Genomic DNA, 91,343 nt, shown 5'->3' with positions numbered 1-91,343 from the left:
GGACAAGGACTGGCGCAGGGTGAAAGCTCTGCAACGGTCTTTAAACCACTCGTTTTCCGCCAGGGCTCTGGCGGTAAGACGTGTAACTGAAAACCAAGGCAAGCGAACGGCGGGAGTCGATCGTCAGCTTTGGGATTCTCCTGCCTTGAAACGGGCGGCGATTGGAAGGTTGAAACAGCAGAGGGGATACAGACCCAAGCCATTGCGGCGGGTCTACATCCCCAAAGCCAACGGGAAGGAGCGTCCTCTGGGCATCCCAACCATGTTGGATCGGGCCATGCAGGCGTTACACCTGCTTGGTCTGGAACCCGTGGCAGAAACCACGAGCGATCCGAATAGCTACGGCTTCAGGAGAAATCGTTCGACGGCAGATGCCATGGGCCAGATATTCGTCACCACCTCTCAGCGGTCTGCGGCTGCTTGGGTGTTGGAGGCAGATATTCGAGGCTGTTTCGACCATATCAGCCACGAGTGGCTGGTGCGTCAAGTTCCCATGAACAAGACGATCCTGCGCAAATGGCTGAAAGCCGGGGTAGTCCATAGAGGACACCTATCGCCAACTGAAGAAGGGACGCCGCAAGGCGGCATCATCTCGCCAACCCTGGCGAACATGTGTTTGAACGGGCTGGAAACCGACCTGAAAGCGCACTTGGTTGCGAAATACGGAAAGACGAAAGCCAAAGGACTCAAAGTCCATGTGATCCGGTACGCCGACGATTTTGTGGTGACCGGCATCTCGCTAGAGCTGCTGGAAACAGAAATCAAGCCGTGGATAGAAGCCTTCCTCGCACAACGAGGTCTGCAACTGTCGCCGGAGAAGACCAAGGTCGTTCACATAGACGAGGGTTTCGATTTCCTGGGATGGAACTTCCGCAAATACAAAGGGAAGCTCTTGATCAAACCGAGCAAGAAGAACGCGCAAGCGTTCTATCGCAAAGTCAGTGAAATCGTGAAAACACACCTATCGACGAAGCAGGAGGATCTCATTGCCAAACTGAACCCAATCCTTCGAGGCTGGGCGCGGTACCACCAACCGGTGGTGGCGAAGGAAACCTTCAGTCGGATGGACAGCCTTATCTACTGGCGCTTGGTGCGCTGGACGAGAAGGCGACATCCGAATAAGTCCCACCCCTGGTGCAAAAGCCGTTACTGGCGGCGCATCAAGGACAGGGATGAGTTTGCTGCAACTGTGAAAAAGGCAGATGGCCCACTCATGATCAAACTGTTGAAGCTTGCAGATACAGAGATCGTGAGGCACGAAAAGATCAAGGGGGAATACAACCCCTTTGACCCAGTATGGGAGGTGTACGGAGAGGAGTTGAGAACGAAACGCATGTTGAAAAATATGACGTACCAGTACGAAACTTCGATGCTGTATATCAGCCAAAATGGGCGTTGCGCACTTTGTGCGGAGCCGTTGGAGGATGGTGAACGCTGGCACGACCACCACATTGTTTACAAGGTGATGGGCGGGTCAGACAACCTCTCCAATCGGGTGCTACTGCATCCGGTCTGTCATAGACGACTGCATGCCTTGGGTTTGCAGGTAGCGAAACCGGCCTCATAAAGGCTTCGCGTCCACATAGGGAAAGACCGAGGAATTAGAATCCTCGATTCACAACTACATGGACGGTGTTGTGCTTGAGCCGGATGCGATGAAAGTCGCAAGTCCGGTTCTTAGGGGGGGATGGTTCAGCAATGAACTGTCCCTACCCTCCACCACCAAAAAAAAGACATGACCAAGTTCGTCTTCGTCACCGGCGGTGTGGTGTCTTCCCTAGGTAAGGGAATCGCCTCAGCCTCCCTTGCTGCGATTTTGGAATCGCGCGGTCTCAAAGTCACCCTCATCAAGCTCGATCCCTATATCAACGTGGACCCGGGCACCATGTCGCCCTTCCAGCACGGCGAAGTGTTCGTGACCGATGACGGAGCCGAGACCGATCTGGACCTGGGACACTATGAGCGTTTCATCGAAACGCGCATGCGTCAGAGCAACAACTTCACCACGGGCCGCATCTATCAGTCCGTGCTGGAAAAGGAACGCCGTGGCGACTATCTGGGCAAGACCGTGCAGGTCATCCCCCATGTCACCAACGAGATCCAGGAATACATCAAGCGCGGCGCGGGCCTTGGCACCGACCACGAAGTGGATGTGGCCATCTGCGAAGTCGGCGGCACCGTGGGCGACATCGAGTCCCTGCCCTTCCTGGAAGCTGCGCGTCAGCTGGCGCTCAAGCTCGGCCCCAACAACTCCGCCTTTGTGCACCTGACCTACCTGCCGTTCATCGAGACGGCCGGCGAGCTCAAGACCAAGCCCACCCAGCACACCGTGCAGAAGCTGCGCGAAATCGGCATCCAGCCCGATGCGCTGCTGTGCCGCGCCAAGCACCAGGTGCCCGAAGAGGAAAAGAGCAAGATTTCCCTCTTCACCAATGTGCCCGAGTGGGGTGTGATCTCCATGTGGGACGTGGACACCATCTACAAGGTGCCGCGCATGCTGCACGAGCAGGGTCTGGACGGCCTGATCTGCGACAAGCTGCGCCTGAACACGCCTCCCACCAATCTCAAGCGCTGGGACGATCTGGTCTATGAGACCGAGCATCCCCAGGGCGAAGTCAAGATTGCCATGGTGGGCAAGTACGTGGAGCTGTCCGACGCCTACAAGTCGGTCAACGAAGCGCTCAAGCACGCCGGCATGCGCAACCATGTGCGCGTGAAGATCACCCATGTGGACTCGGAAACCATCCACGACGCGGATGCCACCAAGCTGCTCAAGGATTACGACGGCATTCTGGTGCCCGGCGGCTTCGGCTCGCGCGGTGTGGAAGGCAAGATCTCCACGGCCCGTTTCGCCCGCGAGAACAAGGTGCCCTACCTGGGCATCTGCCTGGGCATGCAGGTCGCCACCATCGAGTACGCCCGTCATGTGGCCGGCCTGGCAGGCGCCAACTCCACCGAGTTCGACCCCGCCACCCCCAACCCCGTGATCGCCCTGATCACCGAGTGGAAGGATGCGGACGGCACGATCAAGACCCGTGACGAGAACTCCGACCTGGGCGGCACCATGCGCCTGGGCGCACAGTCTTCCGACGTGCAAAAGGGCACGCTGGCGCACAGCATCTACGGCGACGTGGTGACCGAGCGTCACCGCCACCGCTATGAAGCCAACACCCAGTATCTGGACCAGCTGCGCGAAGCCGGCCTGGTGATCTCGGCCCTGACCCAGCGCGAACAGCTGACCGAAATCGTCGAGCTGCCCGCCAAGGTTCACCCCTGGTACATCGGTGTGCAATTCCACCCCGAGTTCAAGTCCACCCCCTGGGATGGTCACCCGCTGTTCAACGCCTTCATCAAGGCGGCCATGGACAACAAGGCCCAGCCGGGCAAGAAGGCCTGATTCCCTTCCTTCGGAATCAATCCTCAAATAGGAGCTGCCAGCGCTTGAAATGCAATGACCTCAGCATCAAATGATGTTGAAACCATTCAATGTAGAGCGCTGGCCGCTTCAGTTTTTGAAGCATGCGCGGCGCGCAAAAAGGAACCCACCATGAAACTCTGCGGCTTTGATATTGGTCTGGACAAGCGCTTCTTTCTGATCGCCGGCCCTTGCGTGGTCGAATCCGAACAGCTGCAGATGGACGTGGCCGGGCAACTCAAGGAAATCACTTCCTCGCTGGGCATTCACTTCATCTTCAAGAGCAGCTTCGACAAGGCCAACCGCTCCTCGGGCACCAGCTTTCGCGGCCCCGGCATGGAAAAAGGCCTGGAAATCCTCGCCAAGGTGAAGAAGGAATTGAACGTGCCCATCCTCACCGATGTGCACACCGAGGCCGAAGTGCCTTACGTGGCGTCTGTCGTCGACATGCTGCAGACCCCCGCCTTCCTGTGCCGCCAGACGGACTTCATCCGCGCCGTGGCCCAGTCGGGCAAGCCCGTGAACATCAAGAAGGGCCAGTTCCTGGCCCCGCATGACATGAAGAATGTCATCGACAAGGCCCGTGCTGCGGCGGTGGAAGCGGGCCTGCCCGCAGACAGCTTCACGGCCTGCGAACGCGGCGCCAGCTTTGGCTACAACAATCTGGTCAGCGACATGCGCTCGCTGGCCATCATGCGCGAGACCGGCGCTCCTGTCGTGTTCGACGCCACCCACAGCGTGCAGCTGCCTGGCGGCAACGGCACCTCCAGCGGCGGCATGCGCGAGATGGTGCCCGTGCTCTCGCGTGCGGCCGTGGCCGTGGGCGTGGCAGGCCTGTTCATGGAAACCCATCCCGATCCCTGCAATGCCCTGTCGGACGGCCCCAATGCCGTGCCGCTCAAGCACATGAAGGCCCTGCTCGAAACCCTGGTGGCGCTGGACGATGTGACCAAGCGCAACGGCTTCCTGGAAGACCATTTCCAGGCCTGAGCATGCATACACAGCGCATCAGCAGCGACATGACGGCCTTGCTGCAGGCCTGCATGTCCATACGCCCCGGCCGCCCCAAGGCGGGCACCGGCGTCTGAGCAGATGATGCACCCCGGCATGACCGACACGATGAAGCGTGGCGTCATGCCTTTTTTGTATCCGCTTTTGTGTCCGAATGCTTGCACAGAAACGTCTTGCGCAAGAAATTCGACGGCTGCAACACGTCAAGGCAAAAGCGGCCCACCAAATTTGTGCACAATAGCCGCCTCAGCCTCTTCCATACTCGTCGCGTGCATGGCGCGCGCGCAGCATGTGGAGAAGAGTCGGCTTCACAATTTTGATAGCAGCTTGCGCTTCATGCACAAGCGCTTGGGCGTGATTTCATGAAAGAAGTCAGCCTGCACGTACCGATTTCAGAAACCCAAAGGAAATGCAATGAGTGCCATTGTTGACATCGTAGGCCGCGAAGTGCTGGACAGCCGCGGCAATCCCACCGTTGAGTGCGACGTGCTGCTGGAATCCGGCGTGATGGGCCGTGCCGCCGTGCCCTCGGGCGCATCCACCGGCTCGCGCGAAGCCATTGAACTGCGTGATGGCGACAAGAGCCGTTACCTGGGCAAGGGTGTCCTGAAGGCTGTTGAGCACATCAACACCGAAATCTCCGAAGCCGTGCTGGGCCTGGACGCTTCCGAGCAGGCTTTCCTGGACAAGACCCTGATCGACCTGGACGGCACCGACAACAAGAGCCGCCTGGGCGCCAACGCCATGCTGGCCGTCTCCATGGCCGTGGCCCGCGCAGCAGCCGAAGAAGCCGGCCTGCCCCTGTACCGCTACTTCGGCGGCATGGGCGGCGTGCAGCTGCCTGTCCCCATGATGAACGTGATCAACGGCGGCGCCCACGCGAACAACTCGCTGGACCTGCAAGAGTTCATGATCATCCCCGTGGGTGCCCCAACCTTCCGTGAAGCCGTGCGCTGGGGCGCCGAAGTCTTCCACGCACTGAAGGCCATCATCCACCACAATGGCATGTCCACCGCCGTGGGCGACGAAGGCGGTTTCGCACCTTCCGTGGAAAACCACGAAGCCGCGATCCAGCTGATCATCGAAGCCATCGAAAAGGCCGGCTACAAGCCCGGCGAGCAGATCGCCCTGGGCCTGGACTGCGCAGCTTCCGAGTTCTACAAGGACGGCATGTACGTGCTGGCCGGCGAAGGCAATATGACACTGACTTCGACGCAGTGGACCGACATGCTGGCCGGCTGGTGCGACAAGTACCCCATCATCTCCATCGAAGACGGCATGCACGAAGGCGACTGGGATGGCTGGAAGATCCTGACCGAGCGCCTGGGCGCCAAGGTTCAGCTGGTGGGTGACGACCTGTTCGTGACCACACCAAGATCCTCAAGGAAGGCATCGAAAAGCGCATCGCCAACTCGATCCTGATCAAGATCAACCAGATCGGCACCCTGACCGAGACCTTCGCCGCCATCGAAATGGCCAAGCGCGCCGGCTACACCGCCGTGATCTCGCACCGTTCGGGCGAAACCGAAGACAGCACCATTGCCGACATCGCCGTGGGCCTGAATGCTGGTCAAATCAAGACCGGCTCCATGAGCCGCTCCGACCGTATCGCCAAGTACAACCAGCTGCTGCGCATCGAGGAAGACCTGGGCGATGTGGCCGAGTACCCCGGCCGTGCTGCCTTCTACAACCTGCGCTAAAGTGCGCAGCTGAAGTAAGTGCCCGGCAACCGCTTTGCGGCTGGGGCGCTTACCCTTGATTCCACCAGGTTTTTTTTATGGTCAACCGCGTCGTCTGCGTCACTTTGCTGGTCTTGCTGACCGCCATTCATGCCCAGCTCTGGCTGGGCAATGGCAGCATGGCCTATGTGCACGAGCTGCAGCAGCAAATCAAGGATCAATACGCGGCCAACGCCCTAGAAAAATCGGAAAACGACAGGCTGCAATCCGAGGTCAATGACCTCAAGGACGGCCTGTCCACCGTGGAAGAAAAGGCCCGTTACGAGCTGGGCATGGTCAAACCCAATGAAATCTATATTCAGGTTTCCAAGCGCTGACCCGGCACCCGCTCTGCATCAAAGCCAGCCCTGCGCTGGCTTTGCTGTTCCTGCGCCCACGGTGGTGCTGCTGGGCGCACCGCATGCACTGGCGCGCGGCATGGCGCATGGCTTGCTGCAGGCCCGTCTGGATGCGGGCCATGACACGCCCTGGCAATGCCTGGCCCCCGCGAGCGGCGATGAATGGCCGGCCGATGCCCTGGTCTATGTGCTGGGCCAGGACTGGCGCGATGCCGACCCGGACCCCGCTATCGCGCAGCAGATCGGCCAATGGCGCGCACTACTGGAAGCACGCTCGCAGAGCTATGTGATGCTGTACGGCAGACCGTCTGCCCAATGGCAGCAACTGGCTGCCTCTCTGAAATTCATGGAACCGGGCGCAGACTGGGATTGGATTTCAAGCAAAAACCCATGGAGTTCGAGTCAGAAAATACGCCGCAAAGCCTGCGAGCAATGCGGCGATCCCGAGTGCGAGCTGGCACTGTTCGAGGCCTTGAAAAGCGCCCCCTGAGGCGCCTCGTGCCTTCTCCCCCTGTCTTTTCCGAGCAGGAAGACACCCGCGCTGCCCGGCCTGGGCTCTTGCAGGGTGTCTCCACCGCCATCAGAGCTCCATAGCCGCGAGCAGACTGTTCAGTTACTGCACCGAGCTGGAGCTGGGCGGCTGCTTTTGCACTTCGGTGAACAGACGCGCCGCATCGATGGCGTCGAACTGGTATTGCTGGCCGCAGAAGTCGCAGCCCACCTCGATCTTGCCACGCTCGGCCACGATGGAATCCACCTCTTCCTCGCCCAGCGAGGTCAGCATGGCGGCCACACGGTCACGGCTGCAGGTGCAGGCGAAACGCGGGGCCTGCTCGTCGGCCTGAGGAGCGAAGCGCAGCAGCTTCTCTTCCCAGAACAGGCGCCGCAAAATGGTCTCCACATCCAGCGTCAACAGCTCTTGCTGCGTCAGGCTGGAGGCCAGCGTGGCAATGCGGTTGTACTCCTCGTTCAGGCCCTGGGCGTCATGCTCGGCCTCCCCGCTTTCGGTGGCCGCGGCTAGATTCGCCTCGCCCTTCACAGGCATGCGCTGCAGCATCAGACCGGCAGCGATCTGGTCATTGGCAGCCAGCACCATCACGGTGTCGAGTTGCTCGGACTGCATCATGTAGAACTGCAGCGCATCCGACAGACGCTCGAAGCGACCGCCAGCGCCATCGTTGAGCGGCACCACGCCCTGATAGGGGTTCTGGCCGGGCTGGCGGTCCTTGGGGTCCAGCGTGACGGCGCAGCGGCCCGCGCCATGGGCATTGACCAATTCTGCCAGCGGGGCCAACTGGCCGCGCAGGGGCAGACTGGCCTCTCCCACCAACGATGCCGTGGCACGCAGGCTCAGGTCCGACTGCACTTCGGCCACAGCCAGTTTGACGGGGCCATCGCCCATGACCTGGAATACCAGCGCGCCATTGAACTTGATATTGGACTGCATCAGCACGCCAGCCGCCGTCATCTCGCCGAGCAAGGTGCTGACGGCCTCGGGATAGGCGCCGGTATCCTTGTTGCCGGCACGGCGCTGCAGGATTTCCTGCCAGGAGTCAGTCAGGCGAACAATGGCACCACGCACGGGCAGGCCGTCAAAAATGAATTTATGCAGTTCAGACACGCTAATCGATTCCGGTAAAGAGCTGGGCCCTCAGCCCAGCTTGCGCAAGCCGCGCTTGAAGCGGCGAGCATTTTCAACATAGTTCCTGGCGCTCTGGCGCAGACCTTCGATCTGCTCGGGCGATAGCTCGCGCACGACCTTGGCGGGGCTGCCGAGGATCATGGAGCCGTCGGGAAATTCCTTGCCCTCGGTCACCAGCGAGCCTGCGCCCACAAGGCAGTTCCTGCCTATCCTGGCGCCGTTGAGCACCACTGCACCGATGCCGATGAGCGAGCCATCGCCAATCGTGCAGCCATGCAGCATTACTTGGTGGCCAACCGTCACATTGCAACCCACCGTAAGCGGTTTGCCGAAATCGGCATGCAGCACGCTGGCATCCTGGATGTTGGAGCCCGCACCGATGCTGATGTTTTCGGTATCCCCGCGGATGACCGTTCCAAACCAGACGCTGGCGTCCTTGTCCAGCTTGACGCGGCCCATGACCTCGGCGCTGTCGGCCACCCAGGCGCTTTCGTCGATCTGCGGCGCAACGCCGTCGAGTTCGTAAATTGCCATCTGCTTGTCTCCCTGTGGGTTGCTTCTTTATAGAACCTAGAATTGTAGGGATGGAGTTACGTCATCGCGCGCTAGAGGTCTTGTGTCTTGCAGACCCAGAGAAAAAAGCTGCTGCAGCCATTGATCTGCATGCACAAAAAGCTCTCTATTCGATAGCAGAAACAGCACCGACACTGCGCATCCCCGAATCCGAGCTGCCCGGTCGCCCGGCCCGGCCCGAGCTCAAGCACCACACCGCCATGGCGCGCCGCTCGCCGGCCACCCTCGAAGGCAGGGCCGTGCTCATCCATGCCATTGCACATATAGAGTTCAATGCCATCAACCTCGCACTGGACGCCATCTGGCGCTTTGACGGCATGCCCGGGCAGTACTACCACGATTGGCTTCAGGTGGCTGCAGAGGAAGCCAAGCATTTCCGCCTGCTACGCGATCATCTGCGCCAGCATCATGGTCAGGACTATGGCGACCATCCAGCCCACCAGGGCCTGTGGACCATGTGCGAGAAAACGGCGGGCGACATCGTGGCCCGCATGGCCCTGGTACCCAGAACGCTGGAGGCGCGCGGCCTGGACGCCACGCCGCAGATCCAGAACAAGCTGCGCAACACCCACGCGACCGATGCGCTGGCGGCCTGCGACATTCTGGACATCATCTTGCGCGAGGAAGTGGGCCATGTGGCCATAGGCAACCACTGGTATCGCTGGCTGTGCGAGAAAAACGGCCTGGACCCCGAGTCGTTGTACCTGGAGCTGACACAGCGCCACGAAGCGCCGCGCCTGCGCCCGCCCTTCAATGAGAAGGCACGCCGCGCCGCAGGCTTCACCGCGACCGAGATCGCCTGGCTGCAACAGATTTAGGTATTTTTTCTTGACTCGAATCAAGAACCACCGGCAAGCAAGGCCCGCGAACCGAAGTTGTTGGCACAAACGGCCTGAACGCACGAAGCTGACACTATGATCGGCTCGTTCTTACAATAACCGGTCCAGCCAACCATTTCTCACACAGACGTCATGCAGCAATGAGTGAACAAACCATAGAGGACCAGGCATTCGCCTCGCCGCGCAACCTGTCCAAAGGCATGATTGCACGCCAGCCCATCGTCAACGGGCTGCAGCAAATCATTGGTTACGAGCTGTTCAACCGCTCGCGCTCGCCTTATGGTCATACCATGGCCTCAGACGCGACGCTGATCTTTGCGGCCCTCACGCATGCTGGAGAGGAAGATCTGGTCGGCACCAAGCTCATGTTCGTGAACTGCACTCACGAAGGCCTGACCGGCGAGCACCTGGAGCTGCTGCCGGCCGACAAGGTGGTACTGGAGATCCCTCCTCTGGGCCATGCCGCCGTGCATGAGGTGGCAGCCCGCCTGCCCACCTTGCTGGCACTCAAGGACCAGGGCTTTCATCTGGCCTTCAACCACACGGTACTGGAGTCTGTGTATTCGGCCTGGCTGCCGCTGGCCGACTACATCAAGCTAGACCTCTCCACGCTGGCACCGGACCAGCTTACGGTGCTGGTCAAGTTCGCCAACCGCCACACCCGCGCCGAGTTGATCGCCGAAAAAGTCGAAAGTGCCCACCAGCAAGAGTTGGGCCAGCGCCTGGGCATAGAGCTTTTCCAGGGCTTCTGGTTTGCCCGTCCCACGGTGATGCAGACCCGCCTTCTGACCCCGACGCAGCAAAGCATCATCCAGTTGCTGACGCTGGTACGCGAGCAGGCCAGCACCGATGCGATCGAGGAAGTTCTCAAAAAGGACGCAGCCCTGGCCTTCAACCTGCTGCGCCTCATCAACTCGGCCAGCTTTTGCGCCCATCGCAAGATCACCTCTTTCAAGCAGGCCGTGATGCTGCTCGGCCTGAACAAGCTGTTTCGCTGGGCTGCCATGCTGCTGACGGCTGCCCGCGAAGGCGGCCCCCCACCGGCCGTAGGCCAGACCGCCGTGATTCGCGGCCGTCTGATGGAGCTGCTGGCCAAGCACTCGCTGACGGACACCGACGCAGATCTGGCCTTTATCTGCGGCATGTTCTCCATGCTGGACCGCATGCTGGGCATGCCTTTGCCTGCAGCGCTGGCGCTGATTCCGGTGTCCGAGTCGGTCTCCGCCGCGCTGCTGCATCATGAAGGCATTCTGGGCGAGCTGCTGATGCTCACCAAGGCCTGCGAGAGTCATGACCAGGAACAATTCGACCGCAGTGCCTGCAGCCTGGAGCTGGAGCACGGGGACATCAATCACGCTCACCTGCAGGCTTTGAGATGGACGGAGTGTCTGTCCGACTGACAGCGCTTCTGCCCCACACCCAAGCGATAACCGACATGGATACCTCTGACACCAACTCCTCTTCACCGACCGCCAGCCCCGTTGCAGACAGGGACGAGGCCAATATGGCCAGCATTGCGCGTCAGGCAATCGTCGATGAAAAACGGGATGTGTATGGCTACGAGCTGTTTGACCGCTCGGTTGCACATAACGCACACACAGCGGCATCCGATGCGGCGCTGCTGTTCAATGCACTGTCCTACGCCGGTGCCGAGGCCCTGGTGGGCAAAAAGACGGTTTTCATCAACTGCACCCATGACAGCCTGAGCGGCGGCCACCTGGAGCTGATTCACCCCGACCGTGTGGTACTGGAAGTGCCGGCCCTGCCTGCCGATGCCACGCAGGAAAACATCGAAGCCTGCCTGCCCACATTTGCGGCCCTGCGCCAGCGTGGCTTTCGCCTGGCTTTCGACCAGAACCTGCTGCGCCGCAACTATGCGTCATGGCTGCCCATGGCCTCCTTCGTCAAGCTGGACATGCAGAGCTTCGGAATCGAGCATGCCGAAAAGCTGGTGAAGTTTGCCCAGACCTACACACGCGCCCAGATCGTGGCCGAGAAGGTCGAAACAGCCGAGCAGTTCGAGCATATGCGGAGCCTTGGGGTGAAGCTGTTCCAGGGCTACTGGTTCGCCCAGCCCCAGCTCGTGCAGGCGCGCACCATCCGCCCCACGCAGACCACCATCATCCAGCTCATCAACCTGGTGCGCCAGCAGGCCAGCACGGAGGAGATCGAAGAGCTGCTCAAGAAGGACCCCACGCTGTCCTTCAACCTGTTGCGCTTCATCAACAGCTCGGGCTTCGGCCTGTCCTGCGAGATCACCTCCTTCCGCCATGCGGTGATGATTCTGGGCCTCAAGAAGCTGTTCCGCTGGGCGGCCCTGCTGCTGACCACCTCACGCGCCGGCGGCACACCGCCGGCTGTGGGCCAGACGGCCGTGGTGCGCGGCCGCCTGATGGAGCTGCTGACCGCCGAGCTGCTGCCGCCCGAGGAATGCGACCACGCCTTCGTCGTGGGCGTTTTCTCGCTGCTCGATGTGATGCTGAGCCAGCCCATGGCCAAGGCCCTTGAATCCGTGGCCCTGCCCCAGTCCGTGGTTGACGCACTGGTACACAACCAAGGCGTTTTTGCGCCCTTCCTGGATCTGACGCGCGCCTGCGAGTCGGGCGACGAAGCGGCTTTTGCCCGCGCCGCCAATGCGCTGCAGCTGTCCAACCACCAGGTCAACTGGGCCCATCTGCAGGCGCTGAGCTGGGCCGACAACCTGGCCAGTGAAGTGATCTGAGCCAATCCGCTTCGCGACCAGTCAGTGCGCTTGCTGCGCACAACGAAAAAGGGCTTGCGGCCGATGTGACCGCAAGCCCTTTTTCATTCAAGAAAGTCCCGATCAATTGGTCTGGATACCTGCAGCCTTGATGATCTGGGCGTTGGACCTGGACTCGGCTTCGATCTGCTTGGCAAAGTCCGCTGCCTTGCCTCCGGTAGGAACATTGTCCGTGGCCTCCAGGCGCTGACGGATCTCGGGCAGCGCCAGCGCCTTGTTCACCTCGGCATTCAGGCGAGCCAGCACGGGGGCAGGCACACCGGCGGGAGCGAAGATGCCGAAGACCGATGTGGTGTTGGCGTTCTTGTAACCCAGCTCGGCCAGCGTGGGCACCTGGGGCAGCGAGTCCAGACGCGCCGGAGCACCCACGGCCAGGGCCTTGAACTTGCCGGCCTTGATGTGCTGCATCACTGCCGGACCGGCATTCGTGGACAATACCTCGAACTGTGCACTCAGGCCGTCATTGAGCTGCTGGCCGCCGCCCTTGTAAGGCACATGGGTGATCTGAACCTTGCCCTGATCGGCAATCTGCTCGAGCATGATGTGGCCCAGCGAGGCCAGACCGGCCGTGGCCCAGCGCACATCGCCGGGGTGGGCCTTGGCCTGGGTCATCAGCTCGGGAAAGCTCTTGGCAGTCAAGCGAGTCGTTCCCAGCAGCAGCACGGGCGAGTACATCACGCTGACCACGGGAACAATATCCTTGTGCGGATCGAACAGCGGCTTGCCCAGATGGGGGCTCAGCGTCAGCGGGCTGATGGACGAAAAGCCCAGCGTATAGCCATCGGGGTTGGACTTGGCGACCTGATCCAGGCCAATCGCGCCACCCGCACCGGCCTTGTTGTCGATCACCACCGACTGACCCAGCGACTGCGACAGCTTTTCACCCAGTGCACGGGCCACCACATCGCTGACACCACCGGCAGGGTAGGACACCACCAGACGAATGGGACGGCTGGGCCAGCCAGCCGCGTCGGCTTTGTCGGCCGCCTGGACATTCAGGGACAAGGTGGCAGGCAGCACGGCTGCCAGGGCACAGGTCAGCATGCTGCGACGCAGAAAGTTAGTCATCACTCGAAATCCAAAAATCAAGACCTGCATTTTTGACCAAAGTGAATTCCCCGGTTGATTTGGACGACGATTCGTCAATCCATTGGACAGAAAACATCAAAATAAAACTTCAAACATTCAAATAGACCAACACTCCAACCGGCCAACATCTTCATCGACGTGTCGCAATGACGCCCGCAAGGCTTGCCGCTAGACTGCAGCAATCTCCACAAAGAAAGCGCCCCATGACAGAAAAACAACCTCTATCACGTCGCTCCATCTTGCTGCGAAGCGGTGCTGCGGGCGCTGCACTGGGCGCCATGGCTCTGCCCGCCGCGGCCACACGCAAGGCCTCCCGCACCTGTGTGCTCGATGGCCTGCAACCCGCAGTGCTCACCATCAGCGGCCCCGGTGTGCAGGCCAATCGCGGCAAGCCGCAGGCCGTTGCGGACCGCATGCTGATCATCCATGGCTATCTGTTCGATGCAGCCTGGTCCTGCGGCATGGATGCGCTCAACAGCCTGGAGCAGCAGACGCTCAGGACCACGCTTGAATACGACGAAGCCGAACACAACCTGCAAGGCCCGCTGCTGGAGCAGGTGCTGCAAGCCGCCGGCGTGGATGTAGGCCAGGCCATGGCGCGCGGCCTGCAACTGACTTTGCAGGGCATAGACGGCTATCGCAGCCAGATGCCGCTGGCCCAGGCCGTGCGCTGGCGCATGCTGATCGCCACCCAGCTGGACGGCGTGCCGTTGGCCATGGGCGGCGTGGGCCCGCTCTGGGCCATTTTTGCAGCCCATCAGATTCCGGAGCTCGGCCAGTTGCCAGTCAAGCAGCGCTTTCCTGCTGCCGTCTGGGGGCTGTACCACCTGCAGCTTGGCAGCGCGACAGCCTAGGCAGCGGCTCAGCCGCGCGGGTGATGCTCGGCGTGCAGGGCCTTGAGCCGCTCACGCGCCACATGGGTGTAGATAGTGGTGGTGGAGATATCGGCATGCCCCAGCAGCATCTGCACCACGCGAAGGTCAGCGCCATGGTTGAGCAAATGGGTGGCAAACGCATGGCGCAGCGTATGCGGCGAGAGGGGCGAGTTGATCCCCGCGATCTGCGCGCATTTCTTGACGATGACCCAGAACATCACGCGGCTCATGCCCGCACCGCGCTGGGTCACAAACACCTCCTCGGTCTGCTGCCCTCCCAGAATCGCCGCTCGCGCCTGCTGCAGATAGCGCTCCAGCCAGTGCTGCGCCTCCTGGCCGAACGGCACCAGCCGCTCCTTGCGCCCCTTGCCCGTCACGCGCAGCACGCCCGAGCGCAGGTCCAGTTCATGCATGCGCACGCCCACCAGTTCGCTGACGCGCAGACCGCTGGCATACATCAGCTCCAGCATGGCGCGATCGCGCAAGCCCAGCGGGCTGTCCACATCGGGCGCATCGAGCAGGGCCTCCACCTGCTCCTGGGTCAGGGTCTTGGGCATGCGCGGCGGCTGTTTGGCCGCCAGCATGCGCACCGTGGGGTCGGCAGCGATGCGCTTTTCACGCAGCGCCCAGTGAAAATAGCGACGCAACACCGTCAGCCTACGGTTCGAGGAGGTTGCCTTGGTGCCCTCCACACGGGCCGTGAAATAGCCCTGCAGATCGCCTTCCAGCGCAGCATCCAGCGCCTTGGGCGGCTGCAGCCGCGCCAGCCAGCGCGCAGTCGCCGTCAGGTCACGCCGGTAAGCGGACAAGGTATTGCGCGAAAGCCCGTCCTCCAGCAAGAGGGCATCGATGAACTGATCGAGCGCATGCTGGCTCTGCGGCAAGGGCTGCGGCCAATCATCGGGAATCTGCGGTTTGCGGGCTTTTTTGGGGGCATCGGACATGGGGCTAGCGTACACGCTGGTGAAGGCAGTGCGTGTTTGACGGCGGACCCATGCGATATGGCGCTACTGGTCAGATCGCGGGCCAGAGGCAATCCATGCTCGAAGTTGGCCGTGGAGTAAGCTCAGGGAGGACAAAATCAGACTGAAGACGGATTCGGAGACATGGGACGAGAGTACAAAATCAAATGTGTCGTGCCAGGCAATTACGACCCCACTGCGCTGCTTGGAAGGTTGCCCAACCCGAACAATCCAGAAGTGATGGGCGAGGCTTACAGCTACGCGATAGAGCCGGACGGTTTCTATTTCATCGACCACCTGGCGGATCGCACTGTCGCGGCCTTAGCGTTGCAAAGCCTCCTCGATGAGGCGCTTGGGCTCAACGACACTGTCGAGCTCACCCAGCTTTAGCCCATCCACTTCGCCTGCCGTGGCGCAAACGGCCATGAGCCGCCGCTTGGGCCGACCAGAAACGGGCACTCAATGTTGAAGCCGAGCCACAAGCGACAGCTTGCCGATGTGAGCCGGCTTGAGAGACTGCCTGGATCTCGACCGGCTCTCCAGCTCGCGCCGATATGCACGCAGCATCTGGCGCGGGTAGTGACTGCCGCTGGCGAACAGGCTCTCCTGGTACTTCTGGCGCAGATACCTCATATCGAGATCCGATTTTGTAATCCCGCCTTGGCCCGCTTTGACGCTCGTGACCGCATCTTTGTGCAAGGCACAGAAGCCCCCAGACCATCAGCTGATGCGCCTCGCTCCACGCCTTGGCATGAGCTTGTGCAAACTCCAGCAGCCCGGACAGCTGCGGAAACAGACCGCCACCGCCAGCCACGAGCTTCCCATCTGAAATCGCCATCCGCGATGGCCAGAACCTTAACGCTTCACGCAGCACCCTCTTGAATTTCATGGCTCCGATGGATATGGAAACCTCATGCCATATAGGCGGCAGCGGTACTCAGTCCGCATCAGGCGCTTGCAGTACAGGCTGGCACGAAAACAAACGGTAGACAGGGCTGGAAGCCCGGTTTTTCGGCATATGCACTGCACGGCATACGACATGCAAGTGAAGCGGCATCGGCCTGAATCATCTAACAAGCGCCGGGCTGTTCCCTATGGTATGCAACAAGCGCGTTCGCATGTCCATGACCGATGCCGTGCTCGAGTTTGAGATGTGCGACCTGCTCCATATGTTTTTTATCGCGCAGCTCATCGAGAATCTTGAGCCAGTGCGTGACCGGCTTTCCATAGGTCTTCTCGATGGAAGGAAAGTAGGACGCGGGTCCTTTGATCTTTTGTTCACTTGCCATGCACACCTCCGATGACTGGATAAAGGATCTGACGCAAAGCACCCGACAAATCGAGCTCAACGCCTTGGACAATGAGCACATTGATGCTTCTTTGGCTTATTCACCCTCACCTGGCCTTGTTTTTGTGTATCGATTGGCTGCTCAGGGCCGAAATCAGCCCACCTCATCGCCCTGTCCCGGCCCCGGCATATAAAAACAAAGCCCGAATGGCCTCAAAGGCAATTCGGGCTTGCGGTATCCGCTACTGCATCGGCAGCAGATCAACTGCTTAGTCCAGTGTCAGCTTCTGCTTGGCCACGACCTGCTTGTAGGTTTCGAACTCTTCCTTCAGTTCCTTGGCGAATTCCTGAGGAGAGTTGCCCACCACCAGCGAACCGGTGTCTTCGATGCGCTTCTTGACCGCGGGGTCCTGCAACACCTTCTTCACGGCGGCATTGATCTTGTCGACCATGGCCTTGTCCATGCCCTTGGGGCCCAGAATGCCGTAGGAAGCCATGCGATTGACCTGGGGCAGACCCACTTCCTTGAAGGTGGGCACGTCAGGCAGCACGGCCAGACGCTGGGGAGCTGCCACGGCGATGGCCTTGAGGCGGTTGTCCTTGATGAAGGGCAGCGCCGAAGGCAGGTTGTCCAGAATCATGGGAATCTGGCCGGCAACCGCGTCGTTCAGGGCCGGGCCCGCGCCGCGGTAAGGCACATGGGTCATCTGGATGCCGGTCAGCGACTTGTACAGCTCCATCAGCATGTGCTGGATGCCGCCCGTACCGGACGAGCCATAGGAGTACTTGCCGGGATTGGCCTTGAGCTCGGCCTCGAAAGCCTTGTAGTTAGCCGCACCGGGGAACTTGGGGTTCACGGCGATCACATTGGGCGTGGCCGCAATATTGATGATGGGCGTGAAGTCCGTCAGCGGGTTGTAGGGAGTCTTGGGGTTGATGGCCGGATTGGTGGCCATGGTCGACAGGGTGGAAATACCCAGGTTGTAACCGTCGGGCTTCTGGCGCGCGGTTTCCTGCGCACCGATGACGCCGCCGCCACCGCCCTTGTTGTCCACCACCACGGACTGACCCAGTTCCTTGCTCAGCGGCTCGGCGATCACACGCGCAATGATGTCGGTCGTGCCGCCTGCGGCAAAGGGCACCAGCAGCTTGATGGGCTTGGTGGGGTAGCTGGCCTCAGCCAACACACCAGTCGAGAAACCTACAGTTGCCAGAGCCATTGTCAGGCCCACGCACATACGACGATTCATGAAGGGGTCTCCTTATGAGTTCTGAAATTAACGGCTGATGGTACGTGCCGCAAAAAACCCGACACATTCTTGTTAGCCCTGATTTCTCAGTAATTACCCTAGATTCACACCATTTCCTTGAAGCGCATCAAAGTTCAGCTCGAATGAGCCGAGCGACAACAGTAAGTACTACTACATAGAAACTTGGCGACAGCTTTCTCTCAGCAAACCTATGACCGGCCCTATGCTTACAGGCCGTGAACTATCTAGAACTGCTTTTTCCCGATTTCGCGCTCATCGTGCTGGGCTATGTGCTGTGCCGTTTCACGCCCATCAACCGCAGCGTCTGGCAAGCCGTGGAGCAGCTCGTCTACTACCTGCTGTTTCCGGTGCTGCTGTTTCACTCCATCACGCGCAACCCGATCCAGTGGGGCGACGCCAGCCAATTGCTGGCCGCCGGTGTGCTGGGAGGCCTGCTGGGCATTGCGCTGACCTACAGCCTTCCACACCTGCCTCTTCTTGGCCGGCGCATCGATGCACGCGGCTATGCGGGAGCCGCGCAAGTGGCGTTTCGCTTCAACTCCTTTATCGCGCTGGCACTGGTTTCGCGCTTGGCGGGTCCTGACGGACTGCTCTATGTCTCGGTGCTGATCGGCGTATCCGTGCCGCTGTTCAATGTGGCCGCCGTCTGGCCCATGACGCGTGGCAGCGACCAGCATTTTGTCGGTCATCTGCTGCGCAATCCGCTGATCATCGCCACCGTCAGCGCCCTGCTGTTCAATGCCGCCGGACTGAAAATTCCGGCCTTGCTGGAAGCCCCCGTGGCACGCATCGGTGCGGCCTCGATCGCACTGGGCCTGATGGCCGCCGGCGCCGGCCTCAAGCTCAGTGCACTGGCCAGCAACAAGCTGCTGGCCAGCGAGTTGCTGCTGATACGCCATGCCATACAGCCGCTGATCGCCTTTGCCATGGTTCAGCTGTTCCACCTCAACCAGCCGCAGGCGATTGCGTTGATGGCGTTCTCCAGCCTACCTACTGCCTCGTCCTGCTATGTGCTGGCTGTGCGCATGGGCTATGAAGGCTCGTTTGTGGCCAGTCTGGTGTCGCTGTCCACGATGCTGGGCGTGCTCAGCCTGCCCTTCGGGCTCTGGCTGATCGGTATTTGAATTTGATAGCTTCTTGTGCTTACTGGATAAGTGATAGAGGCCAATTTCACTAAAGGTCAGGCGCGCTGCGCCAGCGCCCAGGCCACATGTTCGACCACCACGGGGTCGGGATGATCGGCCCGGCTCTGCAGCGCGGCCCTGAGTTCGGGCCTGCCGGTTTCGCGCCAGGCATTGCCCAGGGCCACGGCCACATTGCGCAGCCAGCGCACATGCCCGATGCGGCGGATGGGGCTGCCCTCGGTCACGCGCAGGAAAGTGGCTTCATCCCAGGCCAGGAAATGCACCAGCTGCGTGCCGGCCAGTGCGGCGCGGGCGTCGAAGTCAGGCAAGACGCTGGGCTGGGCAAACTTGTTCCAGGGGCAGGCCAGCTGGCAGTCATCGCAGCCATAGATGCGGTTGGCCATCAAGGGCCGCAGTTCCTCGGGAATGCTTCCCGCATGTTCGATGGTCAGATAGGAGATGCAGCGCCGCGCATCGACCTTGTGCGGCGTGATGATGGCACCCGTGGGGCAGGCGTCGATGCAGGACGAGCAGCTGCCGCAGTGCGCCGTGACCGGGGCCGTAGGCTCGAGTGCAAAGTCCACATAGATTTCGCCCAGAAAGAACATCGATCCGGCCTCGCGGCTCAGCACCAGGGTGTGCTTGCCGCGCCAGCCCTGGCCGCTGCGGCTGGCCAGCTCGGCCTCCAGCACCGGTGCGGAGTCGGTAAAGGCACGGTGGCCGAACGGGCCTATTTCCTGTGCGATGCGCTCGGCCAGCTTCTGCAGGCGGTTGCGCAGCACCTTGTGATAGTCACGGCCTCTGGCGTAGATGGAGACAATGCCTTCTTCGGGACGCTTGAGCCGGTCCCATTCCACGGCCTGCCAACCGTCCCCGGTCTCGCGCGGCAGATAATCCATGCGCGCGGTAATCACGCTCACCGTGCCGGGAACTAATTCCGCTGGCCGGGCTCGTTTCAAACCATGGGCCTGCATGTAATGCATCTCGCCATGAAACCCTTGCGCCAACCATTGCAGCAAACCGGGTTCTGCCGAGGACAAATCCACGCCCGCCACGCCGATTTGGGAAAATCCCAGCTCGCGAGCCCAGGCTTGCATCAAAGGAACCAATTGACTGCTGCTCAACATACATCCCGAATTGTAGGAAGCGAGCCCACGCCGGCGCTGGCGCAGCGCCAGATACTCTGGCAAAGCGAACAGGAAACCGAGCGCTTCGCCCGGCAACTGGCCGCCCTGCCTCAGCTGCGCAACGCCTATGTGACCCTGCATGGCGACCTGGGTGCGGGCAAGACCACGCTGGTGCGCCACTGGTTGCGCGCCCTGGGCGTGCAGGGCCGTATCAAGAGCCCGACCTATGCCGTGGTGGAGCCGCATGAGGCCGGCGATCTCTCGATCTGGCACTTTGACTTCTACCGCTTCGACGATCCGCGCGAATGGGAAGATGCAGGTTTTCGTGACATTTTTGCCAGCGCCGGACTCAAGCTGGCAGAATGGCCTGAAAAGGCTGCAGCGGTTACACCTGTTGCGGATATAGCTATCCATATCGAAGCAATTGACGATGTGCAGCGACAGGTGACGCTCAAGGCCGGCACCCCCGCAGGCTGCACCGTGCTTGAAGCATTGACGGCATGAGCAAAACAACTTCCTCCACGGCTTTTCTCGATCAGCCCCGACTGGATCTCTCCCCGCCGGGCCCTTCCCGACCGGGCCTCTCCCGCCGCAATCTGCTGCAGGCAGGCGGCGTGGTTCTGCTGCTGGGTCGCCAGCATATTGCGCAGGGCGCGAGCATCGTGGCCGTGCGCGTCTGGCCCGCACCCGACTACTCGCGCGTCACGCTGGAATCCGATATTCCGCTGACGGCCAAGCCGGTCTTCGTGCCCAGCCCGCCGCGCCTGGCCGTCGATATCGAGGGCCTGGATCTGAACCCGGCGCTCAAGGAACTGGTGGCCAAGGTCCGCTCCGACGACCCCAATATCGCCAGCATCCGCGTCGGCCAGTTTGCACCCGGCGTGGTGCGTCTGGTGATCGACCTCAAGCAGGAAGCCAGGCCCCAGGTCTTCACGCTGGCCCCGATTGCTCCCTACAAGCACCGGCTGGTACTGGACCTCTATCCCGCCAAGGCCGTGGATCCGTTGGAAGCCCTGATCAGCGAGCGCCTGCGCGATGCTGGCAGCACGGCCGCCGCGCCGGCACCGCATAACCCTACCATCACGACACCGCCCCCTGTAGCGATTGCCACAGCACCCCAGGCCGACCCCCTGGGTGACCTCATTGCCCAGCGCAACCAGCGCCCCAGCACTCCAGCACCGGCTCCCGCGGTAATTGCACAGGCTCCGGCACCGGCTCCCGTGCCGCCGCCACCGGCTCCCGCGCCACGCCCGGCACCGGCCCCAAGGCCTGCACCCAATATTGCCACCTCGCAAAGCACGGACCGCATCATCATCGTGGCACTGGACCCCGGCCATGGCGGCGAAGACCCCGGCGCCACCGGTCCCAGCGGCCTGCGTGAAAAAGACGTGGTGCTCAAGGTCGCCCATCTGCTGCGCGAGCGCATCAACAACTCGCGCATCGGCGGCAGCCCCATGCGCGCCTTCATGACGCGCGATGCCGACTTCTTCGTGCCCCTGGCCACACGCGTGGAAAAAGCCCGCCGTGTCCAGGCCGATCTGTTCATCAGCATACATGCCGATGCCTTCACTACCCCGGCAGCGCGCGGTGCCAGCGTGTTTGCGCTCAGCGAACGCGGCGCCTCGAGCACGGCCGCCCGCTGGCTGGCCAACAAGGAAAATCAGGCCGACCTCGTGGGCGGCCTGAACGTCGGCGGACTGCAGGACCAGCATGTGCAGCGCATGCTGCTGGACATGAGCACCACGGCTCAGATCAAGGACAGCCTCAAACTGGGCACTTCGCTGCTGGGCGAGATCGGCAGCATGGCCAAGCTGCACAAGGCCCGCGTGGAGCAGGCCGGCTTTGCCGTGCTGAAGGCCCCCGACATTCCCAGCGTGCTGGTGGAAACGGCCTTCATCAGCAATCCCGAGGAGGAAGCCAAGCTGGCCTCTGCTGCCTACCGCGAGCAACTGGCCGATGCACTGATGACGGGCATACGCAAGTACTTCGCCCACAATCCGCCCCTGGCGCGCAGCCGATCGGTTTAAGTGTGTGCTTACACAAAACCACCGTGCTGACTGTCAGCCGACAAGCCGGCTTGATGACAGTCGCCAAGCCTGAATGACACAGGCTTGGCCCTCTCTCCTACCTGAAAACCAGGGCAAAAGGTTCAAGATCAGGGCATGTTCTTATGAAAGCTGGCCTCTAGGGCTGCTGTACAGGAGAGACCTCATGAAACTGCGAACTCTTGCCATCACCGTGTCTGCAGCCTTCACGCTTGCCATGGCAGGCTGCTCCACCTCGCCCACCAATGCCCAGATCGGCACCGGTGTCGGCGCCGTCGCTGGCGGCGTGGTCGGTGATGCACTGTTTGGTTCCACTTTGGGCACCGTAGGCGGTGCCGCGGCAGGCGCGCTGATCGGCAACGAGGTAGGCAAGCGCAAATAAACGCCTCGATGCGATCTGAATGCCAAAAAAGAAGCCCCGGCATGCCGGGGCTTTTTCATGGGTCAGCGCTTTCCGGTCGGGGCAAAGCGCTGGCAAGAGCGCGGATCAGGCGGTCCTGGCCTTTTCGGCCTTGCCGGCGCGCCAGGCACCGAAGATGGCGATCAGACCCGGCACCAGGATCAGACCCCAGATGATTTTTTCAAGATTGTTCTTCACCCATTCCATATTGCCGAAGAAGTAGCCTGCGGCGCTGATGCCCACCACCCAGAGCACGGCTCCCACGACATTGAACAGGCTGAACTTGGCGCGGCTCATATGAGCCACACCGGCCACGAAAGGTGCAAAGGTGCGGATGAAAGGCATGAAGCGCGCAAGAATGATGGTCACGCCGCCATAGCGCTCATAGAAGTTGTGGGCCTGGTCAAAAGCCTTGCGGTTGAACCAGCGCGAGTCCTCCCACTGAAACACCTTGGGGCCCAGGTAGCGGCCTATCGTGTAATTGCTCTGGTCACCCAGGATGGCTGCTGCCAGCAGCACCACCACCGCCAACGGGTAGCTCATGTAGCCGGCTCCGCACAGCGCGCCGACGATGAACATCAGCGAGTCACCGGGCAGAAAAGGCATGACCACCACACCGGTTTCGACAAACACGATGATGAACAGCAGGGCATACACCCAAGGCCCATAGGCCACGACAAAGGCTTCCAGATGCTTGTCGATATGCAGGATGAAGTCGATCAGAAACTGAATGATTTCCAAAACACGGTCCTCAAAAATGGATTGGCATACCGGCGTATGCCGGCCAGTAATGTACTGCGCCCCCAAAGCCCGCAGACGCTCCACCTTTTGCTGTAGTGCCATGTTTTTGAGAGCAAACTCACAGCTGCTTGCAGACTGCAACAAGGCCGGCCTTTTAATGCTGGTTTGTTACAAGTTTTGATAAAACTAAACGTCAACAATACGTCAGCTTGCCATTTCTGCTGGCACAGTAGAGATGTGTCGCCGCAAGCCGTGCATTGCAAATCACGACATCGGCCCCCTGGCCAACAAAGTCCGGCATCTCCAGCCTCCCGCATGTGCAGGAGTGGGCACAGAGACCAGACCGCTTTCCATAACTAGCACGACGAGAGGAATACGAACATGAAGACATTCACAATGCGCTATGGCAAGGCCCTGACTCTGGCAGCCGCACTGACCGGCGCCCTGGCACTGGGCGGCTGCGCCCATGGCCCCAGCCGTCAGCAAGTCGGTATCGGCGCAGGTGCCGTGGCCGGCGGTGCAGTGGGCAACGTGCTGTTTGGCGGCCCCGTGGGCACCATCGGCGGTGCTGCCGCCGGTGCGCTGATCGGTAACGAACTGACCAAGGGCGGCTACCGCCACCGCCACTAAGCCCTGCGCCCACGGACTGAACAAAGAGCTGCCAGAAATATTCCGGCGGCTCTTTGTGTTTTCGCCCTTCAAAAAACTCACTTCCCGGCCGGTTTGTACAGCCGCCTAGAATGGTTGCCGTGAACGCAACCAGCCCCGAACTCTCCCCCTCCCCTACCGAAACCGCCGACCAGGCTGCCCCCGTGCGCCGGCCGATTCGCGACCTGCCCGACGAGCTGATCAGCCAGATCGCTGCCGGCGAGGTGGTCGAGCGCCCCGCCTCCGTGGTGCGCGAACTGGTGGACAACGCTCTGGACTCGGGCGCAGCCCAGATCACCGTGCGCCTGCTGGCCGGCGGTGTGCGCCTGATCGCGGTGGAAGACGACGGCTGCGGCATCCCGCGCGACGAGCTGCCCGTGGCCCTGCGCCGCCATGCCACCAGCAAGATCAGCGATCTGCACGATCTGGAAACCGTGGCCACCATGGGCTTTCGCGGCGAGGCACTGGCCGCCATTGCCTCGGTATCGGAAACCTCCATCTTCTCGCGCCCCGCAGGTCAGGACTCGGCCTATCTGCTGGATGCACGCAGCGGCGAGCTGCGCCCCGCCGCACGCAACCAGGGCACGACCGTAGAGGTCAAGGAGTTGTTCTTCTCCACGCCCGCGCGTCGCAAATTCCTCAAGACCGATGCCACCGAGCTCGCGCATTGTATAGAGTCCGTGCGTCGCCATGCACTGGCTCGCCCCGATGTGGGCTTTGCCATCTGGCATGAAGGCAAGCTCGTCGAGCAATGGCGCGCTGCCGGCAGCACGCCCGACGAAGCCTTGTCGCGCCGCCTGGCCGATGTGCTGAACGACAAATTTGTCGACAACTCGGTCGCCGTCGATCACTGGGCCGGCCCCGTCCATGTCACGGGCCGCGCCGGCATCCCGGACGCGGCGCGCTCGCGTCCCGACCAGCAGTTCTGCTATGTCAATGGCCGCTTTGTGCGCGACAAGGTATTGACACATGCGGCCCGTGCAGCCTACGAGGACGTGCTGCACGGCAACAAGCAGCCGGTCTACGCGCTCTACATAGAGATCGACCCCGCGCGTGTGGATGTGAACGTGCACCCCACCAAGATCGAGGTACGTTTTCGCGACAGCCGCGAAGTCCACCAGGCGGTGCGCCACGCGATAGAGAACGCGCTGGCCACGCCGCGCGCCGCGGCCGTGGTCGAGGCGGCGGCCCAGGAAGCCGCACGCCAGCCCGGCCTGATCGACGACAGCACTGCCACGCCTGTCGCGGCCAAGGCCGCGACCAAGCCCGCCGCAGCCCCGGCCTGGCCGCAAACCCGCATGAGCTTTGGCGAACCCGCCATCGGCAACCCCGTGCGCGATATGGCCAAGCTCTGGGAGCCCATGCGTGAAGCCACTGCGGAAGCCGCACCCGCGCCCCAGATGGCGACTGCGGCACCAGCCCCAGCGAACGCCACGCCCGCGACGCCTGAATCGGCCACCGGCGCGACCACGATCACCAACACCACGGCCATGCCAAGCCCCGTGCCTCAGCCCGAGGACGAAGGCATCAGGCTGCGCCCTTCGGGCCAGTCCAGCTACTTTCAGCGAAAAGCGCCTGCACCCCAGATGCAGGAAGCACCAGCCGCTACGGAGATCGTTGCCAATGCTGCAGCTGCAGCCCCGGTCGAACCTGCTGCTGCCACGCACACTGCCGAACATGCCGCAGCGCCAGCAGCGCAACCACCCGTAACGGCTGCGGCAGACAACACCCCCGTCTGGCCGCTGGGCCGGGCCGTGGCCCAGCTGCATGGCGTCTATATCCTGGCCGAGAACAGCCAGGGCATGGTCATCGTGGACATGCATGCCGCCCATGAGCGCATCGTCTACGAGCAGCTCAAGAATGCCGTGAATACGGAAAATGGCGACCAGCAGATTCCCAGCCAGCCGCTGCTGATTCCCGCCACCTTTGCCGCCACGCCCGAGGAAGTCGCCACGGCCGAGGCCCATGCAGAGACCTTGCTGACCCTGGGCATGGAAGTCTCGCCCTTCTCGCCCAAGACCCTGGCCGTGCGCGCCGTGCCGGCCACGCTGGCCCAGGGCGATGCCGTGGAGCTGGCGCGCAGCGTGCTGGCCGAACTGGCCCAGCATGACGCAAGCACCGTGGTGCAGCGCGCGCGCAACGAGATTCTGGCCACCATGGCCTGCCACGGCGCGGTGCGCGCCAACCGCAAGCTCACGCTGGACGAGATGAATGCGCTGCTGCGCCAGATGGAGGTGACCGAGCGCTCCGACCAGTGCAACCATGGCCGCCCCACCTGGCGCCAGCTCAGCATGAAGGAGCTGGATGCGCTGTTTCTACGCGGGCGCTGACGGCAGCTCGGCAATGGCCGCCAAATAGCCGCTACATTGCCAATATCGACAAAAAACAGCGGGCCGGCAGATCAGCGGGCCCGCCTGCCATCCGCCGTCATGAACCCCAGCTCCTCCACCCCGGAACCCGCCGAAGCCCACTCCTTCATCGCCCGCGTGCGTGCGGCCCTGCCGCAGCTGCCGCCCTCGGAGCGGCGGCTGGCTGAATTCCTGCTGGATTTTCCCGGCAATCTGTCGAGCTATGCGGCGGCCGAGATGGCCAAGCTCACGGGGGTCTCGAATGCCACGGTCACACGCTTCATACAGCGGCTGGGCTATGAGGGCTACGAGGATGCACGCCGCCATGCCCGCGCCCAGGGCGATAACGGCTCACCACTGTTTCTGGCTGCCGCATCGGCCCAGGGCCGGCCCACGGCAGATGTGATTGCCACCCATCTGCGCCAGGCCTCGGAGAATCTGGCTGTCACCATAGGACAGATCTCGGCACAGCAGCTGGAGGACATCGCCCTGGCCCTGATCGGCGCGCGCCAGCTGTTCTTTGTCGGCTATCGCCAGAACCGCAACTTTGCCGCCTATCTGCGCTGGCAGCTGCTGCAGGCACTGGAGATGCCCAGCCAGGTCATCCCCGGCGCCGGCGAGACCCTGGGCGAATACGCGGCCCAGATCGGCGAAAACGATGTTGTGGTGATCTTTGCCCTGCGCCGCAGCGTGCGCGTGGTCAGCGAGTTCGCGCGCCAGGCCAGGCTGCTGGGTGCCCGCCTGATCTGCATCACCGACCATGCCAGCCCGGCCCCCGAGGCGGACTGGCTGCTGCGCGTGCAGACCTCGGCCCCGGGACCGCTGGACAATCACACGGCGCTTTTCATGCTCTGCCACCTGATTGCCACGGCTACCTTGCAGCAAAGCGGGCAGCCGGGTCGCAGACATATGGCGGCCATCGAGACCAGCCACGATGCGCTGGACGAGATGCTATGAAATCAAAAGCTTGTTGCGCTTGTTATTCATAGACTTCAGATATTTTTCAATCTGAAAAACATGAATGACTGGCGGTATAAGCTCTTGAATCAATAGCAATCAGCTAGCAACGGCGAACGACAGGCCGGCCAGCGCCGCCTGCATCGCGGCCACCACGGGCGACAGCACCGGCACCTCAAAGCGCGGCGCCAGCCACAGCGCGGCTTCGGACAACGGGCCGCCGCCGATCACCACGGCCTGCGCGCCATCGCGCTGCACGCATTGGGCCACGGCATCGCCCAGGCGCTCGCACTGCAAGGCCGGATCTGCAGCCAGCACCAGCGGTTCGCCCTGGGCAATGCGGGTGCCGCAGAACCAGGGCGTCAGGCCCAGCGCCTCGACCGAGGCGGCAATCGAAGCCTCCAGCCCCGGCGTGGTCGTCGCAATGCCAAAGCAGCGCGGGCGGCCCTGCTCATCTCTAGCGGCCTGCAGCATGGCGGCTTCGCCTATGCCGAAGGCGGCAACCCGCTCCGGCAGGGCCGCACGCAGCAGCTCCAGCCCCGGATTGCCGAAGGCGGCCACGATGATGGCCCGGCCAGCCTGGCTGTCATCGCCCTGGGCAAAGCCCAGGCCCAGCCGCAGCACCTCCTGCTCGGCAATCTTCAGTCCCGCCTCGTCGGTAATCATGGCCGCTCCCCGCTCGGCCGTCGCGCCGTGCAGCAGCACGCCGGGCGGCAGACAGGCCCGCGCCTGTCTAAGCATCAGCGCCGTGGTCTGCTGCGAGGTATTGGGGTTGATCATCAGAATATGCATGCCAGCCTTCATGCCGTGCGCTCCTGGCCAGCAGCGACCACGCCTGCAGCGGCAGACTCCTGCTCGGCATGGGATTCGCCGCCCGCGCCTTCCTCGATGGAGCGGCCAAAGGTCTCGGGGGCAAACTGAACGGCAATCGCAAAGATGAAATACATGGCCGCGATCATGCCGAACATTCCGGAGACGCCGTGCAGGTCGAACATCTTGCCCGCCAGCACCTGGGACATGGCGCCGCCAATCGTGCCCAGCGCCAGCAGGAAGGAGGTTCCCAGCGCCCGGATGCGCGTGGGGTAGAGCTCGGGCGCAAAGATCCAGATGGAGGTGTTGAGCGTCAGCACGCAGAACTGGAACAGCGCACCGCAGACCAAGATCATGGCCACGCTATCGGTGAAGTTGCCGAACGCCAGCCCCGCCAGACAGGCAGCAATCGCCCCTACCGTCAGCACCCGCTTGCGCGGAAAGTAATAGCCCATGGTCGATGCCGCGATCGCCCCAAGCAGACTGCCCATCTGCATGACGATGGTGAAGCTGAAGCTCTTGGTGATGGAATAGCCCTGGGCGACCAGAATCGTCGGCATCAGCGTGAGCACCGAGAGCTGCGCGCCAAACGTCATCCAAGAAGCCACGCCCACGGCAATCGTGCGCCGCGCATAGCCGCCCCTGAAGATGTCGGTGAAGGAGCTGCGCTGCACGATCTGAGCGGCAGCCGTCTGCGCCTGGGTGCTGCCTGGGGTGATGAACTCGCGCAGCTCGTACTGCGCATTGGCCAGCTTGCCGGCCGCCAGCATGCTCAGCACCTGATTGGCTTCCTCGACCCGTCCCTTGGAGAGCAGAAAGCGCGGCGTCTCCGGCACGAAGCGGCGGTAGAACACGATGAAGATGGCCGGCATGACCAGGCAACCGAACAGCCAGCGCCAGGAATCATCACCCGGGAACAGCGTGAACACGCCCAGCGCAAATGCCGGCGCCAGCATATTGCCCAGACCGCCGCCGCCCACATTGATGAGACCGACTGCCGTGCCGCGAAAGCGGGCCGAGCAGAACTCCGCCAGCATGGTCACGGCCGTGGTGATTTCTCCACCCAGACCAAATCCCACGATGGCACGCGCCACGGCCAGGAAAGCGTAATCGGGTGCCAGTGCGCAGCCGACGGCCCCCAGCGTGAATAGCGCCAGGTTCACATTGAGCATGAAGCGCCGTCCCATGCGATCGGCCAGGTAGCCCGAAAGCAGGCGCCCCATGGCCGCAGCAAAAAAAAGTGATGGTGTTGAGAAAGGCAATGTCCGTCGCATCCAGCCCCCATTGCTGGCGCAGCAGAGGGCCGACCAGGCCGACCGCGTTCTGTTCGAACACATCGAAGAGCACGCCGCAGACCACCAGAAAGATGATGCTTTTGTGCGAGCGCGTCACGCCGATCTGGTTGAGCGCATTTTCCAGTTGCTGCATCTGCGCCGCACTGGCTTTGCCTGACGCCGAGGGCGTCACGGGGATCTCACCTGCCATATCCACCTCCTGTGTGCTGATGACCGCCCAGGCGCTGGGCCGGTAATCCGAGTTTGAAATTAATTTTTCATATTTAAATTTATGAAAACATTTTTTCAAATCCATGTTTACCCAGCCCCGATGCTTGGTGAAAGAGGCCATCCCCAGGCTCATGTGACTGCCGTGATGAAAAAACAATTTCACAACTGCAGATTCCGTGCCTGAAATCACATGCACCACAGTGGTGCTAACACAGATAAGACAGGGCGAACGCATGAGGCCGGCCGTCACGCAACGAAAACACTTGTGCGACAGGCCGCAAAAATGTTTTTACGACACCGGAATGAAAAATCCTTTACTTCAAATGCACCATCCAAGTGCCTGAAAACTAAGAATAAATACAACAGCAATGTTCCAAATTCGGGCATGAGCGCACCAGAATTGCGCTCTCATGCACCGAATCCATGCATGACGGCATAACTTTTTGGCATAATTTTGGTTTCGCGAGTTTCAGCGCATTCCTCTGTCCCTGTCAGAAAGTTCTCTATGAAGTACGAGTCCGTAGGCCAATTCCTGGAAGAAGTGGCACAACGCAACCCCGGTCAGCCCGAATTCCTGCAAGCCGTCACCGAAGTGATGGAAAGCCTGTGGCCCTTCATCGAGAAGAATCCCAAGTACGCCGAGCACGCCCTGCTGGAGCGCCTGGTCGAGCCCGAGCGTATCATCCAGTTCCGCGTGAGCTGGACTGACGACAAGGGCCAAGTGCAGGTGAACCGCGGCTTCCGCATCCAGCACAGCATGGCCATCGGCCCCTTCAAGGGCGGTCTGCGCTTCCACCCCTCGGTCAACCAGTCCGTGCTGAAGTTCCTGGCTTTCGAGCAGACCTTCAAGAACGCACTGACCACGCTGCCCATGGGCGGCGGCAAGGGCGGCTCCGACTTCGACCCCAAGGGCAAGAGCCCTGCCGAAGTCATGCGCTTCTGCCAGGCCTTCGTGTCCGAGCTGTTCCGTCACGTGGGTCCCGACACCGATGTGCCCGCAGGCGACATCGGCGTGGGCGGCCGTGAAGTGGGCTACATGGCCGGCATGTACAAGAAGCTGTCGAACACTGCGGCTTCCGTGTTCACGGGCAAGGGCCTGTCCTTCGGCGGCTCTCTGATCCGCCCCGAAGCCACCGGCTACGGCACCGTCTACTTCGCCCGTGAAATGCTGGCCACTCGCGGCCAGTCCTTTGAAGGCAAGACCGTGTCCGTGTCCGGTTCGGGCAATGTGGCTCAGTACGCCGTGGAAAAGGCCATGGAACTGGGCGCCAAGGTCGTGACCGTGTCCGACTCCTCGGGCACCGTGTACGACGCTGCAGGTTTCACCACCGAAAAGCTGGCCATCCTGATGGACGTGAAGAACCACAAGTACGGCCGCGTCAGCGACTACGCCAAGCTGGTTTCCGGCGTGGAATTCCTGGCCGGCAAGAGCCCCTGGTCCATCAAGGTGGACGTGGCCCTGCCTTGCGCCACTCAGAATGAACTGAACGAAGCCGATGCCAAGACCCTGATCGCCAACGGCGTGCTGTGCGTGGCTGAAGGCGCCAACATGCCCTCCACCAACGAAGCCGCCCGCGCCTTCGAAGCTGCCGGCGTGCTGTACGCACCCGGCAAGGCATCCAACGCCGGTGGCGTGGCCACTTCGGGTCTGGAAATGTCGCAAAACTCGGCCCGCCTGTCCTGGCCCGCTGAGGAAGTGGACGCCCGCCTGCTGCAAATCATGCAAAGCATCCACGCTGCTTGCGTGAAGCACGGCAAGCGCGAAGACGGCACCATCAGCTACATCGACGGCGCCAACATCGCCGGCTTTGTGAAGGTGGCCGACGCCATGCTGGCACAAGGCGTGATCTGAGCGTCAGGGCTCGTCACTCGCAAGAAAGGCCCTTCGGGGCCTTTTTTCATGCCCTCGGCCAGGCGATGAAACGGCTGCTTGAATGCCTTGCGTGCACAGCGCTCTAGGCCCGCACGCCCAGTCTCATCCAGCGTATCAAGAGCTTCTCGACCTCCAGCAACAGCAGCAGGGCAACACCCAGCCCTATTGCCAGCAGTCCGGCCGCCAGGTCGACAGGACGGCTGTCGAACAGTGCCTGCATGGGCGGGGTGTAGGTGAACAGCAGTTGCACCAGGGTGACGCCGGCCACGCCCAGCAGCACCGCCGGGGTGCCCAGGACGCCGCGCAGGCTCAGCGAGGTTCCCTGCGTGTAGCGCACGCTGAACAGATAAAAGATCTCCATGATCACCAGCGCATTGACCACGATGGTGCGAGCCAGTTCGACCGAGTCACCGCGGCGCAGCGACCACTCGAACATGCCGAAGCAGCCCAGCGCGAACAGCACCGAGACCAGGGCGACGCGCCACAGCAGATAGGGCTGCAGCAGTTGCTCGTCCGGCGAGCGCGGCTTGCGCTGCATCAGCGTGGGCTCGGGCGGCTCGAAGGCCAGCGTCAGACCCAGGGCCACGGCGGTGACCAGATTGACCCAGAGAATCTGCACCGGAGTGACGGGCAGGGACAGGCCCAGCAGAATCGCCGCGACGATGACAATCGCCTGACCGCCGTTGGTCGGCAAGGTCCAGGCAATGACCTTGCGCAGGTTTTCGTAGACGGTGCGCCCTTCCTTGACGGCGGCGACGATGGTGGCGAAGTTGTCGTCGGCCAGCACCATGCCTGCGGCCTCCTTGGCGGCAGCCGTGCCGGTGATGCCCATGGCCACACCGATGTCTGCACGCTTGAGTGCCGGTGCGTCGTTGACGCCGTCACCAGTCATGGCGATGACGCTGCGATCTGCCTGCAGGGCCTGCACCAGGCGCAGCTTGTGTTCCGGACTGGTACGGGCAAATACCGTGGAGGCTCTGGCCACGTCGATCAGCTGGGCATCGTTGAGCCCGTCCAGCTCATGGCCTGAAGTGACTCGGATGATGTCGGCCAGCGCCAGTTCCCTGGCGATGGCGGCAGCGGTGGCCGCATGGTCGCCGGTGATCATCTTCACGGCAATGCCGGCGCTGCGGCATTCGCGCACGGCCTCCTTTGCCGATTCTCGCGGCGGATCTATCATGCCCAGCACGCCAAGCAGGGTCAGATCCTTGACGTCGGCCATGTCCACCCTGTCCTTGGCATCCTCGGGTGCGAAGCTGGCCAGACCCAGCACGCGATAGCCTTTGGCCGCCAGGACATCGACCTGCTCCAGCCAATAGGCTGCATCCAGCGCCTGCACGCCTTCAGCGCCCTGCTGGTCGCGGCACATGGCAAGAACCTGCTCCGGAGCCCCTTTGACGAAAACCACGGCTGGAGCATCAACTGGGCGGTGCAGAGTGGCCATGTAGCGGTGGACGGCATCAAAGGGAACCTCGTCGAGTCGGCGCCAGTCCTGACGCAGGCGCTCCACATCCAGACCGGCGCGTGTGGCCAGGGTCACCAGCGCGCCTTCCATGGGATCGCCTTCGACTGTCCAGGCCGTACCTTCGGCATGTCTTACATGGGCGTCGTTGCAAAGTGCCGCGCCCGTGGCGAAGTGCAGCAGCTGCGGATGCAGCGCAGGCTCGATCTCCTCGCCCGCCAGGGTGAAACGCCCCTGGGGCGCATAGCCCTCGCCTTCTATGTCTAAGCGGGAACCGGGCAGCACCACGGCGCGCACGCTCATTTCGTTGCGTGTCAATGTGCCGGTCTTGTCGGAGCAGATGACCGAGACGGCGCCCAGTGTTTCAACCGCCGGCAGACTGCGCACGATGGCATAGCGTGCGGCCATGCGCTGCACGCCAATGGCCAGCGCTATGGTCATGACCACGGGCAGGCCTTCGGGGATGGCCGATACGGCAATGCCCACCACAGCGATAAAGGCGTCGGCTATGTCGTAGTCGCGCACCCATAGTGCGAAGCAGAACATCAGCGCGGACAGGCTCAGTATGGTGATGGTGAGCTGGCGCGCGAAACGGTCCATCAGCCGCGTCAGCGGGGTGGCCAGTGTCTGCACCGAACCCAGCATGGTGCTGATCAGGCCCAACTCGGTACGCGGGCCCGTGGCCACCACCACGCCCAGGCCTTGCCCCGCGGCAACCAGGGTGCCGGAGTAGGCCATGGAGAAGCGGTCGCCGAGAGCGGCATCGGCGGCCACCGGATCGGCCGACTTGTCGACGGCGACCGATTCCCCGGTCAGCATGGCCTCGTCCAGCTTCAGGCTGCTGGCGCGCAGCAGGCGCAGATCGGCCGGGACGCGATCGCCAGCCTCGAGCAGCACACAGTCGCCGGCAACCAGCTCCTCAGCAGGCACCGCCATGCGCAATCCGTCGCGCAGCACATTGGCGCGGCTGGAAACCATGGCCTTCACGGCGTCCAGCGCCTTCTCGGCACGGCCTTCCTGCACGAATCCGAAGACCGCATTGATCAGCACCACCGCGAGGATCACCCCCGTATCGACCCAATGCTGCAGCAAGGCGGTGACCACGGCCGAGCCCAGCAGCACATAGATCAGCAAATTGTTGAACTGCGACAGAAAGCGCGCCAGCATGCTGCGCGAAGCGGCAGCAGGCAGGGCATTGGGCCCTTGCTGCTGCAAGCGCTCGCGGGCCTCTCCAGAGCTCAGCCCGGCGGCAGTCGATTGCAATTGAGCGAGTACGGTATCGATAGCCAACGCGTGCCAGGCGGCAACGCGGTTCTGTTCCTGCATCTGAGACTCCCTGACGATTCAACTGAAACGCTTGTGAGCCGGATCTGTGCCCGGTTGGCTGGCTGCCGCGGAGAACGCGCCGTTGCATGGTATGCGCTGGGCAGGCCCTGCCACTGACTATAAGCAGGAATGTCGATCATTGATTGACTGCAACGGGCTGATTGCCCCCGCCAGCCAACACTGCAGCGAAATCGGACTTTCAAGCTCGGCAGTGCGCCCTGCAGCTGGTTCAGCCAGCCGTACCGGCGCGAGGCACCGGCTAAAAATCATGAAGCACTGGTTTTCATGGATTCCTATTCACATTGAATCTCATGACAATCAATTAAATTTTGTTGAGCAATTCAACACAAATCACTGAATCAACCTTCACCACAAATAATTGTGGAACTTATGAATCCAGACCGCGCCACTCTTTCCCGCCGACTTTGCATTGCCTGTGCCATGACCAGCCTGTTCGCAGGCGCGGTGCAGGCACAGGATGTCTATCCCAGCAAGCCCATCCGCATCGTGATTGGCTATGCCCCGGGCGGCTCTGTCGACATGGTCGGCCGCGTGGTCGGGGACATACTGGCCAGGCAGTTGAACGCTACCGTCGTGGTGGAGAACGTGCCGGGTGCCGCAGGCGTGGTGGGTGCGCAGCGCGTGGTCTCGGCCAAGCCCGACGGCTACACCTTGCTGGCCGGCTCCAGCAACGAAATGGCGGGCACCAAGTTTGTGAATGCCGCGCAGAAGTACGATCCGGCTGTGGATCTGACCCCGGTGAGCCTGACCGCCCAGGCCCCCAATCTGTGGGTGGCCGGTGCGCATGTTCCTGTCAAAACCGTGGATGACTTCGTCAAACTGGCCAAGGCCAACCCTGGCAAATACAGCTACGGCAGCCCCGGCATTGGCTCGACGCCGCATTTTTCGGGAGAGCTGATCAAGAAGACTGCGGGTGTCTACCTGGTTCACATCCCCTACAAGGGCTCTCCCGCCATGACCAGCGATCTGGGCGGCGGCAACCTAGACTTCGCCATCCTCTCGCCAACCGCTGCCGCCCCGCTGGCGCAGTCCGGAAAGATCCGGATTCTGGGCGCCACCACGGCCACCCGCATCGCCACGCTCAAGGAGGTGCCGGCGCTGGCAGAACACCCCGCGCTCAAGGGCTATGCCCTGAGCGGCTGGTTTGCTTTGGCTGCCCCCAAGGGCCTGCCTCCGGAAGTGCTGGCCAAGCTGCAAAAAGCGATACAGACAGGTCTCGCCGATCCGGCCATCCGCCAGAAGCTGGAAGCAGCGGGAACCCCGCCCGCCAAGGGCAATGAAAGCCTTGCCCAGGTGATGCGCACCGACATGGACAAATACGCCGAGCTGGTGAAGTTCGCGAGGATCACGGGCGACAACTAAGGCAGCGGCCTGCAGCGCCATAGGCTTTTCTGCCCGCAGGGCCTTGCATCACCGCGCCCGGGTTTGTTTTCGGCGCCCCTGCGACTAGGGCTGCCCCCATGGCATGGCCGCACTCCTTCCCGGTAAAAGTGACAGGTTTCACAACTTGTTTCTGTAAAAACCGTGGGGGGTAATTTCATGTCCTTGATTCGCCGCGCCAGCTTTTCGACCCTGCTTTGCAGCAGCGCCTTCATGCTGTTCAGCCAGAATGCCCTGGCCCAGGCTGCTGCGTCCCAGGCGGGTATGCCCCAGCCGGGTGCGGCCCAAACCGGAGGCCTGTCCCGGACCATGGTCGGCAAGGCCGATGTTTCGGTACCAGGCCGCGAAGCCGTGGTGGCCAAGGTGGAGGTCGCCCCAGGCTCGCGCGCGGGCCGCCACACCCACCCTGGCGACGAGATCAGCTATATCAGCGAGGGCGAGGTCGATCTGCTGATCGACGGCCAGCCGCCGCGCACGCTCAAGGCCGGCGAAACCTTTGTCGTTCCCGCAGGTGTGATTCATGATGCACACAATGCCAGCAATGGCACGGTCAAGCTGATTGGCGTGTATGTCGTGGAGAAGGGCAAGCCTCTGGCCACGCCAGCCCCTTGAGCAGCACACGGCTTCGACCGACCAAGCCAAGGCCGCAGTCCATCGCTGCGGCCTTTGTTCCTTGCTCGGCTCTTCTTCTGTAGGATCAACCCACATGAAGCACACCGTTACCGCCTTGCTGCTAGGTGCAGCCTGCAGCTTGAGCCTTGCCGCATCGCCCACGCCGGCAGCGACTCAGGAGATCGAGTATCTGATCGGCCACCTCAAAGCCTCGGGTTGCGAGTTCCAGCGCAATGGCAGCTGGCATGACAGCGCCAAGGCCGCCGAGCATCTGCGCGGCAAATACGACTATCTGCTCAAAAAGGGCTGGGTGGCGACGGCCGAGGACTTCATTGCCCGCGCAGGCACGGAGAGCAGCATCAGCCACAAGCCCTACCAGGTGCGCTGCAGCGGCAAGGAGGCCGAAGCCAGCGCCAGCTGGCTGCAGGCCGAGCTCAAGCGCTACCGCAACCGCCAGTAGCGCTCAGCACCCCGCCTCAGCCTGCGCGCTTGACGGCCGCATCGCACCAGCGCTGCGCCACCTGGGGCGAGGTGCTGCAGACGGCATCGTGCGTGACCGTGGTCACGGCGCGCTCCAACAACTGAATATCGGCTTCGTGCTGGCGTGCCACATGGGGGTCTTCGAAGAAGATGGCGCGGTGGCAGCGCTTTTCCAGAACCAGATCGGCAATCTGCGCATCACCGCCCAGCGGACCACTGTTGTAGCGGTCCACCCAGGGCTTGTCAGCTGGCCAGCCCTTGCTCCAGGCCATTTCGTTGAGTTTCTGACCCGTTGTGCCCGTACCCACGCGGCGGCGGTAGCGGCTGAGCAACTCGAAGTTGTGTGCTGCAAAGTCCAGCATGGTGGGCTTCATGGCATCGTGGGCGATCAGCGCCAGCGTCTGGTTCTCATAGTCGTGAAAGCGGTCGGCATTGCGGTCGCGCGCCAGGCCGGCGTGAATGCGCTCCATCTCGATCCAGTCGCGCGTGGAGGCGACCGTGGAAAGAAAAGGCTTGCCGTGGATCACGCACTGGCGCTTCAAGGCCAGGGCTTCGGGGAAGATGGACGACGGATCCACCGGGTCCATCAGATAGATGGCGCCATCGAGAGTGCGCTCGTCACCCTCCATGCCCACCACCTCGGCCACCAGCCTCATGAGCCCGCCCTCGCGGCCATAGGGATAGCGCACCAGGCCTTTGTAGCCCTGGAGCATGCTGGCCGCCGTGATGGCATCATAGGTGCGGCCCACGGTATGAAAGCCCAGCTTGAGCTCGCGAATTCCGGCCTCGCAGGCGCGCAGCAGGGCAAACAACGCGGCATCCTCGGTTTGGTGGTGGAGTTTGTTGGCGGCAAGGCCCAGGCAGATCGACATAGTGAACTAATCCTTCAAACAGGCTTCAAACGCTCGCAAACTCTGCGTAACCAGCTATGCATTTGCGGCTTGAAACACCCGCAAGAATATCGCCAATTCATGCACTCCAGATGACTGGGGCCAGGTCAGACAGCCATACTTGCACAGCACTTGACAGCCGCCATCTTCCGTCGCTCTTCTTCTCATGCCCAAGACCTCACGCTTCTGGAGCCCCCGCCGCATCGCGGCAGCACTCGGTCTGGCCTTGCTGCTGGTGCTCGCGAGCTGGGGCATGCGCGAGCTCGATGCGAGGCAGCGAGTCTGGATTTTTCAGCCCAGCGACCGCAGCTGGCCCGGAGCCAACACGGCCGGCATGCAGGAGCGATGGATAGACTTTCGCAGCCGCGACGGCAGCGCCGCCAGGCTGCATGCCCTCTGGATGCCATCCAGCGATGCACGCGCTCCCCTGCTGCTGTTTCTGCATGGAGCGCGCTGGAATGTGACGGGCTCCTCGCCACGCATACGGCGCCTGCAGGCCATGGGCTTTTCGGTGCTGGCCGTGGACTACCGCGGCTTTGGCAAGAGCAGCCCGGCCCTGCCCTCGCAGGCCTCGGCCGCCGAGGATGCCCGTGCCGCCTGGGACTGGCTGGGCCGACAGGCCGCAGGCAGGCCGCGCTATATCTTCGGCCACTCGCTGGGCGGCGCCGTTGCTATTGATCTGGCCAGCTCCGTCAAGGATGAAAGCGGGGTGCTGGTCGAGTCCACCTTCACCAGTATTCCCGATGTGTTCGACTCCATGCGCTGGGGCTGGCTGCCCGTGAACTGGTTGATCACGCAGCGTTTCAACTCCGTCGACACCGTGGCGAACATCGGCTCGCCGCTGCTGGTCGTGCACGGCACGGCAGACCCGCTGATTCCGGCCCGGCTGGGTCAGCGGCTGTTCGATGCAGCGCGCGAGCCCAAGCGCCTGATCCTGGTCGAAGGTGCCAGCCACCACAACACCCAGTCCAGGGCCCTGGTGCAATACCGCAAGGCACTGCATGAGCTGTTCGGCCTGAATCCGCGCTGAGCGACATCGCCACATACTGTCTCGTCAGCATACGTACCAATGGACAGGTTCTGATAGTCTGTCCGGCTATGTCTGCGCCGCCTGCCCTGAACTCAAAGCAAAATCCCGCTCAATCCATTGAAGAGCAAGCGAAGAGTGCTCCTGAATCTGCAGTCCTTGTGATTCTCACACTGGGGCTGCTGCTGGGTCTGCAGCCGCTGGCAACCGATCTCTATCTGCCCGCCCTGCCTCAGCTGCAGCAAGGTTTCGGCGCCCATGTCTCGCAGGCCCAGCTGACACTGACCGGCTTTTTGCTGGCCTTTGGCTGCTCGCAGATTTTCTGGGGCCCTCTGTCGGACCGGCTGGGCCGCCGCCCGGTCTTGCTGCTGGGCATCAGCGGCTATGTGATCGCCGCTCTGGGCTGCGCCAGCGCCCAGAGCATGGAGGCCTTGATTGCCTGGCGCAGCCTGCAAGGCGCAGCCCTGGGCGCCGGTGTGATGTGCGCGCGTGCCGTGGTCCGCGATCTCTACGCACCGCATATGGGCGCGCAAGTCATGTCCAAGGCGCTGACAGGCCTGGGCGTGCTGGCTTTTCTGGCCCCCATCAGTGGCAGCTTGCTCGTGGGCTGGCTGGGCTGGCGTTCCACCATGCTGGCCCAGGCCTTCATGGGCTGCCTGGCCTGGCTGCTGGTGGTGCTGCGCTTCAGGGAGTCGATTCCCCAGCGCAACCCGCAGGCGCTGCAAGCGGGCAATCTGCTGCGCACCTGGTCGCGCATTGTGCGCAACCCCATGTTCCAGGCCTACAACCTGCTGACCTGCTTCAGCTATGCAGGCCTGTTCACCAATCTGGCGGCCTCTTCGTTCACCTACATCAACGTGCTGCATATGGAGCGCACGCAATACGGGCTGATGCTGGGCGGCAACGCGCTGTGCTATATCGCCGGCACCTTCGCCTGCCGCCGTCTGCTGCGCAGCATGAGCGTGCAGCGCACCGTGGCCGTGGCGGGGGTGTTGTCGCTGACGGCAGGCTCCCTCATGGGCCTGGCGGCCCTGGCCGATCTGCACAGCATCTGGGCCTATGCCCTGCCCTTCTGTCTCTACCAGATCGCCCACGGCATTCACATGCCCTGCGGACAAAGCAATGCCATCGCACCCTTCCCCCAGGCAGCGGGCACGGCCTCGGCCATCAACGGTCTGGTGATGATGCTGATGGCGTTTGCCATGGGACATTGGCTGGGACTGAATCTGGATGCGGATTCCACCATGCCGCTGGCCTTCGGTATCTGGTTCTGGTCGGCTTGCACGGCGGTCACGGCATGGACGCTGGTACAGCGTTTCGGCATCAGCAAATCATGATTTGAAATAAGATGTATTGGTTATTTAAAAACCAATTTTTATTATTTTTCTTTTTATAGAGATTTTTTGAGAATGCCTGGACTGGCCAACGCGCCGCACTTTTGTGATCTCCAGCCATGCATTCCCGCCGCCTCTTTCTTCAGCAATCGCTGCTCGCCGCCAGCTCCGCCGGCTTCTCCTTGAACTCTCTGGCCAAGGCCACCGAGATCTCCGCCGTTCCTCAATCCAGCCGCATTCTGGTGGGCTTTGGCGCAGGCGGCGGCATCGATCTGCTGGCACGCGTGCTGGCCGAAAACATCGCCGCACAGCTGGGCAGGAGCCACTACGTGGTGGTGGACAACAAGCCCGGCGCCAACGGCCAGATTGCCGCACAGACTCTGCTCAACGCCCCCAGCGACGGCAGCACCTATCTGATCGCACCGCTGATCACCCCGGTGCTCTCGCAGATCGTCTACAAAAAGCCCGGCTACGACCCTGCACGCGACTTCTCTCCGGTGGGTCTGCTCGCGCATTTCCAGTTCGGCCTGGCCGTCCCCGCCAGGCACCCGGCGCGCAATATTCAGGAATATGTGGCCTGGCTCAAGGCCAACCCCGAGAAGGCCAACTTCGGCAGTCCCGCTGTGGGCAGCCTGCCGCATTTCTTCGGCCTGCTGCTGGGCGAAGCTGCCGGCGTCAACATCGTGCATGTGCCCTACAAGGGCGGTCCGGCCATGATGACGGATCTGATCAGCGGCCAGTTGGCCTCCGCCATCCAGACCACCAGCGAGCTTGCTCCGCTGCACAAGGAAGGCAAGGTGCGCATTCTGGGCACTTTCGGCAGCCAGCGCGGTCGCGAGCTGCCCGATGTACCGACCTTTGCCGAAGCCGGCTACCCCAAGGCCACAGGCAGCGGCTGGTACAGCCTGTGGGCACGCAAAGGAACTTCGCCCGAAGCCATTGCCGCCGTCAACCGCGCCGTCAACCACGCGTTGCTGGACCCCAAGCTGCAGCCCAGATGGGCCGAGCTGTCCCTGCAGCCGGACCCGCGCACGCCACAGGCGCTGGAGCAGTTGCGCGTGGCCGAAGTCGCCAAGTGGCGTCCCGTGATCACCAACTCCGGCTTTGCCATCGAATAAGCAAAACGACCTACTCATGACTGCACCGAATATCGTTTTCATCCTGGCCGACGATCTGGGCTGGGCCGACCTGGGCGTCTATGGCGCTACCGATTTCAAGACCTCGCATCTGGACCGCCTCGCCGCCCAGGGCGTGCGCTTCAATCAGGCCTATGCCAACTCGGCCGTCTGCTCGGCCACCCGCATTGCGCTGATCACCGGGCGCTATCAGTACCGGCTGCAGGCCGGGCTTGAAGAGCCGCTGGCACGCCATGGTGCGCAACTCGGCCTGCCTGCCGATCACCCCACGCTGCCATCGCTGCTCAAGCAAGCCGGCTACGACACGGCACTGATAGGCAAATGGCATCTGGGCAAGCCGCCCGCCTACGGCCCGCAGCTCAGCGGCTACGACTACTTCTTCGGCAACCACAGCGGTGCCATCGACTACTTCACGCACAAGCCCGGCGTGGGTGAACAGTTCAGCTCCGACCTCTGGCAAGGCAACGAGCCCGTGGAGCGCACGGGCTACTACACCTACATCCTGGGGGATGAGGCCACGCGCTATGTGCATGAGCGCAAGGGCCAGGACAAGCCTTTTTTCCTGTCGCTGCACTTCACTGCGCCGCACTGGCCCTGGGAAGGGCCCGACGACGAGCATGTCGCGCACAGCATCAAGGATCTGTTCCACTACGACGGCGGCAGTCTCAAGAAATATGGCGAAATCGTCGAGGCCCTGGACAAGGCCGTGGGCCAGGTGCTGCAGGCGCTCGATGACACCGGCCAGGCCGACAACACCATCGTCATCTTCACCAGCGACAACGGCGGCGAACGCTTTTCCAAGACCTGGCCCTTCACGGGCCAGAAGACCGAGCTGCTCGAAGGCGGCATCCGCGTACCCACACTGCTGCGCTGGAGCGCCCGCATCCGGCCCCAGGTCCAGGAGCAGGTCACAGCCAGCTTCGACTGGCTGCCCACGCTGCTGGCCGCCGCAGGTGCCAGACCTCACCCGGACTTCCCCAGCGACGGCCAGAACATCCTGCCCATTCTGGAGGGCCATGCAGCCAATACCGAGCGCAGCCTGTTCTGGCGCTACAAATCACAGACCCAGCGTGCCGTGCGCCAGGGACCCTGGAAATACCTCAAGATCAACGACAACGAGTTTTTGTTCAATGTGGAGGAGGACGCCCGCGAACGCGCCAATCTCAAGGAGCATCAGCCAGCAATCTTTGCCGGGCTGCGCAGGCAGTGGGAGGAATGGAACGAGCAATTGCTGCCCATCACGGCCGAAATCTACAGCCACGGCCTCTCGCCCGACATTCAGGCCGATCGCTATGTGCCGGCACGCCTGAGCCGGGGCTAGGCAGGGCACTAAGCCCCACCGCTGCCGCCAGGCGGCAGGCTGCGTTATCCTTCACAACCAGCAAGAACCAATGACCGGCGGTCATTGGTTCTTGTGCTTTGACCTGTACGGATTTCGCCCATGACTGCTGCCCACACCCTGCCCTGTATCGCCATTGCCGGCCCCACTGCCTCGGGCAAGACTGCGGCAGCGCTGGCACTGGCCGAGCGCCTGGCACAACGCGGGCAGAAGGCCGAGATCATCAGCGTGGATTCGGCCCTGGTCTACAAAGGCATGGACATAGGCACAGCCAAGCCCACAAGGGACGAGCTGTCTGCCGTGCCGCATCACCTCATCGACATCATCGATCCGCTGCAGGCTTATAGCGCGGCCGAGTTCGTGCGCGACACGCAGACCCTGGTTGCCGAAATCCGCGCCCGCCAGGCCATACCTCTGCTGGTGGGCGGCACCATGCTGTACTTCAAGGCGCTGATGGACGGGCTGGACGATATGCCCGCAGCCAACCCCGAAGTGCGCGCCATGCTGGACGCGCAGGCCGCCGAACTGGGCTGGCCCGCCATGCATGCCAGACTGGCCCAGGTGGACCCCGTCACCGCAGCACGCCTGGCCCCCGGCGACAGCCAGCGCATCCAGCGCGCGCTTGAGGTCTGGCAGGTCTCGGGCCAACCGCTTTCGAGCTTTCACACGACTAGGAACAAAACGGGCCCTGCAGAACAGATGGGACTTGCAACGCTTTTCTCGCTGGAGCCTGCAGAGCGAGCCTGGCTGCACCAGCGCATTGCGCTGCGCTTTGATCTGATGCTGGAGCAGGGCTTCCTCGACGAAGTGCGCAGCCTGCGCGCACGCGGCGATCTCCATCTGGACCTGCCCTCGATGCGCTGCGTGGGCTATCGCCAGGCCTGGGAAGTGCTGGACGCGCTGGAGGCCGATCCCGGCAAGCCGCTGGACATGGCAGGCCTGCGCGAGCGCGGCATCGCCGCCACACGCCAGTTGGCCAAGCGCCAGATCACCTGGCTACGCTCCATGCCCCAGCGCCATGCCATTGCCTGCGATGCACCCGGCGCCCAGCAGCAATTGCTGGATGCCGCCATGGCTGCCATTGACGCGGCGCAGCAAGACGCCAGCTAAGCACCACGACCGCAGCCGCCCATCGTTAAGATCGCTGCATGGCTGCCACCGACTCACCCTACGCCCATCCACTGCTGCAGGTCAGCGACCTTGCCAAACGCTATGGCGAGGGCGAGGCCCAGACCACGGTCTTCGCGCGGGTGAGCTGCGAGATCGCCGCCGGCGAGTTTGTCGCCATCGTCGGCAACTCCGGCGTGGGCAAGTCCACCTTTCTCAACTGCCTGGCCGGGCTGGACAGTTGGCAGCAAGGCCGGGTTCTGCACAGCGGCACCGATCTGTCCACGCTCGATGAAGCCCGGCGCGCCATCTGGCGGCGCGCGCATCTGGGCTTTGTGTTCCAGGCCTTTCATGTCCTGCCCCATCTCGATGTGGCGCAGAACATTGCCCTGCCGCTGATGCTGCTGGGCCGCATGGACGGCCAAGGTCAGCAGCGCGTGCAGCAGGTGCTGCAAGCCGTGGGACTCGCTGGTCTGGGTCAGCGCCTGCCCCAGCAGCTCAGCGGCGGCCAGCTGCAGCGCGTGGCCATAGCACGTGCCCTGGTGCATTCACCGCCTCTGCTGCTGGCCGATGAACCCACGGGCAATCTAGACCCCTCTACTGCTCAGCAGATCATGGATTTACTGCTAAAGCAAACCCGCGAAAACGGCACGGCGCTGGTGCTGGTCACCCATTCCTCAGAAGCGGCCAGGCGCGCCGATCGCGTGCTGCGGCTGACGGCAGACGGCATGCAGGCCGAACTCTCGACATCGCAGCAAAGCGCGCTAAGCCTGTGACTTCACGCCCCCCGCTTCTTCTGCTGCTGACCAGCTTTTCCTGGCAGGAGCTGCGCCAGCACCCCTGGCGCACGGCCACGGCGCTGATTGCCATCATGCTGGGCGTGGCGCTGGGCTTTGCCGTCCATGTGATCAACCAGTCCGCACTGGACGAATTCTCCAGGGCGGTGCGCAGCGTCAACGGCCAGCCTGATCTGCAGCTGCACGCCATGCAGGGCGGCCTGCCGCTGGCGCTCTATCCCCAGGTGGCTCAGACCCCAGGCGTCGCCAGCGCCGTGCCCTGGGTCGAAACCACGGTGCTGCTGCCCGGCAGCAGCGCAGACCCGCAGACGCGCAGCACCCAAGGGGCGGCACAAGGCGTGAGCTTGCGCGTGCTCGGCAGCGATGCCCTCAAGCTGGCCCCTGTCGCCCCGGCACTGATGCCGCGTTTGTTTGAGGGCGGCGACCGTCTCGATCTGTTTGCTCCCGACGCCGTGTTTCTCAATGCTGCCGCCTTGCAGGCCCTGCAACTGAGTCCTGAACAGGCCCTCAACGCCCCCATGCAATGGCTGCTCAACGGCCAGGCCCAGCAGTTGCGTATTGCGGGCACGGTCGCCGCCAGCGGCGCACCGGTCGCAGTCATGGACATTGCCGCACTGCAGCAGAAGCTCGGCCTGTTTGACCGCATCGACCGGCTGGACCTGTTGCTGACCGACAGCGCCAGCCGCAGCCAGGTGGGCACCGCCCTGCACGCATTGGCGGCTTGGCAAGACCAGATACTGATCCAGCAGCCCAGCGACGATCAGCAGCGCGTGGGCGAGATGTCGCGCGCCTATCGCGTCAACCTCACGGTGCTGGCGCTGGTGGCCTTGTTCACGGGAGCGTTTCTGGTGTTCTCGGTACTGGCACTCAGCGTGGCTCAGCGCGCGCCGCAGTTTGCGCTGCTGGCCGTGCTCGGAGCCACGCCGCGCCAGCGCATGGCTCTGGTGCTGCTGGAAGCGCTGGCGCTGGGGACTCTGGGCAGCCTGGCCGGTATTGCGCTCGGTACGGCGCTGGCCTGGCTGGCGCTGCAGGTGCTGGGCGGCGATCTGGGCGGCGGCTTCTTTGCCGGCGTGCAACCCGCCCTGCACTGGAGTCCGGCGGCAGCGCTGATCTTCGGTCTGCTGGGCCTTGCCGCCACGCTGGCCGGCGCCTGGTGGCCTGCACGCGCCGCCATGGATCTGCCACCCGCGGCCACGCTCAAGGGGCTGGGCAGCACGCACGAGAGCGCTCCGCGTCTGTGGCCCGCTGTCACACTACTCGCCGCCAGCCTGGTACTGGCCTTCATGCCGCCGGTCGCAGGTGTCCCGCTGGCCGCCTATATGGCCGTGGGCCTGCTGTTGCTGGGCGGCATGTCAGCCCTGCCCTGGCTGCTGGGTGCGGTGCTGGCACTGGTACCCAAGGCCTTTTCGCGCCAGCCGCTGGCCATGCTGGCGCTGGAGCGCGCGCGGCGCATGCGCCACGCCACCACCGTGGCCGTAGGCGGCGTGGTGGCCAGCCTGAGCCTGGCCGTAGCCCTGACGGTGATGGTCACCAGCTTTCGCGGCAGCATGATGGAGTGGCTGGATGCCGTGTTGCCCGCTCCCCTGTATGTACGCGCCGCAGGCGGCTCCAGCCGTGTCGATGCTGCCCTGCTGCCGGCCGATGCGGCGCAACGCCTGGAGCAGCTGCCCGGCATAGCGCGTGCCCAGGCCATGCGCAGCAGCCAGTTGGTACTGAGCCCCGAGCGCCCGGCCATCAGTCTGCTGATTCGCCCGCTACGTGGCGAGCAGGCCATGCAGCTGCCCTGGGTCGAGGGCCCCATCCAGGAAACACGCCCAGGCATAGCCGTGCACATCAGCGAAGCCGTGGCCCAGCTCTATGACCTAAAGCCTGGCGACAGCTGGCCGCTGCTTTCCAAGGCTTTCAGCCTTCAAACCAATGACCGCCAAGCGCCAGCAGCTTCCTTTTACATAGCATCCGTGTGGCGCGACTATGTGCGTCAGTTCGGTGCCGTAGCCCTGGACTGGAAGGACTACCTGACACTGGTGGGTCATGCAGGCAATGCCGCGCAGATCAGCGAGATCGCCGTCTGGCCGGAGTCCCAAAGCCAGCTGTCTGGCACTGATCTGCAAGCGGCGATAGAGCAGGCCCTCGGCACGCCGGGGCAATCGCCCCCTGCGCTGGAGTTTGTCAGCAGCCAGGCTCTGCGCGAGCGCTCCCTGCGCATTTTCGATCGCAGCTTTGCCGTCACCTACTGGCTGCAGGCCGTGGCCATAGGCATAGGCCTGTTCGGCATTGCCGCCAGCTTCAGCGCCCAGGTGCTGGCCAGGCGCAAGGAATTCGGACTGCTGGCCCATCTGGGCCTGACGCGCCGCAATGTGCTGAGCGTGGTCGCCGCCGAGGGTCTGGCCTGGACCATGCTGGGCACCATCGCGGGCACGCTGCTGGGCCTGGGCGTGGCCGTGATCCTCGTGCATGTGGTCAACCCGCAGAGCTTTCACTGGACCATGGAGTTGCGCCTGCCCCTGCTGCGCCTGCTGGCGCTGGGTGCTGCCGTGGTGCTGGCAGGCGTCATCACCGCGTGGCTGGCCGGGCGCCGGGCCGCCAGTGCCGACGCGGTGCTGGCCGTCAAGGAGGACTGGTAGCTATACCTGCACCCCTGTCAGCGTTTTTCACATGATTGCGCCATTGCGCAGCGCACAATGAAATCTTCACCGCTGCGAGGAGTTCGTATGCAAGTCCAGCCCTATCTCTTTTTCGATGGCCGCTGCGAAGAGGCCCTGGATTTCTACCAGGCCGCACTTGGGGCCGAGATCACCATGCTGATGCGCTACAAGGATGCTCCGCCGCAGCCCGAGTCATCGACCCAGCAAGGCTGCGGCCCGGGCCAGATGGATCCCGAAAAAATCATGCACGCCAATGTCCAGATTGGCGAGGCGCAGATCATGGCATCTGACGGCATGAACGGCGGCAAGCCGGATTTCAAAGGCTTTTCTCTGTCCATCACCGCGCCCAGCGAGAATGAGGCCGACCGCATATTTGCTGCCATCGGCCAGGGCGGCAAGGTACAGATGGCGCTGGACACCACGTTTTTTGCGCGCCGTTTTGGCGTGGTGACCGACCGCTTCGGAGTCAGCTGGATGGTGATCGTTCCCCTGATCGATATCGGCTGAGGCAGCTCAAAGCAGCACCTCGAAGCTCATGGCATTGCGCTGATCGGCTGGGCGACAATGGGCCATGCCTTTTCAGCCCACGCCCTCCCAGCCTCAACAACCGGCACTGCTGGCCCTGTCACGCAGGCAGTCCCTGCAGAGGCTGGCTGCTGCCGGTCTGGGCTGGGCGACTCTGGGCCTGCCTCTGCCAGGCATGGCTTTGCCGTCCAGAACCTTGCAGTTTCCGCGCGACTTCGGCAGCCACCCGGATCTGCAGACCGAGTGGTGGTACATCACCGGGCAGTTGCAGGCCGGCGGCAAGCCCTGGGGCTTTCAGCTGACTTTCTTTCGCTCGCGCATCGAAGCCGCGCAAGGCCTGCAATCGGCGCTCGCGGCCAAGCAGTTGATCTTCGCCCATGCGGCCCTGTGCGATGTCGAGGGCCAAAAGCTGCGCCATGACCAGCGCATGGCGCGCGCGGGACTGGGCCTGGCCGGAGCCAGCGAAAACGATACCGATGTGCATATCAACGACTGGTATCTTCAGCGTCGACCCGTACCAGGACGAAACGCCAGTGAAGCCAGTCGCTACAGAGCGCTGCTGAGCAGCCAGGACTTCATACTGGATCTTGAGTTTGACAGCACTCAGCCACTGCTGCTGCAGGGCTTGAATGGTCTTTCACGTAAAGGCCCGCGTGAGGAACAGGCCAGCTACTACTACAGCCAGCCTCAGCTCAAGGTCGGCGGCTCCATCACCGTGGGCGGGCAGCAACTGCCTGTGCAAGCCAGCGCACACAACCGCGCCTGGCTGGACCATGAATGCAGCGCGGCCATCATGGACCCTGAGGCTCAGGGCTGGGACTGGATAGGCATGAATCTCGATGACGGCAGCGCCCTCACGGCCTTTCATCTGCGCCGCCGCAATGGATCGGCGCTCTGGGCCGGTGGTTCATTCCGCGCGCCTAACCAGAGCGCGCACATCTTTGCCGCCGATCAGGTGCGGTTCGAGCCACTGCGCCACTGGAGCAGCCCGCACAGCAAAGCAAGCTACCCTGTGGCCTGGAGCGTGCAGACACCGGCGGGCCGTTTCGAAGTTCAGGCCCTGGTGGACGACCAGGAACTCGACAGTCGCGCCAGCACCGGCGCCATTTACTGGGAGGGTCTGTGCGAGCTGCGCAGCATCGGCGCCGATGGCAAAAGCGTCCGCGTAGGCAGCGGTTACCTGGAAATGACCGGCTATGCGAATGCACTAAGGCTTTAGGGCCTGGGGCTTGCACACCAAAGCGCGGAGCTGATCGAGCAGAAGCTGCAGATGGCGCTCGCGCAAGTTGTCGCCCAAGAGATCGACCTGCAGCAGGCTCTGCCAGGTCGCGGCATGATCCACGCGGAAGCCCGACAGGGCCGAAATCAGATAGTGGACATCGACCGCGCTCAGTTGATCCTTGAACAGGCCCTGCGCCACGCCGCGCTGCAGAATGCGCTCGATCGGCTCCAGCGCCGCCTTGCGCAACAGCTCGGTCTTGGAGATCTGGCCCAGCATCTCGCCGCCCTGGAAATTCTCCTGCAGCACCAGACGCGTGAACTCCTGGTTCTGCTCGTGATACTCGAAGCTCCTTTGCGCCAGCGCATGCAACGCCTGCAAGGGCTCCAGCGCATCGAGATTGAGCTGCTCCTCCGACTCGCGAATATCCGAGTAGCTCTGCTCGATGACCGCGAGGTACACGTCTTTCTTGTTGCCGAAGTAGTAGTAGAGCATGCGCTTGGCGCAGCCCGCCTTGGCGGCAATGCGTTCCAGCCGCGCTCCGTCATAGCCGTAATTGGCAAACTCGGTCTTGCCCGCGTCCAGCAGGGCTCGGCGCATATCGGCCGATGCCTCGTCTGCCGAAGGCTGCTGGCTCAGTGAATTTTCAGGACCTTGCTGCTCGCTCACGACCACATCTCCATTGACTCAAGCGCGCGAGCGTAACACGCAGCTCAGGCATGAAAAAAGGCCCCCACGCTTCCCACTGCGTGTGGTCGCTGCCCCTCCGGGAGGGGCGCTGCCCGGCGATGAAAAAAGCCATGGCTCTGACGAGCCATGGCTTTTCGGTTCAATGCCTGCGTCGCTTATTTACCGCTATCGGGCAATGCGTAGGCAATCACGTAGTCACCGCGGTCGGGCGACTGGCGGGCGCCACCGGCCGAGATCACCACATACTGCTTGCCGGTTCTGGGCGACTTGTAGGTCATGGGGCCGCCCTGGCTGCCAACTGGCAGGCGGCCCTTCCAGATTTCCTTGCCGGTGGCGCTATCCCAGGCGCGCAGATAGTAATCCTGCGTGCCGGCAAAGAACACCAGGCCGCCTTGCGTCGCAAGCGTACCACCCAGCGTGGGCAGGCCCACCGGCATGGGCATGCGCATCTTGATGCCCATGGGGCCTTGATCCTGCACCGTGCCCACAGGCACCTGCCAGACCACTTGCTGGGTCTTCATGTCGATGGCGGTCAGCGTGCCGAACGGAGGCTTCTGGCAAGGAATGCCCAGAGGCGACATGAAGCGGTCCTTGATCACCGCATAGGGAGTGCCTCCCAGCGGCACCTGACCCATGCCGGTGTTGGGCGCCTCGCCGCCGTCGGACAGCTTGTCCTTTTTCTGCTGGGGCATCATCTGCACCCACAGGCCCAGACGCATGTCGTTCACAAAGATCAGATTATTGCCGGGATCCGCAGACAGACCGCCCCAGTTCATGCCGCCCAGCGAACCCGGGAAGCTCAGCGACACATCGGTGCCAGGCGTGGTGAACAGGCCTTCATAGCGCATGGACTTGAACTTGATCCGGCAGATCAGCTGATCCACCGGCGTCGCGCCCCACATATCGGCTTCGGTCAGGGTCTTGGTGCCGATCTGCGGCATGCCCACGGACAGAGGCTGGGTCGGGGCATACTTTTCGCCGGGAATATGGCCGGGCTTGACGGCAATGTCTTCCACCTTGGTCAGCGGCTTGCCGCTGTGGCGGTCCAGCACAAAGATCTGACCGGCCTTGGTACCGACCACCAGCGCTGGCGTCGTCTTGCCGTCCTGCTGAGGGAAATCGATCAGTGTGGGAGCCATGGGAAGGTCGAAGTCCCACAAGTCGTTGTGCACGGTCTGGTACACCCATTTTTCCTTGCCCGTGGCAGCATCCAGCGCGAGGATGGACGCACCGTACTTCAGGTCCGCTGCAGAGCGCGTGACGCCATACAGGTCCACCGAAGCCGATCCCATGGGCAGGTACACGGTATTGGAGCTCGGGTCGTAGGTCGTTCCCGCCCAGACATTGGCCGATGAGCGGGTGTAGGTCTCGCCGGGCTTGAGCACTTCATTGGGCGTGGCCGAGCCGGAGTCGAACGCCCAGCGCTGTGCGCCGGTCATTACATCGAAGCCGCGAATCACGCCACCAGGCATGTCCACCTGTACGTTGTCGGCCACGCGGCCGCCGATCACCACCGTGGTGCCGGCCACCGTGGGCGCCGATGTCAGGGTGTAGAAGGCGGGATTTGAAATAGTGCCAACGCCCTGCTTGAGGTCGACCACGCCGTGATCGCCGAACTCGCCGCACAACTCACCGTTGTCTGCGTTGATGGCAAACAGACGTGCATCGATGGTGTTCATCAGAATGCGGCGCTTGCAGGCGGCGCCAGCAGGCAGGCTCACCGCCTGCACGGGAGTCGATCCCGGCACGCTGGGCTGAGCCAGTGCGGCATCCGCATCGAAGTAGGCCAGTCCGCGGCAGCGCTCCCACACACCGCCCACATGGGAGTTGGTGTCATGACGCCACAGCTGCTTGCCGGTGTCGGCGTCGAGCGCAATCACGTTGTTGCTGGGCGTGCAGACAAACACCTTGTCGCCCACCTGCAGCGGTGTGGTCTGGTCTTCAGCGCCGGCGCCTGTGGACTTGGGTATGTCGCCGGTGCGAAAAGTCCAGGCCACCTGCAACTGGCTCACGTTGTCCACGTTGATCTGATCCAGCGCGGCAAAGCGGTCGTTGTTGCTGCTGTTGCCGTAATGGCTCCAGTCCTTCTGCTCGCCGGCAGCATCCACAGGCTTGCGTGCCACGGTAGACTGGGTCTGCACCTCGGGGTGAATCTGGAACATGGACACAAAGGCCGCCATGCCAGCCACCAGCATGACCGCCGCTGCAGCAAATGGCAGCTTGCTGGACGACGCCTTGCTCGGCTCACCAGCCTTACGCAGCAGGGGCATGCTGGCCAGCACCACCACGGCAGCAAAGGTCAAGGCCAGCAGACGCGAAATCAGGCTCCAGTAATCCAGACCCACTTCGGCCAGCGCCCACAACACGGTCGCGCCGAAAGTGCCCAGGTAGAACCATGCACCGCTCACGCGGCGGCGAACCAATTGCACGCCGGACAGCAGCAGCCCCAGGCCAGCGAGCAAAAAGTACCAACTGCCGCCCAGGCTGATGAGCTTGCCACCGCCTATCAAGAAGAACAGGCCGGCAAGCGCCAGCGCCGCCCCCAGAACCCAGAGCCAGATGCGCGCGGCCAAGGGCTGCGCCTGCTCCCGATGTGTCATATCGAACCTCGAACTGTATGCGCCTGCACGCGCACCGGCATCCGGCTGCACTCAGGCATTTTTGAAATGAGAAAAAAAGTCCATTGTTGTGAGAAATAAAGTCCATCGCTTGCAAACGTGTACCAGCAATTTCAGAAATCTCTGAAAATCACCCTCTCCTGACCTGAGTCATGGCAATAAAAAAAGGCCGCAGATGCGGCCTTGGTAGCGAGAGTGAAGCGCCCTATTTGCGACGTTGCAGCCAGGCGATCAGCTCGCCCATGATGCCCTTGCGGAACAGCAGCACACAGAGCACAAAGATCAGGCCGGTGACGATGGTGACCGACTCGCCCAGCGTGCTGAACCATTCCACGCCGGTTGCATGGGCCAGGAAGCCGCCGAACTCACCAATCTTGTTTTCCAGCGCCACGACGACCGCCGAACCCAGCAGCGGACCCGACAGCGTGCCCAGCCCCCCCCATCAGCGTCATCAGAATCACATGACCGGAGGTGGTCCAGTGCACATCGGACAAGGTGGCAAAGCCCAGCACCAGGGTCTTGAGGGAACCGGCCAGACCCGTCAGGGCCGCAGAGATGACAAAGGCCAGCAGCTTGAAGCGGTTGACGTCATAGCCCAGCGAGATGGCACGCGGCTCGTTCTCCTTGATGGCCTTGAGCACCTGCCCGAACGGCGAGTGGATGGTGCGCACGATGAGTAGAAAAGCCGCTGCCACAATGATCAGCGCCACGTAGTACATGACCATATCGCTGCTCAGATCGATCACGCCGAACAGCTTGCCACGCGGCACGCCCTGCAGGCCGTCTTCGCCGCCTGTGAACTTGGCCTGCAGCGCGACAAAGAACAGCATCTGTGCCAGCGCCAGCGTGATCATGGAGAAATAAATGCCCTGGCGACGGATGGCCAGCCAGCCAAAGATCAGGCCCAGCAGACCGCCGACCGCCGTACCCAGCAACATGCCAACTTCGGGCGTAAAGCCCCAGGCCTTGATGGTGTAGCCCGCCACATAGGCCGCACCGCCCAGAAACGCGGCGTGGCCGAAGGACAGCAGACCCGTATAGCCCAGCAAGAGATTGAAGGCCGAAGCAAACAGTGCAAAGCACATCAGCTTCATGACAAAAACCGGATAGGCACCGAGGAAGGGCGCGACGATCAGGCCCAGCAGCAGCAGGCCGTAGCCCACGGGGGCAATGCGTTGAACAAGCGTCTTGGATTTCATGTCGTGCCCCTCTTATTTTTCTTTACCGAACAAGCCAGCGGGGCGAATCAGCAAAACAATGACCATGATGAAAAACACGACGGTGGACGATGCTTCAGGCCAGAAAACCTTGGTCAGCCCTTCGATGACACCCAGCGCCAGACCGGTGAGGATGGAGCCCATGATGGAGCCCATGCCGCCGATCACCACCACGGCAAACACCACGATGATCAGGTTCTGCCCCATCAGCGGCGTGACCTGGTAGACGGGAGCGGCCAGCACGCCGGCAAAAGCCGCCAGCGCGGCACCGAAGGCATAGGTCAGCGTGATCATCACGGGCACGTTGACGCCGAAAGCCTCGACCAGGCGCGGATTTTCGGTACCGGCACGCAGATAGGCGCCGATGCGCGTCTTCTCGATCACAAACCAGGTGGCTACACACACCACGATGGAAGCCACGACCACCCAGGCACGGTAATTGGGCAGGATCATGAAGCCCAGATTGGTCGCGCCTTCGAGCAGCTCGGGCGTGTCATAGCCCAGGCCCGAGACGCCATAGACGGAGCGGAACACCCCCTCGATCAGCAGCGACAACCCCAGCGTCAGCAGCAGGCCGTAGAGATGATCGAGCTTGTAGATCCAGCGCAGCAAGAAGCGCTCGATCAACACCCCCAGAATCCCCACCAGCACCGGCGACAGGATCAGCATCACCCAGTAGTTGATGCCGAAATAGCTCATGGCCATCCAGGTGCACATGGCCCCCAGCATGAACAGGGCGCCATGCGCAAAGTTGATGACATTGAGCAGGCCGAAGATCACGGCCAGGCCCAGACTCAGAATTGCGTAGAACGAACCGTTGACCAGCCCCAGAAGGAGCTGGCTCATCAGGCCGGGCAATGAAACGCCGAAGATTTCCATGAGAGATACGCTGGTGAGGGTGAGGTCTGCATCAAACCGGTAGTGCCATTACTTCCAGAGCGCGCACTTGGTTTCGGCCTTGGTGGTCCAGACCGTCTCGGCAGGCAACTTGGTCAGCACCTTGAGGTAGTCCCAGGGCTTGGTGGATTCGCTGGGCTTCTTGGCTTCGACCAGATACATATCGTGGGCAAACGTACCGTCGGGACGGATCACGCCCTTGCCGTAGAAGTCGTTGATGGGCGTGCTCTTGAGGTGGGCCATCACCTTGTCGGCATTGGTGGTCTTCACCGCTTCGACGGCCTTCAGATAGTTCATCACGGCCGAGTAGTCGGCGGCCTGCACATCGGTAGGCATGCGCTTGGTCTTGGCAAAGAACTTGTTGGCGAACTTGCGCGATTCGTCGTTCATGTCCCAGTACCAGCTGGTGGTGTGCAGCAGGCCTTCGGTGTTCTTCAGACCCAGGCTGTGGATGTCGGTCAGAAAGACCAGCAGACCGGCGGTCTTCATGGTCTTGTTGATGCCGAACTCCTTGGCGGCCTTGATGGCATTGATGGTGTCGCCGCCCGCATTGGCCAGACCCAGGATATGGGCCTTGGAGCTTTGCGCCTGCAGCAGGAAGGACGAGAAGTCCGAGGCATTGAGCGGGTGCTTGACCGAGCCCAGCACCTTGCCGCCCTTGGCGTTGATGACCTTGGTGGTGTCGGCCTCCAGTGCCTGACCGAAGGCGTAGTCGGCCGTCAGGAAGAACCAGTCCTTGCCGCCACGATCCACCACGGCACCGCCCGTGCCCTTGGCCAGGGCCACGGTGTCGTAGGCGTAGTGCACGGTATAGGGGTTGCACTGCTCGTTGGTCAGCGCGGAAGAGCCCGCGCCGCTGTTGAAGTGAACGCGCTTTTTCTCGTTGGCGATCTGGGAAACCGCCAGAGCCGTGCCGGAGTTGGTGCCGCTGAAGACCATGGAGATACCCTGCGTATCAATCCATTCGCGCACCTTGGAGGCAGCGATGTCGGCCTTGTTCTGATGGTCTGCGCTGACCAGCTCGATGGGCTGGCCCAGGGCCTTGCCACCGAAGTCGTCGATCGCCATCTGCATGGCGACCGCACCGTTCTTGCCCTCCACGTCGGCGTACAGGCTGGACATATCGGTGACGAAACCGATCTTCACCTTTTCCTGGGCCTGGGCCAGGGGGCTGGACAGACCGGCCACGGCCAGCATGCAAGAGAGAACGCTCAGTTTTGCTTTCATCTTTATCTCCACGGGTTGGATCTCTGTTGTGAACGAATGGGAGGTGCTTGCAGGCTCAGACGCCCAGCAGCTCGTTGAGCACGGACATCTTCTCGTCCAGTTCGCTGGCTCCGAAGCGCAGGGCGACATGGCCGTGCTCGACCACATAGAAGCGGTCGGCCAGCGGCGCGGCAAAGCGGAAGTTCTGCTCCACCATCACCACGGTGTAGCCCTTTTCGCGCAGCGTGGTGATCATGCGAGCCAGGGTCTGGACGATGACGGGGGCCAGGCCTTCGGAAATTTCATCAAGCAGCAGCAGGCGCGCACCCGTGCGCAGGATCCGCGCCACGGCCAGCATCTGCTGCTCGCCGCCCGAAAGGCGCGTGCCCTGGCTGTTCCTGCGCTCATAGAGGTTGGGGAACATCTGGTAGATCTCGTCGATGCTCATCCCCGGCTCGCCGGTCTTGAGCGGCGGCGGCAGCATCAGATTCTCTTCACAGGACAGGCTGGAGAAAATGCCGCGCTCCTCGGGGCAGTAGCCCACGCCCAGGTGGGCGATCTTGTGCGTGGGCATGTGAATGGTTTCCACGCCGTTGATCCTGATCGAGCCCTTGCGCGAGCCGGTCAGCCCCATGATGGCGCGCAGCGTGGAAGTGCGCCCTGCGCCATTGCGGCCGAGCAAGGTCACCACCTCGCCGGGATTGACCACCAGATCCATGCCATGCAGCACATGGGATTCGCCATACCAGGCATTGAGTCCCGAAATTTCCAGCGCCGGAGTACTTGTCTTATTCATTCGTCTCACTCAAATCACGCACGAAACCATCAAAGAGGCAGCGAGGAAGGGCCGCCCCGCACCGAGGTTGCCGTCCCCCTCAGGGGGAAGCCGCAAAGCGGCACAGGGGGAACGATCAATGCGCCCCCTGAAGCTGTCCGTCCGTGGTCCCCATATAGGCTTCCATCACCTGCGGATTACGCGAAACCTCTTCGTAGCGCCCTTCGGCCAGAACGGCGCCGCGCTGCAGCACGGTGATGCGATCGGCGATGGTGGCAATCACCTTCATGTTGTGCTCCACCATCAGGATGGTGCGGCCGGCAGAGACCTTCTTGATGAGCTGGGTCACGCGGTCCACGTCCTCATGGCCCATGCCCTGTGTGGGTTCGTCCAGCAGCATCAGCTCGGGCTCCATGGCCAGCGTGGTCGCAATTTCCAGGGCGCGCTTGCGCCCATAGGGCAGGTTCACGGTCACTTCATCGGCCAGGTCCTGCAGCCCGACTTCGGTCAGCAGCTCCATGGCGCGGTCATTGAGCTGATTGAGCGTCTTCTCGCTGGTCCAGAACTGATAGGCCGTGCCCAGCTTGCGCTGCAGGCCGATGCGCACGTTCTCCAGCAAGGTGCAGTGAGGAAACACGGCGGAAATCTGAAACGAGCGAATCACGCCACGTCGCGCAATCTGTGCCGGCGCCTCGCGGGTAATGTCCAGCCCGTTGAACTGGATGCTCCCGGAAGTGGGCTCCAGAAACTTGGTCAGCAGATTGAAGCAAGTAGTCTTGCCCGCTCCATTGGGCCCGATCAGCGCGTGAATGGAGCCACGCTGCACGGCCAGATCCACCTTGCTGACGGCGGTAAAGCCTTTGAACTCTTTGGTGAGTTGCCTAGTTTCGAGAATAAGGTCGCTCATGCGCTGGCCGTCAGTCCTGAATGCTGCAAAACAAAGAGGGGAGCAACTTGATGTACTTCCTCTGCCTGAGCGGCATCTTGGTCTTTCATGCTGCAGTGCCGCAGCGGGAAACTCCTAGGAATGAAGAGCCGTCGGACTTATGCTTTCCCTAACCCTCCATAAAACAAATAGCAACAACAGAAGTAACTGCAAACTTCAAACTCATCGCAACTGCAAGTCACGCCAGAGACAGCGGCATCCCCAGGAATATCAGCATCTACTTCGGAATCTCTAAGAAAGCTTATGCCTTATACATATTGCGCTATCAATATTAATAAGACTGGGCGAAATGTGCCCTCATAGCACAGCACTCCCCAGATTGGCCCTGATGCCGTAAACCCTGAGTCGCTCAATTCCCACTGGAGTAACCAGGTTACTAGCCCAATGCTCGCAAATATGCTTGCCATTTGTCGCCCTCAAAAACCAAGGGCGACAAAGAACAGCCATATCGCTATAAATTTAAAAGCTGCTTCCGATTGCCTCATATGAATTTCATGTTCTTTTATCCATGAAATAAATACTCAATAGGCGATAGCAGCTATCAAATTATTCAGCAATCGATGCCTGAGGCCATGCCTGCAAGACCTGTCGCGCTGCTCTTGAGTTCCTGCGTGAAAACGCATGGAATAAAACCCCTTGCAGAACTGTTTACTGCAGGTCAACCACAAGGAGAGACCTCATGTTTCGCATCGCTTCTCTGACGCTAGCTTCCGCCGCCCTGTTGGCGGCCTGCTCGACCGGCTCGGTCACTTCGGCAAAATCCCCTGCCACCACCCTCAACGGCGTGCTGGTCGGACCAACCCAGATGACGCTCTACGTCTTTGACAAGGATGCCGCAGGCTCCGGCAAAAGCGTCTGCAACGGCGGCTGCGCCACCAACTGGCCGCCTTTGATGGCCCCCGCGAATGCGGCGCCAATCGGCGACTGGAGCGTGGTGATGCGCGACGACGGCAGCAAGCAATGGGCTTACAAGGGCCGCCCCCTCTATCACTGGGTCAAGGATGCCAAGCCCGGCGACATGACGGGTGACGGCTTCCTCAATAATAGCTGGCATGTCGCCAAGCCCTGAGTGAAGGTCGACGCCGCCCTGGTCCATATTCCCCGCCTGCGCCGCTATGCGCGTGCGCTAGCGGGCGATGCCGCGCTGGCAGACGATCTGGTGCAGGACACCCTGGAGCGCGCCTGCCAGAAGTGGGCCTTGTGGCAGCCGCCGGCAGCCGCCTCGGCCGAGCAGGTGCAAAAAGCCTTGCTCAGCTGGCTGCTGACCTTGATGCACAACCTCTATGCCAATCAGTGGCAGCAGTCGTCGCGGCATCGCATGGTGGCGCTTGACGAGGCGCAGGACACGCCTCACGACCCCATGCCCAGACTGACGCTGCAGCTGGATCTGGAGCGGGCCCTGTCCCATCTCACGCCGCAGGCACGCGAGGTGCTGCTGCTGATCGGCATGGAGCAGTTCAGCTATGGCGAAGCCGCGCAGATGCTGGGCGTTCCCGTGGGAACGGTGATGTCGCGCCTCTCGCGCGCCCGCGAGCAGCTCAGGCGCCTCATGGAAGGAGAAAGACCCGCGACGACCGTGTTGAGGGCTGTCAAATGAAGGAAAGTGCAATGACACCCCAGCGCCCCGATGAAACCACGCTGCATGCCTGGGTGGATGGAGAGTTACAACCCGATGCCGCTGCGACCGTGGCGCAATGGCTGGCCGAACACCCCGAAGAAGCAGCGCGCATGGCCGCCATTCAGGCCCAGAACGCGGGCCTTCAGGCTCTGCATGCGCAATTGCTCGAAGAGCCGGTCCCGCCCCGGCTCATACTATCCCTGCAAAAGCCGGCGCTGCAGTGGCGCTGGCAACATGCGCTGGCCGCAGGCATCATGCTCAGCGTGGGCCTGGGACTTGGCTATGGTGCAGGCCAGCAAAAATCCGGCTCACTGCCGGCCGACACGGCCGTGCAGTTGCCAGGCTTTGTCCGCGAGGCGGCTGCGGCCCATGCCGTCTATGTGCCCGAGCAGCGCCACCCCGTCGAGGTCGCGGCACAGCAGCAGGCGCATCTGGTGCAGTGGCTGTCCAAGCGGCTGGGAGTTGCGCTCAAGCCGCCGGTGCTGGAAGCCCAGGGCTTTCATCTCATGGGCGGGCGGCTGCTGCCCGGGGAGACCGGCCAGGCCCGCGCCCAGTTCATGTACGAGGATCAGGCCGGCCAGCGCGTCACCCTGTATGTCTCGGTGCTCAAGCCCGGGACGGCAGCCACCTCCGCCCCTGCGTCCTTTCAATGGAGCAGCGACGGTGCAAGCCATGGCTTTTACTGGATCGATGGCCGGCAAGGCTATGCCTTGAGTGCCTCCCTGCCGCGCGAGCGCCTGCAGACTCTGGCCAACGCGATCTATCAGCAACTGAGCTGAAGCCGCAGGGCGCTGACCGGAAGCGGGGTTGTCTTATTGCAGGCTGCCGCTGCCGCCTTCGCCACTGGCCGACTCGGGCAAGGCCAGGGGCAGAACGCCAATGCCCTCTTCCAGCAGCTCCATGGCCTCCTGGGCGCTGGTCTGGCCGCGAATGGCGCGCTCCTCGGTTTCACCGTAGTGAATGCGGCGCGCCTCTTCGGCGAATTTTTTGCCGACGTCCTCGGTATTTTGCGCAACCTGGCGCGACCACTGCATCCAGGCGGCATGCATGGACTGCAGATGTGCCCGCGCCTCGGCGCTGATCTCGGGTACGGCGACGGAAAGCTCCGGCGCTGCGGCAGGAGCCGGTTTTGCAGTCGGGGCAGTTTTTGGCGGCTGTGCGCCCAGATTGAGACGGGGAGCACTCAAGCGCTTGGTCACATCACTGTCGCCGCAAACAGGACATTCCACCAGCTTGCGCTGCAGCTGATTCTGAAAATCATCTTCCGAAGCAAACCAGCCTTCAAAGACATGGCCTGCAGGGCAGTGAAGATCAAGCACTTTCATGGCGCCACTCAACCCTTGCGGTGAACCAGATAGCGATAAACGAAGCCGGGAAATGCCAGCGTCAAAAACAGCGTAGCAGTAATGGCATAGAACTCCCAGCCTTGGGGAGATATCTGGCCGGCGCGGCGCTCCAGCAGCAAGCCCAGGCCGCCCACCAGCAGATACAGGGCAATCATTTCCAGCAGGCGCACCCACAGCGGCTTGCGACCGGCCATGACGGGGCCGACAATGCCCAGACGCTGGTTGATAAAAGGCAAATTGGCTGCCACAAGGGCAGCCAAGATGATGAGCCAGATAGAGGCGGTTATAGACACAAAGCCATTCCTAGAAAAAGCGATGAGGGCATCAAGCCCTCATCACGTTCGTCTTATCAGGAAGCCAGGGCACGCACAACGGCGTCAGCGCACAAGGCCATCAGACCGCCAGGCAGTATGCCCAGCAGCAGAACCAGCGCACCGTTGATCGTCAGCACAACGCGCACATCCAGAGGAGCAGACACGCTGGTAGCAGTGATTGGAGCATCAAAGTACATGACCTTGACCACGCGCAGGTAATAGAAGGCACCGATCAGCGACATGATCACGGCAAACACGGCCAGACCGATGTACAGGCTGCTGCCCGAAGCGACCAGGGCCTGCAGCACGGACAGCTTGGCGTAGAAGCCGACCAGCGGAGGAATACCGGCCATGGAGAACAGGCAGATGGCCATCACACCGGCGTACAGCGGGCTGCGCTGGTTCAGACCGGCCAGATCGGCGATCTCTTCGCTTTCAAAGCCTTCGCGGGCCAGCAGCAGGATCACGCCGAAGGAAGCCAGAGCGGTCAGCACATAGGTCACGATGTAGAACATCGCCGAGCTGTAGGCGTTTTCGACGGTGGCAGGATCGACCTTGCCGTCCACCACACCCGACATCAGACCCAGCAGCACAAAGCCCATCTGGGAAATCGTCGAGTAAGCCAGCATGCGCTTGAGGCTGGTCTGCTGCAGACCGGCCAGGTTGCCGATGAGCAGCGAGCAGACGGCCAGCACCATCAGCATCTGCTGCCAATCGATGGCCAGCGGCAGCAGGCCGTCCACCAGCAGGCGGATGGTCATGGCAAAGGCAGCCAGCTTGGGCGCGCCGCCGATCAGGGCGGTGATGGCGGTAGGTGCACCCTGGTAGACGTCGGGCACCCACATGTGGAAGGGAACCACACCCAGCTTGAAGGCCAGACCGGCGACCACGAAGACCAGACCGAAGACCAGCACCTGGTGCTTGATTTCACCGGAATTGATGGCCTTGAAGACCTGTCCGATATCCAGCGAACCGGTGGCACCGTAGAGCATGGACATGCCGTACAGCAGGAAGCCGGAAGCCATGGCACCCAGGACGAAGTACTTCATGGCGGCTTCGACGGACACGGTGTGGTCACGGCGCAGAGCCACCAGCGCATAGCTGGACAGTGTCAGCAGCTCCAGGCCCAGATACAGGACCAGGAAGTTGTTGCCGCTGATCATGATGAACATGCCCAGCAGGGCCAGCATGGACAGTGTGAAGAACTCACCGCCGCGCAGCATGTCGCGCTCGGCCGCATAAGGGCGGCCGTAGACCATGGTGATCATCACGGCGATAGTGGCAAAGCACTTGAGCCAGTTGCCCATGGCGTCCGAGACAACCATGTTGCCCCAGCCGTAGAAGGTATTGCCGCTCGCGGCGTACATGCCTTGCATCACCGCCACGACAAGCAGGGTGAGCATGGTCAGAACATAGGTGCCGGTGCGACGGGCGCTCTTGACGCCCAGGTCCACCAAGGCAATGACGCAGGCCATGACCAGGAGAGTGATCTCCGGGTAGATCGCCAGCCAGCTGATGTTGTCAATCATCTCGTGTCTCTCGTTTCAGTCTGGTCAGTTGAGCTTGCTCACAGCCACATGCTTGATGAGCTCTGCCACAGACACATCCATCACATCGGTGAAGGGCTTGGGATACAGACCCATGACCAGCACGGCCGCGGCCAGCAGGCCCAGCACCAGGAATTCGCGGCAGTTGATGTCCTTGAGTTCAGCCACATGGTCGTTGGCCACGGCACCCAGGTACACGCGCTTGTACATCCACAGGGTGTAGGCAGCGCCGAAGATCAGAGCGGTTGCAGCGCCCAGACCAATCCAGAAGTTGTATTGCACGGCACCCAGGATCACCATCCACTCGCCGACAAAACCGGCGGTTGCAGGCAGACCACAGTTGGCCATGGCAAACAGCAGGGCAAAGGCAGCGAACTTGGGCATGGTGTTGACCACACCGCCGTAAGCGGCGATTTCACGCGAGTGAACGCGGTCGTACAGCACGCCGATGCACAGGAACATGGCGCCGGACACGAAACCGTGGGCAATCATCTGCACCAGGCCACCGGAGATGCCCAGGTTGTTGAACATGAAGAAGCCCAGGGTCACAAAGCCCATGTGAGCCACGGACGAATAAGCCACCAGCTTCTTCATGTCCTTCTGCACCAGAGCCACCACCCCCACATAGATCACGGCAATCAGCGACAGCGTGATCATCAGGCCCGACCACTCATGCGCCGCATCGGGAGCAATGGGCAGAGAGAAGCGCAGGAAACCATAGGCACCCAGCTTCAGCATGATGGCGGCCAGCACGGCGGAGCCGCCGGTAGGGGCTTCAACGTGAACGTCGGGCAGCCAGGTGTGGACCGGGAACATGGGCACCTTCACCGCAAAAGCGGCGAAGAAGGCGAAGAAGATCAGCGTCTGTGCGGTACCGGACAGGGGCAGCTTGTGCCAGTCCAGGATCTCGAAGCTGCCGCCCGACTGGGTGTACAGATAGATCAGAGCGACCAGCGTGAGCAGCGAGCCCATCAAGGTGTACAGGAAGAACTTGAAGGCTGCGTAGATCTTGTTAGGACCACCCCAGATACCGATGATCAGATACATCGGGATCAGAGTCGCTTCGAAGAACACATAGAACAGCATGCCATCCAGAGACGCGAACACACCGATCATCAGACCCGACAGGATCAGGAAAGCGGCCATGTACTGGTTGACGCGCTCGGTGATATTGGTCCAGGAGGCGATCACCACGATGACGGTGATGAAGGCCGTCAGCGGCACAAACCACATGGAGATGCCGTCCACGCCCAGGTGGTAGTGGATGTTGAAGCGCTCAATCCAGAGCGCGTTCTCCACAAACTGCATATTGGCAGTCGTGGTGTCGAAGCCGGTGACCAGAGGAATGGTCACCGCAAAACCGATCAGCGCACCGATCAGTGCCAGCCAGCGCACCGCGTTGGCCTGCCCTTCTTTGCTGAAGGCCAGCAGGAGGGCGCCAAAAGCAATCGGCACCCAGATAGAAAGACTCAACAAACCCATTTTTGTTCTTCCCCTACTACTTGTTGAGCCACACGAAGTACGTCATGAGGGCAACGATACCCAGCAGCATGACCAACGCGTAGTGATAGAGATAGCCTGTTTGCAGGCCGCGCACCCACTGACCGAACTTGGCCATGAGCTTCCAGGAGCCGTTCACGATGGCGCCATCGATGATGGCCTGATCGCCGGCCTTCCAGAAGAAGGTACCGAAGGCACGGGAGCCGCGGGCGAAGATGTTCTCGTACACCCAGTCCACGCCGTACTTGCCTTCCAGAACCTGGTAGAGACCAATCTTCTTGGAGAAAGCCATGATGGCGGCAGGAATCTCGGGCTTGACCATGTAGAACACATAGGACACCACCACACCGGCCAGAGCCAGCCAGAACGGTGCAGCCGTGAAGCCGTGCAGAGCCATGGGCACCCAGCCGTGGATCTGCTCGGCCAGTTCGGCCATGGCGCCATGCTTGGAGCCATCGACGTGGATCACGCCCTTGAAGAAGTCGCCAAACAGCATGGGCATCAATGCAATCGCACCAATTACCACCGAAGGAATGGCCAGCAGCACCAGAGGACCGGTCACCACCAGAGGCGACTCGTGGGGCTTGGCATCATGGCCATGGCCGTGGTCGTCATGACCGTGGTGGTCATCATGGTGGGCATCGGGGTTCTGGTCGTAGCGCTCCTTGCCGTGGAAGACGATGAAGTACAGACGGAAGGAGTAGAAAGCCGTGATGAACACACCGGCCAGCACTGCAAAATTGGCAAAGCCGGCAGCAGGCAGGTTGGAAGCGTGAACCGCCTCGATGATGGCATCCTTGGAGTAGAAGCCCGAGAAGAACGGCGTGCCGATCAGCGCGAGGTTACCCAGCAGGAAGGTGATCCAGGTGATGGGCATGTACTTGCGCACGCCGCCCATCCAGCGGATGTCCTGATTGTGGTGCATGCCCATGATGACGGAGCCGGCACCGAGGAACAGCAGCGCCTTGAAGAAGGCGTGGGTCATCAGGTGGAACACGGACACCGAGTAGGCCGACACACCCAGAGCGATGGTCATATAGCCCAGCTGGGACAGCGTGGAGTACGCAATCACGCGCTTGATGTCGTTCTGGATGATGCCCAGAATACCCATGAACAGCGCTGTGATGGAGCCGATCACCAGGATGAAGTTCAGCGCAACATCCGACAGCTCATACAGAGGAGACATGCGCGACACCATGAAGATGCCGGCCGTCACCATGGTCGCCGCGTGAATCAGCGCGGAGATAGGCGTGGGACCTTCCATGGAGTCCGGCAGCCAGGCGTGCAGCGGGAACTGGGCCGACTTGCCCATCGCGCCGATGAACAGGCAGATGGCAGTCACGGTCACCAGCAACCAGCCCGTACCGGGCAGCTGGGTGTTCTGGATCTCTGGCAGCTTGGCAAAGATTTCAGAGTAGTTCAGCGTGCCGGTATAGGCAGCAATCAGGCCGATACCCAGAATGAAGCCGAAGTCACCCACGCGGTTGACCAGGAAGGCCTTCAGGTTCGCGAAGATGGCCGTAGGCTTCTTGTAGTAGAAGCCGATCAGCAGATAGGACACCAGGCCCACGGCTTCCCAGCCGAAGAACAGCTGCAGCAGGTTGTTGCTCATCACGAGCATCAACATGGAGAAGGTGAACAACGAGATATAGGAGAAGAAACGGTTGTAGCCGTCATCCTCTTCCATGTAGCCCATGGTGTAGATGTGAACCATCAGCGACACAAAGGTCACCACGCACATCATCATGGCCGTGATGGAGTCGATCAGGAAACCGACTTCCATCTTCAGGCCACCGACAACCATCCAGGTGTAGATGGTTTCGTTGAACTTTGCGCCGTCGAACACGACAGCCTTGAACGTGAGGGCCGACAGAACGAAGGCCAGGAGCACGCTCAGAATCGTCAGGGAACTGCTGCCGGTGCGACCAATCTTGTTGCCGCCAAAGGCCGTGCCCCAGATACCCGCGAGTGCGGAGCCGACCAGCGGTGCCAACGGTACCGCAAGCAGCATGGATGCAGAAAGGGTTTGACTCATTTCTTGAGAACCTTGCAAGTTACGGCGGACTCAACCCTTGAGGGCGTTGAGATCTTCCGCATCGATGCTTGTCTTGTTACGGAACAGCAGCACCAAGATCGCCAGACCGATGGCCGATTCAGCAGCAGCCACTGTCAGGATGAAAAACACGAACACCTGGCCGTGCATGTCGCCCAGATAGCTGGAAAACGCGACAAAGTTCATGTTCACGGCCAGCAGCATCAGCTCGATGGCCATGAGCAAGACGATCAGGTTCTTGCGGTTCAGAAAGATGCCAACCACGGAGAGTGCAAACAGCATGGCACCCAGCGTCAGGAAGTGGCCCAAAGTCAGCGTCATGCTTTTGTCTCCACAGCAGGCGCTGCAGCCGCGGCTTCAGCGTCAGGTTTTTGTGCAGGCTTGGTGCTGTCGACCTTGACCAGCTTGATGCGGTCAGAGGCTCGTACACGAATTTGATCTGCAGGGTTCATGGCCTTGCTGTCCTTGCGCTTGCGCAGCGTCAGGGCAATTGCTGCAATCATGGCCACCAGCAGGATCACGGCCGCAATTTCCACGGGATACAGGTATTCCGTGTATAGCAGCTTGCCCAGAGCCTGTGTGTTCGAGTAAGGAACGGTCTGGCCGGCTGCATTGACCATGGTCGTACCAACAGCCTTGGCGTCTTCGACGTCGCCGAAACCGCCCATCAGCACCATGCCCATTTCAAAGGCGATCAGCACACCGATCAGGGCGGCGAACGGGAAATGCTTCCAGAAGCCGCGGCGCATGGAGTCGATACGGATATCGAGCATCATCACCACGAACAGGAACAGCACCATCACAGCGCCCAGATAGACCAGCACCAGAGCGATGCCGAGGAATTCAGCCTTGAGCAGCAGCCAGATGGCGGCAGCTTGCGAGAAGGCCAGAATCAGATTGAGCACGGCGTGCACAGGGTTGCGAGCCGTGACAACCCGGAAGGCTGCAAACAGCAGCACGACCGAGAACAGATAGAAAAAACCAGTTTTGGCGTCCATGGATCGAATCTTTTCAAGTGATCAAGGAGCCGCTTCAGCGGTACTTGGCATCTGCCGCCTTGTTGGCAGCGATCTCGGCTTCATAACGGTCACCCACTGCCAGGAGCATGTCCTTGGTGAAGTAGAGATCACCGCGCTTTTCGCCGTGGTATTCGAAGATGTGCGTCTCCACGATGGAGTCCACCGGGCAGCTTTCTTCGCAGAAGCCACAGAAGATGCACTTGGTCAGATCGATGTCGTAGCGCGTGGTACGGCGCGAGCCGTCGTCACGCACATCGGACTCGATGGTGATGGCCATGGCAGGGCACACGGCTTCGCAAAGCTTGCAGGCAATGCAGCGCTCTTCGCCGTTTTCGTAACGGCGCAGGGCGTGCAGACCACGGAAGCGTGGCGACTGAGGTGTTTTTTCCTCAGGGAACTGCACCGTGATCTTGCGACGGAAGGTGTAGCGGCCAGTCAGGGCCATGCCCTTGGCCAGTTCCCAGAGCATGAAGCTCTTGAGGAAATCCTTGAAGGAGAAAGGTGTTGCAGCTACTGCAGACATACGTACTCCGCTTATTTCCAGATGTTCCAGGGCGAGTACAGCCAAGCACCCACAACCACCAGCCACACCAGGGTGACGGGAATGAAGATCTTCCAACCCAGACGCATGATCTGGTCATAACGGAAGCGCGGGAAGGTAGCGCGAATCCAGATGAAGCACGACACCACCAGGAAGGTCTTGATCGCCAGCCAGATCCAACCGGGGATGAAACCCAGGAAGTCGAACGGAGGCAGCCAGCCGCCCAGGAACATGATCACGGCCAGGATGGAGACCAGCCACATGCTCGCGTATTCGGCCAGGAAGAAGACCGCAAAGCCCATGCCCGAGTACTCGACCATGTGACCAGCCACGATTTCGGCTTCGCCTTCGACCACGTCAAACGGGTGACGGTTGGTTTCGGCAACGACCGAGATCAGGTAGACGATGAAGATGGGCAGCAGGGGCAGCCAGTTCCAGGACAGGATGCTCATGCCCATGGATGCGAACTGACCTTGACCCTGGCTCATCACGATGGCCGAGAGGTTCATGCTGCCCGTGACCATGATGACCACCAGGAAACAGAAGCCCAGCGCGATTTCGTAGCTCACCATCTGGGCCGAGGCACGCAGCGCGCCCAGGAAGGCGTACTTGGAGTTGGAAGCCCAGCCCGCAATGATCACGCCATAGACTTCGATGGAAGTGATGGCCATCAGCAGCAGCAGACCTGCGTTCACGTTGGCCAGGGCCACATCGGGGGCAAAGGGAATCACCACCCAGGCCGCCAGGGCCGGCATGATGGCCATGACGGGGCCCACATAGAACAGGCCCTTGGCAGCTGCCGTGGGCTGAATCAGTTCCTTGGTCAGCAGCTTCAGGCCGTCAGCCAGAGGCTGCAGCAGACCCGAAGGACCCACGCGGTTGGGGCCCAGACGGATTTGCATGAAACCCAGCAGCTTGCGTTCCCACAGCGTGAGGTAGGCCACGGCACCCATCAGGGGAGCCACGATGGCCACGATGCCGAGCAGAATCCAGATGACGGGCCAGGCCACATCGGTCCAGAAAGGAGCGGCGGACAGGCCCGCGCCCCAGGCTTTCAATGCGTCGATCATGCGGCGCCTCCCTCACGAACCTGACGAGCGTCAGCCGTCAATTGCAGCGACGTAGCGCGGCGCACGATGCTGTCGAGCTGGTAAATGCTGGCGACTGCAGGCGCAGTCACATTGCCGGCGGGCACTGCGCTCACGGCCTGGGCCGCGTTGCTCAGCACATTGGCTGGCACTTGGGCAGCGCCGCCGGTAGCCTCAGCCAGCACGTCCTGCGATGTCTCATAGTCAACGCCCGGCACACCCATCAGGTTGGCCAGCACGCGCAGCACCTTCCATGCGGGACGCGTGTCGGCCAGAGGCTTGACCACGGCGTGGAAGCTCTGCAGACGGCCTTCGGCGTTGACAAAGCTGCCCGAGGTTTCCGTGAACGGAGCAATGGGCAGCAGCACATCGCTGAATTCCAGATTGGCCTTGAAGGGGCTCAGAGTCACCACCATCTCGGCCTTGTTCAGACCGGCGATGGCGGCCTTGCCGGCAGCGCTGTCGAACTCGGGTTCGTTGTTCAGCAAGATGGCAGCCTTCAGGCCACCGCCAATCATCTGAGCCGCATTCAGACCGTTGCCAGCAGGCATGGCCTTGACCCATTGCGCGCCCACGGTGTTGGCGGCTTCGGTCAGATAGCCTACGGCAGCGCCGGTCTGTTCGGCAACCCAGCTGGCCAGAGCCAGCAGTGCAGAAGCCTGAGCATGGTGCGCTGCGGCATTGCCCAGCAGCACGGCCTTTTGCTCGCCAGCCAGCAATGCAGCGGCAATCGCCTTGGCTTCGTCATGGGCCTGACCGGCCACGGGTGCCGAGACACCCTTGGCTTCGGCCACGGCAGCAGCCACATCGGCCAGAGCCTGAGCCCAGTCGCCGGCAGCGACCACCGATGCGTTGACGGGCAAGGCCCAGTCATGGATGCGATCGTTGATGGCGAAGACCTTGCAGCCCTTCTTGGCAGCCTGGCGAATGCGCTGTGCGAACAGCGGATGGTCCTTGCGCAGGTTGGAGCCCACGATCAGAGCCGACTGCAGATTGCTCAATGCAGCGATGGGCAGACCCAGCCACTGCACGCCTTGCGTGGCAGCGAACTCGGCATTGCGCAGACGGTAGTCGATGTTCTCGCTACCGATGCCGCGCACCAGCTTGCCGGCCAGGAACAGCTCTTCCACTGTGCTGTGAGGGCTGACCAGAGCGCCGATGGCGCTGGCGCCATGGTTGCTCTTGATCTGCTGCAGGCCGTTGGCCACATATTCGAGGGCGGTCTGCCAGTCGACTTCCTTCCACTCGCCGCCCTGCTTGAGCATGGGCTTGGTGAGGCGTTCGTCGCTGTTCAGCGCCTCATAGGAGAAGCGGTCGCGGTCGGCAATCCAGCATTCGTTGACTTCTTCGTTCTCGAAGGGCACAACGCGCATGACCTTGTGGTTCTTGACCTGAACGATCAGGTTGGAGCCTGTGGAGTCGTGCGGAGCCACCGACTTGCGGCGCGACAGTTCCCAGGTACGGGCGCTGTAGCGGAAGGGCTTGCTGGTCAACGCGCCCACAGGGCAGATGTCGATCATATTGCCCGAGAGTTCGGAGTCCACGCTATCGCCCACCACGGTGGTGATCTCGGAGTGCTCGCCGCGGTGAATCATGCCCAGTTCCATGACGCCGGCCACTTCCTGGCCAAAGCGCACGCAACGTGTGCAGTGAATGCAGCGGCTCATTTCCTCCATGGAAATCAGCGGCCCCACGTTCTTGTGGAACACCACGCGCTTTTCTTCTTCGTAGCGCGAAGAGCTGCTGCCATAACCCACTGCCAGATCCTGGAGCTGGCATTCGCCGCCCTGGTCGCAGATGGGGCAGTCCAGCGGGTGATTGATGAGCAGGAACTCCATCACCGACTGTTGTGCCTTGATGGCCTTCTCGCTCTTGGTGCGCACGATCATGCCTTGCGTCACTGGCGTGGCGCAGGCGGGCATGGGCTTGGGAGCCTTTTCCACATCCACAAGGCACATGCGGCAGTTGGCCGCAATGGATAGCTTCTTGTGGTAGCAGAAGTGAGGAATGTAGGTGCCGGCCTTCTCGGCTGCATGCATGACCATGCTGCCTTCCGTCACCTCGACCTTTTTTCCGTCCAGTTCAATTTCAACCATATGCTTGTCTCGCGATCAGGCGCTCATGCAGCCTGTTTGGAAGCGTTCTGGATCTTCGCTTCGAACTCGTGGCGGAAGTGCTTGATCATGGCGCGAACCGGCATGGCTGCCGCGTCGCCGAGCGCACAGATCGTGCGGCCCATGATGTTCACGGATACCGAGTCCAACAGCTCGATATCTTCCGGACGGCCTTCGCCGTGCTGAATACGGTTCACCACGCGCCACAGCCAGCCCGTGCCTTCACGGCAGGGCGTGCACTGGCCGCAGGACTCGTGCGAATAGAAGTACGACAGACGCAGCAGGCACTCGACCATGTCGCGCGAATCATCCATCACGATCACGGCGCCCGAACCCAGCATGGAGCCAGCCTTGGAGATGGAGTCATAGTCCATCGTGCAGTCCATGATGATGTCGGCAGGCAGCACGGGCGACGAAGAGCCGCCGGGGATCACGGCCTTGAGCTTGCGTCCGGTGCGCACACCGCCTGCCAGCTCCAGCAGCTTGCTGAAAGGCGTGCCCATGGGAACTTCGTAGTTGCCGGGCAGGTTCACGTCGCCGCTGACCGAGAAGATCTTGGTGCCGCCATTGTTGGGCTTGCCGCATTCCAGATAGGCCTGGCCACCGTTGCGGATGATCCAGGGAACGGCCGCAAAAGTCTCGGTGTTGTTGATGGTCGTGGGCTTGCCGTAGAGACCGAAGCTGGCGGGGAATGGCGGCTTGAAGCGGGGCTGACCCTTCTTGCCTTCCAGCGATTCCAGCAGCGCGGTTTCTTCGCCGCAGATGTAGGCGCCAAAGCCATGGTGGGCATGCAGCTGGAAGCTGAAGCTGCTGCCCAGGATGTTGTCACCCAGGTAGCCGGCAGCGCGTGCTTCTTCCAGGGCCGCCTCGAAGCGCTCATAGACTTCGAAGATCTCGCCGTGGATGTAGTTGTAGCCGATGCTGATGCCCATCGCGAAAGCGGCAATGATCATGCCTTCGATCACGATGTGCGGGTTGAACATCAGAATGTCGCGGTCCTTGCAGGTACCGGGCTCGCCCTCATCCGAGTTGCAGACCAGGTGCTTCTGACCGGGGAACTGGCGGGGCATGAAGCTCCACTTCAGACCCGTGGGGAAGCCCGCACCGCCACGGCCGCGCAGACCGGATTCTTTGAGCGTCGCGATGACCTGATCTTGCGTCAGGCCTTCGCCGCCATCCTTGCCCAACAGCTTGCGCAGGGCCTGATAGCCGCCGCGTGCTTCATAGTCCTTGATGGACCAGTTGCTGCCGTTCAGATCCGCATAGATCTGGGGATTGATGTGACGATCGTGGAAGCAGGTTTCATTGCCAGTCGATGCGAACTTGGCCAGCACGGCATTGGCGGCAGGATTGTTCAGAATCGTGCTCATGCCTTGCCCTCCGCAGCGCGCAGGCCGTCGACCAGCTCGTCGAGCTTTTCATTGCTCATGAAGCTGCACATGCAACGGTCGTTGACCAGCATCACGGGCGAATCGGCGCAGGCGCCCAGGCACTCGGACTGCTGCAGCGTGAACAGGCCGTCCTTGGTGGTCTCGCCCATCTTGATGCCCAGCTTGTGCTCCAGGTGGTGCAAGGCCTTGTAGCCGTCGCGCAGCTGGCATGGCAGATTGGTGCAGACATTGAGCTTGTACTTGCCAACAGGTTGCTGGTTGTACATATTGTAGAAAGTGGTGACTTCGTGCACCGCAATCTCGGCCATGCCCAGGACTTCGGCAATCACTGCCTCGCTTTCCTGGCTGACCCAGCCCTGCTCCTGCTGCACGATAGACAGGCAAGCCATGACGGCAGACTGTTTCTGGTCAGCCGGATACTTTGCCACCTCACGCGCAAAGCGTTCTCTGGTCGCTTCGGTAATCATCGGTCAACGTCTCCAAACACGATGTCCAGGGTACTGAGCACCATCACGGCGTCAGCCAGCATATGGCCACGGCTCAGTTCATCGAGAGCAGCCATGTGCGCAAATCCTGGTGGACGAATCTTCAGTCGATAGGGCTTGTTGGCACCATCGCTGATCAAATAAATGCCGAACTCACCCTTGGGATGCTCGACGGAAGCGTAAGCCTCGCCTTCGGGAACCTTGAAGCCTTCGGTAAAGAGCTTGAAGTGGTGAATCAGCTCTTCCATGTTGGACTTCATGGCTTCACGGCTTGCGGGCGCAACCTTGTGATTGTCCGTGATCACCGGGCCGGGATTGACACGCAGCCAGTCCACGCATTGCTTGATGATCTTGTTGGACTCGCGCATCTCGGCCATGCGAACCAGATAGCGGTCATAGCAGTCGCCCGTGGCACCCACCGGAATATCGAAGTCCAGCTTGTCGTAGACCTCGTAGGGCTGGGTCTTGCGCATGTCCCAGGGCAGGCCCGAGGCGCGCAGCATGGGACCGGTCAGGCCCAGATTGATGGCACGTTCCGCAGACACCACACCGATGCCGACGTTACGCTGCTTCCAGATGCGGTTGTCGGTCAGCAGGGTTTCGTACTCGTCCGCGCACTTGGGGAAGCGCTGCGTGAAAGCATCGATAAAGTCCAGCAGCGAGCCCTTGCGGTCTTCGTTCATGGCCTCCATGGAGCGCACATTGCGCACCTTGCTGGCCTTGTACTGTGGCATGCTGTCCGGCAGGTCGCGATACACGCCACCGGGACGGAAGTAAGCCGCGTGCATGCGCGCACCCGACACTGCTTCGTACATGTCCATCAGCGCTTCGCGTTCGCGGAAGCTGTAGATCAGGATGGTCGAGCTGCCGGCATCGTTGCCCGAGGAACCCAGCCACATCAGGTGATTCATGATGCGGGTGATTTCCGAGAACATCACACGGATGTACTGGGCACGGATAGGCACTTCGATGCCCATCAGTTTTTCAATGGCCAGGCAGTAAGCGTGCTCGTTGCTCATCATCGAGCAGTAATCCAGGCGGTCCATATAGGGCAGCGACTGGATATAGGTCTTGCTTTCGGCCAGCTTTTCGGTCGCGCGGTGCAGCAGACCGATGTGCGGGTCGGCGCGCTGCACCACTTCGCCATCGAGCTCCAACACCAGACGCAGCACACCGTGCGCTGCCGGGTGCTGCGGACCAAAGTTCAGGGAATAGTTCTTGATTTCAGCCATGGTCTTCCGTCAAAAGGCGACGTGCGCCTTTAGTGCAGGCCTCCGCCGTAGTTTTCTTCACGAATGATGCGCGGCGTGATTTCGCGAGGCTCGATCGTGACGGGCTGGTACACCACACGTTGCTGTTCGGCGTCGTAGCGCATTTCCACGTGACCGGACAGGGGGAAATCCTTGCGGAATGGATGGCCGATGAAGCCATAGTCGGTCAGGATACGACGCAGGTCTTCGTGACCCTCGAACACGATGCCGAACAGATCGAAGGCTTCGCGCTCGAACCAGTTGGCCGAGTTCCAGATGGGGTTGATCGAGGCCACCACGGGGAAGTCATCGTCGGCGCAGTACACACGCACACGCAGGCGCTGGTTCAACGTCAGGGACATCAGGTGGGATACAACGGCAAAACGCGGACCGTCCTTGCCGACTTCCGCATAAGTGGAATAGTCCACGCCGCACAGATCCAGCAGCATCTCGAACTGGCAGTCCGGGGCATTGCGCAGAATCTGCATCACGTCCAGATACTTGTCAGCGGATACTTCCACCGTCACTTCGCCATAGGCCAGAGTGACGGAGCGCACCCTGTCACCCAAGGCAGCAGTAACCACATCCCGAAGCTTTTCGGGGTGAATTGCAATTGCAGTCATCTCAGCCCTTTAAACGCGAGCGATGGTGTGGGTACGACGAATCTTCTGCTGCAGCTGGATGATGCCGTAGATCAGCGCTTCCGCTGTCGGGGGGCAACCAGGCACATAGACGTCGACGGGAACAATGCGGTCGCAACCACGCACCACCGAGTAGCTGTAGTGGTAGTAACCGCCACCATTGGCGCAGGAGCCCATGGAAATTACCCAGCGCGGCTCGGACATCTGGTCGTACACCTTGCGCATCGCGGGAGCCATCTTGTTGCACAGCGTACCGGCAACAATCATCAGGTCAGAGTGGCGGGGGCTGGCACGGAACACTTCGGAGCCGAAGCGACCGATGTCATAGCGAGCAGCTGCTGCGTGCATCATCTCCACCGCACAGCAGGCCAGGCCAAATGTCATGGGCCAGATCGACCCTGTCTTGGCCCAGTTCACCACCGTGTCATAACTGGTGGTGACGAAGCCTTCCTTCATCACGCCTTCGATCATCGTGTTTCCTCAGAAAAGCTGCTTATTCCCAATCCAGGGCGCCTTTTTTCCACTCGTAGGCAAAGCCCACGACCAGAATGGCCAGGAAAATCAGGACAGCAACAAAACCCACGCCGCCGACATCTTTGAGTGCGACAGCCCAGGGCAGCAGAAATGCGATTTCCAAGTCGAACAGAATGAACAGGATGGCGACCAGGTAGTAGCGCACATCAAACTTCATTCGAGCGTCTTCAAACGCCTCGAAACCGCATTCGTAGGGGGAGTTCTTGGCAGCATCAGGGCGGTTTGGACCCAGCACGTAGCCGAGCACCAGGGGTACAACACCCACAGCCATGCCAATAAGAATGAACAGAAGAACGGGAAGGTACTGATCGATGTTCATCGAGTGGGCCTTGTTATGAAAACATGCCTCACCGATCACTGCCTGATCAGCAGGGCAGGTTTTTAGTTATGTGTTGGTGCCGTCGGCGAGACTCGAACTCGCACAGCTTTCGCCACTACCCCCTCAAGATAGCGTGTCTACCAATTCCACCACGACGGCTTCGTCTCAAAGTCCGGCAATCTCTGGAACCTTCGTTGCAAAGATTCTGATCCCCAGACAATCCCTAGATTCTAGCCTGAAAAACCCCACTCTTTGGGGTTCTTCAGGATTTTCTCCAAATTATTTCGTTGGGATCTGGGCTGCGCCCTCAGCACCAGCCGCCGGAGCAGCAGGAGGCACGGCTGAATCGCCGGCAGTTGCGGGCGGCACATTGGCAGCAGGCGCAGGAGCCGAAACAGGAGCAGCGCCTTCCAGCACACTACCCGAGCTCACTGGGCGAGCATTGCCCAGATAAGCCAGAGCCAATGTAGCCACGAAGAACACGGTGGCCAGAGCCGCCGTGGAGCGCGACAGGAAGTTGGCACTGCCCGAGGCGCCAAACAGGCTGCCCGACGAACCGCTGCCAAAGGAAGCCCCCATATCGGCACCCTTGCCGTGCTGCATGAGGATGAGGCCGATCATGCCCAGAGCGGCCAGCATCTGGACCGCGAGAATGACGCTGGAAAAGACGTTCATATAAAAACCTAAAAGTCTGAATCATTGCGCACCACACCGGAGTGCGGCGCAGACGAATTATTGCGCTGCCGCAATAATGGTGAGGAAATCCGGGGCCTTGAGCGCCGCACCACCGATCAGGCCACCGTCAATATCGGCCTGAGCCAGCAGTTGCGCCGCATTGCCTGCATTCATGCTGCCGCCATAAAGCAAGGGCACACGATCAGCCTTGTCGCTGGCCGCCGCCAGCTGCGCCCGCAGCACGGCATGCACCTGCTGGGCCTGCTCGGGAGTGGCAGTCTTGCCGGTGCCTATGGCCCAGACAGGCTCATAGGCCACAACCAGCTCGCTCACGCAGTGGCCGACCTGATGAATCACGGCTGCCAGCTGACGCTTGACCACGGCCTCGGTCTGACCCGCTTCACGCTCCGCCAGGGTCTCGCCCACGCAGACGATGGGCGTGATGCCCTTGGCCAGCGCAGCCTGGGCCTTGGCGGCAACCACTGCATCAGTCTCGCCATGATACTGACGACGCTCGGAGTGACCGACCAGCGCATAGCGCACGCCGAACTCCTTGAGCATGACAGCAGAAGTTTCGCCCGTGAATGCGCCCTGCTCGTGCTGGGACACATCCTGTGCACCCACCCCAATGGAAGTACCCGCAAGTTCCGCCTGGACTTGAGCCAGATAGGGCGCAGGAGCAGCCACGGCCACGCCCGCCTTGTTGCCAGCAGGCAAGCCCTGCTTGATGGCCTGCAGCAAAGCAGCATTGGCAGCCAGGCTGCCGTTCATCTTCCAGTTGCCAACAATGAGTTTTTGCTTCATGTTTCCCAAGTCAAAACGATTTTTCCGGTGTGCTCGCTGGATTCCATCAGCGCATGAGCCTGCGCCGCATCAGCAGCATCGAATTCACGATAGATGGCTGGGCGCACCTTGCCGGACTCCAGCAGGGGCCAGACATTGCGCTTGAGCGCCTCGGCGATCGCCGCCTTGAAGGCCACGGAGCGCGGGCGCAACGTGGAGCCAGTCACGGTCAACCGCTTGCGCAGCACCAGGCCGGCATCGAACTCGGCCTTGACGCCACCCTGCACCGCAATGATTACCAGGCGACCATCGGGAGCCAGGCATTGGACTTCGCGCGCCACATAGCTGCCGGCGACCATGTCGAGAATGACGTTGACGCCCTCGCCCGCCGTGATGCGCTGCACTTCTGCCGCAAAGTCCTGGGTCTTGTAGTTGATGGCGTGGTCGGCACCGAGCTTGAGACAGTCATCGCACTTGGCATCACTGCCCGCCGTGACAATGACCGTCGCGCCCCAGGCCTTGGCCAGCTGAATCGCCGTCACGCCAATGCCGCTGCTGCCGCCCTGCACCAGCAAGGTTTCACCGGGCTGCAGAGCCCCCCGGTCAAACACATTGCTCCAGACCGTGAAAAAGGTCTCGGGCAAGGCCGCCGCCTGCACGTCGCTGAAGCCCGCCGGCACCGGCAGGCACTGGTCCACGGGCGCAGCGCAGAAACTCGCATAGCCGCCACCGGCCACCAGCGCGCAGACGCGGTCGCCAAGCTTGAAGCCCGCCTTGGCCATGGCCGCCTCGTCACCCGCCACGATCACACCCGCCACCTCCAGCCCCGGAAGATCGGAGGCTCCGGCAGGCGGCGCGTAATGACCTTTGCGCTGCAGCACATCGGGGCGATTGATGCCGCTCGCAGCAACGCGAATCAGCACCTCCCCCTCAGCCGCCACCGGCATGGGACGTACACCCATGCGCAGCACGTCTGGCGCACCATAGCTGGTGATCTCCACCGCTCGCATTGTGTTGGCTTCCATAGTCAGGCTTTGCTCTATCAAAGAAATCAGGCTCAAACGCTTATGCAGAAAGCGCTAGCAGCTACAAAATCAGGATCAACCAGCAAACGACAAAACAGGAGACCGCCTCGCGACGGCCTCCTGCTCAGCCATTACTGCTGCTGTTGTTGCTGCTCGTCAGCGGCTGCGCGGTTTTCGCGCGGCTCGCGGTTTTCGCGGGGTTCGCGATTCTGACGAGGAGCACGTTCGCGGTACTCGCGATCACCACGTGGTTCACGCGGCTCGCGCTCGGGCATGCCGGCGGGACGCTCGGTCAGCGCCTTCATGGACAGCTTGACACGACCCTTGTCGTCGGTTTCCAGAACCTTGACCTTGACCACTTGACCTTCTTGCAGGTAGTCAGTGACCTTTTCCACGCGCTCGTGAGCGATCTGGCTGATGTGCAGCAGACCGTCCTTGCCGGGCAGCAGGTTGACCAGGGCACCGAATTCCAGAATCTTGACGATGGGGCCTTCGTAGACCTTGCCGATCTCGACTTCGGCCGTGATCTGCTCGATGCGCAGCTTGGCGGCTTCGGCCTTGGCGCCGTCGGTGGCGGCAATGGTGATGGTGCCGTCTTCCTCAATGTTGATCTGGGTGCCGGTCTCTTCGGTCAGCGCACGGATGGTGGCGCCACCCTTGCCGATCACGTCACGGATCTTCTCGGGGTTGATCTTCATGGTGTAGAGCTTGGGCGCGAAGCTGGAGACTTCGGTCTTGGCTTCACCCATGGCTTCCTGCATCTTGCCCAGGATGTGCATGCGCGCTTCCTTGGCCTGAGCCAGGGCGACCTGCATGATTTCCTTGGTGATGCCCTGGATCTTGATGTCCATCTGCAGGGCAGTGATGCCGTTGGTGGTACCAGCCACCTTGAAGTCCATGTCACCCAGGTGATCTTCGTCACCCAGAATGTCGGTCAGCACGGCAAACTTGTTGTCTTCCTTGATCAGACCCATGGCGATACCGGCCACATGCGCCTTCATGGGCACGCCGGCGTCCATCATGGACAGGCAGCCGCCGCAGACCGAAGCCATGGACGAGGAACCGTTGGACTCGGTGATTTCCGACACCACGCGGATGGTGTAGGGGAACTCTTCCTTGGTCGGCAGGCAAGCGGCCAGAGCGCGCTTGGCCAGACGGCCGTGGCCGATTTCACGGCGCTTGGTCGAGCCCATGCGGCCCACTTCGCCGGTGGCAAAGGGAGGCATGTTGTAGTGGAACAGGAAGCGGTCTTCGAACTCGCCAGCCAGCGCGTCGATCTTCTGAGCATCGCGCTCGGTACCCAGCGTGGAGATCACCAAGGCCTGGGTCTCACCACGCGTGAACAGCGCGGAGCCGTGGGTGCGGGGCAGCACGGAGGAACGGATCTCGATGGGGCGCACGGTACGGGTGTCGCGGCCGTCGATACGGGGCTCGCCCGCCAGGATCTGCGAACGCACGATGCCAGCTTCGATGTCGAACAGCATGCCTTCGACCTTGACGCCGTCGAACGCCACGCCTTGCTCGGTCAAGGCGGCCTTGACATCGGCGTATGCAGTGCGGCAAGCCAGGGTACGCACCTGCTTGTTGCGCTCCTGGTAAGCGGCGCGCAGCTTGGCTTCGCCCAGCTCGGCCACCTTGGCGATCAGCGCCTCGTCCTTGGCGGGAGCAGTCCAGTCCCATGCGGGCTTGCCGCCTTCACGCACCAGGTCATGGATGGCGTCGATGGCGATCTTGCCTTGCTCGTGACCGAACACCACGGCGCCCAGCATCACTTCCTCAGGCAGTTGCAGGGCTTCGGATTCCACCATCAGCACGGCGGATTCGGTGCCGGCAACGACCAGATCCATCTGAGAATCCTTGCGCTGGGTCTGACCGGGGTTCAGCACATATTCGCCGTTGATGTAGCCCACGCGAGCAGCACCGATGGGGCCGCTGAAGGGAATGCCGGACACAGCCAGGGCCGCCGAAGTGGCAATCATGGCAGCGATGTCGGCGTCGACTTCGGGATTCAGCGAAATGGTGTGGATGACCACATGCACGTCGTTGTAGAAGCCTTCTGGGAACAGGGGACGGATGGGACGGTCGATCAGACGCGAGGTCAGAGTCTCCAGCTCGGAAGGCTTGGCTTCGCGCTTGAAGAAGCTGCCGGGGATCTTGCCGGCGGCATAAGTCTTCTCGATGTAATCAACGGTCAGGGGGAAGAAGTCCTGGCCGGCCTTGGCGATCTTGGAGCCCACGACAGTGGCCAACACCACGGTGTCGTCGATGTTGACCAGCACGGCGCCGGAGGCCTGGCGCGCGATTTCGCCGGTTTCCATGGTAACCGTATGCTGGCCCCACTGGAAGGTCTTGGTAACTTTGTTGAACATGGTCATATTGACTCCCTTATGAATAGCTGGATGCGCTCATCCAGTCTTGATTTGGAGTGCAAACAGAACACGATGCCATTCCAGTGCTGCGCTGAGCGCTATCAATAGTGCAGCACTGGAATGACACAGCTTCGCTCTGTTTTGCGAACTCCGAAGTAAAAAACGCCTGAGCTAGGCAATCTAACTCAGGCGTTTCGATCTTTCACCGTGCTTACTTGCGCAGGCCCAGCTTGGCGATCAGTGCTGTGTAGCGGTCAGCGTCCTTGGACTTCAGGTAGTCCAGCAGCTTGCGGCGACGGCTCACCATGCGCAGCAGACCGCGACGACCGTGGTGGTCCTTGGCGTTAGCCTTGAAGTGGGGAGTCAGTTCGTTGATGCGAGCAGTCAGCAGAGCCACTTGCACTTCGGGGCTACCAGTGTCGTTTTCGGAACGAGCATTGGCCTTGACAACTTCAGCCTTCTTATCGGCAGCGATCATTTTGTTTTCCTTAGGATTTGGCACTCGACGAGGAGCACCTTGGTTACTTGCGCCAAGACTGGAAAGGTCTCAGCGTGCGTCTTGCACCATGCAAAACCCGGCGATTATATCAAGAGGCTGTCTAGCCCGGCAAAGCACCACTCAAGGCCAGTCGGCCATGCTATTGGCGTCTGGCCTTTCCCTCTGGTTTTGCCGGCTTTGCCAAACCAGCCCGCAAGCAGACAATGAACCCGTCCACCGCCCTGCTCACCACTACTGAGGATGCCCCATGGCCCGCCGTCAAGCTTGCTCCTCACTTCAGCAACTGAGCATCACCGTAACTTTAGTCGCTCTGATCCTCGCACTGCCCACGCACAATGCCGAGGCCGGCGGGCGCAAAGGCAGCAAGAGCCAGAGCAACAAGGTCAAAATTCAGAACATCCGCAGCAGCTCCGACGAAAGCGCAGCGGAGCGAGACAGGCGTCTTTACCGAGAGTGCAAAGGTAGACCCAACTCAGGAGCTTGTGCCGGATACACAAACAAACGCTGATAGGCATAAGTAGTCAAAACTGATCATGCCCAGCCAGCCGCGCCAGGATCCGTAGATCTGTGCCAACAGTTGCCACCTCGTGGAACTCCATGGCCACCGCTTGATCAAGACTGCTAAATGGACCGATAGAAGCCCATTCCATCCCCGCGCCAAGTAACTTTGGAGCAATATAAGCCAGCACCTCATCCACCAAACCTGCCTTCAACAAAGCAGTATTCAATCCCTGGCCGGCTTCGACATGCAGCTCATTGATTTCACGATTAACCGCAAGATCATTCATTAAAAATGACAAATCTACCTGCCCATCTTGATTAGCAGGAGCACTGACAACTGTGACACCCGCGCCTTGAAGTTCTTTGATTTTTTTTTTCATCAACAGAGACTGTATAAACAATAGCTTGGCGATTTACATGAAAAATGGAAGATTTTACCGATGCCTTGAGCTGACTATCAACAAGTACCAGCTTTGGCTGTCTTGGTGTCTCGAAGTAGCGCACATCCAGTCGCGGATTGTCTGCAAGCACGGTTCCAACACCCGTTAAAATTGCACATGCCCTGGCACGCCACTCATGTCCATCAGATCTGGCATCAGAAGACGTAATCCATTTACTGACACCATTTTCCAATGCCGTCTTCCCATCCAATGAGACTGCGATTTTGGTTCGAACCCAAGGTCTTTTACGCAAAATTCGGCTGAAAAAACCCAAGTTGAGCTCTCGCGAAAGCTCCCCCCCAATACCAACACTCACATCAATACCAGCAGCTCGCAATCGCTGGAAGCCTTGACCAGCCACATTGGGGTTTGGATCCTCCAAAGCAGCAACGACACGCCCGACCCCAGCTCCAATCAACGCATCACAGCAAGGTCCTGTACGACCAAAATGAGCGCAGGGTTCCAAAGTCACATAGGCAGTGGCACCACGTACATCGTTTCCTCGCTGCTTTGCATCATTGAGAGCAACAACCTCCGCGTGCGGCCCACCAGCCTCCTGTGTTGCACCTTCACCCAATACAACACCATTCTTACCAAGCAGCACACAACCTACGCGAGGGTTAGGCGATGTTCGATATAAGGCCCCATGAGCCAAATGCAAAGCACGGCGCATCAACTCAGCATCATCAATCGCGTTCATAGGCACTTTCTCAGCAGACCTCTTCAAAATTCCCGAAAATCACACCGAACCTCATTTCCAGCAGTACTCCAACGCCGCTTTATCAGATGAAAATTTTGAAGAGTCATAGTTTTTCGGAGTTTTTCTTCCATATTGATCCACATCCAAATTACCACATTTATCCGCAGCCATTGAAGAACCATTTTTTCGAGCCAAACTCAAGACAAAGCTTTCAGGCGTTGCCTGATCCACATTCACACTAATCACGTACTGAGCACTACCATCACCCGGCGGCGGAGATTGCTTTAAATTCACGGGAAAAATATCACTCACTGTCTTGCTACTTCCCCGAATGCTGTAATAGCTGTAATTTTCTGAATAAAATCGCTCCATCCATTGTTGAGCCATCAGCATATTCGACTTAGCTTGCGCCCTCTTTGCCTTGGCCATATATTCTGTGTAAGCAGGATATGCGATCGTAGACAGTATGCCGATAACTGCAACAACAATCATTACCTCTATCAAGGTAAATCCGCTTTGAACTATAGATTTTCTCACGGGTAAGTCCTCAATCCAGAAATTTCTCGCCATTGCAAACGAGGGGCATTGCTATAGCACAGCGGAAGATTGGTCGCCCGCCCCACAATATTGACCGAACGCTGTCCAGCCCCACAAACAGGCGCATCTTTAGAGCATTCGCCTCCCGTGCAAGTACAGCCGGCATCTCCAGCAACACACGCAACCTTTGGAGGCCTCAAGCTATTGCGAAAGGGCCCGCCGACCTTGGGATCACTAATAGCAATTCCTGCAATATTTTCATAGAGACCATTGACATTGATCACACCCAGTGTCGCTCTGTCCGGCATCCCGGAAATAGGATCAACGGCATACAGCATATTTCTAGGCATATCACTACAGTCTGTAGATTCTTGGTTTTTTGGTTTTGTACCCACAAAAACAAAAACACCCGCATCATACAAAGGATCACTTACAACAGCCTCACCATTGCCTGGCAAAGGAATAGTCCAGCCATCATACTTACTCCAGTCCATAGCATCTCCCGCCTTGGCCGAGACCGAGCCATCAGAGTTCTGCACAAATTTTCTGCTCAAAATTCTGGCATTCGGTAAAGCCTGGCCGCGATCCCAGATGCCAAATGCAGCCTGATTAATAGCCGTACTCCCAAAGTCGCCCGCTACAAAAGCATTGCCAGTTGCAAAATTCACCATAACACCACCTCTGGCCATGTACACAATCTGCGGTGCAGTTGTGATGGGCAAAGGAGTGACCTGCGCCTGACCATTGACCATTTTTCTATCATTGGCGGTAAACAGCGGTATTGCTGCTTTGGAGGTCGTAGCTTCATCACTAAATGCAGGCTTCCATTTCAACGCATCTGAATCGCTGATATTCACCTTCCAAATATTCCCTTTCAAATCACCCGCATAAACTACATCTGCAGTGCCATCACCATCCAGATCCTCCCAACGAGGACTTGACAGACCGTTCCCAGAACCTGCATCCAGAACAATTTTCTTGTAACGACCAGACCAACTGCCTGCACTTGGCCCATCTACATACAGAAGATACAAAACCGCTTTACCAGAAACCGACCTTTGGCCATTCCCGATAATCATGGCGAACTTCCCATTATTCAATCTTGCAATCGGAGAAGCTTGATTGGACGATCCATGAATGGTCACATCCCCAATCTGATACCCCATATCTGCATCATCAGCGGAAGTAAACTGCCATTTAAAAATACTTGAAGCATTACGCTCCGTCAAATTGGAAATATTGCTTGCATCCAAGGCAAATACTGCTCGACCACCTCTGCCCAGGGAGCCGAAAAGATAGGTCCTCCAATCTGCTCCCACCTTGACGTCTGCCGTATATGGATTCCCGTCAACATATGCCCAAACAGAACCTGGCGGAGTCACCTGCGCCGCATTCACAAAATTGGTGCCACTCAATTTCGTGACAACACCATCACCTCGCTGAAGCGGAAGCTCTGCAAGCCTGTTCGCAATGGCTCCTGGCACATAAGAAAAAATTTCTTCACCTGTATCAGAGGCAAAAGCATGCAGCATGCCATCATTGGAACCAACCCAGATTGCAGTTTTTCGAGACCTTTGCGCATTATAGTAAGTCGAATATCCATCAACATTACCCCAAGTTGCAACCGGGCGCTGCTGTAGCCACGGAGAGCTACTAATAATAGGTCCAAGCATATTACCACCGCGAACTCGCAACCCCCCAGCCCCTTCCAAGCTCTGATCGCCACGAATATAGTTAATCAGCAACTGCGCATTGGCATCACTTAGCTTATTTTTGCTCGACGTAGTGATCAAGCTCTTATAGCTGCTATTCATGCTGGCCCAGCGAAATGCCAGACCCGAGGCGTTTCCATCATTGGTAATTATTTCACGAGTACCCCCAAAATTATTGGCCACCTTTTCCTGTAACTTCTTGCTTGCCTCCCAAGTAGCAGAGTTACCGAAAGTACCATTTTCCTGAATTTTATAGGCCTCCAATTCGCCATTCAGTGCATTACTGTCAAATTTCACCGCATATTTAAATGCACCCTCAACCAGAACAGGAGCAGACATTGCAGGTGCCGCATTAGAGGTATTCGCCATGGCCTCCAACGCACGTCTTAATTGATTTTCGAGAATTTCCGGCCTGCGTGCGAGGAAGTATCCGTCAGGAACACCATCAGAACCATTCGATCCATCTGACTTGTAATGATCCCATGCATCCTGATTCTCTGGCAAAGGTATTTCCGCATATGTTCCATCAGAATTTTTACGACTGGAAGCAAAATATCCGTATTTCGCTGCATACCACAAAGGATCCTGTAGCAAAGCGTCACTCACCCCCTGCATCTGAAAAACTTTAGTCACTGGATAGTCTTTATCGACCACGGTCATGTCACCTGAAGACACATTGCACTCAGAATTTCCAGTCAACGTTTTTCCATCGCACAAATAACCTTCTGCCCCCTTCAACATTTTCTCATCTGTTTTGTGCCTATGGGTCAAATATCGGCCATCTTTATCGGTACCCATGATACTGAATCCATGGGTTCCCGTAAATCCCGCACCCACATTAATAATATCAGTAGTCACATTTATACTATAACCGGTCGAGCTCTTCGAATCATTAATAATATCGTATCGAATAAAACCGGCGATATCCATATCGTAGTCGCCACCAAACAAGGCGTCGTTCCAGGTGACCACAAATGTCCCATACATAGGCCCCGAGCCAATGGACTGAAAAGTCAGCATAGCACCAGGCATGGTCTTCGAGCCGCCAGAATTCCAAAGGCTTTCAGGCGTTATATAAACATATTTTCTCGGATTTGTATTTGGAATTGGAACTTCAATACGTGCGACACCACCCGCCAACGAGGCAGCCATGGTTTTTACCTTTAGCGCATCCTGAACGAAACCTAGATCTGAGGGCGGATTCGTGATATTTCTAATCTTCGAAGTGTTAGCATAAAGCGCAGCACCAGCAACCTGATAAGTGCCACCAATCGCAGGCGCTTCAGGGCATATTCCTGAAACACTCGATAATTGGCCCACCGTTTTTTTTGGAGCAAGTCTGTCCAAAGCTAGCGCTCCCATCAACAGATCCAACAGAACGTTGAGTTCCGTGAATCCCCTCTTGGTCACCAATCGTATTCACATAGCTATTTAAACTTCCTTTCCGATTAGGAAGTGTTTCAAAAGGAGCACCGGCGCCTGCATCAAAGCTCAGTGCACTGCTGGACAAGGCCAGCGTATACATGGGCCTGCATATTGGATTTCCGTACATCCCTGTTCGCCTTGCATTACTGGTGGAAAGAGGATCATTCCATCCAACAACACTCAAACCCTTAGCCGCATCCTTCGTTGTAGTTGCAGGATTTGTGGAATTCTTCCCGGAAAAATACTGCAATGCCTGTACAACCATCTCACCAACAGGATTACCCCAAGCAGATAATGTTCCATCCACCATTTCATTAGGTAATTGATTATTGGATCCATCATAATTACTGCTATTACGGCCGTATAAAACAAAGCCATCCATTGACTTTATTGCTCCATTTCCCGTAACTCGACCATCACTTAAAAATTTAGAACAGCCAGCACCAGTGGAGTGGCAAAAAACTCCATTTTCCTGGTTGATTTCATCGGAAAAATCCCCCATGTTTCGTCTTAACGCACCGGCCGTTAAATTATTATCATAGCTACCAGTAATCACGCCAAACTCCGAACGAGCCGCGCTATTCACCGTGCTGCCAAGACCAAATTCTTGAAAAATTCCATAAGGCTTAAAGTTTGTCGAAGAAGTTGCAGGAAAGGCTTGACAACGCTCCTCACCCAACAAAGACGGGTTGCACACACGAACACGAACATTCAAGTCCGATGCGGCAGCACTACTCATGGCATAGTCACTAGTTGACGTTGGTTGATTCTCTTCATGAGCAATACCTCCATTGCCCTTATTTACATCCTTAAAATATCTAGATAATTTTTTACCGAAAGTCGTTCCATTCCATTCACAAACCGTTCCGTTTACAGTGCCCCACATGCGGTAATTTCCTTTTGCCAGCCGCATAATTGGATTTCCACCCTCCCCCATCACATCAGAGCGATTGCAAATAGTCAATCCAGAGTAAACCCCGTTATTACTACCCGATGTTTTCGTCAAACTACTTACTGTAAATGGCGTGTAATCACGAATATCGCTCCCAACATAATGCTTCACAAAAGAATGGGAATCCTTGGAAAGATTCGCACGCTCCAATACGGTCGTTGTTACCAGGGATGAATTAGCAGCCTGAACACCATCCTCGGAGCGCTTCCCCCCATAAAGCATTTTTCTAATGACATCAATTCTGGTCATCGTTGCCCAATTGAGGAAATTTCCACTCCACAGAGATTTACTACTCGGACAGGTATAACGACCATCATTTGTTTTTATGGACAGACTATCAGGTTCAAATCTTGAGTTGGAGGTGTAGCTATAACATTTAGAGGAATCAAAATATCCATAGTATTTAAAGGACGGCTTAAATGTAGTATCCAACACCCCATCATCATCTATATCTTCAAAATCAGTATATATTGGACCAAAAAGAGTATGATCCTTGGATGTAGCCAGCATCATCATTGGCTTGCTTGAAGTACTGGCAATATTGGGAGGAATTGCTGCCTGCGGCTCAGAAACCAGCGCCGCAGCGGCATCAGACGTGGCATCGGCTGTCGCATATATGGCATAACTGACAAAAGCCATTCCGATTAGAGATGCCAATGCTATATTTATTTTTTTCATTACCATTTCCTCTTCATGGGAAAAATACCGTCTGCAATACTACCTGGGTATTTGCAGAATAGCCAAATCCACGCGCCGTAATTCGGTACATAGCAGACCATTGATTGGCTTTCTGCCCCTGCGAACTAACTTGTGTTTCATTCAAATTAATCCGTACATTTTTTCTTCGAAAGTACTCAACAATATATTCGGGTTGCCTAGCAACACCTTTTAATGCAGCGGCCCCTGTAAACGACCCCAAAGGCACACCACCTGTAAAATCACAATTGGCTGCAGTTGATGGCACACGCTGAGGTTTTTCCGAAAATACGTTGTTCCATAAACCGCCCTTACTGGAAGGCCACCAGACTTCGCCGCCAACCGCTTTTGACCAATCGACAGTCGTATACAGGCTGTCCGCCATCAAGCAGAGACCTTTGCGGCAATCGGCAGTGAAATCGTTGCTGGTTATTTGCCAATCGCCCCTGGAACAGGACGCATTATTTGCGACATTCGGTGTAGGATTAAAAATATCACGCTCAGCATCACGTAGCGCGGTTTCAGCAGCTTCTCTTGCAGCTTCTTTATCAAGCTGATTTCTGGCCATTCCCTCGGAAAGAATTGATTTTCTTACCCCCCATACACTGACGCCAGTTAAAAGCACTAAAAATAGCAAGACCATGATTAATGCCATGCCTTTTTGTCGCTGCGGATTTAATATTTTCATTATTTTCAATCCATTAATAACTTTGCTTCAAATTATTTCTTACACCAAAAACCTGAACAAATCTATGAATAGATTGACCTACAGGCTGATTTTTAATTTCATCATTGCAATCAACATAAGTTGCAATCTTCCCTGCAGCGTCTTCCAACCTCGTCCCCCCCCCCTTGGGTCTCGGTTAGAACACATACTCGTACGGCAATCACTCGTTGCCAGCCATCCATTAACTGCCCATTTATTTTTTCCTTACCCATTCCAGAAACTTCAGTTGCTGAATAAAATTTATTTACACTCATGGTTTTTTCTTCTGAAAAAACCCCATAACGAAATCTCATATCCTTTAAACCAAAAATAATTGGTTGATAAATACTTACCTCACCAAATTTATTGCCCCCATTACCGGAGCAGCCAAGACTTTTTGTGGAAACGTCGCTCCCATCCACATAACTCTTTAGATCACTGAGAGCATACCTATTGGAAACAAATAACGGAAGTTTTGGGGCCAAACCTTCCTTATTTCCATCATTAATTCGAAACTGGTTAGAAGGATCCTTACCAACATCTGATCCCGTGCAGTCCTTTTTTGAACCAGTCAACCCCATACCATCGGCCGTAAAATAATTAATCACAATGGAATCTGATTGATTGGAATCCACTGTTGATGGGCATGTTGCCGTAGCAACGTTGAATTTACCCCCATCGCAACCATATATGCCTGTCATATATGCGGCAGGCGGCCAATTATTGGTGATATCTTGCCAGTCCGTGGATCTTCTCGGTTCAGACTGCAAAGGCGGATATGTGTCATACATACCAGTCTGGGTAACATCACCAATTTCCGGAGAAAATGATGCTGGATAGAAACCAGCATTCAGAATATCTCTCCCTAGAAGTTGCAGCACAAAAACTCCAGTTTCCCGACTTTCGCTTTGCCTTTCGGAGGCTCTTTGACCTTTTGTTGTATTCAGATAAATCAAAGCTGCAGCAGCCACGACCAGCAAGCTAATCGCCATCGCAACCATTAGCTCAACCAGCGTGACTCCAACCTCCCTGTTTTTTAACTTATTGACCATACAATCACCTGTTTCTTATGGAAGGAACGACATGCGTAAACAGCGAACACCTGCAGGCACCTCAGCACCCTCAGGACAGCAGTTATGAACAATTAGTTCATCATCGCCACCAGAGCATACTGCTGCCTTGGTTAGTTTTTTTTCTAAATTATCACCATTTACCTTGTTTTCCGTAAATTCCTTATCCATCCACATAATTGTGACGTCAAAGCCTTTTTTCCTATCCCCTGTAACGAATGCAGCACCTTGAGGTAGATCATCCTTTACTTTTTTTTCGCCAGACCAGCATGTCATATACAGCTCGTTCATTAGCACTACATTCATTTTCACTACATTCTTTTGAAATATTCAAATCTGCAGAAACTTGCTTACTCCATGTACTCTTCAATTCATACACAGAAGGCAATTCTGCGGAGGTTGGATCATAACTGGTACCTGCAGCTGTAGGATTCACTCTAACCCGCTCTGTAAAATCTAAAAAAATCTGTCCTACCGCCGCATTAGCTTGAGTGTTTATTTTATATTTTGCTGTTGCAGCCTGTAGACCTGCGACCCCAAGCAATCCCAGCGAAAAAACCAATATAGCAACAAGCATCTCCACCATGGAAAATCCACTCTGTTTTTTCATTTTCTTGTTACATCCAATAACATTATTTATAATTAGAGCAAGAGTTATTACCAGGAATTAATCTAGTTCTTCCTAGCGCATCCAAACAAATATTAATTCCATATTTTTTTGTATTGATATTATTAGATGTTTGATATATCAAGTCCAGTTCAGTTGCATTGCTCAGCGCGTTGTACCCGCGAGAATTAAAACTAATTTTTCTTACCGCCGGAGATGACTGACTTTGAATCAAAATGTTTGGATCACCATCTTGCCTAACAAAAAAAACATCGTTAGATTTTTTTGGACTATTCAATGATGAATCGCAGTCCAAATTTAAAAAAATAATCCATCCTTTTTGCCAGTCATTTTCACCCTTTGTATCGCACGAGGGAGCGTCAGCATTAGTCGTCGTACTTAGACACATGGTTGTGCATATGTTTTTATTGGCCGCCTCATTACGAGCTCGCAATACACTAGCTTGAAATTCTCCCGCTGCGCTGCTCATAGCACTTCGAACCATGAAGTCTCTGACGGATGGTGCAGCCAATGCAGATAGAACAGCCACCATCGCGATGACAACTAACATTTCGATCAGCGTAAAGCCGCGCGCCGTAGATCCAAGCATATGAATTTGATTACAAAAATATGTTTGATTGTTGCAATTTTTTCTAAAAAAAATCTTGCCTTTGGGTACTGTTTTTTGACCGTTCATCTATAAGAAAACATCATCCCAGACATCGAACTCCACGGTATAAATCAGGAACGACCAGAGTCTTGTCGAACAAAAAATGTAAGAAATCTGCTTTTTTATGCTGTTCGCCCCTAAACCTTATTGGCTTTTATTATTCAGCATCCTCCTGACCGGCTGCGCTGCACCACTGCCCAAGAATGTGGAAAGGCCGGTCTCCGAGGCTCTGCCCAAGCCACAAGAGACCAGTCTGGGTGCCATGATCACCCGGCTGAAGCCGGCCCGCTCAAAGCCAGATGCCTCGGCTTTTGCCTTGATATCCGGCCCCAAGCATGCCCTCAGCAGCCGCATGGCGCTGGTGGAAAACGCACAGAAAACGCTGGATCTGCAGTACTACGCCATCCATGCCGACCAAAGTACCGGGCGACTGCTGCGCGCCGTCGTTCAGGCTGCCAGGCGTGGCGTGCGCGTGCGCGTGCTGTTGGATGACTTTCACAGCACAGGACCTGACGCACAGGTCATGCGCCTGGCTTTTGTACCCAATATCGAGATGCGAATGTTCAATCCTCTGGCCGGCTCGCGCGCTTCCACCATCGGCCGGGCCTGGACCTTGCTGACCGACTTTCAGCGTGCGCAGCAGCGCATGCACAACAAGCTGTTTGTGGCCGACAACACCCTGGCCGTAATTGGCGGGCGCAATCTGGGCGATGCCTACTTTGACGCCTCCAATGAAGGTAATTTTGTCGATCTCGATGTCTTGACCGGCGGCCCAGTCGTCAAGGATTTGTCGCGCAGCTTCGACCGCTACTGGAACAATGTTCGCGCCTACCCCGTGCAGTCGCTGATCAGCGAGCCTGACTTGCTCAAACTCAAAAAGCAGTTTGACCAGGAAGATGCCAGGAGCGAAGCCGAGCATGCCCGTAACACCACCGTCCCCAAACCGGAACCCGAAGACAGCCCTTTGAATCTGAACCAGATCCCATGGATCTGGGCCCAGGCCATGGTACTGGCCGACAGCCCGACCAAGATTCCTGCTGAAGGAGCGGAGCGGACTGCCGCCGATGAGTCATTCGAAGCAGCTGTGCTCAAGGCCGACGACGCCAACAGCCTCCCCCCCCTTGGCCGCACCGGCGCTGAATGCCGACTCGGTGGTCGATGGTCTGCTGGCTCTGATCCGCTCCGC

At 59.9% G+C, this 91,343-nt stretch carries 82 protein-coding genes, 1 tRNA gene and 5 pseudogenes (1 of these 88 cut by a window edge); 37 read left to right on the top strand and 51 right to left on the bottom strand.

What is annotated here, in order from left to right:
- From ltrA to V8Z78_RS09175, 6 genes and pseudogenes are all read left to right on the top strand, one after another.
- A partial coding sequence (gene ltrA / locus V8Z78_RS09200; RefSeq protein WP_349731258.1) for a group II intron reverse transcriptase/maturase occupies window positions 1–1,567 on the top strand: 1,567 nt, incomplete at its 5' end.
- Window positions 1,568–1,735: 168 nt separating this feature from the next.
- Window positions 1,736–3,397, top strand: coding sequence for a CTP synthase (pyrG, locus tag V8Z78_RS09195; RefSeq protein ID WP_003064508.1), 1,662 nt, complete (start codon window positions 1,736–1,738; stop codon window positions 3,395–3,397).
- A gap of 150 nt (window positions 3,398–3,547) precedes the next feature.
- The gene (gene kdsA, locus V8Z78_RS09190) at window positions 3,548–4,405 is read left to right on the top strand and encodes a 3-deoxy-8-phosphooctulonate synthase (RefSeq protein ID WP_003057718.1); all 858 of its coding nucleotides are present in this window, start codon (window positions 3,548–3,550) and stop codon (window positions 4,403–4,405) included.
- Between the two features lie 435 nt (window positions 4,406–4,840).
- Window positions 4,841–6,126: pseudogene (gene eno, locus V8Z78_RS09185) on the top strand (phosphopyruvate hydratase).
- 77 nt (window positions 6,127–6,203) lie between these two features.
- On the top strand, window positions 6,204–6,482 hold the full coding sequence (locus V8Z78_RS09180; RefSeq protein ID WP_003064503.1) for a septum formation initiator family protein: 279 nt from the start codon (window positions 6,204–6,206) through the stop codon (window positions 6,480–6,482).
- Window positions 6,451–6,993: a hypothetical protein gene (locus tag V8Z78_RS09175; RefSeq protein WP_349731257.1), complete on the top strand. Its 543-nt coding sequence runs from the start codon at window positions 6,451–6,453 to the stop codon at window positions 6,991–6,993. The genes V8Z78_RS09180 and V8Z78_RS09175 overlap by 32 nt, the downstream gene beginning before the upstream one ends.
- A gap of 123 nt (window positions 6,994–7,116) precedes the next feature.
- Here V8Z78_RS09175 and hslO read toward each other — a convergent pair whose 3' ends face one another.
- Together hslO and V8Z78_RS09165 are read right to left on the bottom strand one after the other, a co-directional pair.
- A complete protein-coding gene (gene hslO / locus V8Z78_RS09170) occupies window positions 7,117–8,124 on the bottom strand; it encodes an Hsp33 family molecular chaperone HslO (RefSeq protein WP_003064499.1) in 1,008 nt (335 codons plus the stop codon).
- 30 nt (window positions 8,125–8,154) lie between these two features.
- A complete protein-coding gene (locus tag V8Z78_RS09165) occupies window positions 8,155–8,679 on the bottom strand; it encodes a gamma carbonic anhydrase family protein (RefSeq protein WP_003064497.1) in 525 nt (174 codons plus the stop codon).
- Between the two features lie 50 nt (window positions 8,680–8,729).
- Between V8Z78_RS09165 and V8Z78_RS09160 the strand changes: the two genes are divergently transcribed.
- The 3 genes from V8Z78_RS09160 to V8Z78_RS09150 all read left to right on the top strand — a co-directional run bounded on the left by V8Z78_RS09160 (window position 8,730) and on the right by V8Z78_RS09150 (window position 12,279).
- Complete coding sequence (locus tag V8Z78_RS09160; protein WP_349731256.1) at window positions 8,730–9,536, top strand: ferritin-like domain-containing protein; 807 nt, start codon at window positions 8,730–8,732, stop codon at window positions 9,534–9,536.
- Window positions 9,537–9,697: 161 nt separating this feature from the next.
- Window positions 9,698–10,957 carry an EAL and HDOD domain-containing protein gene (locus tag V8Z78_RS09155; RefSeq protein ID WP_349731255.1) on the top strand — a complete coding sequence of 420 codons (1,260 nt, stop codon included), beginning with the start codon at window positions 9,698–9,700 and terminating at the stop codon, window positions 10,955–10,957.
- A gap of 35 nt (window positions 10,958–10,992) precedes the next feature.
- Window positions 10,993–12,279 carry an EAL and HDOD domain-containing protein gene (locus tag V8Z78_RS09150; protein WP_003064490.1) on the top strand — a complete coding sequence of 429 codons (1,287 nt, stop codon included), beginning with the start codon at window positions 10,993–10,995 and terminating at the stop codon, window positions 12,277–12,279.
- Between the two features lie 102 nt (window positions 12,280–12,381).
- On the opposite strand, the gene V8Z78_RS09145 is transcribed toward V8Z78_RS09150, so the two are convergent.
- Window positions 12,382–13,386 carry a Bug family tripartite tricarboxylate transporter substrate binding protein gene (locus tag V8Z78_RS09145; protein WP_003064488.1) on the bottom strand — a complete coding sequence of 335 codons (1,005 nt, stop codon included), beginning with the start codon at window positions 13,384–13,386 and terminating at the stop codon, window positions 12,382–12,384.
- 224 nt (window positions 13,387–13,610) lie between these two features.
- Here V8Z78_RS09145 and V8Z78_RS09140 point away from each other — a divergent pair, with 224 nt between their 5' ends.
- Window positions 13,611–14,261 (top strand): twin-arginine translocation pathway signal, encoded by a 651-nt coding sequence (locus V8Z78_RS09140; protein ID WP_046461261.1) that lies wholly within the window; start codon window positions 13,611–13,613, stop codon window positions 14,259–14,261.
- Between the two features lie 8 nt (window positions 14,262–14,269).
- On the opposite strand, the gene xerD is transcribed toward V8Z78_RS09140, so the two are convergent.
- Window positions 14,270–15,226, bottom strand: coding sequence for a site-specific tyrosine recombinase XerD (gene xerD, locus V8Z78_RS09135; protein WP_003064484.1), 957 nt, complete (start codon window positions 15,224–15,226; stop codon window positions 14,270–14,272).
- 162 nt (window positions 15,227–15,388) lie between these two features.
- On the opposite strand from xerD, the gene V8Z78_RS09130 reads away from it, so the two are divergent.
- Window positions 15,389–15,634 (top strand): hypothetical protein, encoded by a 246-nt coding sequence (locus tag V8Z78_RS09130; protein WP_003064482.1) that lies wholly within the window; start codon window positions 15,389–15,391, stop codon window positions 15,632–15,634.
- A 69-nt stretch (window positions 15,635–15,703) separates the two neighbouring features.
- Here V8Z78_RS09130 and V8Z78_RS09125 read toward each other — a convergent pair whose 3' ends face one another.
- From V8Z78_RS09125 to V8Z78_RS09115, 3 genes are all read right to left on the bottom strand, one after another.
- A complete protein-coding gene (locus V8Z78_RS09125; protein ID WP_240701972.1) occupies window positions 15,704–15,877 on the bottom strand; it encodes a hypothetical protein in 174 nt (57 codons plus the stop codon).
- A 437-nt stretch (window positions 15,878–16,314) separates the two neighbouring features.
- Window positions 16,315–16,533: a DUF4287 domain-containing protein gene (locus V8Z78_RS09120; RefSeq protein WP_081034072.1), complete on the bottom strand. Its 219-nt coding sequence runs from the start codon at window positions 16,531–16,533 to the stop codon at window positions 16,315–16,317.
- Between the two features lie 268 nt (window positions 16,534–16,801).
- Complete coding sequence (locus tag V8Z78_RS09115) at window positions 16,802–17,782, bottom strand: tripartite tricarboxylate transporter substrate binding protein BugE (RefSeq protein WP_280040195.1); 981 nt, start codon at window positions 17,780–17,782, stop codon at window positions 16,802–16,804.
- A 236-nt stretch (window positions 17,783–18,018) separates the two neighbouring features.
- On the opposite strand from V8Z78_RS09115, the gene V8Z78_RS09110 reads away from it, so the two are divergent.
- On the top strand, window positions 18,019–18,927 hold the full coding sequence (locus tag V8Z78_RS09110) for an AEC family transporter (protein WP_012837347.1): 909 nt from the start codon (window positions 18,019–18,021) through the stop codon (window positions 18,925–18,927).
- 56 nt (window positions 18,928–18,983) lie between these two features.
- Here the strand turns inward: V8Z78_RS09110 and queG are convergent, their stop codons facing one another.
- Complete coding sequence (gene queG, locus V8Z78_RS09105; protein WP_179625659.1) at window positions 18,984–20,024, bottom strand: tRNA epoxyqueuosine(34) reductase QueG; 1,041 nt, start codon at window positions 20,022–20,024, stop codon at window positions 18,984–18,986.
- A gap of 12 nt (window positions 20,025–20,036) precedes the next feature.
- Between queG and tsaE the strand changes: the two genes are divergently transcribed.
- The 3 genes from tsaE (at window position 20,037) to V8Z78_RS09090 (ending at window position 22,481) form a co-directional block, all read left to right on the top strand.
- Window positions 20,037–20,558 carry a tRNA (adenosine(37)-N6)-threonylcarbamoyltransferase complex ATPase subunit type 1 TsaE gene (gene tsaE / locus V8Z78_RS09100; RefSeq protein ID WP_349731254.1) on the top strand — a complete coding sequence of 174 codons (522 nt, stop codon included), beginning with the start codon at window positions 20,037–20,039 and terminating at the stop codon, window positions 20,556–20,558.
- Window positions 20,555–22,081, top strand: coding sequence for an N-acetylmuramoyl-L-alanine amidase (locus tag V8Z78_RS09095; protein WP_179625658.1), 1,527 nt, complete (start codon window positions 20,555–20,557; stop codon window positions 22,079–22,081). The genes tsaE and V8Z78_RS09095 overlap by 4 nt, the downstream gene beginning before the upstream one ends.
- A 184-nt stretch (window positions 22,082–22,265) precedes the next feature.
- A complete protein-coding gene (locus V8Z78_RS09090; protein ID WP_003064466.1) occupies window positions 22,266–22,481 on the top strand; it encodes a YMGG-like glycine zipper-containing protein in 216 nt (71 codons plus the stop codon).
- Between the two features lie 105 nt (window positions 22,482–22,586).
- Here V8Z78_RS09090 and V8Z78_RS09085 read toward each other — a convergent pair whose 3' ends face one another.
- Window positions 22,587–23,240: a DedA family protein gene (locus tag V8Z78_RS09085; RefSeq protein WP_003064464.1), complete on the bottom strand. Its 654-nt coding sequence runs from the start codon at window positions 23,238–23,240 to the stop codon at window positions 22,587–22,589.
- A 381-nt stretch (window positions 23,241–23,621) separates the two neighbouring features.
- Here V8Z78_RS09085 and V8Z78_RS09080 point away from each other — a divergent pair, with 381 nt between their 5' ends.
- The 3 genes from V8Z78_RS09080 to V8Z78_RS09070 all read left to right on the top strand — a co-directional run bounded on the left by V8Z78_RS09080 (window position 23,622) and on the right by V8Z78_RS09070 (window position 27,193).
- Complete coding sequence (locus tag V8Z78_RS09080; RefSeq protein WP_003064462.1) at window positions 23,622–23,870, top strand: hypothetical protein; 249 nt, start codon at window positions 23,622–23,624, stop codon at window positions 23,868–23,870.
- 110 nt (window positions 23,871–23,980) lie between these two features.
- Window positions 23,981–26,218, top strand: coding sequence for a DNA mismatch repair endonuclease MutL (gene mutL / locus V8Z78_RS09075; protein WP_081033912.1), 2,238 nt, complete (start codon window positions 23,981–23,983; stop codon window positions 26,216–26,218).
- Window positions 26,219–26,317: 99 nt separating this feature from the next.
- Entirely contained in the window at window positions 26,318–27,193 is an 876-nt protein-coding gene (locus V8Z78_RS09070; protein WP_057091670.1) for a MurR/RpiR family transcriptional regulator, read from the top strand.
- Between the two features lie 99 nt (window positions 27,194–27,292).
- Here V8Z78_RS09070 and V8Z78_RS09065 read toward each other — a convergent pair whose 3' ends face one another.
- Both V8Z78_RS09065 and V8Z78_RS09060 read right to left on the bottom strand, forming a co-directional pair.
- On the bottom strand, window positions 27,293–27,997 hold the full coding sequence (locus V8Z78_RS09065; RefSeq protein WP_349731253.1) for an aspartate/glutamate racemase family protein: 705 nt from the start codon (window positions 27,995–27,997) through the stop codon (window positions 27,293–27,295).
- A pseudogene (locus V8Z78_RS09060) lies at window positions 27,994–29,488 on the bottom strand (MFS transporter). Before V8Z78_RS09060 ends, V8Z78_RS09065 begins: the two are co-directional and overlap by 4 nt.
- A 525-nt stretch (window positions 29,489–30,013) precedes the next feature.
- Here V8Z78_RS09060 and gdhA point away from each other — a divergent pair.
- Window positions 30,014–31,360, top strand: coding sequence for an NADP-specific glutamate dehydrogenase (gene gdhA, locus V8Z78_RS09055; RefSeq protein WP_003064453.1), 1,347 nt, complete (start codon window positions 30,014–30,016; stop codon window positions 31,358–31,360).
- A 103-nt stretch (window positions 31,361–31,463) separates the two neighbouring features.
- Here the strand turns inward: gdhA and V8Z78_RS09050 are convergent, their stop codons facing one another.
- Window positions 31,464–34,169 (bottom strand): HAD-IC family P-type ATPase, encoded by a 2,706-nt coding sequence (locus V8Z78_RS09050; protein ID WP_046461254.1) that lies wholly within the window; start codon window positions 34,167–34,169, stop codon window positions 31,464–31,466.
- A 390-nt stretch (window positions 34,170–34,559) separates the two neighbouring features.
- Here V8Z78_RS09050 and V8Z78_RS09045 point away from each other — a divergent pair, with 390 nt between their 5' ends.
- The 3 genes from V8Z78_RS09045 (at window position 34,560) to V8Z78_RS09035 (ending at window position 36,642) form a co-directional block, all read left to right on the top strand.
- A complete protein-coding gene (locus tag V8Z78_RS09045) occupies window positions 34,560–35,552 on the top strand; it encodes a Bug family tripartite tricarboxylate transporter substrate binding protein (protein ID WP_039049920.1) in 993 nt (330 codons plus the stop codon).
- 177 nt (window positions 35,553–35,729) lie between these two features.
- On the top strand, window positions 35,730–36,182 hold the full coding sequence (locus tag V8Z78_RS09040) for a cupin domain-containing protein (protein WP_080944442.1): 453 nt from the start codon (window positions 35,730–35,732) through the stop codon (window positions 36,180–36,182).
- Window positions 36,183–36,276: 94 nt separating this feature from the next.
- Window positions 36,277–36,642 carry a YfeK family protein gene (locus V8Z78_RS09035; protein WP_046461253.1) on the top strand — a complete coding sequence of 122 codons (366 nt, stop codon included), beginning with the start codon at window positions 36,277–36,279 and terminating at the stop codon, window positions 36,640–36,642.
- 16 nt (window positions 36,643–36,658) lie between these two features.
- Here the strand turns inward: V8Z78_RS09035 and V8Z78_RS09030 are convergent, their stop codons facing one another.
- The gene (locus tag V8Z78_RS09030) at window positions 36,659–37,534 is read right to left on the bottom strand and encodes a methylglyoxal synthase (RefSeq protein ID WP_012837335.1); all 876 of its coding nucleotides are present in this window, start codon (window positions 37,532–37,534) and stop codon (window positions 36,659–36,661) included.
- A gap of 184 nt (window positions 37,535–37,718) precedes the next feature.
- On the opposite strand from V8Z78_RS09030, the gene V8Z78_RS09025 reads away from it, so the two are divergent.
- The 9 genes from V8Z78_RS09025 to V8Z78_RS08985 all read left to right on the top strand — a co-directional run bounded on the left by V8Z78_RS09025 (window position 37,719) and on the right by V8Z78_RS08985 (window position 48,681).
- Window positions 37,719–38,582, top strand: a complete 864-nt coding sequence (locus V8Z78_RS09025) for an alpha/beta hydrolase (protein ID WP_046461252.1) — start codon at window positions 37,719–37,721, stop codon at window positions 38,580–38,582.
- 158 nt (window positions 38,583–38,740) lie between these two features.
- Window positions 38,741–39,916: a multidrug effflux MFS transporter gene (locus V8Z78_RS09020; protein ID WP_080944441.1), complete on the top strand. Its 1,176-nt coding sequence runs from the start codon at window positions 38,741–38,743 to the stop codon at window positions 39,914–39,916.
- A 116-nt stretch (window positions 39,917–40,032) separates the two neighbouring features.
- Window positions 40,033–41,031, top strand: a complete 999-nt coding sequence (locus V8Z78_RS09015) for a tripartite tricarboxylate transporter substrate-binding protein (protein WP_349731252.1) — start codon at window positions 40,033–40,035, stop codon at window positions 41,029–41,031.
- Between the two features lie 16 nt (window positions 41,032–41,047).
- Complete coding sequence (locus V8Z78_RS09010; protein ID WP_046461250.1) at window positions 41,048–42,370, top strand: sulfatase family protein; 1,323 nt, start codon at window positions 41,048–41,050, stop codon at window positions 42,368–42,370.
- Window positions 42,371–42,490: 120 nt separating this feature from the next.
- A complete protein-coding gene (miaA, locus tag V8Z78_RS09005) occupies window positions 42,491–43,498 on the top strand; it encodes a tRNA (adenosine(37)-N6)-dimethylallyltransferase MiaA (protein WP_046461249.1) in 1,008 nt (335 codons plus the stop codon).
- 38 nt (window positions 43,499–43,536) lie between these two features.
- Window positions 43,537–44,271 carry an ABC transporter ATP-binding protein gene (locus tag V8Z78_RS09000; protein ID WP_349731251.1) on the top strand — a complete coding sequence of 245 codons (735 nt, stop codon included), beginning with the start codon at window positions 43,537–43,539 and terminating at the stop codon, window positions 44,269–44,271.
- On the top strand, window positions 44,268–46,916 hold the full coding sequence (locus tag V8Z78_RS08995) for an FtsX-like permease family protein (protein WP_349731250.1): 2,649 nt from the start codon (window positions 44,268–44,270) through the stop codon (window positions 46,914–46,916). The genes V8Z78_RS09000 and V8Z78_RS08995 overlap by 4 nt, the downstream gene beginning before the upstream one ends.
- A gap of 87 nt (window positions 46,917–47,003) precedes the next feature.
- Window positions 47,004–47,444: a VOC family protein gene (locus V8Z78_RS08990; RefSeq protein WP_003064425.1), complete on the top strand. Its 441-nt coding sequence runs from the start codon at window positions 47,004–47,006 to the stop codon at window positions 47,442–47,444.
- A gap of 64 nt (window positions 47,445–47,508) precedes the next feature.
- Window positions 47,509–48,681, top strand: a complete 1,173-nt coding sequence (locus V8Z78_RS08985) for a lipocalin-like domain-containing protein (protein WP_349731249.1) — start codon at window positions 47,509–47,511, stop codon at window positions 48,679–48,681.
- Here V8Z78_RS08985 and V8Z78_RS08980 read toward each other — a convergent pair.
- The 7 genes and pseudogenes from V8Z78_RS08980 to V8Z78_RS08950 all read right to left on the bottom strand — a co-directional run bounded on the left by V8Z78_RS08980 (window position 48,670) and on the right by V8Z78_RS08950 (window position 56,991).
- Window positions 48,670–49,350: a TetR/AcrR family transcriptional regulator gene (locus tag V8Z78_RS08980; protein ID WP_003064421.1), complete on the bottom strand. Its 681-nt coding sequence runs from the start codon at window positions 49,348–49,350 to the stop codon at window positions 48,670–48,672. The genes V8Z78_RS08985 and V8Z78_RS08980 overlap by 12 nt on opposite strands.
- A 176-nt stretch (window positions 49,351–49,526) precedes the next feature.
- A complete protein-coding gene (locus V8Z78_RS08975) occupies window positions 49,527–51,971 on the bottom strand; it encodes a membrane-bound PQQ-dependent dehydrogenase, glucose/quinate/shikimate family (protein WP_314351942.1) in 2,445 nt (814 codons plus the stop codon).
- Between the two features lie 223 nt (window positions 51,972–52,194).
- Window positions 52,195–53,188, bottom strand: a pseudogene (locus V8Z78_RS08970) (branched-chain amino acid ABC transporter permease).
- A 12-nt stretch (window positions 53,189–53,200) separates the two neighbouring features.
- Window positions 53,201–54,085, bottom strand: coding sequence for a branched-chain amino acid ABC transporter permease (locus V8Z78_RS08965; RefSeq protein WP_003057801.1), 885 nt, complete (start codon window positions 54,083–54,085; stop codon window positions 53,201–53,203).
- Window positions 54,086–54,133: 48 nt separating this feature from the next.
- Window positions 54,134–55,330: an ABC transporter substrate-binding protein gene (locus V8Z78_RS08960; RefSeq protein ID WP_003064413.1), complete on the bottom strand. Its 1,197-nt coding sequence runs from the start codon at window positions 55,328–55,330 to the stop codon at window positions 54,134–54,136.
- 55 nt (window positions 55,331–55,385) lie between these two features.
- Complete coding sequence (locus tag V8Z78_RS08955; protein WP_003064410.1) at window positions 55,386–56,105, bottom strand: ABC transporter ATP-binding protein; 720 nt, start codon at window positions 56,103–56,105, stop codon at window positions 55,386–55,388.
- 115 nt (window positions 56,106–56,220) lie between these two features.
- The gene (locus tag V8Z78_RS08950) at window positions 56,221–56,991 is read right to left on the bottom strand and encodes an ABC transporter ATP-binding protein (protein WP_003064407.1); all 771 of its coding nucleotides are present in this window, start codon (window positions 56,989–56,991) and stop codon (window positions 56,221–56,223) included.
- Between the two features lie 718 nt (window positions 56,992–57,709).
- On the opposite strand from V8Z78_RS08950, the gene V8Z78_RS08945 reads away from it, so the two are divergent.
- Genes V8Z78_RS08945 through V8Z78_RS08935 form a run of 3 tightly spaced genes read left to right on the top strand, consistent with a single transcriptional unit; the run spans window position 57,710 to window position 59,427 of the window.
- Complete coding sequence (locus V8Z78_RS08945) at window positions 57,710–58,099, top strand: COG4315 family predicted lipoprotein (protein ID WP_003064405.1); 390 nt, start codon at window positions 57,710–57,712, stop codon at window positions 58,097–58,099.
- Entirely contained in the window at window positions 58,100–58,627 is a 528-nt protein-coding gene (locus V8Z78_RS08940) for an RNA polymerase sigma factor (protein ID WP_003064403.1), read from the top strand.
- 11 nt (window positions 58,628–58,638) lie between these two features.
- A complete protein-coding gene (locus tag V8Z78_RS08935) occupies window positions 58,639–59,427 on the top strand; it encodes an anti-sigma factor family protein (protein ID WP_034408804.1) in 789 nt (262 codons plus the stop codon).
- 33 nt (window positions 59,428–59,460) lie between these two features.
- Here V8Z78_RS08935 and V8Z78_RS08930 read toward each other — a convergent pair whose 3' ends face one another.
- The 22 genes from V8Z78_RS08930 to rpsO all read right to left on the bottom strand — a co-directional run bounded on the left by V8Z78_RS08930 (window position 59,461) and on the right by rpsO (window position 80,120).
- Window positions 59,461–59,973, bottom strand: coding sequence for a DUF1178 family protein (locus tag V8Z78_RS08930; RefSeq protein ID WP_046461244.1), 513 nt, complete (start codon window positions 59,971–59,973; stop codon window positions 59,461–59,463).
- 8 nt (window positions 59,974–59,981) lie between these two features.
- Window positions 59,982–60,287, bottom strand: coding sequence for a DUF2818 family protein (locus V8Z78_RS08925; protein WP_003057814.1), 306 nt, complete (start codon window positions 60,285–60,287; stop codon window positions 59,982–59,984).
- Window positions 60,288–60,343: 56 nt separating this feature from the next.
- Window positions 60,344–61,837, bottom strand: coding sequence for an NADH-quinone oxidoreductase subunit NuoN (gene nuoN / locus V8Z78_RS08920; RefSeq protein ID WP_003064398.1), 1,494 nt, complete (start codon window positions 61,835–61,837; stop codon window positions 60,344–60,346).
- A gap of 24 nt (window positions 61,838–61,861) precedes the next feature.
- Window positions 61,862–63,337 (bottom strand): NADH-quinone oxidoreductase subunit M, encoded by a 1,476-nt coding sequence (locus V8Z78_RS08915; RefSeq protein WP_003064396.1) that lies wholly within the window; start codon window positions 63,335–63,337, stop codon window positions 61,862–61,864.
- A 16-nt stretch (window positions 63,338–63,353) separates the two neighbouring features.
- Window positions 63,354–65,390, bottom strand: coding sequence for an NADH-quinone oxidoreductase subunit L (gene nuoL, locus V8Z78_RS08910; RefSeq protein ID WP_171832483.1), 2,037 nt, complete (start codon window positions 65,388–65,390; stop codon window positions 63,354–63,356).
- Between the two features lie 30 nt (window positions 65,391–65,420).
- On the bottom strand, window positions 65,421–65,729 hold the full coding sequence (nuoK, locus tag V8Z78_RS08905) for an NADH-quinone oxidoreductase subunit NuoK (RefSeq protein WP_003057821.1): 309 nt from the start codon (window positions 65,727–65,729) through the stop codon (window positions 65,421–65,423).
- Window positions 65,726–66,406 (bottom strand): NADH-quinone oxidoreductase subunit J, encoded by a 681-nt coding sequence (locus V8Z78_RS08900; protein ID WP_046461243.1) that lies wholly within the window; start codon window positions 66,404–66,406, stop codon window positions 65,726–65,728. The genes nuoK and V8Z78_RS08900 overlap by 4 nt, the downstream gene beginning before the upstream one ends.
- A 34-nt stretch (window positions 66,407–66,440) precedes the next feature.
- Entirely contained in the window at window positions 66,441–66,950 is a 510-nt protein-coding gene (gene nuoI / locus V8Z78_RS08895) for an NADH-quinone oxidoreductase subunit NuoI (protein ID WP_003057824.1), read from the bottom strand.
- 11 nt (window positions 66,951–66,961) lie between these two features.
- Window positions 66,962–68,038: an NADH-quinone oxidoreductase subunit NuoH gene (gene nuoH, locus V8Z78_RS08890; RefSeq protein WP_003057825.1), complete on the bottom strand. Its 1,077-nt coding sequence runs from the start codon at window positions 68,036–68,038 to the stop codon at window positions 66,962–66,964.
- Entirely contained in the window at window positions 68,035–70,152 is a 2,118-nt protein-coding gene (gene nuoG / locus V8Z78_RS08885) for an NADH-quinone oxidoreductase subunit NuoG (RefSeq protein WP_003064390.1), read from the bottom strand. Before nuoG ends, nuoH begins: the two co-directional genes overlap by 4 nt.
- A 23-nt stretch (window positions 70,153–70,175) precedes the next feature.
- A complete protein-coding gene (gene nuoF, locus V8Z78_RS08880) occupies window positions 70,176–71,540 on the bottom strand; it encodes an NADH-quinone oxidoreductase subunit NuoF (protein ID WP_003064388.1) in 1,365 nt (454 codons plus the stop codon).
- Entirely contained in the window at window positions 71,537–72,028 is a 492-nt protein-coding gene (gene nuoE, locus V8Z78_RS08875; protein WP_003057829.1) for an NADH-quinone oxidoreductase subunit NuoE, read from the bottom strand. Before nuoE ends, nuoF begins: the two co-directional genes overlap by 4 nt.
- Window positions 72,025–73,278: an NADH-quinone oxidoreductase subunit D gene (locus V8Z78_RS08870; RefSeq protein ID WP_003076498.1), complete on the bottom strand. Its 1,254-nt coding sequence runs from the start codon at window positions 73,276–73,278 to the stop codon at window positions 72,025–72,027. The genes nuoE and V8Z78_RS08870 overlap by 4 nt, the downstream gene beginning before the upstream one ends.
- Before the next feature lie 29 nt (window positions 73,279–73,307).
- Complete coding sequence (locus V8Z78_RS08865; RefSeq protein WP_012837316.1) at window positions 73,308–73,919, bottom strand: NADH-quinone oxidoreductase subunit C; 612 nt, start codon at window positions 73,917–73,919, stop codon at window positions 73,308–73,310.
- A gap of 9 nt (window positions 73,920–73,928) precedes the next feature.
- Window positions 73,929–74,408: a NuoB/complex I 20 kDa subunit family protein gene (locus V8Z78_RS08860; protein WP_003057832.1), complete on the bottom strand. Its 480-nt coding sequence runs from the start codon at window positions 74,406–74,408 to the stop codon at window positions 73,929–73,931.
- A 22-nt stretch (window positions 74,409–74,430) separates the two neighbouring features.
- Window positions 74,431–74,790 (bottom strand): NADH-quinone oxidoreductase subunit A, encoded by a 360-nt coding sequence (locus V8Z78_RS08855; protein WP_003064381.1) that lies wholly within the window; start codon window positions 74,788–74,790, stop codon window positions 74,431–74,433.
- Between the two features lie 74 nt (window positions 74,791–74,864).
- Window positions 74,865–74,949: transfer RNA gene (locus V8Z78_RS08850), tRNA-Leu, on the bottom strand.
- 120 nt (window positions 74,950–75,069) lie between these two features.
- The gene (gene secG / locus V8Z78_RS08845) at window positions 75,070–75,465 is read right to left on the bottom strand and encodes a preprotein translocase subunit SecG (protein WP_349731248.1); all 396 of its coding nucleotides are present in this window, start codon (window positions 75,463–75,465) and stop codon (window positions 75,070–75,072) included.
- Between the two features lie 57 nt (window positions 75,466–75,522).
- A complete protein-coding gene (gene tpiA / locus V8Z78_RS08840) occupies window positions 75,523–76,269 on the bottom strand; it encodes a triose-phosphate isomerase (protein ID WP_034359791.1) in 747 nt (248 codons plus the stop codon).
- Window positions 76,266–77,273 carry an NAD(P)H-quinone oxidoreductase gene (locus V8Z78_RS08835; protein WP_279091424.1) on the bottom strand — a complete coding sequence of 336 codons (1,008 nt, stop codon included), beginning with the start codon at window positions 77,271–77,273 and terminating at the stop codon, window positions 76,266–76,268. The genes tpiA and V8Z78_RS08835 overlap by 4 nt, the downstream gene beginning before the upstream one ends.
- Before the next feature lie 131 nt (window positions 77,274–77,404).
- The gene (gene pnp, locus V8Z78_RS08830; RefSeq protein ID WP_039049937.1) at window positions 77,405–79,648 is read right to left on the bottom strand and encodes a polyribonucleotide nucleotidyltransferase; all 2,244 of its coding nucleotides are present in this window, start codon (window positions 79,646–79,648) and stop codon (window positions 77,405–77,407) included.
- Between the two features lie 205 nt (window positions 79,649–79,853).
- Window positions 79,854–80,120 carry a 30S ribosomal protein S15 gene (rpsO, locus tag V8Z78_RS08825; RefSeq protein ID WP_003057844.1) on the bottom strand — a complete coding sequence of 89 codons (267 nt, stop codon included), beginning with the start codon at window positions 80,118–80,120 and terminating at the stop codon, window positions 79,854–79,856.
- A 268-nt stretch (window positions 80,121–80,388) separates the two neighbouring features.
- Between rpsO and V8Z78_RS27125 the strand changes: the two genes are divergently transcribed.
- Window positions 80,389–80,649: a hypothetical protein gene (locus V8Z78_RS27125; protein WP_087084770.1), complete on the top strand. Its 261-nt coding sequence runs from the start codon at window positions 80,389–80,391 to the stop codon at window positions 80,647–80,649.
- Window positions 80,650–80,662: 13 nt separating this feature from the next.
- On the opposite strand, the pseudogene ribD reads toward V8Z78_RS27125, so the two are convergent.
- The 9 genes and pseudogenes from ribD to V8Z78_RS08780 all read right to left on the bottom strand — a co-directional run bounded on the left by ribD (window position 80,663) and on the right by V8Z78_RS08780 (window position 90,184).
- Window positions 80,663–81,782 (bottom strand): annotated as a pseudogene (ribD, locus tag V8Z78_RS08820) (bifunctional diaminohydroxyphosphoribosylaminopyrimidine deaminase/5-amino-6-(5-phosphoribosylamino)uracil reductase RibD).
- 51 nt (window positions 81,783–81,833) lie between these two features.
- Window positions 81,834–82,319: a type IV pilin protein gene (locus tag V8Z78_RS08815; RefSeq protein WP_176391736.1), complete on the bottom strand. Its 486-nt coding sequence runs from the start codon at window positions 82,317–82,319 to the stop codon at window positions 81,834–81,836.
- Window positions 82,316–85,393, bottom strand: a complete 3,078-nt coding sequence (locus tag V8Z78_RS08810; RefSeq protein ID WP_349731247.1) for a pilus assembly protein — start codon at window positions 85,391–85,393, stop codon at window positions 82,316–82,318. The genes V8Z78_RS08815 and V8Z78_RS08810 overlap by 4 nt, the downstream gene beginning before the upstream one ends.
- Window positions 85,314–87,086 (bottom strand): hypothetical protein, encoded by a 1,773-nt coding sequence (locus V8Z78_RS08805; protein WP_349731246.1) that lies wholly within the window; start codon window positions 87,084–87,086, stop codon window positions 85,314–85,316. Before V8Z78_RS08805 ends, V8Z78_RS08810 begins: the two co-directional genes overlap by 80 nt.
- Before the next feature lie 13 nt (window positions 87,087–87,099).
- On the bottom strand, window positions 87,100–87,792 hold the full coding sequence (locus tag V8Z78_RS08800; RefSeq protein ID WP_349731245.1) for a pilus assembly PilX family protein: 693 nt from the start codon (window positions 87,790–87,792) through the stop codon (window positions 87,100–87,102).
- A gap of 110 nt (window positions 87,793–87,902) precedes the next feature.
- Window positions 87,903–88,862, bottom strand: coding sequence for a PilW family protein (locus V8Z78_RS08795; RefSeq protein ID WP_349731244.1), 960 nt, complete (start codon window positions 88,860–88,862; stop codon window positions 87,903–87,905).
- A gap of 15 nt (window positions 88,863–88,877) precedes the next feature.
- Complete coding sequence (locus tag V8Z78_RS08790; RefSeq protein WP_349731243.1) at window positions 88,878–89,156, bottom strand: hypothetical protein; 279 nt, start codon at window positions 89,154–89,156, stop codon at window positions 88,878–88,880.
- On the bottom strand, window positions 89,119–89,490 hold the full coding sequence (gene pilV / locus V8Z78_RS08785; protein ID WP_349731242.1) for a type IV pilus modification protein PilV: 372 nt from the start codon (window positions 89,488–89,490) through the stop codon (window positions 89,119–89,121). Before pilV ends, V8Z78_RS08790 begins: the two co-directional genes overlap by 38 nt.
- Window positions 89,491–89,512: 22 nt before the next feature.
- A complete protein-coding gene (locus V8Z78_RS08780) occupies window positions 89,513–90,184 on the bottom strand; it encodes a GspH/FimT family pseudopilin (protein WP_349731241.1) in 672 nt (223 codons plus the stop codon).
- 97 nt (window positions 90,185–90,281) lie between these two features.
- Here V8Z78_RS08780 and V8Z78_RS27120 point away from each other — a divergent pair.
- Window positions 90,282–90,911: pseudogene (locus V8Z78_RS27120) on the top strand (phospholipase D-like domain-containing protein); the annotation flags it as partial.
- Window positions 90,912–91,221: 310 nt separating this feature from the next.
- Window positions 91,222–91,343: the 5' end (the start) of a phospholipase D-like domain-containing protein gene (locus tag V8Z78_RS27115; RefSeq protein WP_502878837.1), read on the top strand. The gene runs 610 nt beyond the window's last position; only the first 122 of its 732 coding nucleotides appear in the window; it begins with the start codon at window positions 91,222–91,224; the stop codon falls past the right edge of the window.

This window comes from Comamonas sp. wu1-DMT (assembly GCF_040187805.1).
Lineage (GTDB): Bacteria > Pseudomonadota > Gammaproteobacteria > Burkholderiales > Burkholderiaceae_C > Comamonas > Comamonas thiooxydans.
Note: the sequence above shows the minus strand (reverse complement) of the source record. Positions and strands in the feature narration are given on the sequence as shown.

Excerpts from the sequence above, each read along its gene's own strand:
- nuoN (WP_003064398.1), bottom strand. The coding sequence starts at position 61,837 with ATGATTGACAACATCAGCTGGCTGGCGATCTACCCGGAGATCACTCTC.
- V8Z78_RS09030 (WP_012837335.1), bottom strand. The coding sequence starts at position 37,534 with ATGTCGATCTGCCTGGGCCTTGCCGCCAACAAACTCCACCACCAAACC.
- nuoK (WP_003057821.1), bottom strand. The coding sequence starts at position 65,729 with ATGACGCTGACTTTGGGCCACTTCCTGACGCTGGGTGCCATGCTGTTT.
- nuoI (WP_003057824.1), bottom strand. The coding sequence starts at position 66,950 with ATGTCTGCAGTAGCTGCAACACCTTTCTCCTTCAAGGATTTCCTCAAG.
- xerD (WP_003064484.1), bottom strand. The coding sequence starts at position 15,226 with ATGTCCGATGCCCCCAAAAAAGCCCGCAAACCGCAGATTCCCGATGAT.
- V8Z78_RS09070 (WP_057091670.1), top strand. The coding sequence starts at position 26,318 with ATGAACCCCAGCTCCTCCACCCCGGAACCCGCCGAAGCCCACTCCTTC.
- V8Z78_RS08935 (WP_034408804.1), top strand. The coding sequence starts at position 58,639 with ATGACACCCCAGCGCCCCGATGAAACCACGCTGCATGCCTGGGTGGAT.
- pyrG (WP_003064508.1), top strand. The coding sequence starts at position 1,736 with ATGACCAAGTTCGTCTTCGTCACCGGCGGTGTGGTGTCTTCCCTAGGT.
- V8Z78_RS09015 (WP_349731252.1), top strand. The coding sequence starts at position 40,033 with ATGCATTCCCGCCGCCTCTTTCTTCAGCAATCGCTGCTCGCCGCCAGC.
- miaA (WP_046461249.1), top strand. The coding sequence starts at position 42,491 with ATGACTGCTGCCCACACCCTGCCCTGTATCGCCATTGCCGGCCCCACT.
- V8Z78_RS08990 (WP_003064425.1), top strand. The coding sequence starts at position 47,004 with ATGCAAGTCCAGCCCTATCTCTTTTTCGATGGCCGCTGCGAAGAGGCC.
- rpsO (WP_003057844.1), bottom strand. The coding sequence starts at position 80,120 with ATGATCGCTGCCGATAAGAAGGCTGAAGTTGTCAAGGCCAATGCTCGT.
- V8Z78_RS09180 (WP_003064503.1), top strand. The coding sequence starts at position 6,204 with ATGGTCAACCGCGTCGTCTGCGTCACTTTGCTGGTCTTGCTGACCGCC.
- V8Z78_RS08795 (WP_349731244.1), bottom strand. The coding sequence starts at position 88,862 with ATGGTCAATAAGTTAAAAAACAGGGAGGTTGGAGTCACGCTGGTTGAG.
- V8Z78_RS08860 (WP_003057832.1), bottom strand. The coding sequence starts at position 74,408 with ATGATCGAAGGCGTGATGAAGGAAGGCTTCGTCACCACCAGTTATGAC.
- mutL (WP_081033912.1), top strand. The coding sequence starts at position 23,981 with ATGGTTGCCGTGAACGCAACCAGCCCCGAACTCTCCCCCTCCCCTACC.
- V8Z78_RS09165 (WP_003064497.1), bottom strand. The coding sequence starts at position 8,679 with ATGGCAATTTACGAACTCGACGGCGTTGCGCCGCAGATCGACGAAAGC.
- V8Z78_RS08985 (WP_349731249.1), top strand. The coding sequence starts at position 47,509 with ATGCCTTTTCAGCCCACGCCCTCCCAGCCTCAACAACCGGCACTGCTG.
- gdhA (WP_003064453.1), top strand. The coding sequence starts at position 30,014 with ATGAAGTACGAGTCCGTAGGCCAATTCCTGGAAGAAGTGGCACAACGC.
- V8Z78_RS09150 (WP_003064490.1), top strand. The coding sequence starts at position 10,993 with ATGGATACCTCTGACACCAACTCCTCTTCACCGACCGCCAGCCCCGTT.
- V8Z78_RS09080 (WP_003064462.1), top strand. The coding sequence starts at position 23,622 with ATGAAGACATTCACAATGCGCTATGGCAAGGCCCTGACTCTGGCAGCC.
- nuoH (WP_003057825.1), bottom strand. The coding sequence starts at position 68,038 with ATGATCGACGCATTGAAAGCCTGGGGCGCGGGCCTGTCCGCCGCTCCT.
- V8Z78_RS08975 (WP_314351942.1), bottom strand. The coding sequence starts at position 51,971 with ATGACACATCGGGAGCAGGCGCAGCCCTTGGCCGCGCGCATCTGGCTC.
- V8Z78_RS09175 (WP_349731257.1), top strand. The coding sequence starts at position 6,451 with ATGAAATCTATATTCAGGTTTCCAAGCGCTGACCCGGCACCCGCTCTG.
- V8Z78_RS09065 (WP_349731253.1), bottom strand. The coding sequence starts at position 27,997 with ATGAAGGCTGGCATGCATATTCTGATGATCAACCCCAATACCTCGCAG.
- V8Z78_RS08835 (WP_279091424.1), bottom strand. The coding sequence starts at position 77,273 with ATGGAAGCCAACACAATGCGAGCGGTGGAGATCACCAGCTATGGTGCG.
- secG (WP_349731248.1), bottom strand. The coding sequence starts at position 75,465 with ATGAACGTCTTTTCCAGCGTCATTCTCGCGGTCCAGATGCTGGCCGCT.
- V8Z78_RS09000 (WP_349731251.1), top strand. The coding sequence starts at position 43,537 with ATGGCTGCCACCGACTCACCCTACGCCCATCCACTGCTGCAGGTCAGC.
- nuoF (WP_003064388.1), bottom strand. The coding sequence starts at position 71,540 with ATGAGCACGATTCTGAACAATCCTGCCGCCAATGCCGTGCTGGCCAAG.
- V8Z78_RS09145 (WP_003064488.1), bottom strand. The coding sequence starts at position 13,386 with ATGACTAACTTTCTGCGTCGCAGCATGCTGACCTGTGCCCTGGCAGCC.
- V8Z78_RS08915 (WP_003064396.1), bottom strand. The coding sequence starts at position 63,337 with ATGGGTTTGTTGAGTCTTTCTATCTGGGTGCCGATTGCTTTTGGCGCC.
- V8Z78_RS09140 (WP_046461261.1), top strand. The coding sequence starts at position 13,611 with ATGACAGAAAAACAACCTCTATCACGTCGCTCCATCTTGCTGCGAAGC.
- pilV (WP_349731242.1), bottom strand. The coding sequence starts at position 89,490 with ATGAAAAAACAGAGTGGATTTTCCATGGTGGAGATGCTTGTTGCTATA.
- V8Z78_RS09155 (WP_349731255.1), top strand. The coding sequence starts at position 9,698 with ATGAGTGAACAAACCATAGAGGACCAGGCATTCGCCTCGCCGCGCAAC.
- nuoG (WP_003064390.1), bottom strand. The coding sequence starts at position 70,152 with ATGGTTGAAATTGAACTGGACGGAAAAAAGGTCGAGGTGACGGAAGGC.
- V8Z78_RS09125 (WP_240701972.1), bottom strand. The coding sequence starts at position 15,877 with ATGAGGTATCTGCGCCAGAAGTACCAGGAGAGCCTGTTCGCCAGCGGC.
- V8Z78_RS08855 (WP_003064381.1), bottom strand. The coding sequence starts at position 74,790 with ATGAACATCGATCAGTACCTTCCCGTTCTTCTGTTCATTCTTATTGGC.
- V8Z78_RS09120 (WP_081034072.1), bottom strand. The coding sequence starts at position 16,533 with ATGGCAAGTGAACAAAAGATCAAAGGACCCGCGTCCTACTTTCCTTCC.
- V8Z78_RS09160 (WP_349731256.1), top strand. The coding sequence starts at position 8,730 with ATGGAGTTACGTCATCGCGCGCTAGAGGTCTTGTGTCTTGCAGACCCA.
- V8Z78_RS09050 (WP_046461254.1), bottom strand. The coding sequence starts at position 34,169 with ATGCAGGAACAGAACCGCGTTGCCGCCTGGCACGCGTTGGCTATCGAT.
- V8Z78_RS08950 (WP_003064407.1), bottom strand. The coding sequence starts at position 56,991 with ATGAGCGACCTTATTCTCGAAACTAGGCAACTCACCAAAGAGTTCAAA.
- nuoL (WP_171832483.1), bottom strand. The coding sequence starts at position 65,390 with ATGAGTCAAACCCTTTCTGCATCCATGCTGCTTGCGGTACCGTTGGCA.
- V8Z78_RS08900 (WP_046461243.1), bottom strand. The coding sequence starts at position 66,406 with ATGGACGCCAAAACTGGTTTTTTCTATCTGTTCTCGGTCGTGCTGCTG.
- V8Z78_RS08780 (WP_349731241.1), bottom strand. The coding sequence starts at position 90,184 with ATGAACGGTCAAAAAACAGTACCCAAAGGCAAGATTTTTTTTAGAAAA.
- V8Z78_RS08800 (WP_349731245.1), bottom strand. The coding sequence starts at position 87,792 with ATGAAAATATTAAATCCGCAGCGACAAAAAGGCATGGCATTAATCATG.
- V8Z78_RS09040 (WP_080944442.1), top strand. The coding sequence starts at position 35,730 with ATGTCCTTGATTCGCCGCGCCAGCTTTTCGACCCTGCTTTGCAGCAGC.
- V8Z78_RS09035 (WP_046461253.1), top strand. The coding sequence starts at position 36,277 with ATGAAGCACACCGTTACCGCCTTGCTGCTAGGTGCAGCCTGCAGCTTG.
- V8Z78_RS08930 (WP_046461244.1), bottom strand. The coding sequence starts at position 59,973 with ATGAAAGTGCTTGATCTTCACTGCCCTGCAGGCCATGTCTTTGAAGGC.
- V8Z78_RS08945 (WP_003064405.1), top strand. The coding sequence starts at position 57,710 with ATGTTTCGCATCGCTTCTCTGACGCTAGCTTCCGCCGCCCTGTTGGCG.
- V8Z78_RS09115 (WP_280040195.1), bottom strand. The coding sequence starts at position 17,782 with ATGAATCGTCGTATGTGCGTGGGCCTGACAATGGCTCTGGCAACTGTA.
- V8Z78_RS27125 (WP_087084770.1), top strand. The coding sequence starts at position 80,389 with ATGGCCCGCCGTCAAGCTTGCTCCTCACTTCAGCAACTGAGCATCACC.
- V8Z78_RS08790 (WP_349731243.1), bottom strand. The coding sequence starts at position 89,156 with ATGACATGCTGGTCTGGCGAAAAAAAAGTAAAGGATGATCTACCTCAA.
- V8Z78_RS09090 (WP_003064466.1), top strand. The coding sequence starts at position 22,266 with ATGAAACTGCGAACTCTTGCCATCACCGTGTCTGCAGCCTTCACGCTT.
- V8Z78_RS09130 (WP_003064482.1), top strand. The coding sequence starts at position 15,389 with ATGGGACGAGAGTACAAAATCAAATGTGTCGTGCCAGGCAATTACGAC.
- V8Z78_RS08955 (WP_003064410.1), bottom strand. The coding sequence starts at position 56,105 with ATGAATAAGACAAGTACTCCGGCGCTGGAAATTTCGGGACTCAATGCC.
- V8Z78_RS08805 (WP_349731246.1), bottom strand. The coding sequence starts at position 87,086 with ATGAAAAAAATAAATATAGCATTGGCATCTCTAATCGGAATGGCTTTT.
- nuoE (WP_003057829.1), bottom strand. The coding sequence starts at position 72,028 with ATGATTACCGAAGCGACCAGAGAACGCTTTGCGCGTGAGGTGGCAAAG.
- V8Z78_RS09010 (WP_046461250.1), top strand. The coding sequence starts at position 41,048 with ATGACTGCACCGAATATCGTTTTCATCCTGGCCGACGATCTGGGCTGG.
- V8Z78_RS08965 (WP_003057801.1), bottom strand. The coding sequence starts at position 54,085 with ATGGAAATCTTCGGCGTTTCATTGCCCGGCCTGATGAGCCAGCTCCTT.
- V8Z78_RS08810 (WP_349731247.1), bottom strand. The coding sequence starts at position 85,393 with ATGGGAGCGCTAGCTTTGGACAGACTTGCTCCAAAAAAAACGGTGGGC.
- V8Z78_RS09025 (WP_046461252.1), top strand. The coding sequence starts at position 37,719 with ATGCCCAAGACCTCACGCTTCTGGAGCCCCCGCCGCATCGCGGCAGCA.
- kdsA (WP_003057718.1), top strand. The coding sequence starts at position 3,548 with ATGAAACTCTGCGGCTTTGATATTGGTCTGGACAAGCGCTTCTTTCTG.
- queG (WP_179625659.1), bottom strand. The coding sequence starts at position 20,024 with ATGCAAGCCTGGGCTCGCGAGCTGGGATTTTCCCAAATCGGCGTGGCG.
- V8Z78_RS08865 (WP_012837316.1), bottom strand. The coding sequence starts at position 73,919 with ATGACTGCAATTGCAATTCACCCCGAAAAGCTTCGGGATGTGGTTACT.
- pnp (WP_039049937.1), bottom strand. The coding sequence starts at position 79,648 with ATGACCATGTTCAACAAAGTTACCAAGACCTTCCAGTGGGGCCAGCAT.
- V8Z78_RS09095 (WP_179625658.1), top strand. The coding sequence starts at position 20,555 with ATGAGCAAAACAACTTCCTCCACGGCTTTTCTCGATCAGCCCCGACTG.
- V8Z78_RS09045 (WP_039049920.1), top strand. The coding sequence starts at position 34,560 with ATGAATCCAGACCGCGCCACTCTTTCCCGCCGACTTTGCATTGCCTGT.
- V8Z78_RS08960 (WP_003064413.1), bottom strand. The coding sequence starts at position 55,330 with ATGAAAGCAAAACTGAGCGTTCTCTCTTGCATGCTGGCCGTGGCCGGT.
- V8Z78_RS08870 (WP_003076498.1), bottom strand. The coding sequence starts at position 73,278 with ATGGCTGAAATCAAGAACTATTCCCTGAACTTTGGTCCGCAGCACCCG.
- tpiA (WP_034359791.1), bottom strand. The coding sequence starts at position 76,269 with ATGAAGCAAAAACTCATTGTTGGCAACTGGAAGATGAACGGCAGCCTG.